Source organism: Dactylosporangium salmoneum, from assembly GCF_039532525.1.
Taxonomy (GTDB): Bacteria; Actinomycetota; Actinomycetes; order Mycobacteriales; family Micromonosporaceae; genus Dactylosporangium; species Dactylosporangium salmoneum.
On the sequence record NZ_BAAARV010000078.1, the window covers coordinates 80,148 to 162,100 of the forward strand.

General features: G+C 70.6%; 72 protein-coding genes and 1 tRNA gene. 26 read left to right on the plus strand and 47 right to left on the minus strand.

The genetic code is table 11. From position 1 onward, the window contains the following. Both ABD352_RS39750 and ABD352_RS39755 read left to right on the plus strand, forming a co-directional pair. Nucleotides 1–632, plus strand: a 632-nt coding sequence (locus ABD352_RS39750; RefSeq protein ID WP_344617747.1) for a fibronectin type III domain-containing protein, incomplete at its 5' end; no start/stop codon positions are given. Between the two features lie 41 nt (nt 633–673). Beyond that, nucleotides 674–1,354 carry a DUF899 family protein gene (locus ABD352_RS39755; RefSeq protein WP_344617814.1) on the plus strand — a complete coding sequence of 227 codons (681 nt, stop codon included), beginning with the start codon at nt 674–676 and terminating at the stop codon, nt 1,352–1,354. Here ABD352_RS39755 and ABD352_RS39760 read toward each other — a convergent pair. Both ABD352_RS39760 and ABD352_RS39765 read right to left on the minus strand, forming a co-directional pair. After that, entirely contained in the window at nt 1,342–1,809 is a 468-nt protein-coding gene (locus ABD352_RS39760; protein WP_344617748.1) for a tetratricopeptide repeat protein, read from the minus strand. The genes ABD352_RS39755 and ABD352_RS39760 overlap by 13 nt on opposite strands. 13 nt (nt 1,810–1,822) lie before the next feature. Next, nucleotides 1,823–4,918 (minus strand): DUF3427 domain-containing protein, encoded by a 3,096-nt coding sequence (locus tag ABD352_RS39765; protein WP_344617749.1) that lies wholly within the window; start codon nt 4,916–4,918, stop codon nt 1,823–1,825. Between the two features lie 312 nt (nt 4,919–5,230). Between ABD352_RS39765 and ABD352_RS39770 the strand changes: the two genes are divergently transcribed. Next, nucleotides 5,231–5,755 (plus strand): DUF6221 family protein, encoded by a 525-nt coding sequence (locus tag ABD352_RS39770; RefSeq protein WP_344617750.1) that lies wholly within the window; start codon nt 5,231–5,233, stop codon nt 5,753–5,755. Nucleotides 5,756–5,802: 47 nt separating this feature from the next. Here ABD352_RS39770 and ABD352_RS39775 read toward each other — a convergent pair whose 3' ends face one another. The 3 genes from ABD352_RS39775 to ABD352_RS39785 form a co-directional block, all read right to left on the minus strand. Continuing rightward, nucleotides 5,803–8,727 carry a S8 family serine peptidase gene (locus ABD352_RS39775; RefSeq protein ID WP_344617751.1) on the minus strand — a complete coding sequence of 975 codons (2,925 nt, stop codon included), beginning with the start codon at nt 8,725–8,727 and terminating at the stop codon, nt 5,803–5,805. A 149-nt stretch (nt 8,728–8,876) separates the two neighbouring features. Continuing rightward, nucleotides 8,877–12,047: a PQQ-dependent sugar dehydrogenase gene (locus ABD352_RS39780; protein ID WP_344617752.1), complete on the minus strand. Its 3,171-nt coding sequence runs from the start codon at nt 12,045–12,047 to the stop codon at nt 8,877–8,879. A 109-nt stretch (nt 12,048–12,156) separates the two neighbouring features. Further along, nucleotides 12,157–13,047, minus strand: a complete 891-nt coding sequence (locus ABD352_RS39785) for an NmrA family NAD(P)-binding protein (RefSeq protein ID WP_344617753.1) — start codon at nt 13,045–13,047, stop codon at nt 12,157–12,159. Nucleotides 13,048–13,097: 50 nt separating this feature from the next. Between ABD352_RS39785 and ABD352_RS39790 the strand changes: the two genes are divergently transcribed. Beyond that, on the plus strand, nt 13,098–13,808 hold the full coding sequence (locus ABD352_RS39790) for a TetR/AcrR family transcriptional regulator (RefSeq protein WP_344617754.1): 711 nt from the start codon (nt 13,098–13,100) through the stop codon (nt 13,806–13,808). Nucleotides 13,809–13,879: 71 nt separating this feature from the next. Here the strand turns inward: ABD352_RS39790 and ABD352_RS39795 are convergent, their stop codons facing one another. The 5 genes from ABD352_RS39795 to ABD352_RS39810 all read right to left on the minus strand — a co-directional run bounded on the left by ABD352_RS39795 (nt 13,880) and on the right by ABD352_RS39810 (nt 23,810). After that, nucleotides 13,880–18,823: a DNA repair ATPase gene (locus ABD352_RS39795; protein WP_344617755.1), complete on the minus strand. Its 4,944-nt coding sequence runs from the start codon at nt 18,821–18,823 to the stop codon at nt 13,880–13,882. Beyond that, nucleotides 18,820–20,895 (minus strand): SPFH domain-containing protein, encoded by a 2,076-nt coding sequence (locus ABD352_RS39800; protein ID WP_344617756.1) that lies wholly within the window; start codon nt 20,893–20,895, stop codon nt 18,820–18,822. Before ABD352_RS39800 ends, ABD352_RS39795 begins: the two co-directional genes overlap by 4 nt. Then, a complete protein-coding gene (locus ABD352_RS39805) occupies nt 20,892–21,518 on the minus strand; it encodes a hypothetical protein (protein WP_344617757.1) in 627 nt (208 codons plus the stop codon). Before ABD352_RS39805 ends, ABD352_RS39800 begins: the two co-directional genes overlap by 4 nt. 162 nt (nt 21,519–21,680) lie before the next feature. After that, the gene (locus tag ABD352_RS58030; RefSeq protein ID WP_486303854.1) at nt 21,681–21,836 is read right to left on the minus strand and encodes a DUF8108 domain-containing protein; all 156 of its coding nucleotides are present in this window, start codon (nt 21,834–21,836) and stop codon (nt 21,681–21,683) included. 336 nt (nt 21,837–22,172) lie between these two features. Next, the gene (locus tag ABD352_RS39810; RefSeq protein WP_344617758.1) at nt 22,173–23,810 is read right to left on the minus strand and encodes a zinc-ribbon domain-containing protein; all 1,638 of its coding nucleotides are present in this window, start codon (nt 23,808–23,810) and stop codon (nt 22,173–22,175) included. A gap of 232 nt (nt 23,811–24,042) precedes the next feature. On the opposite strand from ABD352_RS39810, the gene ABD352_RS39815 reads away from it, so the two are divergent. The 3 genes from ABD352_RS39815 to ABD352_RS39825 all read left to right on the plus strand — a co-directional run bounded on the left by ABD352_RS39815 (nt 24,043) and on the right by ABD352_RS39825 (nt 25,502). Then, complete coding sequence (locus tag ABD352_RS39815) at nt 24,043–24,438, plus strand: type II toxin-antitoxin system RelE/ParE family toxin (RefSeq protein ID WP_344617759.1); 396 nt, start codon at nt 24,043–24,045, stop codon at nt 24,436–24,438. After that, nucleotides 24,435–24,749: a helix-turn-helix domain-containing protein gene (locus ABD352_RS39820; RefSeq protein ID WP_344617760.1), complete on the plus strand. Its 315-nt coding sequence runs from the start codon at nt 24,435–24,437 to the stop codon at nt 24,747–24,749. Before ABD352_RS39815 ends, ABD352_RS39820 begins: the two co-directional genes overlap by 4 nt. 498 nt (nt 24,750–25,247) lie before the next feature. Further along, nucleotides 25,248–25,502, plus strand: a complete 255-nt coding sequence (locus ABD352_RS39825) for a hypothetical protein (RefSeq protein ID WP_344617761.1) — start codon at nt 25,248–25,250, stop codon at nt 25,500–25,502. 93 nt (nt 25,503–25,595) lie between these two features. On the opposite strand, the gene ABD352_RS39830 is transcribed toward ABD352_RS39825, so the two are convergent. After that, nucleotides 25,596–27,410: a glycoside hydrolase family 15 protein gene (locus ABD352_RS39830; protein ID WP_344617762.1), complete on the minus strand. Its 1,815-nt coding sequence runs from the start codon at nt 27,408–27,410 to the stop codon at nt 25,596–25,598. Nucleotides 27,411–27,607: 197 nt separating this feature from the next. Between ABD352_RS39830 and ABD352_RS39835 the strand changes: the two genes are divergently transcribed. Both ABD352_RS39835 and ABD352_RS39840 read left to right on the plus strand, forming a co-directional pair. Beyond that, nucleotides 27,608–29,125, plus strand: a complete 1,518-nt coding sequence (locus ABD352_RS39835; protein ID WP_344617763.1) for a DUF1593 domain-containing protein — start codon at nt 27,608–27,610, stop codon at nt 29,123–29,125. Nucleotides 29,126–29,247: 122 nt separating this feature from the next. Beyond that, on the plus strand, nt 29,248–29,637 hold the full coding sequence (locus tag ABD352_RS39840) for a VOC family protein (protein WP_344617764.1): 390 nt from the start codon (nt 29,248–29,250) through the stop codon (nt 29,635–29,637). Between the two features lie 75 nt (nt 29,638–29,712). Here the strand turns inward: ABD352_RS39840 and ABD352_RS39845 are convergent, their stop codons facing one another. From ABD352_RS39845 to ABD352_RS39880, 8 genes are all read right to left on the minus strand, one after another. Continuing rightward, complete coding sequence (locus ABD352_RS39845) at nt 29,713–30,696, minus strand: sugar phosphate isomerase/epimerase family protein (protein ID WP_344617765.1); 984 nt, start codon at nt 30,694–30,696, stop codon at nt 29,713–29,715. A gap of 5 nt (nt 30,697–30,701) precedes the next feature. Next, nucleotides 30,702–32,138, minus strand: coding sequence for an FGGY family carbohydrate kinase (locus tag ABD352_RS39850; protein ID WP_344617766.1), 1,437 nt, complete (start codon nt 32,136–32,138; stop codon nt 30,702–30,704). Further along, the gene (locus ABD352_RS39855) at nt 32,131–33,093 is read right to left on the minus strand and encodes a transketolase family protein (protein WP_344617767.1); all 963 of its coding nucleotides are present in this window, start codon (nt 33,091–33,093) and stop codon (nt 32,131–32,133) included. Before ABD352_RS39855 ends, ABD352_RS39850 begins: the two co-directional genes overlap by 8 nt. Next, nucleotides 33,090–33,971 carry a transketolase gene (locus ABD352_RS39860; protein WP_344617768.1) on the minus strand — a complete coding sequence of 294 codons (882 nt, stop codon included), beginning with the start codon at nt 33,969–33,971 and terminating at the stop codon, nt 33,090–33,092. The genes ABD352_RS39855 and ABD352_RS39860 overlap by 4 nt, the downstream gene beginning before the upstream one ends. 77 nt (nt 33,972–34,048) lie before the next feature. Further along, entirely contained in the window at nt 34,049–35,047 is a 999-nt protein-coding gene (locus ABD352_RS39865; protein ID WP_344617769.1) for a D-ribose ABC transporter substrate-binding protein, read from the minus strand. A 44-nt stretch (nt 35,048–35,091) separates the two neighbouring features. Next, the gene (locus ABD352_RS39870) at nt 35,092–36,171 is read right to left on the minus strand and encodes an ABC transporter permease (RefSeq protein WP_344617770.1); all 1,080 of its coding nucleotides are present in this window, start codon (nt 36,169–36,171) and stop codon (nt 35,092–35,094) included. Then, on the minus strand, nt 36,168–37,694 hold the full coding sequence (locus ABD352_RS39875; protein WP_344617771.1) for a sugar ABC transporter ATP-binding protein: 1,527 nt from the start codon (nt 37,692–37,694) through the stop codon (nt 36,168–36,170). The genes ABD352_RS39870 and ABD352_RS39875 overlap by 4 nt, the downstream gene beginning before the upstream one ends. Continuing rightward, nucleotides 37,691–38,356, minus strand: coding sequence for a DUF2291 family protein (locus ABD352_RS39880; protein WP_344617772.1), 666 nt, complete (start codon nt 38,354–38,356; stop codon nt 37,691–37,693). The genes ABD352_RS39875 and ABD352_RS39880 overlap by 4 nt, the downstream gene beginning before the upstream one ends. Before the next feature lie 165 nt (nt 38,357–38,521). Between ABD352_RS39880 and ABD352_RS39885 the strand changes: the two genes are divergently transcribed. Further along, a complete protein-coding gene (locus ABD352_RS39885) occupies nt 38,522–39,520 on the plus strand; it encodes a sugar-binding transcriptional regulator (RefSeq protein WP_344617773.1) in 999 nt (332 codons plus the stop codon). Between the two features lie 126 nt (nt 39,521–39,646). Here ABD352_RS39885 and ABD352_RS39890 read toward each other — a convergent pair whose 3' ends face one another. The 3 genes from ABD352_RS39890 to ABD352_RS39900 all read right to left on the minus strand — a co-directional run bounded on the left by ABD352_RS39890 (nt 39,647) and on the right by ABD352_RS39900 (nt 42,335). Further along, nucleotides 39,647–41,236: a DUF1593 domain-containing protein gene (locus tag ABD352_RS39890; protein WP_344617774.1), complete on the minus strand. Its 1,590-nt coding sequence runs from the start codon at nt 41,234–41,236 to the stop codon at nt 39,647–39,649. A gap of 208 nt (nt 41,237–41,444) precedes the next feature. Continuing rightward, a complete protein-coding gene (locus tag ABD352_RS39895) occupies nt 41,445–41,885 on the minus strand; it encodes a hypothetical protein (protein ID WP_344617775.1) in 441 nt (146 codons plus the stop codon). 33 nt (nt 41,886–41,918) lie between these two features. Further along, nucleotides 41,919–42,335, minus strand: a complete 417-nt coding sequence (locus ABD352_RS39900) for a GntR family transcriptional regulator (RefSeq protein WP_344617776.1) — start codon at nt 42,333–42,335, stop codon at nt 41,919–41,921. A 96-nt stretch (nt 42,336–42,431) separates the two neighbouring features. On the opposite strand from ABD352_RS39900, the gene ABD352_RS39905 reads away from it, so the two are divergent. Beyond that, a tRNA-Arg gene (locus tag ABD352_RS39905) sits at nt 42,432–42,504 on the plus strand. A gap of 56 nt (nt 42,505–42,560) precedes the next feature. On the opposite strand, the gene ABD352_RS39910 is transcribed toward ABD352_RS39905, so the two are convergent. From ABD352_RS39910 to ABD352_RS39945, 8 genes are all read right to left on the minus strand, one after another. After that, a complete protein-coding gene (locus ABD352_RS39910; protein WP_344617777.1) occupies nt 42,561–42,884 on the minus strand; it encodes a DUF3467 domain-containing protein in 324 nt (107 codons plus the stop codon). Between the two features lie 75 nt (nt 42,885–42,959). Beyond that, nucleotides 42,960–43,328 carry a hypothetical protein gene (locus ABD352_RS39915; RefSeq protein WP_344617778.1) on the minus strand — a complete coding sequence of 123 codons (369 nt, stop codon included), beginning with the start codon at nt 43,326–43,328 and terminating at the stop codon, nt 42,960–42,962. Nucleotides 43,329–43,389: 61 nt separating this feature from the next. After that, on the minus strand, nt 43,390–44,790 hold the full coding sequence (locus tag ABD352_RS39920) for a class II fumarate hydratase (protein WP_344617779.1): 1,401 nt from the start codon (nt 44,788–44,790) through the stop codon (nt 43,390–43,392). Between the two features lie 21 nt (nt 44,791–44,811). Beyond that, nucleotides 44,812–47,706, minus strand: coding sequence for an AfsR/SARP family transcriptional regulator (locus tag ABD352_RS39925; protein ID WP_344617780.1), 2,895 nt, complete (start codon nt 47,704–47,706; stop codon nt 44,812–44,814). 441 nt (nt 47,707–48,147) lie between these two features. After that, nucleotides 48,148–48,357, minus strand: coding sequence for a hypothetical protein (locus ABD352_RS39930; protein ID WP_344617781.1), 210 nt, complete (start codon nt 48,355–48,357; stop codon nt 48,148–48,150). Between the two features lie 512 nt (nt 48,358–48,869). Beyond that, on the minus strand, nt 48,870–50,498 hold the full coding sequence (locus ABD352_RS39935) for a fumarate hydratase (protein WP_344617782.1): 1,629 nt from the start codon (nt 50,496–50,498) through the stop codon (nt 48,870–48,872). Between the two features lie 13 nt (nt 50,499–50,511). Then, nucleotides 50,512–50,820 (minus strand): AzlD domain-containing protein, encoded by a 309-nt coding sequence (locus ABD352_RS39940; RefSeq protein WP_344617783.1) that lies wholly within the window; start codon nt 50,818–50,820, stop codon nt 50,512–50,514. Next, the gene (locus ABD352_RS39945; protein WP_344617784.1) at nt 50,817–51,506 is read right to left on the minus strand and encodes an AzlC family ABC transporter permease; all 690 of its coding nucleotides are present in this window, start codon (nt 51,504–51,506) and stop codon (nt 50,817–50,819) included. The genes ABD352_RS39940 and ABD352_RS39945 overlap by 4 nt, the downstream gene beginning before the upstream one ends. 75 nt (nt 51,507–51,581) lie before the next feature. Here ABD352_RS39945 and ABD352_RS39950 point away from each other — a divergent pair, with 75 nt between their 5' ends. After that, nucleotides 51,582–52,139: a helix-turn-helix domain-containing protein gene (locus ABD352_RS39950; RefSeq protein WP_344617785.1), complete on the plus strand. Its 558-nt coding sequence runs from the start codon at nt 51,582–51,584 to the stop codon at nt 52,137–52,139. Nucleotides 52,140–52,188: 49 nt separating this feature from the next. After that, nucleotides 52,189–52,899, plus strand: coding sequence for a metallophosphoesterase (locus ABD352_RS39955; protein ID WP_344617786.1), 711 nt, complete (start codon nt 52,189–52,191; stop codon nt 52,897–52,899). Here the strand turns inward: ABD352_RS39955 and ABD352_RS39960 are convergent. Both ABD352_RS39960 and ABD352_RS39965 read right to left on the minus strand, forming a co-directional pair. Continuing rightward, nucleotides 52,896–54,215: an outer membrane protein assembly factor BamB family protein gene (locus ABD352_RS39960; RefSeq protein WP_344617787.1), complete on the minus strand. Its 1,320-nt coding sequence runs from the start codon at nt 54,213–54,215 to the stop codon at nt 52,896–52,898. The genes ABD352_RS39955 and ABD352_RS39960 overlap by 4 nt on opposite strands. 109 nt (nt 54,216–54,324) lie before the next feature. Further along, nucleotides 54,325–54,810, minus strand: a complete 486-nt coding sequence (locus ABD352_RS39965) for an Lrp/AsnC family transcriptional regulator (protein ID WP_344617788.1) — start codon at nt 54,808–54,810, stop codon at nt 54,325–54,327. 93 nt (nt 54,811–54,903) lie between these two features. Between ABD352_RS39965 and hppD the strand changes: the two genes are divergently transcribed. From hppD to hisC, 4 genes are all read left to right on the plus strand, one after another. Further along, nucleotides 54,904–56,061 (plus strand): 4-hydroxyphenylpyruvate dioxygenase, encoded by a 1,158-nt coding sequence (gene hppD / locus ABD352_RS39970; protein WP_344617789.1) that lies wholly within the window; start codon nt 54,904–54,906, stop codon nt 56,059–56,061. A gap of 169 nt (nt 56,062–56,230) precedes the next feature. Then, nucleotides 56,231–56,737: an RDD family protein gene (locus ABD352_RS39975; RefSeq protein ID WP_344617790.1), complete on the plus strand. Its 507-nt coding sequence runs from the start codon at nt 56,231–56,233 to the stop codon at nt 56,735–56,737. Between the two features lie 22 nt (nt 56,738–56,759). Continuing rightward, nucleotides 56,760–57,731 (plus strand): RDD family protein, encoded by a 972-nt coding sequence (locus ABD352_RS39980; protein WP_344617791.1) that lies wholly within the window; start codon nt 56,760–56,762, stop codon nt 57,729–57,731. Next, nucleotides 57,728–58,765: a histidinol-phosphate transaminase gene (hisC, locus tag ABD352_RS39985; RefSeq protein WP_344617792.1), complete on the plus strand. Its 1,038-nt coding sequence runs from the start codon at nt 57,728–57,730 to the stop codon at nt 58,763–58,765. The genes ABD352_RS39980 and hisC overlap by 4 nt, the downstream gene beginning before the upstream one ends. An 18-nt stretch (nt 58,766–58,783) precedes the next feature. Here hisC and ABD352_RS39990 read toward each other — a convergent pair whose 3' ends face one another. From ABD352_RS39990 to ABD352_RS40000, 3 genes are all read right to left on the minus strand, one after another. Next, nucleotides 58,784–60,166 (minus strand): outer membrane protein assembly factor BamB family protein, encoded by a 1,383-nt coding sequence (locus tag ABD352_RS39990; RefSeq protein WP_344617793.1) that lies wholly within the window; start codon nt 60,164–60,166, stop codon nt 58,784–58,786. 571 nt (nt 60,167–60,737) lie between these two features. Further along, on the minus strand, nt 60,738–61,946 hold the full coding sequence (fahA, locus tag ABD352_RS39995; RefSeq protein WP_344617794.1) for a fumarylacetoacetase: 1,209 nt from the start codon (nt 61,944–61,946) through the stop codon (nt 60,738–60,740). Beyond that, nucleotides 61,943–62,830 (minus strand): hypothetical protein, encoded by an 888-nt coding sequence (locus ABD352_RS40000; protein ID WP_344617795.1) that lies wholly within the window; start codon nt 62,828–62,830, stop codon nt 61,943–61,945. The genes fahA and ABD352_RS40000 overlap by 4 nt, the downstream gene beginning before the upstream one ends. 78 nt (nt 62,831–62,908) lie before the next feature. On the opposite strand from ABD352_RS40000, the gene ABD352_RS40005 reads away from it, so the two are divergent. After that, a complete protein-coding gene (locus ABD352_RS40005) occupies nt 62,909–64,072 on the plus strand; it encodes a homogentisate 1,2-dioxygenase (RefSeq protein ID WP_344617796.1) in 1,164 nt (387 codons plus the stop codon). Here the strand turns inward: ABD352_RS40005 and ABD352_RS40010 are convergent. Both ABD352_RS40010 and ispF read right to left on the minus strand, forming a co-directional pair. Next, nucleotides 64,069–64,446 carry a PPOX class F420-dependent oxidoreductase gene (locus ABD352_RS40010; protein ID WP_344617797.1) on the minus strand — a complete coding sequence of 126 codons (378 nt, stop codon included), beginning with the start codon at nt 64,444–64,446 and terminating at the stop codon, nt 64,069–64,071. The genes ABD352_RS40005 and ABD352_RS40010 overlap by 4 nt on opposite strands. After that, complete coding sequence (gene ispF, locus ABD352_RS40015) at nt 64,447–64,923, minus strand: 2-C-methyl-D-erythritol 2,4-cyclodiphosphate synthase (RefSeq protein WP_344617815.1); 477 nt, start codon at nt 64,921–64,923, stop codon at nt 64,447–64,449. A 102-nt stretch (nt 64,924–65,025) separates the two neighbouring features. Here ispF and ABD352_RS40020 point away from each other — a divergent pair, with 102 nt between their 5' ends. Next, nucleotides 65,026–65,733 carry a TVP38/TMEM64 family protein gene (locus ABD352_RS40020; protein WP_344617798.1) on the plus strand — a complete coding sequence of 236 codons (708 nt, stop codon included), beginning with the start codon at nt 65,026–65,028 and terminating at the stop codon, nt 65,731–65,733. A 345-nt stretch (nt 65,734–66,078) separates the two neighbouring features. Here ABD352_RS40020 and ispD read toward each other — a convergent pair whose 3' ends face one another. Beyond that, nucleotides 66,079–66,762 carry a 2-C-methyl-D-erythritol 4-phosphate cytidylyltransferase gene (gene ispD / locus ABD352_RS40030; RefSeq protein ID WP_344617799.1) on the minus strand — a complete coding sequence of 228 codons (684 nt, stop codon included), beginning with the start codon at nt 66,760–66,762 and terminating at the stop codon, nt 66,079–66,081. 39 nt (nt 66,763–66,801) lie between these two features. Then, nucleotides 66,802–67,287, minus strand: a complete 486-nt coding sequence (locus ABD352_RS40035) for a CarD family transcriptional regulator (protein ID WP_344617800.1) — start codon at nt 67,285–67,287, stop codon at nt 66,802–66,804. Between the two features lie 365 nt (nt 67,288–67,652). On the opposite strand from ABD352_RS40035, the gene ABD352_RS40040 reads away from it, so the two are divergent. After that, entirely contained in the window at nt 67,653–68,408 is a 756-nt protein-coding gene (locus ABD352_RS40040; RefSeq protein ID WP_344617801.1) for a hypothetical protein, read from the plus strand. Here the strand turns inward: ABD352_RS40040 and ABD352_RS40045 are convergent. After that, nucleotides 68,394–69,434, minus strand: a complete 1,041-nt coding sequence (locus tag ABD352_RS40045; protein WP_425553848.1) for a type III polyketide synthase — start codon at nt 69,432–69,434, stop codon at nt 68,394–68,396. The two genes, ABD352_RS40040 and ABD352_RS40045, sit on opposite strands and share 15 nt — an antisense overlap. Then, a complete protein-coding gene (locus tag ABD352_RS40050) occupies nt 69,434–70,141 on the minus strand; it encodes a methyltransferase domain-containing protein (protein ID WP_344617802.1) in 708 nt (235 codons plus the stop codon). Before ABD352_RS40050 ends, ABD352_RS40045 begins: the two co-directional genes overlap by 1 nt. Nucleotides 70,142–70,186: 45 nt before the next feature. Between ABD352_RS40050 and ABD352_RS40055 the strand changes: the two genes are divergently transcribed. The 3 genes from ABD352_RS40055 (at nt 70,187) to radA (ending at nt 73,294) form a co-directional block, all read left to right on the plus strand. Further along, nucleotides 70,187–71,008: a UbiA family prenyltransferase gene (locus ABD352_RS40055; RefSeq protein WP_344617803.1), complete on the plus strand. Its 822-nt coding sequence runs from the start codon at nt 70,187–70,189 to the stop codon at nt 71,006–71,008. Between the two features lie 85 nt (nt 71,009–71,093). Then, nucleotides 71,094–71,852, plus strand: a complete 759-nt coding sequence (locus ABD352_RS40060; protein ID WP_344617804.1) for a hypothetical protein — start codon at nt 71,094–71,096, stop codon at nt 71,850–71,852. Nucleotides 71,853–71,890: 38 nt separating this feature from the next. Continuing rightward, the gene (radA, locus tag ABD352_RS40065) at nt 71,891–73,294 is read left to right on the plus strand and encodes a DNA repair protein RadA (RefSeq protein ID WP_344617805.1); all 1,404 of its coding nucleotides are present in this window, start codon (nt 71,891–71,893) and stop codon (nt 73,292–73,294) included. A gap of 6 nt (nt 73,295–73,300) precedes the next feature. On the opposite strand, the gene disA is transcribed toward radA, so the two are convergent. Beyond that, on the minus strand, nt 73,301–74,440 hold the full coding sequence (disA, locus tag ABD352_RS40070; protein ID WP_425553849.1) for a DNA integrity scanning diadenylate cyclase DisA: 1,140 nt from the start codon (nt 74,438–74,440) through the stop codon (nt 73,301–73,303). Between the two features lie 118 nt (nt 74,441–74,558). On the opposite strand from disA, the gene ABD352_RS40075 reads away from it, so the two are divergent. Next, nucleotides 74,559–75,143 (plus strand): hypothetical protein, encoded by a 585-nt coding sequence (locus ABD352_RS40075; RefSeq protein WP_344617806.1) that lies wholly within the window; start codon nt 74,559–74,561, stop codon nt 75,141–75,143. On the opposite strand, the gene ABD352_RS40080 is transcribed toward ABD352_RS40075, so the two are convergent. Genes ABD352_RS40080 through ABD352_RS40090 form a run of 3 tightly spaced genes read right to left on the minus strand, consistent with a single transcriptional unit; the run spans nt 75,140 to nt 76,881 of the window. Continuing rightward, on the minus strand, nt 75,140–75,805 hold the full coding sequence (locus ABD352_RS40080; protein WP_344617807.1) for a hypothetical protein: 666 nt from the start codon (nt 75,803–75,805) through the stop codon (nt 75,140–75,142). The two genes, ABD352_RS40075 and ABD352_RS40080, sit on opposite strands and share 4 nt — an antisense overlap. Before the next feature lie 60 nt (nt 75,806–75,865). Continuing rightward, nucleotides 75,866–76,375 (minus strand): peptide deformylase, encoded by a 510-nt coding sequence (locus ABD352_RS40085; RefSeq protein ID WP_344617808.1) that lies wholly within the window; start codon nt 76,373–76,375, stop codon nt 75,866–75,868. Then, nucleotides 76,372–76,881 (minus strand): glycine cleavage system transcriptional repressor, encoded by a 510-nt coding sequence (locus ABD352_RS40090; protein WP_344617809.1) that lies wholly within the window; start codon nt 76,879–76,881, stop codon nt 76,372–76,374. The genes ABD352_RS40085 and ABD352_RS40090 overlap by 4 nt, the downstream gene beginning before the upstream one ends. Nucleotides 76,882–76,897: 16 nt before the next feature. Here ABD352_RS40090 and ABD352_RS40095 point away from each other — a divergent pair, with 16 nt between their 5' ends. After that, a complete protein-coding gene (locus tag ABD352_RS40095; RefSeq protein ID WP_344617818.1) occupies nt 76,898–77,785 on the plus strand; it encodes an HhH-GPD family protein in 888 nt (295 codons plus the stop codon). 90 nt (nt 77,786–77,875) lie between these two features. Then, nucleotides 77,876–78,808, plus strand: a complete 933-nt coding sequence (locus tag ABD352_RS40100; protein ID WP_344617810.1) for a polysaccharide deacetylase family protein — start codon at nt 77,876–77,878, stop codon at nt 78,806–78,808. A gap of 175 nt (nt 78,809–78,983) precedes the next feature. Here ABD352_RS40100 and ABD352_RS40105 read toward each other — a convergent pair whose 3' ends face one another. Both ABD352_RS40105 and ABD352_RS40110 read right to left on the minus strand, forming a co-directional pair. After that, entirely contained in the window at nt 78,984–79,862 is an 879-nt protein-coding gene (locus ABD352_RS40105; RefSeq protein ID WP_344617811.1) for a MalT transcriptional regulator family protein, read from the minus strand. Between the two features lie 453 nt (nt 79,863–80,315). Continuing rightward, nucleotides 80,316–81,953 (minus strand): ATP-dependent Clp protease ATP-binding subunit (locus tag ABD352_RS40110; protein WP_344617812.1); only part of this gene is annotated, 1,638 nt, incomplete at its 5' end.

Sequence of the window (81,953 nt, forward strand, 5' to 3'; positions counted from 1 at the left end):
ACATGTACGGCATGTTCAACACCGCGGCGAAGGTCAACAGCTATCTGACCTCATTCACCAAGCGCCACCTGCCGATTCTCATCGGCGAGTTCTCCAGCCAGCACCAGTGGGGCAAGCCGGACGAGGACGCCATCATGGCCGACGCGCAGGCACAGCACCTCGGCTACCTCGGCTGGTCCTGGAGCGGCAACGACAAGCAGTTCAGCTACCTGGACCTGGTGAACAACTTCGACGGCAACAGCCGCACGGCCTGGGGACGGCGGTTCATCGACGGCCCCAACGGTCTCGACACGGACACGCGAGAGGCGACGGTGTTCCGCAACAGCATGGCCGGTGCCGTCGACCCCAAGAGCCACGCCCCGCAGGGGCTGACCGTCACGGCCGTGACCTCGAACAGCGTCCGACTTGCCTGGCAGCGCCGTCCGGACCGGATCGGCGGCACGACGTACCAGGTGATGGCCGTCAACGGCGCGGCCGAGACACCGGTCACGACGACCACCCGCCCCGACGTGATCCTCAAAGGCCTGAAGGGCTCGACGGAGTACACCTATGCCGTGTATGCCCAGAACCTGCTCGGCAAGCGCTCACCGCGCTCGGCCATGGTCGCCGCGGTCACGCCCCCGGCGCGCTAGCGCCCGTCCTGACATCGTGGAGGTGGAGTGTGACTGTGAAGATGACCCGGTTGGCGAACGAGTCGACGGAGTACCGCGCCGCTCGTGAGGAGCTGCGGCTGGCCGAGATCGACCTGATGCGCCAGCGCGAGCGAGTGGCCGAGTTGCGCCGCGGGCTGCCGCAAGGAACAGTGATCGACGACTATGTCTTCGAGGAAGGCCCGGCCGATCTGGCAGCCGGCGATGAGCCGGTCCGCCAGGTCAGGCTGAGCGAGCTGTTCAGCGGGACCGATCGGCCTTTGATCGTCTATCACTTCATGTACGGCAAGGCCCAGCACTCGCCCTGCCCGATGTGCACGATGTGGATCGACGGGTTCAACTCCGTGGTCGACCATGTGTCCCAGAACGCCGACTTCGTAGTCGTGGCCGCGGCCGACGTACCGACATTGCGGTCCCACGCCAGGGCTCGAGGGTGGAATCGGCTCCGGCTGCTCAGCGCGGGCGGCGGCACGTTCAAGTACGACCTGGCCAGCGAGGACGAAGCGGGAGCCCAGGACTCGACCATCTCGGTCTTCACGCAGGACGCCGACGGGACAATACGGCATTTCTACACGGGCCATCCGTGGATGTCGGCCGACATTCGCGAGCGCGGCGTGGACCTGCAAAGCCCGGTATGGCACCTGCTCGACCTGACGCCGGCGGGGCGGGGCGAGTGGTACCCCGAGCTGCGCTACGAGCCCTGAGGCGCGTTCAGCCGGTCGGCCAAACGATCAAGCCCGCCCCTGATCATGCTTCCGTACCCGTCGTCGGCGAGGAAGCCCGCCGCGGCTCGTCCCTGCTCCAAGTGTTCGCGCGCACGGTCGAGGTCTCCGAGCTTCCGGTAGACCTCACCGAGGTTCAGGTGCAGCGACGGATAGAAGCCACGTACTGAGCCGACAACCCCTGCCTCCTGCGCCCGCTCCTCCGTCACGGAGTTCGCGGCCTCGAGGGCGCGCAGGTCCCACACCAACTCCTCGTGGACGTCGTCTTGAAGGTCGGCCAGATGGTGCGCCAACGCGCAAAGGTGCAACGGGTCCCCATCAGGGCCAATCTCATCCCACAGCGCCGTGAGCAGCTTGCGCGCAGCGTCGCGCTCACCGCGCTGACTCAGGGCGATGCCTTCGCCGATCCGAACCATGATCGCGTCTGGCTGCGACACAGGAACCTCCAAACTATGCAACAGCAGCGGCGAATGCGGCGAACAGGTCTCCTGACAGCGGCGTCGTGAGCTTCCACGTCACGGCCATCGGTCGATCACCCTCGTGCTGCACGTAGGTGGCTGGGCCAAGGAACCAGAATGCCCGGTCGTCCGCTCGGGTCCGGGCGAACAACAGGATCGAGCGTCCCATCGCCACATGATTGCGGTACCGCTGGCCGGTCGGGCTGTCGGCGGATGTGGTGGACTGGCTCTCCCAATGGATGAGGTCGCGGCTGATCGCATAGTCGCGGTAGCGGGTGGTCGGCGAGAAGTCGCCGCTCGTCTTGTCGAGGGTGAAGACGAATACGTCGGCACCGGCTGCCTTCGCGTCGTACACGCCCTCGCGCCATTGGGGCGTCTTGGTTCCGTTGCCCTCGCCTACCGCTGCAAGGATTTCGATGCGGGTGTACTGACTGTGGACTTGCAGCGGAATGTCGGGCAGTGCCTGATGCTGGAGATGACGTGGGGCCTCGCCAAGGACGTCGAGCAAGTCGCGCAGTTCGACGATCATCTGCGGATGTGACCAGAGAAGGTCGACCGCGGACTGGAGCGGGGTTTCTCTCGTGACCACCTGATCGGCAATGTTGGCGACGAGCATTCGCGCCAAGCGCTGTTCGACGTCGCTCATGGCGCCGACCCGGGGCGGGTTTGGGTGTTGCAGCAGCGAGCGGTACCCGTCGACGCGCTGGCGGTCATCGACGTGCAGCATGCGGCCGATCCCGCGACGGAGGGCTTGCTCATGCGGCCCGGTGGACGCCACGGGCAGGCCAGCGGCCTCCCGCAACGCTGACCAGCCTCGGTTGCCGGCGTAGATATCGGCAACCTCGAGGCCCGTTTCGGCGAGGTACTTCGCCATGGTTACCTCAGGCTGGTGTTGCGCCAGCGCTCGGAGCTCGGCCACTTTCGTCGGCCAGCGTGACGGAATGGCCTCGCGGATGCTGCGCAACACGACCTCGCGCGCCACCCGGTCGAGCTCCATATGGCAACCGGCCGGCAGGAATGGAAAGCCCTCATCGACGGCTCGTTCGAGGTCACTGCGGGTTCCGCCGAGCAACGCGCGGTACCGCAGATCGAAGCGAAATTCCCGACGGTGGGTACCAACAAAGTCCAGGACCGTGCAGACGCTCTTGCCCTTCGCGATCCGTAGGCCCCGACCCAGTTGTTGGAGAAACAGCGTGGCGCTCTCGGTCGGTCGCAGCATGAGCAGGGTATCGACGCTCGGCACGTCCACGCCCTCGTTGAACAGCTCGACGGAAAAGATGACCTGAACCCTGCCGTCGGCCAGGTCGCGGATCGCGGCGGTGCGCTCCGAGTCCGGCGTCTCGCCCCAGACCGCTACCGCGGCCACGCCGAGCCTCTGGAACTGTTCAGCCATGAAGCGGGCGTGGGCGACGCTCACGCAGAATCCCAGGCATCGGATCGTCGAGAGATCCGTGACGTGCTGTTCGAGTTGCTGGTAAACGAAGCGGACCCAGGCCATATCGCTGGTGTAGACATTGGTCAGCGCGGCCTCGTCGTAGCCGCGTCCGCGACGCCACGGGACCTCGCTCAGGTCGACGCCGTCGTGGATACCGTAGTAGGCGAACGGCGCCAGACGATGCTGTTCGATGGCATCCCAGAGGCGTAGCTCCGCAGCAATGCGCTCGTCGAACCAGTGCAGGATTGGCAGGCCGTCGGCGCGCTCCGGTGTCGCGGTCAGGCCGAGCAGTTCACGCGGCGTCAGCTCTTCCATGATGGCGCGGTACGACGGCGCGGCGGCGTGGTGGAACTCGTCGATGACGATGACGTCGAAGTGGTCCGCGGCGAGGTATTGCCGGTTGGCGGCCGTCAGCGTCTGGATAGAGGCAAAGACGTGCTCGAACGCGGTCGGGCGCACGCCTCCGACCCACTTCTCGCCGAAGGTGTAGTCGCGCATCACATGGCGGAACATCGCCAGGCTCTGGTCCAGGATCTGTTCGCGATGCGCGACGAACAACAGCCGCGCCCGAGACAACGTCCGGCGCAGAAGCGCGTAGTCGACCGCGGCCATCACGGTCTTACCGGTACCGGTCGCCGACACGAGCAGATTGCGGTGGTGGCCCCTCGCCCGGGAGAGCTCGATCAGCTCAAGCATCCGTTCCTGGAACGGCTCGAGGCGGACCTCAAGCGGACTCAGAACGGAAACGGTTCGTCCATCGGATCGGCGTGACCGATCGAGCGCCTGCTCGAAGTCCGCCTTGACGTACGGGACGAAGTCGCCGCTTTGCCAGTAGCTCTCGAAGACCGCCTCGATCTTCTTGACCACGTCAGGGTTGCGGGCGGCCGAGACTCTGACGTTCCACTCCAGGCCGTCCACCTGGGCGGAGTGTGTGAGGTTGGATGATCCGACGTAGGCCGTATTGAACGCCGTACGCCGATGAAACAGCCAGGCCTTGGCGTGGAGGCGGGTGGTAGTTAAGTCGTAGGAGATCCGAACGTCGGCGCCGAGATCCGCCAGCAGGTCAAGCGCCTTGCCTTCGGTCGAGCCGGTGTACGTGGTCGTCAGTACGCGCAGCCGTCTTCCCCGTGCGCAGTGCTCCCGAAGCGCACCGATGATCGGTCGGAGACCGCTCGTGCGGATGAACGCCATGACCAGGTCGATGGCGTCGGCCGACTCGATCTCGGTAAGTACCTGGCTTCCGACCCTGGGTTCGCCGGGCGCGTTCGTCAGCAGCGTCGTATCCAGCAGCGGAATGAGCGGCCGCCCCGCGTGGCGAACGGTGCCGTCGGGCCGCCGGTCGCCGACGGCGCTCAATACCTCGCCCGGCGCGAGCGGCGATTCGAGCGCCGGCTTCGTCTTCGGCAGCTCCGTGCCGAGCGTTTCGAGCAGACGCTGCGCCACTTCGACGCCGATCGCAACGCGGTCGGCTTCAGGCACGGCGTCGAGCGCTTGCTCGACCTGCCGAGCGAGCAGCAGCGCAATCCGATCAGCGGCGTCGGCTGACCGCAGGGCCTGTCGTTTGATGAGCCCCTGGTCGACGCTTGCGAGCCGGTCTTCGAGAGCCTTCGTTACGACAATCTCGTAGAGCCCTGCCGGCAACTCGTCAGACATCGCGTCAGTTTGCCTCATGATCCGCCGCTGCTACTGCGCGACATCACGAGTACAGAATGGGCGCCGAACTTTTTCTGCGCCGCGTTGGGCCTACTGTGCACTGCGGCCCAGCTGCCGCTGCTGCTCCTCGACGATTTTCCGGGCCTGGGCGATCAGCTAAACGCAATGCTCCAAACGGACACACGCCACACCAAGATGCAATCCTGACAGCCGCAATGCGCCGCGACGCGGGGGCCACCTGGGTGAGCGCGCCGGGTGGGACCGATTCCGGTCGACCATCGCGGGCGGCGCTGTCTGAGCAGAATCGAAGGTATGACCCAGGACCTGGTGGCGTTCATCGAGGCGCGGCTTGCCGAGGACGAGTCGCTCGCCAGCATCATCTCGGCGGGCGCCTACGAGCCGCAGGTGTGGCGCGTCAAACCGGACCAGCCCGGCGGCTGGCGGGAGATCCAAGCGTTCGACGGCGCCGGCATCGTCGGCCCGTCGCAGACGCACGACGGGGGCGGTGAGCTGGTCGCGGTCGTCCCTGGCACTCGCGACCAGCACATCCACATCACCCGTCACGATCCCGCGAGGGTGGTTCGCGAGGTGGCGGCCAAGCGCCGGCGGCTCGAGCGGCACAAGCCGGACTATGCCAGCGGTCATGTCGAGTACGGCCAGCACCACGAGGTGTACCGGCGCGAGGACGGCAAGACGATAGAGGTACTGGTGCAGGACGACGAGCCGCGCCAGCCGAACTGGTGCCGGACCTGTGCCGAGCCCGCTCCATGCCGGGAGCTTCGCAACGACGCATCGGTTTGGTCGGACCATCCCGACTATCCCGAGTGGGCGATATGAAAGGGCCCGGCAGCCGAAGCTGCCGGGCCCCCCTGTGCCTACCGAGGTCAGCCCACGGCGATGTAGGTGACGTTGGAGGCGCCGGCGTAAGAGATCGCGCCGAAGTACCGCTTGGCCGGGTCGAGGCCCGCCCAGGTCGCGGTCAGGGTCACCGGGGTGCCGGCGGTGACGGGGCCGTCGCTGACGCTCAGGTTGCCCGCGTTGGTGTTCGGCACCACCCAGTTGCTGATGCCGAACGAGGTTGAGCCACCCGGGGTCGCGAAGCCGTTGATGTAGATGTCGTACGTGCCCGGGATCGGGGCGTTCATCGTGACCCGCTCGTCGGCGGAGCCGGAGGCCGAAAGGGCCACCAGCGTGCCGGAGCGGTAGACGAACATGTCCAGGTCGGCCGTCTTGTCATTCGAGACGAGGTCGAACCGGGCCGCCTTCGTGCCGCTCGGGACCGTCACGTGGTACACCTTCGTGGCGGTGCCGGCGACGGGGTTGGCGGTGTCGAACGGGCCGGCCGCGACGCTGTCGGCGACCGGCGTTACGCCGACCATCCCGGCGACGGACGTGCCCAGCGTCGGCGCCGTGGAGCCCGGCGTGACGGAGAAGGTCTTGGACCCGGCCGCCGAGGCCGCCGCGGCCACGTCGCTCGGGGCCTTCACCGCTACCGGACGGAGCGCGATGGGGCTCCGCACGCTGTGGGTCGCGTCCGACCACGTCAGGCTGCCGGTCGCGTACGCGCCCAGCGGGGCCGTGGTGCGGGCGAACGTGACGGTGAAGGTCTGCGTCGCGTTCGGGGCCAGCGTGAAGCTGGACGGCGACACCGTGGTGGTGAAGCCGGGGACGTTCGCCGTGGCGGTGTAGGTGGTCGTGGTCGAGCCGACGTTGCGCACCGTGCGCTTCACCGACTGGACGCCGGCCAGGCCGCCGACCGCGATCGAGGCCTGGTTCAGGTCGGTGCCGGAGACCGGCGGCAGGGTGTCGAACGGCGGCGCGAACTGTACGCCGAGGCTGACCATGTAGCTGCGGTAGTCGTTCGCGGTCGCCGGGTACACCAGGCCGGGGTCGGCCGCGCCGTTCGGGTTCACGAAGCCGGCGCCCTGGGCGAACGGGCTCTTCGTGGTCTTGGTGTCGACCGCCGACGTCATCATCGCGGACTTGATCTCGGACGGCAGCCAGTCCGGGTGCAGCTGCTTCATGAGCGCGCCGATGCCCGCGATGTGCGGCGAGGACATCGAGGTGCCCGAGTAGAAGTCCCAGTTGCGGCCGTGGTTGCTCGGCGGCGCCACCGCGGCGACGACGTCGTTGCCGGGGGCGGCGATGTCGGGCTTGAGGATGTCGCCACCCGTGGTCGTCGACGGTCCCCGCGAGGAGAAGTCGGTGATCTCGGGGACGTCCGGGGCCGAGGCGAGCTCCGCCGGGGTCAGGTCCACGATGCTCGCGGTCGCGCCCGCCGTGTCCGCGTACGCCTTGACGGCGGCGCCGTCGACGTTGTTCAGGTGGACCGAGGGGATCGGGTGGTAGTCGCCGTTGAGCGAGTTCGGGCTGGTGTTGACCAGTACCATGCCGACGCCGCCGGCCCACTTGACCTCGAAGCTCTTGGCGATGCGGTCGTTGACGCCCCGGTCACAGATCACGATCTTGCCGGCCACCTTGGCCGGGTCGAGCGTGCCGTCGAAGCAGAGCTTGGCCTCGTTGTCGGCCGCGGCGGCCAGCTTCGCGCTCAACGAGCTGATCAGCGGCGCGGGCGTGGTCAGCGCCGGGGTGGTCGAGGCGCCCACGTACCGCGCCCCGTTGCCGAGCTGGACCGTCCGGTACGCCTTGCGGAAGGTGGCGGCGGCGACCGTGGTGACCCACGGCGCGGGGTGGTCCAGGGTGCTCACCCCAGGGCCGTTGTTGCCGGCCGAGTTGGCCACGAAGACGCCGGCGTTGGACGCCGCCCGGAAGGCCTGCGCCACCGAGTCGAGCACCGACGACTCGGACGTGCCGCCGATGGAGTAGTTGAGCACGTCGACACCGTCGATGACGGCGTCGTTGATCGCGGCGACGCTGTCGGAGTTGTAGCAGCCGGTCGCAACGCCCGGCTTGCCCTCCCAGCACACCTTGTACATCGAGATGGAGGCCGCCGGGGCCATGCCCGACGCGGTGCCGATCTGCTTACCGTCGATGGTCACCGTGACCCCGGCGTTGCCGGCGGCCGTCGAGGACGTGTGCGAACCGTGGCCGGAGCCGTCGCGCGGCGACAGGTAGTCCTCTTTGGCGACGTTCTGCTTGCCGAAGCCCTGGACGTAGTACCGCGCCCCGACCAGCTTGTTCCCGCACAGCGACACCGGGAAGTTCTCGCCGGCGACGCACGCGCCGTGCCAGTTCTTCGGCCGCGGGTTGATCTTCTGGTTGGCGAACGAGGGGTTCTCGGGCCAGATGCCGCTGTCGATGACGCCCACGACGATGCCGGCGCCGGCGTTGGCCTGACCGCCCGCCTGGGACCACACGCCTCCGGCGGCGTTGAGGCCGAGGAACTCCGGAGAGGCCGTGGTGTCGAGCTGCGACACCTGGTCGCGCTCGAGCCCGATGACCCCGGGGGTCTTCGCGAGCGCGGCCGCCTGCGCCTTGGTGAGATCGGCGGCGACGCCGTTGTTCGTGATCGTGTAGTCGTAGATCTTGGCAGCGCCGGCCTTGGTCAGCGCGGCGTCGTGCTTGGCCGTCAGATGCCCGCGCCAGGCCTTGACCTCCGCGGCGTCGGGATCGAGTTTGTTGCCCGCCTTCGGCTTGGTGGCCTTGAATCCGGGGTCATAGCCGTCGTACGTCCCGACGGGATCATCGGCGAATGTGACAATGTAGCGGCCGTCCGTGTAGCCGTTTGCATTGTTTGGCGCTGATGCCGCTTCGGATGTGGTCGTGACGGCGATACTGCCGGCAATGACGACGATCGGTATCGCGGCGAAACGCGCTCGCCGCCATCCTTTGCGCGAACTGAAGGACATGTGGCTCTCCTCAGCGGGCGATGCCCAGGTCGGGGTACGTCGGCATCATCGCCAAGGAGACCATTGCTGTCCATAGACCCACCCTCGCCAAAACCCTAGGACTGCAGGCTCGGCAATTCGAGTAACGCTCGACGGGGGCGATCCGCTTCTTACACAACGTCAAATTCCTCCCAGGAGCCAATGGTCGGGCGACTGGCGATCAGCGGTGCCGTTCCGACGTTCGCGGCGGTGACGTACAGACCATTGGCATTGGCTTTGAAAGAAACGCTGCCGTCGGCGTTTCGGACGACCTGGAACCTCTCCCACGGCCCGACCGCGGAACGGTTCGCGATCAGCGGGCTGTCGCCGCCGTTCTCCGCGGTCACGTACTGGTTGTTGGCATGGGCGCGCAGCGCCACGTAGCCGTCGCCCAGGTCGACGACGTCGAACTGCTCCCACGACCCGACCGCGGAACGGTTCGCGATCAGCGGGCTGCCGCCGCCGTCCTCCGCGGTCACGTACCGGTTGTTCACGTGGGCGCGCAGGCTGACCACCTGGGTGTTCAGGTCGAACTCCTCCCAGGAGCCGATGGTCGGGCGGTTGGCGATCAGCGGTGCCGTTCCGACGTTGGCGGCGGTGACGTACTGACCATTGGCATTGGCCTTGAGCGAGACGCTGCCGTCGGCGTTGTGGACGATCTGGAACTTCTCCCACGGTCCGACCGCGGAACGGTTGGCGATGAGCGGGCTGTCGCCGCCGTTCTCGGCGGTCACGTACTGGTTGTTGGCGTGCGCACGCAGGGCCACGTAGCCGTCACCCTGGTCGACGACGTCGAACTGCTCCCACGACCCGACCGCGGAACGGTTCGCGATGAGCGGGCTGCCGCCGCCGTCCTCCGCGGTCACGTACCGGTTGTTCACGTGGGCCCGCAGGCTGACCACCCGGTCGGCCGGGCCGGCGAAGTCCATCCAGTTGACGTTGAACAGGGGTCCGGCCGTGCCCGCCGGGTTGCGGGCGACGAAGTACAGCTTGCCGCTGCCCGCCGGAGGGTTGGACAGGTTGACGGTGACGTCGGTGTAGGTCTGCCAGCCGCCCGTACCGGGGATGGTGGCCGAGCCGAGCAGCGTGCCCGTCGGGGAGTTCCAGCGGACCTCCGCGACGCCGCCGGCGGACGCCGAGGACGCGCGCAGCCGGATCTGGTTGATGTTCGCCAGCGACGCGGGCGCGATGCTCCACCAGTCGCCGTCCTGGATGTACCCGATGTCGGCGCCGCCGCCCTCGCTGTCCGAGCCGGGTTCGACGGTGACGCCGGGGCTGTCGTTGCCCTTGCCGGTCGCGGTACGGCCGGTGCTGGAGAAGAACTCGGCGTTCTTGTGCTTCGGCTGCAGGATCACCTGGCTGCGCGTCGTGAGCGGGGCCGCGCCGCCGGGGCCGCCCTTGTCGGTGTACGAGGCCTCGAGCACGTAGAAGGTGTTGTCGTCCTCCGAGTGTCCGTTCGACAGGGTCGTGGTCACCGTGCCGGTGCAGCCCGTGTAGGTGTCGAGGGGGTGACCGTGCGTGTCGTGGCCGAGGATCGCCTGCACCTTGACGTCGGCGCAGTTGATGCTCCCGTCTTCCGGGTCGGTCACCGTCACGGAGAAGTTGACCCGGTCGCCCCATTGGAAGAACCCGCCGTCGGGCGGCGCGGTCAGGGTGACCGTCGGCGCGGTGTTACCGACCGTGATCGCGACGCTGGAGGAACTGGTTCTATTACCGGAATTGCGGACCGTGAGCACCGCCGTGTAGTTGCCGTTGGTGGTGTACGTGTGACTGGGGTTCGGCGCGGTCGAGGTACCGCCGTCGCCGAACGTCCACTGGTAGGTGAGCCCGCCGGCCGGCGTGGACGAGCCGGCGCTGGAGAAGTTGACGGTCAGCGGCGCGTGGCCGTTGGTCCGGTCCGCGGAGGCGTGCGCGACGGGCGATGCGCCGCCGTTGAGGTAGTCGATGCGGTAGATGCCGGAGTCGGTGTTGTCGCCGCCGTAGCCGGAGCCCCATTCGATGAGGTACAGCGCGCCGTCCGGGCCGAACTTGAAGTCCATCGGCTTGAGGAAGCTCAGCGAGCTCAGCAGCGGGTCGATCGACGCGACGCCCTTGCCGTCGGCGGTGAGCTGGAACGTGTACATCTGGCCCGTGCCCCAGTCGGCGAACAGCGCGCGGCCGTCGAAGTACTGCGGCCACTTGCGGTCCGAGTTGAGGTTCGGGTCGTAGCGGTACACCGGGCCGGCCATCGGCGCGCCGCCGGACAGCTGCGGAAAGTGCGCCGGGTCGGCCGCGTAGTGGTAGTAGACGGTCGCCGGGATCGCCGGCGGGAGCTTCGTCAGGCCGGTGTTGTTGGGCGAGGAGTTCGTCGGGCCGCCGGCGCAGTCGAACGGGGCACCCGACGTACCGTCGGCGAAGTTGTAAGCGACATAGGGCTGGTTGGCGCCGATGCAGAACGGCCAGCCCCCATTCCTCGGTGTGCTCAGAATGTCCCACTCGACGGTGTTCTCGGGACCTCGCGCCGGGTTGGCGGTGTCGGCGTCGGGCCCGTAGTTGGCGACCATCGCGTAGCCGGTCTTCGGGTCGAGGCCCAGCCGGAACGGATTGCGCTCACCCATCATGTAGATCTCGGGGCGGGTCTTCGCAGTGCCGGGCGGGAAGAGGTTGCCGGCCGGGATCGTGTAGGTGCCGTCGGCCTCCGGGTGGATGCGCAACACCTTGCCCGACAGGCTGTTCGTGTTGCCGGCCGAGCGCTCCGCGTCGAAGTTCGCTCGGCCGGGCCGCTGGTCGATCGGCGCGTATCCGTCGGAGTCGAACGGATTCGTGTTGTCCCCTGTGGACAGCCAGAGGTTGCCGCTGGTCTTGTCGATGGCCAGGCCCGCGCCGTGGTGGCAGCACTCGGCGCGCTGGACGGGCACGTCGAGGACGACCTTCTCGCTGCCCAGGTCGACGCTGTCGCCGTTGACCGTGAACCGGCTCAGCCGGTCGACGCTCGCGGCGTTGGGCGAGTAGTAGAGGTACACCCAATGGTTCTCGGCGAAGCCAGGGTCGAGCGCGATGCTCAGCAGGCCGCTCTCGTTCGCGGTGAACACGTCGAGGTGCGCCGAGAGCACGGTGCCGCCGCCGGGGCGGATGACCCGGACGTCACCGAGACGGTCCACATAGAACACCCGGCCGTCCGGGGCGATGTCGAGCATCATCGGATTGGAGGTGCTGGTGTCGATCGGCACCTTCTGGAACGCGCTGTCCGGCGGCGGAGTCTCCGCGGCAACCGGCTTGGCACCGACAATCATCGACAGAAGGACCGCGCTGAGCGCGATCATCGCAGCACGACGCAACAAGAGATTCTCCCGAAAGCCCCCGAAATCGAGTCCACGATGGTCGGTCGCGATTACTGCCGCATGTGCAACCGTCGACTTCTCACCCAGGGATTCACACAGGTGAGGTGGATGTGAGGCGGGCGCGGATGGCGGCGCCGCCCGATTCGGCCAGCCAGTCGGCGAACGTTCGAAGCCCCGGATGGATGACGCGCAGCGCCTCGATGTCGGCGTGCCAGCTGCCGCCGGTCCGCCATCGTTGCAGGGTTTCGGTGAACATCGGGCCGAGCGCGGCCGCCTCGTCGTCGGTCAGCTGTTCGTAGCGGACGAGTACGCCCGTGGCCTCGCTGATGGCGGCGGCGGCCTCCGTCGGAGTCGGCTCGTCGCCGGCCAGTTCCAGGGTCCGCCCGGCGAAACGGGCCGGATCCCCGAAGGCGAGGGCCGCGAAGTCGGCGACGTCCTCCAGCGCGATGACCTGCATCGGCTCGTGCGGCGCGAACAGGTGCCGGTGCACACCCTGCGAGATCCCGTCGACGCCGTGCGCCCCGGTGCCGATGTAGTTGGTCATGAACCGCACCGGGCGCAGCACGGTGGCGAACTCGATCCGGTCGTGCAGGTACCGCTCGATCAGCGCCTTCCCCTCGGCGGACTGTCTCCGCGTCGAGGACGACGCGACGGTACTGAACACCACCTGCTCGACCCCGGCCGCGGCAGCCGCATCGATCAGTGCCCGGCCGCGGGCCACCTCCAGGTCGCGCTCGAACGTGGTGGGCGGGATGGCGAACACCGCGGCGGCGCCGTCGAGCGCGGTTGCCAGGCTCGCCGGGTCGTCGAAGTCACCCCGGACGATTTGCGCGCCGGCGGCGGCCAGCGCGGCGGCGGCCGGGGCGGTTTCCTCCCGGACCAGGGCCCTGACCGGCCAGCCCAGGTTCAGCAGCCGTCGGGCGGTGACGCCGCCCTGCTTGCCCGTGGCTCCGGTGACGAGGATCGTGCGTGATACTGACATGAACCGGAACGATCCACCCGGTTCCGCCTCGTCGACAAGGATTTCGTGACATGACCGCGGTCCGCACGGATGCCCTTCGCAACCGGCAGGTGGTGCTGCGCACGGCGATGCGCATCTTCGCGGAAGAGGGGCTCGAGGTACCGCTGACCCGGATCGCGCAACGGGCCGGGGTCGGCGCAGGCACCGTCTACCGGCACTTCCCCAGCAAGGAGATCCTCGTCGAGGCGGTGCTCGCCGAGCACATCCTCGGCCTGGCGCGCGCCGCGGACCGCTGGGCCGCCCGCGCCGCGCCCGGTGATGCCCTGCTCGGCTTTCTGGTCGAGGCGATCGACCTGTCGGCCGGGCGTGTGCGGGTCTGCGACGGGATCACCGCCGACAAGAGCTGGCCACGCGCCACGATCACCGCCGCCGCGCAGCAGTTCGGCCAGGCCCTGGACCGTCTGCTGCTGGCCGCGAAGCGCAGCGGTGCGGTACGGGCCGACGTGCAGGCCGACGATCTGAACGCCCTCATCGCCGGCGGGGCGGCCATGCGCGCGGCCCACCGCAGCCGCGCCCGCGGCTTGCGCCTGGTGCGGCTGCTGCTGGAGGGCCTGCTCACGAAAGAGGCCGAGTTTCGTGACAAGCCCTCGGGCCGGCGTCACGAAACGGCGCACTGCCTCGAATGCGGGGCGCGGATGCGCGTCAACGCCACCGGCCGGCCGCCCAGCTACTGCGGACCGGCCTGCCGCCAACGCGCCCGCCGCCGTCGCCTCTCGGCATAGCCCCGCGACGGCACGGCCGCCCGGTGCGGGGCGTCACGGTGCGGTAGCCCGTGACGATGGCGCCACGTGAGTCACGTGCTTGCGGCGCGGTTGATCGCCGCCTCTACCGCGCCCACCCGGTCCGCGAGCAGGCCGACCGCGCCGACCGCTCGGCTCATCGGGTCGTCCTCGGCGCCGCCGAGCGCCCGCGCCCGCAGATACGCGGCCTTGACCTCGGCCCATCGCTCGGCCTGCGCGGGCGTCAGCCGGCCGCGGAGCTCGGCCAGCTTGAGCAGGTTCGCCTCGGCGCCCGCGGTGAGCGTCTGCGCCTCGCCGACGTAGTGGTCGTCGATGACGGCCTCCAGCTCGGCGTCGTTCATGACCGGCACGACCCGCCCGGCGAGCTTGTTCATGTTGCGGTATGAGCCCTGCAGCAGGAACGGCGGCTCGGTGCGGGACGCGTCGGCCTGCGCCGCGGAGGCGATGTATGCGCGGTTGTTCGCCAGCACGACCTCCTGCACCCGCAGCAGCTTGCGGAGCACGGACAGCATCTGGTCCACCTCGACCGCCGAGTACGGATAGGCGAGCTGGTCCGGTCGCACGGAGTCGTCGCCGCGGGCCAGCCGGACCAGCAGCTCGACGTCGCCGCGGTCGCGGGTGGACAGCGGGGCGAGCACGGCGTTGGAGGTCAGCGCGTTCTCGATGTAGCTGAGCGCGAACAGCTCGTCCTTGCCGGTCAGCACGTCGCCGAGGTTCCACACGTCGGCGCGGTTCGCCAGCATGTCCGGGATGCGGAAGCGCTGCCCCGACTCGGTGTACGGGTTGCCGGCCATGCACACGGCGAACCGCTTGCCGCGCAGGTCGTACGTGCGGGTCCGGCCGTTCCAGACGCCCTCCATGCGGCGCTGGGCGTCGCACAGGGAGATGAACTTCTGCAGCAGCTCCGGCGAGGTGTGCTGGATGTCGTCGAGGTACAGCAGGACGTTGTTGCCCATCTCGAGCGCAAAGTTGATCTTTTCGACCTCCTGGCGGGCAGTCAGGTTCGGCGCCTCCGCCGGGTCGACCGACGTGACCAGGTGCCCGAGCGACGGGCCGTTCACCTTGACGAACACCAGGCCCAGGCGGTTGGCGACATACTCCATGAGCGTCGTCTTGCCGTAGCCGGGCGGCGAGATGAGCAGGAGCAGACCCGCGCCCTCCAGCTGGCGGGCCAGGTTGTCGCCGATGAGGGGCAGGTACACCTCGTCGAGCAGCCGGTTGCGCACGAACGCGCTCATCACCTTCGGCTTGTACTCGTCGAGCCGCAGCCGGTCCCGCTCGCGGGCGGCCAGCTCGTTGCGGTGCCGCTGGTACTCGCGGAAGGCCGGCACCCGCTCGAGACGGAACCGGCGGGTGCGGGCGAGCATCTCGTCGAGGCGCACCTCCATCCGGCGGCCGACGATCCGCGGATGGGTGCCGAGCAGGCCCTCGACGGTCGCGGTGAGCGGGGCGGACGACTCGTAGCGGGGCAGGCCGGCCCCGCAGAGCACGATGGCCACCGCCTCGTCAAGATCGGCAGTGTTCGCGACGAAGTCCAGAGCGGCAGTGTTCGCGACGAAGTCCAGAGCGGCAGTGTTCGCGGCGAAGTCCAGAGCGGCAGTGCTCGCGGCGAAGCCGGCGTTCCCGGCGAAGGACGACAGCCACGCGTGGACGAGCTGACGCCGGGCGTCGAGATCGCCGTCGAGCGCGCGCAGGTCCTCCTCGACCTCCCGGGCGGCGGGAGCGCCGAGGGTGCGCCAGAACCGGTCGAGCAACGTCCGCGCCCCGGCGCTGGTGACGAACCCGGCCGGCGCGCTGCTCAGCTCCTCGAACAGGTACTCCCCGGCGAGCCCGGGTGCACCGACCGCCGCCTGCAGTTCGGCGCACAGCTGCGTCACCGCGTCGGACGGGCCGAACGCGGCCCGGGCCCGAGCCAGCGACTGTGCCCGCCGGGTCCAGGCCACCTTGGCCTCGTCGTCGGCGCCGAACGTCCAGAACAGTTGCGCCGCCGCCCGGTCCGCCGCCTGGTAGCGCAGCAGTCCGGCGTCGGCGCGCAGCCGCAGCAGCGCGTCGAGGATCAGGGTCGCGTCGTGGTCGTGCACGCCGCGCTCGTACCCCTCGGCGTAACGGCTCTCGGCGACGCGCCGTACGAGGTCGCGGAGGCCACCGTCGGTGGCGGCGGCCTTGTGGAGGTCGTCCACACCGGCCCCGGCGTCGTCAAGCATCAGGCAGGCGAGGTGCTCGGCGCGGTACACATCAGGCGCCTCGGACACGAGCAGCTGTCCCCAGAAGGGACGGGCGGCGGTGATCACCGGGTCGTCGACCGGCGCGCGGTAGTCGGTCGCGGTCACGGTGAACGCCAGCTCATCGCCGTGCGGGACGAGCGTGAGGTCGATCGCCTGGGTGTTGACGGCGAACTGGTGCCGGCCGAGGCGGATGACGTCGGCCGAACCGCCGAACAGGTCGAGCCGGTCGCGCAGCATCCGGCCGGCCTCGAGCCGGGCCGTCTTGACCCGGCCCTCCAGCTCCTCGGCGCGGACCTGGTCGCCCAGCTCGCGCAGCTCGCCCGCGACGCCGCGCAGCTTCGCGACCATCGGGTCGGCCGCGAAGTACGTGTTGACGTCGTCGGGCGAGGTCATCGTGGCGACCCGGCGCTCGATGCTGCCGAGGATCCGCGCCGCGGACTCGACCAGCCGGTCGGCGCGGCGGGAGCGCTCGTCGAGCAGCGCCTGCTTGCGGGAGGAGAACGCCTCGTAGACGTCGGTGCGCTTGTCGCCGAGCTGGGCGAGGAAGTCGTCGAACTCGCCGAACCGGGACTCGAGGTTCTCCAGCTGGAGCATCAGCCGTCCCAGCTGCTCGTCGCAGCGCGCGGGTGTGTCGGCGACCGCGAGCGCACCGACGACCGCCTGGCCCAGCAGGGCGAACTCGGCGGCGAACTCGGCCCGGCCTTCGACGGCGAGCAGCTCGCGGCGGCGGGCGTCGAGGACTGCCCGGGCGCGGTTGACGCCGCCGAGGACCTCGCTGATCCGGTCCAGGATGCCGACGCGGACGGTCGCGTCGGTGATCTCGAGCGAGCCGACCACCTCCGTGACGATCTGCAGCTCGTCGGCCTGCGCGGCCAGCCGCTCGCCGACCGGCGCGGCCTCGGCCACGGTACGGACGGCCTCGGCGTCGGCGACCAGGCGCTCCACGCCGGCGTGGTAGCCGGCGAAGGCGTCGTCGCGTTGGAGGAACGTCACCGCCCGCTTGGCGGCCGAGACGAGCTCCTCGTCGAGCCGGGTCTGCAGGGCAGCGATCCGGTCGGTGTCGACGTAGCGCAGCTCGCGCAGCGGGGCCAGGGAGCCCTGCGCGCGGCGGAGGTCGGCGAGGCGGCGCACCCAGGCGTCGGTGTCCACCGGCGCCTCGCCCTGGGAGCGGCGGACGAGCGACTCGATCCCCGCGGCGGCCTCGCCGAGGGCGGTGGCCGCCTGCTCGGTGAGCGCCTGCACCCTCTCGAACTCGGCCAGGACCTGCTCGGCGGTGTTGCGCAGCTCGGCGAGCGGACCGCCCAGGTCGCCCAGCTCCGGCTCGCCGAGCCAGTGGTAGTGGTCGAACGTGCGGACGCACGCGGCGATGATCGCCTCGAAGACCGTCGCGGACGGGCTCATCTCGGCGACCATGCGGGCCACCGACAGGGAGTCGGAGATGCCGCGGACCAGATCGGCGTTGCCCACCCGGTCCAGCGGCCCGGTCCCGGCGGGCTGTGCCGCGGCGTAGGTGTCGGACAGGTACGGCGTCTGCCACACCTGCATGGTGTGGACCCGGGTCGGCTCCTCGGACATGGCCCGGAAGACGACCAGCGTCCCGTCGTCGAACAAGGAGTACCCGTGGCAGACGAGTGGGTTCTCGACCGCCTTGCGGATGACGTTGTAGGGCAGCAGCAGCGACCGCCCCTCGGCGCGGGCGTGGAAGACGTAGAGCACGTCCTCGCCGTTGGTCGACCGGATGACGCGCTCGTACTCGAGCTCGGCCACGTCGGTATCGAACGTCCGCGCGACGCCGGTGGCCAGGTAGTAGCCGCCCGGGAAGATCAGGCCCTGGTCCTCCGGCAGGCGCTGGCAGCCCTGGCCGATCCCGTCGAGCCGGACGACCCCCCGGGTGCGGGTGTTGAAGACCAAAAACCTGAAGGCCGTTTCCTTGTACGGCCGGATGCGCAACAGCACGAGCGGACCGATGCGGGCGTAGCTGACATCGGCGTCGGCGAGACTCTGCAGCGGCTCGTCGACCGGCTCGCGGTAGATGCCCTCGCCCGTCTCGGTGTTGTTCTCGACCTTGACGGTGAGGTCACCGCCGACGGTCTCGACGAACACCACGTCCTCGATGGAGATGTGCGGGTGCCGGCCGAGGACGTGGTGCTCCCGGCCGACCGGGATCCACTCGAAGTCGTGCGACGGCGGGAACACGTGGTCGCGTTCGCCACGGTTGTCCACATAGGACACCGCACCGTCCGTGTCCACGGCCCAGCGCAGCACCTTGATGTCGTCGGTACGGGGACCGGTCTGGAAGACGGCGAGGAGCTTCCCGTCGAGCCGGCGCAGCTGCAGCAGCCGGGTGTCGCGATAGTACTTGTACACCTCGCCGAAGTCGCGCCGCAGCTGCGGATCGCGCAGCAGGCCGGGCAGGTCGTCCGAGGACGGCTTGTCGAACCGGAACGCGTCGCCGTCGCGGCTGAACCGGTGCAGCGAGAACACGTCGTCGACGGTCGTCTCCGGCTTGAGGCCGAGGAACACGTTGTACCCGAACAGCATCAGCCCGCCGACGGACACGATGTCGCGCGGGACGCAGTTGTGCTCGGTACGGATGCGCTCGGTGCCGAGCAGGCGCAGCTCGGTGCCGCCGAACACCTCGGTCCGCCGCGTGTTGAGGGCCTCGGCCCGGCGGGTCAGCTCGGCCGCCTGCGCGGCGAGCCGGTCGCGCAGCACCTCGTAGGTGCCGGCGTCCAGGCTCGCCGCGGCGGGCGCCGCCGTCTCGACGGTCACCGGTTGGCCGCCGCCAGCGCCGCGACCGGCCTCTCGGCGATGCCGAGCTCGCGGGCCGCGTCGAGCAGCTCGCGCAGCTTGTCCCGGTCGGGGCCGCCCCGCTGGATCTGCTGGACCAGGAAGGCGGACAGCGTCAGGTTGGAGACGTCGGCGGTGCTCATCGAGCCGAGCAGCCGCCCGAGGTCGCCGGCCAGGTCGCCGTGGCCGTTGAGGTAGGAGGCGCCGACGGCCTGCACGACGTCGGAGTGCTGGACGAAGCCGTCGATGCTCTTGCCCAGGCTGATCGAGCCGAGCAGCTTGTCGAAGAAGACGCTGTCGCCACCGACGATGTCGATGTTCGCCTTCTCCAGGCCGGCGGCCAGGACGACCGCCTGCTGTTCGGCGACCTGCCGGTGCACGTCGATGCCGGCGAGGCGGACCTCCTTCTCCATCTCCAGGCGCAGGCGGTACTCCTCGTGCCCGCGGGTCGCCTCGTCCATCGCGGCGAGCGCGGCGGCCTTCTCCTTGAGGCCCTCGGCCTCGCCCTTGAGCTTGTCGCGCAGCGCGTCGGCGTGGGCGACGCCCTTCTCCCGCTCGACGGCGGCCTCGGCGAGGCCCGCCTTCTCGATCGTCTCCGCGTTCGCGACCGCCTTCTCGCGCTCGACGGCCGCCTCGGCCCGGCCGACCTTCTCGATCGCCTCGGCGTTGCGCTCGCGGACCTGCACGTCGGCGAGGCCGGCCGCGGCCGCCTCGGCCTGCACGCCCTCGGCCAGGCGGATCTTGGCGCGGGCCTCCAGCTCGGCGGTCTGCTGCCGGGCCTCGGCGAGCACCAGCTCCTCGCGGGCCTTGAACTTGGCGGCCGCCTCCGCCGCCTCGGCCGCCTTGATGTCCTTGACCAAGTTCTCCTGCGCCTCGGCCTCGGCCTGGATGACGACGGCCTGGCGGGTGCGCTCGGCCTCCTCGACGACGCGGAGCCGCTTGATCTGCTCCTCCTGCTCGGCGACGGTGCGCTCGACCGCGATCCGCTCCCGGACCACCTCCGCGATGGCCCGCTTCTCCCCCTCGACCTCTTTGTCCTTGGCGATCGTGCTCAGCTCGGTCTCCCGCTGGCGGGAGATGACCTCGAGCATGCGGTCCTTCTCGATGCGCTCCGACTCGATCGCGATGACCCGCTCGCGGTTCTTCTCGGCGACGGCGATCTCCCGCCGCTTGTTCTCGTGCTGGACGCCGACCTGCTCGTCGGTGCGGATCTCGGCGGTCGACGACTTGAGCCGCTCCTCGGCGCGGACCCGGGCGGTCTCCGCCTCCTCGCGCGCCCGCATGGTGGCGACCTCCCGCTCCTGCTTGATCTCCGCCTCGGCCTGACGCCGCTCCAGCTCCAGGACCGCCTCGCGGGCGTCGACGTCCTGGCGCTTGATCTCCTTCTCCTCGTTGCGCCGGAACTCGTTGGTCCGCACGTGCTCGATCGCGGTCAGCTCGGTGATCTTCCGGATGCCCTGCGCGTCGAGGATGTTGGCGCTGTCGAGGTGGCTCAGCGGCGTCTGCTCGAGGAAGTCGATCGCGGCGTCCTCCAGGCTGTAGCCGTTCAGGTCGGTGCCGATCACCCGGATGATCTGGTCGCGGAACTCGTCGCGCTTGGTGTACAGGTCGACGAAGTCCAGCTGCTTGCCCACGGTCTTGAGCGCCTCGGAGAACTTCGCGTTGAACAGCTCCTGCAGCGTGTCCTGGTCGCTGGCCCGGGCCGTGCCGATCGCCTGGGCGACCTTGATGACGTCCTCGGCGGTCTTGTTGACCCGCACGAAGAACGTGATCCGGATGTCGGCGCGAATGTTGTCGCGGCAGATCAGCCCTTCCCGGCTGGTCCGTGCGATCTCGATCGTCTTCACCGAGATGTCCATGACCTCGGCCTTGTGCAGGACGGGCAGGACGACGGCGCCGGTGAACGTGACGTCGACCGTGCGGACCTTGGAGATGATCAGCGCCTTGCCCTGCTCGATCTTGCGGAACAGCCGGGTGACGGCGAACAGCACACCCACGGCGATGAGCACGGCCACGCCGAGCACGACGAGGAAGCCTGTGGTGATGACGGTCATGAGAGCTCCCTCTGTCCGGGGGTGGGATCAGTAGGTGCGGGAACGACCCAGAAGAACTCGCCGTCCGGGTCGTATTCGTAGATCACCGCCGTGCTGCCTGCGGTGAAGGTGTCGGTGCCGGTCTGGCGAACCTGAACGATCGCGCTGGAGCCGTCGGCGGCGGTGACCTCGGCCTGGCCGAACGTCTCGGTGACGGTGCCGGTGCGGATCACGCACGTGCGCCCGACGAACGCGGTGCGGGAGTCGCCGCTCGTCGCCGGGAAGAGCCGCCGCAGCGGTACCACGAGCACCCGGGCCACCAGCCACGCGACGACGAGGGCGACCGCCAGCAGGACGACGCTCAGCAACGCGCCGTCGACGACGGTCGAGCCGGCCAGGCTGACGAACCAGGCGACCAGCACGAGCACGGACAGCCCTACCGTGGCCGGCACTCCGCCCAGGCCGACGCTGCCCAGGAAGCCGCCGAAGCCACCTGCCACGTCACCGTCGACGACGTCGGCATCGAGCGAGTCGGCGTCGGCGCCGCCGAAGAGGACGACCAGCCAGTACGCGATGACAACGACGAGCAGAGAGGTGAACAGGACGGTAGGGAACTCGAGAACCGCATTGAGAAATTCACCCATCGCCCCGCTTCATCCCCTCACTCGCTCAGTCAAGATAGTGACAGGTGTGGTCAAGACCCACTCGCCCGCGCCGCCCGGGACACGTTTTCGGGAGTACGAAAAGTCCGGGTTGCGCCGGCTGACGCGACCCGGACTTCCGCCGTCAGAACACGCTGCCGGCCGCTAGAAACCGTGCCGGCGATTCCACCGCGAGATGTACATGGCGTAGGCAATGTTGCCGAGACCGGCGGTACAGAAGAACAGCACCACGTGCACGGCCGCCGATTGGCGCCGGCGCCGGCCCGGTCCCCCGACCACCGCCGTGGCGGTGTTGTTCACGATGATCTGGGGCGGGAGCTGCTGCGCAGCGGCGCCGTACCAGCCCGCCGGCGGCCGCGAAGGGTGCGGCTGGGGCGCGTAGGCCTGCGGCGGGTACCCGGGCGGCGGGTAACCCTGGACGGGCGCGCCAGCCGGGTACTGATTCGGGTACTGACTCGGATATGCGGTCGCCGGCGGGGGGACGGGCTGCGCGTTTCTAACAATTTTGTGACTTCAGAACGGAACCGGTTGAGTGATTCCCGCACAGGGTTAGGCAGGGACGATAACTATGCCATCCGCGATCGACCGGACGGCATCATCCGGTCGGATAGCAATGACAAATGTGCCATATGGCCTTCAGCCCGATGTCGTCCCCTTCGAATTGGGGAGCCACCCGCGGATCGCCTCCATCGACTCTCGCGGCCGGGGCGCGGCCGAGTAGACGCGGAACTCGCGATAGCGGGGATGCGCGATCTCCAATGCCGGCAGATCGTCCTCCCGGAGGCGGACCACGCAGTAGCCGGCGGCGAGCAGGTCGCGGCTCTTGGAGATGTCCACGAGCACTTTCGCGGCCGGCCTGTGCCAGTAGGCACCGTCGTACTCGATGACGACGCGCTCCTCGGCAGTGTTCACCAGGACGTCGGCGGTCCATGCCTTGCGCGCGATGAAGGCGGGATCGCGCAACAACGCACCGGACTGGGCGGCTCCGAAGACCTCGAGGGCCGCGGCGTGGTGGTCGAGCTCGACGCGGGATTTGCCGGTGGGCCGGCACTCAGGACATTCCGCGCCGTTCGTCCGGGACGACAGCGGCATCTGCCAGACATGGCCGGAGTTGATGGAGCAGATCCACTCCGGCACGAACGGGGTGTTCCCATGTGGTCGCACATGCCACGGCGTAATCGGGTTGGCCGGGCTCCACTCCGCGGCGAGCCCCGGGTCGCACCAGGCCAGCGAGCCGAGAATGGTGCGGCACGCGGGGCACCGCAGCCGCTGGTACTTGTCCCGGTCGACCACCGCCTCCTGCCATTCGTGGCCGCAGCAGTCCGAGCGCCACCAGACGTTCCGCTTGGAATTCCAGACGACGTTGCCGGGCGCGTACTTGCCATTGCGGGCCGGATGCCATTGGGACGCGATCTCGGGAAGCACCTCGGCGAGCACCTGCGGCTCGGCCCGAGTCACCTTGGCCTTGCAGGACGGGCAGCCACGGGAGTGGTACGTGTGCGGATCGAGGCGGGGCCGGTGCCCGTTCGGGCAGCGGAACTTGTATGACCCGAACGATCCGGCGACCATCACCTGGTGCGGGTCGGCGTCGTCGGCCCACGCCGCGAGAAGGCCGGGAACGGCGGCGACCGGCGTGACCGAGAGCCGCTCGTACTCCGCCCGCCACGCCTCGCTCTCCCGTTGGGCGCACGCCGGGCAGACGGGCCGCTCGGCCATCTCGTAGACCTTCTTCGCGAAGCGCAGGCCGCAGGTTGGGCAGCGCCAGTGCGCGTCGCGCCGGGCGCCCACCGTGGCGGTCGCGAGGGAGCTCGGATCGTTGGCGTCGTGGTCCCACCAGGCCAGCGCCTCGGAGCCGGACGCGGCGAACGGCACCTTGCCCGTCGGCTTCTCGGTGGGGTACCTGGACCGCGTGTTGCGGGAGCAGCTGCAGGCGAAGTCGCCCACCTGCGCAGCCTGGATCCGCCCGCAGGAGCGGCACTTGCCCAGCACCGGCTCGTATTCGTCGGTGACCTCCACGAGGGTGCCCAGGAACTCCCAGCCGGCCGCATCCAGGCGCCGGACGATCTCCTCGGTGGCGTACCGTCGCCGCACCCCGAGCCCGTCACGAGCACGCGCCCGAACGGCCCACGATCTCCAGAAGCAGGCCCGGCAGGTCTTCTCGCCGACGCCGTTCTTCTCCACCGTGTACTTCAGCGTGTAGTGGGCCTGGACGCCGCACGTGAGACAGCGGCCGAGCCGGTGCGCATCTGGTCCCGAGAAGGGTTCGACGGCCACAAGCCCGCCGGCGCGCAGAACGTCGTCAATGCATTCCGTGCACCACGCTGGGTTCTTCCTGGTCGTGAACGCAGCCTGCCGCGTGCACCCGATCGTCGAACACTCCTGAACCTTCACGCCCGCACCTCCGCAGAGAGGGTAAGCACTCGGGCGAGTGACGAGATCAAGTGCGCCGCCCACGGTTCAGCGACAGAACGTCGACCGCCAGTTTAGCTCGAGCTATAGTTGTGGCGTGCCTCCGGATTCCGCGAGCCGATGGACGATCAAGACCACTGCCGACGTTCGGCAGTGGTTGCGCGCGTTGCGACAGACGGACCTGAACACCTATCGCTCCGTCAACGTGGCCCTCGATATGTTGGCCGAGCGCGGCCCAGGACTCGGGCGTCCGCTGGTCGATACCCTGCAAGGGTCGGCCATCGGCAACCTGAAGGAACTACGACCGAGGTCCGGGCGCGAAGTTGCGATCCGGATCCTCTTCGTCTTCGACCCGTGGTCGCAAGCGGTGCTGCTGGTCGCCGGCAACAAGGCCGGGGACTGGTCAGGGTGGTACAAGACGGCGATTCCAGTGGCGGAAGTCGCGTACGAAGCCTGGTTGGCATTCGAACGGAAGCGGAGGGAGGACTCATGACCGAGTTCCACGACTGGCAGGACATTCGCGCCGAGCTGGACGACGGCGACACCGACGCACTTGCCGAGGAACGCGCGCGCACCGAAGCGTGGGTCAGCGCCTTCCACCTCGCCGAGGAACGAAAGCGGCTGGGGCTGACGCAGCGCCAGGTTGCCGACCTCATGGGTGTGACGCCGGGCAGGGTGAGCCAGATCGAGAACGGCGACCTCGACGTCAACGAAGTTGCCACCTTGAGCCGTTATGCGCAGGCGCTCGGCGCGCGCATGCGGATCATCTTCGACTACGGCAACGACCTCCGCCAGATCGCCTGATCGTTGGACGAGGACGCCGACCAGAAAAACGAGGTCGCTCGTCGGGATATCGAACTCGAGCCACCGCGCGGCGCAGGCGCGGCACGGCCGCAACGCGGGACGGGTGGCCGCTGATCGGCGGGTTGACGTGCCGCGAAGAGGGCACAATAAAAGACCTACGAGGCGATTTCCGCTTCACCAGTGTTACCTGGATCAGTTAGTGGAATTGCCTTCCAGCCTCTCGGCCTTGGGCTTCCCCCACTCGTCTCGTAGGTCCACATCCGAAGTTACTCCCACTGGCGGGTGACCGGGGGTGAGTCGGCGGGTGATCGTGCGCTTTCCGGCGGGCAAACCAGAAAGGGTGAGGCGAGTTGAGGATGCCATGCCGGACAGCAGGTATCCGCTGGTGCTGAAACCAGCAGCCGGAGAGTGCCGCGGGCGGCAAGGCCGTCGCCCATCGGTACGAGGGAAGGTGGACTCAATCGCCCACGCACCCCCGTTGAACAGGTGATCACGATGATGACCACGACGACTTACCAGGTTGACCCGGTCCTGTGCATGGCGCTGTTCGTCTCCGATGTGTCCCAGTTCAGCAACCTGGACGACGCCGCGATCCGTGAGACGGTCCACCGCACGCTCGACCGCCTCGGGCCGGACGAGTGCTACGCCCGCGCCGCCGAGGTGTTCGGCGATCGGCCCGACGTTGCCATCGAGCGCATCCACTGGGCGCGCGAGATGTGCGCCCGCGCCATGGCGCCCGCGATGGCCGGCTGACGATCCGGTCCGGCCCGGCGGCCCTCATCGCGCCTGAAGTACCGAGAGGACGTTGCCGGCCGGGTCGGTGAACCGAACCCGGCGCGCCGACATTCAGCCGAGAGCACGGTCGAGGTTGAACGCGGCGCTGATCAGTGCGAAGTGCGTGAACGCCTGCGGGAAGTTGCCCTGCTGCTCGCCGGTGCGCGCGATCTGTTCGGCGTACAGCCCGAGATGGTTGGCGTAGGTGAGCATCTTCTCGAAGGCCAGCCGCGCCTCGTCGAGCCGGCCCGCGCGGGTGAGCGCCTCGACGTACCAGAACGAGCAGATGGAGAAGGTGCCCTCCTCCCCGTGGAGGCCGTCCTGGCCGCTCGTGGGGTCGTAGCGGTACACCAGGGAATCAGAAACCAGCTCCGCGCCGAGTGCGTCCAGAGTGGAGAGCCACTTCGGGTCGGTCGGGGCGATGAACTTGGTCAGGGGCATCATCAGCAGCGCGGCGTCGAGGACGTCGTTGTCCTCCTGCTGGACGAACGCCTGCCGCGCGGGAGACCAGCCGCGGCGCATGATGTGCCGGTAGATCTCGTCCCGGGACCGCCCCCAGTGCAGGAGGTTCGCGGGCAGGCCACGGCGGCTGGCCATCCGCATGGCGCGCTCGATCGCGACCCAGCACATCAGCCTCGAGTACAGGAAGTTCCGGCGTCCGCCGCGGGTCTCCCAGATGCCTTCGTCCGGCTGGTTCCAGTGGTCGCAGACCCAGTTGACGACGGCGCAGACCGCGTCCCACTGGTCGCTGGAGATCGGCCGTCCCCATTTGTCGTAGAGGTACACCGAGTCGATGAGCGCGCCGTAGATATCGAGCTGGAGCTGGTCGGCGGCGGCGTTGCCGATGCGCACCGGCGCGGAGCCGCGGTAGCCGTCCAGGTGCTCCAGCTCGAGCTCGGGCAGGTCGGTGCGTCCGTCGATGCCGTACATGATCTGCAGCGGCCCGGTTGAACTGCTGCCGCGCCGGGCGATGCGATCGGCCAGGAACGTCATGAAGGCCTCGGCCTCGCCGGTGAAGCCCAGCCGCAGCAACGCATAGGCGCAGAAGGCGGCGTCGCGGATCCACACGTACCGGTAGTCCCAGTTGCGCTCGCCGCCGATCCGCTCGGGCAGGCTGGTCGTCGGCGCGGCCACGATCGCGCCGGTCGGGGCGTAGGTGAGCAGCTTGAGGGTCAGCGCGGAGCGGTGGACGGTCTCGCGCCAGCGGCCGCGGTACCGCGAGGCGGACAGCCATCGCCGCCAGAACGCGACCGTGGCGTTGAACTCGCTCTCGGCCTCGGCGTGCGGGCACCCGCGCGGCATGATGTCGTCGCCGACCCGGTCGAGGGCGAAGACCGCGGACTCGCCCTCCAGGAGCTTGAACGTCGCCGTCGCGTCCAGGGCCTCGTGTTCCACCGGCACCGTGGCGGTCAGCGCCAGCGCGAGGCCGGCGGACTCGAAGCGCGTCTGGCCGGCGTGCCACCCCACGGTGTGCGGCTGCCTCGCGTAGTCGAACCGGGGAGCCACCCGCGCCCGGAACGGCATCGTGCCGCGCACGCACAGGACGCGCCGGATCAGCCGGTGGCGGCCGGCGTCGTAGGTGTCGCCGGTGATCGGCATGAAGTCCTGCACCTCGCCCACACCCTCTTCGGTGAAAAAGCGGGTGATCAGCACGTTGGTGTCGGGGAAGTAGAACTGCTTGGTCGTCGCCGGGGCGTCGGCGGCGAGCTCGAAGAACCCGCCCCGGTCGGCGTCGAGGATCGAGGCGAACACGCTCGGGGCGTCGAAGCGGGGACAGCAGTACCAGTCGATGGTGCCGTTGGTGCCCACCAGCGCCACCGTGCGCAGGTCGCCGATCAGGCCGTGCTCGGCGATCGGCAGGTAGCTCGGCTCATGCCCGCCGCTCATGACATGGCGCTTCCCCGTTCTGCCCCCGCGTAACAAGCGGGCACACGCTCTTGACTCCCAACTTACGACGCAGTTACGGTGCTGTTGCGATATTAATGCACGTGTGAATATCTATTCAACGCACATCGCTCCCCCTACCGGCAGCCCCCAGCGACACGGGGCCGATGGCGGCTGCCCAAATCCGGAAGGAAGTGCACATGCGAGCGCGATCGCTCCGACAGTGCCTGGTCGCCGCGGCCCTGGCAGTGACCCTGCCGCTCACGGCCGCAACCGCCGCCCAGGCCGCGAACGAGGACGGCAACTCCCAGGGGCAGAACGGCAACTCCCAGGGGCAGAACCAGGGCTCGTCGACCACCAAGCCGCGCATCATCGTCTCGCAGGACGGCGAGGTGGACGACATGGACTCGTTCATCCGCTTCCTGTACTACTCCAACGAGTTCGACATCCAGGGCATCGTCTACTCGAGCTCGCGGTACCACTACGCGGGCGACGGCGTGAACGTGCAGCCCTTCCGCTGGACCGGCACCGAGTGGCTCAACCACTACATCGACCTGTACGAGCAGATCTACCCGAACCTGCGCAAGCACGCGGACGGCTACCCGAGCCCCGAGAAGCTGCGCTCGCTGTACAAGATCGGCAACATCGACAACGTCAGCGAGATGGACAAGGTCACCGAGGGTTCCGAGTGGATCAAGAAGGTGGTCCTCGACAACCAGCCCGGCCCCCTGTACATCCAGTCGTGGGGCGGCCTGAACACCACGGCCCGGGCGCTGAAGTCCATCCAGGAGCAGTACCAGAACGACCCCAAGTGGCCGGACATCCAGCGCAAGATCAGCCAGAAGGTCGTCATCTACAACATCCTTGACCAGGACTCGACCCTCAACGGCTACATCAAGCCCAACTGGCCCGACCTGAAGATCGTCGACAACCAGAGCCAGTTCTGGAGCTTCGCCTACCTCTGGACGCGCCAGGTGCCGGCCGCCAACCAGTACGCGCTCAAGGCGCCGTACATGGAGCAGAACTTCCTGAACGGGCACGGCCCGCTGCTGGAGCAGTACCGCACCTACCGCGACGGCAAGCCGACCCCCGGCGATGACCAGAACAACCGGTGGCGCCCGGACCAGAACCTCACGTACGGCGTGCACGACTTCATCTCCGAGGGCGACTCGCCGTCCTTCATGTACCTGCTCGACTTCAACGGCCTGCGCTCGTCGGAGAACCCGACGTACGGCGGCTGGGGCGGCCGGTTCGCCACGAACGCCAGCGGCTGGATCGACACGACCGACGTCAACCCGACCACCGGCGCGAACGACCGGGCGTACCCGCAGACCCGCTGGGTCGCCGACCTGCAGAACGACTTCGCGGCGCGCGCCGACTGGGGCGTGAGCTCGAAGTACAGCGACGCCAACCACAACCCGACGGCCTCCGTCCGCGAAGGCCTGAACCTGCAGGCGAAGGTCGGCCAGACGCTGACCCTGCACGGCCGCGGCTCCGACCCGGACGGCAACAAGCTCACCTACCGCTGGTGGGAGTACACGGACGCGGACACCTACGCCGGCACGGTCGCGCTCTCGGGCGCGGACACGGCGACCACGTCGTTCACCGTCCCCGCCGACGCCAAGCCGGGCGACACCATCCACCTGATCCTCGAGGTCACCGACAACGGCATCCCCGCGCTCAAGCACTACCAGCGGGTCATCGTCACGGTGAAGTAAGCCGGGCGCTCGACCGGCTCGAAGGGCCGACCCACTCGTTGGGTCGGCCCTTCGGCTTTGTGGGGCCCGGGTGTACGGGGGTAGCAAGTAAAGAAACAGCGCACGAGTCGGGAGGCACTGCGATGTCCGTACAGCTCAATCACACGATTGTCGCGGCCCGCGACAAGGAGACATCAGCCAAGTTCCTGGCGGCGATATTGGACGTGCCGATGGGTGCTCGCTTCGGCCCGTTCGTCCCGGTCGAGGTGAGCAACGGCGTCACCTTGGACTTCGCCGATACCGGGGACCGGCCCATCACGTCCCAGCACTACGCGTTTCTGGTCTCGGAGAACGACTTCGACGCCATTTTCGGCCGGATCAAGCAGGCCGGGGTGACCTACTACGCCGATCCGCACCACGGCCAGCCGCAGGAGATCAACCACCGCGACGGCGGTCGTGGCGTGTACTTCGACGACCCGAACGGGCACAACCTGGAGATCCTCACGCGCCCGTACGGCAGCGGCACCGCGTGAGAGAAAACGAAGGTGCCGCTCCCCCGGCTCGCCGTGAGGCGGGCGGAGAAGCGGCACCGGCGCGAGGCGCGAGGTTCAGTCGACGGCGCCGAAGAGGGCGTCCTGGACGATGCGCTGGGCGGCCATGGCGTCCTGGCGCTCCTGGGCCTCGGCGAGCGCGTCGACGTCGAGCCGGTCGAGCGCCCGGTGGAGGCGCTTGAGCGTGTTGATGGCGGTCTTGGCCGCGTCCACGCTGTCCTCGCGGAAGGGGAACTGGTCGAGCTGCCAGACGCCGTCCCAGTTGTTCTTGCGCAGCGTGTGGAAGAACTCGAAGATCTCGGTGAGGTGGACCGTGCCGACCACCAGGTCGTCGTCCCAGCCGCGCAGGTTGTCGTTCACGTCCATGCCGAAGAGGCGGCCGTGGTCGATGATGAGCTGGGCGGCGTCGGCCGGCGACTCGCCGCCGTAGAGGCTGTGGCCGAAGTCCAGCAGGATGCCGACGTTGTCCAGGCCGATCTGCTCGATCCCGAGCAGGGTGCGCGCGGCGGAGTCCCAGGTCATCTTGACGCGCGGCTCACGCGGCTTGTACTCGATGGCGAACTTGAGGTCGGGGTGGGCGCCGGCCAGCTCGCGCATGCCGTCGACGGCGAGCTTCCACAGGGTGCGGTGGTCGACCTGGAACGGGTAGTCCCAGCCGTCCTGACCGGGCCAGATCTTGACGTAGTCGGCGCCGAGCTCGCGGACCACGCCGGCGGCCTCGTGCATGAGGTCGAGCGCCGCGGCGCGAACGGCCGGGTCGGGGTTGGTGAACGAGCCCCGGCAGAACTTGCGCAGGTAGATCTCCGGGGTGATCCCGATGGCGCCGAGGCCCTGGGCGGCGAGGGCGTCCTTCACCTCGCTGAGGCCGACACCCGGGGTGAACGGATAGTTGAGGTCGACGACGGACAGGTCGCCGACCTGCCCGGCCAGCTCGATGGCTTCCAGCGTGGTCCGGGCCGGGCCGTAGCCGTCGGTGGCGTACCGGTCGACGTAGGTGGCGAAGTGCCAGAGGCCGGCGCCGAAGCGCGGGTACTCGGTCATGCGGATCAGCTCCCGAGGTGGTTAGCGGACGGGGTGGATGCTCGCTCGACGGCTTGGCGCCATCCGGAGCGGAGGTCGGCGGCGGCGGTACCGGCGCTGGGAAGGAACTCGTCGTAGACGACGCCGGTCGACGGCCCGCCGACCGGCCAGAGCCCGGCGGCGCGGCCCGCGAGGTGGGCGGCGCCGAGGGCGGAGAGGTTCGCGGTCCGGGCCCTGCGCACCGGCACGCCGGTGAGGTCGGCCTGGATCTGCATGAGCTGGTCGTTGCCGCTGGCGCCGCCGTCGGCGAGCAGGCACCCGGCGCTGCCGATGGCCTCGACGACGTCGGTCACCTGGTGCGCGATCGACTCGATCGCGGCCCGGGCCAGCTGGGCCGCCCCGGCGCCGAGGGTGAGGCCGGTGATCGTGCCGGTGGCGGTGTCGTCCCACCACGGCGCGGCGAGGCCGCCGAACGCCGGCACCAGCTGGACGCCGTCGCTGGAGGCGGTCTCGGCGAGGCCGGCGATCCGCTCCGGGGTGGTGCCGAGCAGGTCGGCCAGCCACGTGATCGTCGCGCCGCTGGAGCGGATGTTGCCCTCGGCGGCGAGCCGGGGGGTCGGAACGCCCCAGGCGACGGTCACGCAGACGGCCTTGCCGGGCTCCGGTGCCGCGTCGGGCAGCAGCCGCATGACCGACGATCCGGTGCCGTAGGTGACCTTGACACCGTCGGACGCGCGGGTTCCGTGGGCGTAGAGGGCGGCGTGGGAGTCGCCGAGCACGGCGGTGATCGGCAGGCCGGCCAGGATCCCCCCGCGCTTGCCGATCGTGCCGAGGTCGCCGGCCGATGCCACGACGTCGGGCAGGGCGCTCGCGGGTATGCCGAACAGACCGAGGAGGTCGCCGCTCCACGCCCCCGAGTGCACGTCGAGCAGCTGCGTGCGCGACGCGTTGCCGACCTCGATGCGGTGCTCGCCGGTCAGGGCGTACAGCAGCCAGGCGTCGATCGTGCCGACGGCGGCGTCCGGCGCCCGGTCGAGCAGCCACCGCAGCTTGGCCGCGCTGAACATGGGGTCCAGCGGCAGGCCGCTGATCGCCCGGACCGGCTGGTCGTGCCCGCCGGCCCGCAGGTCGTCGCAGAACGCCTGGGCGCGCTGGTCCTGCCAGCCGAGGACCGGGCCGGCCGGCCGGCCGGTGCGCCGGTCCCAGACGACGGCCGACTCGCGCTGCGTGCTCAGCCCGACGGCGACGACCGTGCCGAGGTCGACGCCGTCCAGGCACTCGGCGGCGGCCCGCAGCACGCTGTCGAGGATGTCGTCGGCGTCCTGTTCCACCCAGCCGGGCCGGGGGTAGCGGATGCCGACCGGAGCGGAACCGGTGCGAACGACCGCCCCGCTCCGGTCGACCAGCAGGCACTTGGTCGAGCTGGTGCCCTGGTCGATCGCGAGGGTCAGTTCGTCAGGCATCGGAGCGGGCGAGGGTGACGGCGGCGGCCCGGATCTCCGCGGCGGTGAGGCCGAAGTGCTCGAGCAGCATGGCCGTGTCGCCGGTCGGCGCGAACTGACGGGGAACGCCGAGCATCCGCATCGGCACGGGCCGGCGGTCCGACACGACGATCGCGGCGACGGCCGCGCCGAGCCCGCCGGTGACGGTGGCTTCCTCGGCGGTCACGATCGCGCGCGTCTCGCGGGCCGCGCGGCGGATCGCCTCCTCGTCCAGCGGGGCGATGGTCGACATGTTGAGCACGCGCACGGAAACGCCTTCCGCCGCGGCCTCCTCCGCCGCCTGCAGCGCCCGGGAGACCATCGTGCCGGTCGCCACGACCGTGACGTCGTCGCCGTCGCGCAGGCAGCTCGACCGGCCGAAGGTGAACGGCCGGTCGCCGGTCACGGCGGGCACCTTGAACCGGCCGATGCGCAGGAAGACCGGGGTGCGGGCGCCGGCGGCCCACCGGACGGCCGCCCGGGTCTCGGCCGGGTCCGCGGGAACCACGATCCCCAGGCCGGCGATGGCCCGCAGCCACGCCAGGTCCTCGATCGAGTGGTGGGTGGGGCCGAGCTCGCCGTACGCCATGCCGGGGCTCATCCCGCACAGCACGACCGGCGACTCGCTGTACGCGACGTCGGCCTTGATCTGCTCCAGCGCCCGGCCGGTCAGGAACGGCGCGGCCGCGCACACGAACGGGATGTAGCCGCTCAGCGCGAGCCCGGCGCCGACGCCGACCATGTCCTGCTCGGCGATGCCGACGTTGATGAGCCGGTCCGGGAACTCCTTGGCGAAGCCGCCGAGGTTGCTGGACCCGACCGAGTCGTTGCAGACGGCCACGATGCGCTCGTCGGCGCGGGCCAGCTCGATCAGCTCCTCGGCGAAGGCGACGCGGCAGTCGTACGTCTGCGCGCCCGTCTCCACGACCGCGCTCATCGGGCCAGCTCCGCCGCGGCGGTGCTGATCTGCTCCGCCGTGGGCACCTTGTGGTGCCATTCGACGCGGTCTTCCATGAACGAGACGCCTCTTCCCTTGATCGTGTTGGCGATGACGCAGGTCGGCCGGTCACCGCGGGTGGCGGTGAACGCCTCCAGCAGCGCGAGGTGGTCGTGGCCGTCGACCGTCACGACGTCCCAGCCGAAGCTGCGCCACTTGTCGTCGAGCGGGTCGAGCGCGCTGGTGTCCTCGGTGCGTGCGCCCTGCTGCAGGCGGTTGCGGTCGATCACGGCGGTCAGGTTCGACAGCCGCCGGTGCCCGGCCGTCATCGCGGCCTCCCAGTTGCTGCCCTCCTGCAGCTCCCCGTCGCCGAGCACGACAAACACCTGCCGCGCCGAACCGGCGAGCCGGCCGGCCACCGCCATGCCGACCGCCACGGGCAGGCCGTGGCCGAGCGGGCCGGTGTTCGTCTCCACGCCCGGAACCTTCACCCGGTTCGGGTGACCGTTGAGCGCCGAGTACGGGGCGGCGAAGGTCTCGAGCTCCTCGGCCCCGAAGAACCCGGCCGCGGAGAGGGTGGCGTAGAGCGCACCCGCGGTGTGGCCCTTGCTGAGCACGAGCCGGTCGCGGTCGGCCCAGTCCGGTCGTTCCGGGTCGACGCGCAGTACAGCGAAAAACAGCGTGGTGAGGATGTCGAGGACGGACATGTCGCCGCCCACGTGGCCCAGCCCGGCCCGGCCGATCATCGCCAGGTCGGTGGTGCGGGACTGGTTGGCCCTTCGCCGCAGCATCTCACGGCGATGTTCGGGCTCGGCGTCGGCGAGTTCCTTACGGAACCGGCGCCAGTCGGCGGCGGCCGAAGAGTCGGCGACCAGCATGGGAGTCCTCTCGTTTCTGCTGTGGTGACCGGTCGAGCCGGGCGGGCCCGAGTGCCGGACCCGCCCGGTGCAGCACGTCAGGAACCTTCGACGGCGAAGGCGTTGACCTGCTTGGCGTTGTCGGCGTTGACCAGCACGCAGTCCACCGACTGCTTCTCGGGCTCGCTCGCCTTGCCGTTCTTGATGTAGGCGTCGGCCTGGTCAACGGCCATCTGGGAGATCTTGCTGGCCGGCTGGAGCACGGTGGCCTTGATGCCGTCCTTGAGGATCGAGGCGACGACGTCGGGGCTGCCGTCGAAGCCGACGACGACGATGTCCTTGCGGCCCGCGGCCTGAATGGCCGCGTACGCGCCGAGCGCCATGGTGTCGTTGCCGGCGATGATGCCCTTGATGTCCGGGTGGGCCTGCAGGATCGTCTGGGTCTTGCTCAGCGCCTCGGCCTGGTCCCAGTTCGCGCTCTGCTGCGCGACCATCTTCATGTCCGGGTACTGGTCCAGCACGCCGTGGAAGCCCTGGGAGCGCACGCCGGCGTTGGTGTCCGTGGCCTTGCCGGTCAGCTCCGCGTAGTTGCCCTTGTTGCCCATCACCTTGGCGAACTCCTGGCCGCCGAGCCCGGCGCCCTGGGCGTTGTTGGCCACGATCTGCGCGACCGCGACACCGGTCTTGTTGATCTCGCGGTCGATGAGGAAGGTCGGGATCTTCGCGTCCTTGGCCCGCTGGATGGCGGTCACCGAGGAGTCGGCACCGGCGTTGTCGAGGATGATCGCCGCCGCCTTGCGCGAGATCGCGGTGTCGATCTCCTGGCTCTGCTTGGTCGGGTCGTCGTCGTGGCTGAGCACGAGCGTCTCGTAGCCGAGCTTCTTCGCCTGCGCGGCCGCGGCGTCCTGCTCGGCCTTGAAGAAGACGTTGTCCGGCGAGGGGGTGATGATCACGATCAGCTTGCTACCGCCGCCGGCGCCGGTGGACGACGCGGAGGAGGGGCTGTCGGCCTTGTCGCTACCACAGGCGGAGAGGGCGAGCAGGGCGGCAGTGCCGACCGGCAGAACGAAGCGGCGCAGGACCGAGGGTGTCTTCATCGGGCGTACCTTTCGAACGGAGGCGGGTTGGGATGGTGGATGGATCAGGCGGCGCGTTTGGCGAGCCGGGTTTGCAGCCCTTGCTGCGCCTGCTCGGCGATGATCGCGAAGATGATCACGGCGCCCTTGACGACCGACTGCCAGAAGGTGGAGACGCCGACCAGGACCAGGCCGTCGCTGAGGAAGCCGATGACGAAGGCCCCCATGACGGTGCCGATGATCGTGCCGCGCCCGCCGCTGAGGGCGGTGCCGCCCAGGACGGCCGCGGCGATCGCGTTGAGCTCGTACGTGGTGGCGGTGTCGGGGTACGCGGCCCCGAGCTCGGACGTGAGCAGCAGTCCGGCGAGCGCGGCGCAGGCGCCGGAGATCACGTAAACGGCGATCTTGATGCGCTTGACCCGGATGCCGGACAGCACCGCGGCGCGTTCGTTGCCACCGACGGCGAAGACGCGCCGGCCGAACGGGGTGCGGGTGGTCACGATGATCGCCGCCACGGCGACGGCCACCATGATCCACACCGCGACCGGGATGCCGAGCAGCCGGTCCACGCCGATGACGTGGAAGCCCTCGTTGCCGCGACCGGGCGAGCCGGCCAGGTCCGGGTAGGTGCCGCCGTTGCTCAACAGCTGCGCGGCGCCCCGGGCGACGTAGAGCATGCCGAGCGTGGCAATGAACGGCGCCACCTTGAACCGGGTGACCAGCACCGCGTTGAGGGCGCCGACCAGCGCACCGACGGCGATGCCGATGACGATGACCACCGCGACGGAGAAGAACAGCGCGCCGCCTGGCACGTGCAGGCCCTTGAACAGCAGCCCGCCCGCGACCATGCTCGCGAGCCCGGCGATCGAGCCGACCGACAGGTCGATGCCGCCGGTCAGGATCACGAAGGTGACGCCGATGGCCAGGATGGCGTTGACCGCCACGTGCTTGGTCATCAGCAGCAGGTTGCTCTGGGTCAGGTACTCCGACGAGATGGCGCTGAACACGATCACCAGCGCCACCAGCACGATCAGCGTCCGCCCGCGCAGCAGGAGCAGCGCCGCCGAGGCGAACCGCGAGCTCGAGGTGGGTGCTCGCCTCCCCGGCGCGACGGGATCGGACTTGGCGACGTCGGCGTCGATCATGGTTGTACCTCCAGGACCCTGTCGGATGCGGAGGCGCCGACCAGGGCCTCCTCGGTGACGTTCGCGGCGGTGAACTCGGCCGTGATCCGGCCCCGGGCCATCACCAGCACCCGGTTCGCCATGGCGATCACCTCGGCGAGCTCCGAGGAGATGAACAGCACACCCAGGCCCTCGGCGGCCAACCGGGCCATCAGGGCGGCGATCTGCGCCTTGGCGCCCACGTCGATGCCCCGGGTCGGCTCGTCGAGCAGCAGTACGACCGGCTCGGTGAGCAGCGCCCGGGCGAGCACGACCTTCTGCTGGTTGCCACCGCTGAGCGCGGTGACCGCGGCGGCCAGCCCCGGGATCTTGATGCTCAACTCGCTGACCTGACCGGCCGCGATGCGCTGCTCGGCCGATGCGGGGAGCAGTCCGGCGCGGCTGACCCGGTCGATCGTGGCGAGCAGGATGTTGTCGCGCACGGACATGGTCTGCACCAGGCCGTCGCGCTGCCGGTCCTCCGGGACCAGGGCCAGCCCGGCGGCCAGGCGCGCCTGCACGGTGGCCTCGGACACGAGCTTCCCGCGCACGCGCACCTCGCCGCTGGTGGCGCGGCGCGCGCCCATCAGCGCCTCGACGAGCTCGGTGCGGCCGGCGCCCATCAGCCCGTAGATGCCGACGACCTCGCCGGCGCGGAGGGTGAACGACACGTCGTCGACCAGCGGGCGCACCGGCCCGGGCACGGTGAGATGGCGTACGTCCAGCAGCACGTCACCGACCGACGCTTCGCTGTGCTGGTAGAGCGAGTCGGGGTCGCGCCCGACCATCTGCCGCACGATCCACCCGGTGTCGGTGTTGCGCATGGACTCGTGTGCGACCAGGTTGCCGTCGCGCAGGACGGTCACCCAGTCGCCGATGCGGCGGAACTCGTCCAGCTTGTGCGAGATGTAGATGATCGTCACATCGCGCTTGCGCAGGTCCGCCATCACGTCGAACAGGACGTCGACCTCGTTGTTGGACAGGGCCGAGGTCGGCTCGTCCATGATCAGGACCCGGACGTCGGAGAGCAGGCAACGGCCGATCTCGATCAGCTGCTGCTGACCGATGGGCAGGTCACCGACGAGCGTGTCGGGATCCAGGTCCTGACCCAGGCGGCGCAGCACCTCCGCCGTCCGGCGCCGCTGCGCGCCGTCGTCGACGAAGCGGCCTCCCCGGCGCAGCTCGCGGCCGGCGAACATGTTCCGGGCGATGGACATGTTCGGGAAGAGGCTGAGCTCCTGGTGAATGATCTCGATGCCGCGCGCCATCGCCTCGCGCGGGCTGCTCAGCTGCACCGGCTCGCCGTCCAGCAGGATCTCGCCGCGCGTGGGCTGCTCCGTGCCGGACAGGATCTTCATCAGCGTCGACTTGCCGGCACCGTTCTCGCCGACCAGGACGTTGACCTTTCCGCGGTACGCCGTGAAGGTCACGTCCTTGAGCGCGCGCACGCCGCCGTATTCCTTGCCCACCCCGCGGGCGACGAGGACCTCGTCGGTAGGCGTCACGACGTGACCTGCAGCTCGGTCGGGACCACCATGATCTGGGTCGGGCTCAGGGCCGAGAACGCGCCGTAGAAGCTGATCGTCTTGTCGACGAGCCCGGCGCGATCGACCTGGGCCACCACGTCGGTCTTGACCCGGTTGTTGATCTGGTTGGCGACGTTGGCGTAGTCGATCTGGTTGGTGAAGTCGCCGAACGAGATGAAGCCGACACCGTCGCGGATCGCCGTGCCCGCGATGACGGGCCCGGTGGCCACGTACAGCGTGATCGGCTGACCGCCGTCCTGGGCGATCTCGACGGTCACCGGCCCGGTCGGCGCGGACGTGTCGACCTTGACCACCTTGCCGGTGCCCTTGACCAGGAAGGCGTACGGGCTGCCGGTGCCGGCCTGGTGACCGTACTGCTTGCCGGCGGCGTTGACGTCCTTGGCGACAGCCGGCGCGACGGTCGTGATGTCGACGGCGTGGTCGTGCACGGTCGGCACGATCTTCGACGTCCAGATGCCGTCGACGTAGGTCTTGGCATCGAACGCCGAGGCACCACCCGTCTGGCCGCCGGCTTGCTGAGCTTCGTAGACGTACACCCCTGGCACGCGGCTGCACGCCGAGAGCACCGGCAGGACAAGCAGGCCCGCGAGCGCGTACCGCAGCAGAAGAGTCACCCTCATGTGAATATCCATTCAGTTGTGATTGGACATGCATGTACTGTGAACTTCCTATGTCGGGTTTGTCAACGGGTTGATCTCGCCCGGGCGGGCGGCGGCATGGAACTCCCGCTACCCCGGCCCGGTCGGCCTGGTTACGCTCTCGCTGAAGACGTTGAGGAGGCACCAGTGAGCTCGAGGCTCGACGCGAACGACGGCGCGGAGCCCTACGCGGTCGCCGCCGAACACATCCGGCTGTTGACCAAGGTGGCCCGGATGTACCACGAGCGCGGCGTGCGGCAGCCGCAGATCGCGGAGCTCCTGCACATCTCCCAGCCTCGCGTGTCGCGGCTGCTCAAACAGGCTGTGGCCGCCGGCATCGTCCGCACCGTGGTCATCACTCCGCGCGGCGTGCACGCCGACCTGGAGGACGCCGTCGAGCAGCGGTACGGATTGAGCGAGGTCGTGGTCGCCGACAGCGCCGGGCAGACCGACGAGATCGCCGTGACCCGATCCATCGCCGCCGCGGCCGCCGTCTACCTGGAGACCACGCTCAGCCGCAGCGACCGGGTCGGGATCTCCTCCTGGAGCGCCACGCTGCTGGCCACCGTCGACGCCATGCACTCGGCGGCGGGCCTCGCGGCCGAGCGTGTGGTGCAGATCCTCGGCGGCGTGGGGATGAGCGCCGCACAGAGCCAGGCGACGCGGCTCACCGGCGGGCTCGCTCGCCACACCCGCGCCGAGGCGGTCTATCTGGTCGCTCCCGGTCTCGTGGCGACGTCCGAGATGCGCCAGGCGCTGGTGCGCGAGCCGAGCATCGCAGCCGTACTGGATGCATGGCAGGACCTGACCGTCGCGCTCGTCGGCGTGGGCAGCCTCGAGCCCTCCACCCTGCTGCGGCAGAGCGGCAACGCGATCGCGGGGCAGGAGGAGCAGCGGCTGCGCGAGCTCGGCGCGATCGGCGACGTGTGCATGCGGTTCTTCGACGAGCACGGCCAGCACATCGCCTCGGACCTTGACGATCGGGTGCTGGGCATCAGCGCCGAGACCCTCAAGAAGGTGCCCCGCCGCATCGGGGTGGCCGGCGGGGAACGCAAGTGGCGCGCCATCCGCGCGGCCCTGCGCGGCGGCTGGCTGAACGTGCTCATCACGGACCAGGCCACGGCCGCCGAGCTCCTGCGCGACTGAACCGTCTCCGGCACCGCGACTGTCCAATCTGGAACGTCGCCGGCGCGCACGCCGATGGCCGGGCCGGTGCGGACGTTGTGTGCGTCCGCACCGGCCCGGCCGTTTTCATCCGGGCGCTTGCGATGCTCAGATGACCTGGATGAGCACCCGGTCGTAGCGGGTCAGCGGGAACTGGCCGGAGTCGGTCCCCTGGAGGATGACGGAGATCGTCTGGCCTGGCACCGCGTCGGCCGGGATCGTGACCGTCACGTGGTCGTGGCCGCCACGGTCGGCGATCGCGACCTTGCCCGGGTAGGTGCCCTCCTCCTGGTACTGCCACCAGCTGGTCGCGACCTGGCCCCCGTCGGGGTCGTTGGCCACGCCGTTGAGGTTCACGACCGAGCCCGGCTTCGCCTTGACGGTGCCGTTGCCGGCGATCTTGACGTCAGGCGCGTGGTTCCCGTTGCGGTAGTTGCCGTCCAGGGACCACTGGACGCGGGCCGCGAAGTCGTTCTGCGCGGCACCGGCCCAGCGCAGCGTGGTGTAGGCCGAGACCGACGCGCCGGTCTCGTCCTTCTCGGTGGCGACCATGGTCCACAGGTTGGGCGAGGTGCTCGTCTGCACCGACCGGCCGCCCCAGCCACCCAGCGACGGGTTCGCCGGGTCCTGGATGCCGGTGTGGAACAGCGGGTTGAACGCGACGTTGTCTCCCTCGGAGAGGAAGTCGTACGGCGAGAGCGGCTTGCACCAGCCGGTGGGGGCGAGCTTCGGGTCGCCGAAGATGTCGAGCTGGTCGCCCGGCATCGACTGCCCGTCCAGCCAGGAGCGGTAGAGCGAGCCCAGCGGGCCGACCTGGATGTTCTGCTTGATCCAGGCGCCGCTGAAGTACACCCGGTCCTGCGGCAGCCCACGGGTGTTGCCCGTGCCGCGGCTGCAGTTGTAACCCCAGGTCGAGTAGCCGGCCTGGAGGTTCTCGACCCGGAGGCTCGGCCACACCGGCGCGATGTACTGCGCGTAGGTGTCGTCCTGGAAACCGCTGGCCAGGATCACCGCCTTCTTCGAGACGGCGTCCTTGATCTGGCTCCACTGCGCGGTGCCGGAGTACTGGTCCTCAATGGACTTGAGCGCCCGCGCGATCGTGCTCGTGCCGCCCCACGCCTGCAGGTACAGCGGCCGCGGGTCGTGGTCGAGCAGGAGGTCACGGATCAGGTTCGATCCGTCGGTGTCGTGGTCCATCTCGTTCTCAAAGTCGATGTTGCCGACCTTGACCTTCGACAGCAGCTCGCTCGGCTTGGGGTAGTTCGGGTCGTGCTTCTTCAGGTTGGGGTAGACCTGAGCGTATGCGGCCAGGACCTGGTCCTGGATGGTGTTGGTGCCGGTCCAGCGCCACGACGTCTGCGGGGTCTTGTACTCGCGGCCGGGCAGGAAGAACTCCGTGCCCTTCCCGTCGCCGGCCCAGTGGAACTTGCCGCTGGCGTAGACGATGCCCTGGGTGTCCACGTCGTTGGTGTAGAACATGTACCGGATCAGGGACGCGAGGTCGTCCTGCTCCATGTCGGTGGTGACGACCGTGCGTGGCTTCTGAGCCTGCTCCGGGCCCTGGCCGGCCGCGGCAACCGGCTGCGCGGTCACGGCCGCCGCGACCGCGCAACCAACGGTGGCCACCGCCGCCGCCAGCGCCCGGAAACGACGTCGGGAAACGGGAGCCGAGCCGTCCTGGGGTTCGGACGTCTGCATTGCAGCTCCTCTCTAGTGAATATCTATTCACTATCGAATGGAATATCACCCGCGAGCAGTATTAAGTTTCGGCACGATGTCGTCAAGATTTCGCGCTCATGATTGTTCGCGCCGATCACTGCCCGGCGGCACCACCGGACCAGGCCGTTGAGCAGCAACGATGCGAGGACCGCCCGGACCTGCCCAGCCGGCGGGGCGGGCTACTGAGTCATGCCCGATCGAGCAGGTGGTTGCTCGGTCCCCAATCGATCTTCCAGTCCTCGTAGACACCGAGCATGCCGCAGGCCAGGCAGCGGAGTCCCACAAAGACCCAGCGCACGTCGCCGTCGTCGCGCATCGAGTAGCCGACCGCCGCGGCGAAGTCTTCCTCGCCGCACGGGCAGGCGCAGCAGTACTCCGCGTCGGCGTCGTCGTCCCAGTACTCGTCGCTGTCGGCGATGAACTCGTGCTGCCGGCAATCCAGGCAGGTACGCCGGGCGGCGGACTCCTCGTCCATCACGAGCACTTCGAACCGCCGGCCGCCACACGCCCGGCAGACACACTCACGGACTTCGTCGACGGCATAGCCGCCGGGCTCGGGGCGCTTGAGGAAGGCGGCGAGGTCCTCGAAGGAGGAGCCGTAGACCGGCTCGGCAACGCTCTCGCTCATGTGGCACCCCCGATGGCGTCGGCACCACGGAGTCTAGCCAGCGGAGGCTTGCCGGGTGGTGAGGGCGAACAGGTCGCCGCGGTAGAGCTGGCACTCCAGCCCGACGCGGACCTCGAACATCGCGACGCCCTGGCCGCAGCGGTACGAGTCGGCCTCCGGCAAGGTCATGGGGCGCACCGTCACGGTGGCGTCCGGGGGCAACTCGATCAGGACCCGCTCCTGGGACGGCCGCACGATCGCCAGCCGCCCGCGCCGCCGCACCACCCAGCCCTCCACCGTCAGCACGTCCATCGCGTCCCGCACCGTGTCGCGGCTGCACCCGAAGGACCTGGCGATGCTCGCCTCGCTCGGCAGCTGAGCCCCGGGCGGATAGACCTTCGCGACGAGCTGCTCGCGCAGCGCACCAGCAACGTCGCGAAACCCAACCTGACCTGGAACCAGCTCATCCATGGCAGGAGAGTCTAGCCTTGTGGCCCTGTGGTGTGAAGCCCAGAAGTCTGCACGCTGACATAAGAGTGAGGGGCCGCCGGTAGGCTCCTCGTCGGCAGGGCCGTAGCGCAGAGGTCGTCGCGTCCGACTCCGGATCGGAAGGACGCCGGTTCGAATCCGGCCGGCGCTGCCCCCGAGAAGTCCGGCGCTGCCGCCGAGGAGCAGCGCCGCCCGAAAGGGCGATCGTCAGTGGGTGTCCGGGTCGGCGCGTTGCCGGCCCGTTTCGAGTTCCCAGGCGGACAGCTGCTCGCTCAGCGCCTTCATCAGTTCGAAAACCTGCTGCGGCGGGATTCGAACGCGCGAGACGACCCGTGCCGGAAGGTGCACGAACTGGTTTCCCGCGTCGTCCTCGCCCAGGCCCGGGGGTGCGGTGAACACCGAGAAGTCCAGGATGAAACCGTCCGGCTGGTGCCAGAGGTTGACGAAGTTCGCGTACACCCCGGCCTCGATCTCGGGCGGGATATTGAACGAGATGCGCGGTGGCGTTCCTTCGGGCAGCGGATGCGTCATGTGAACGCACAGTAGCCGGGACGGCGCGAAAAAACCGGCCGCCCCGAAATGGGACGGCCGGTCGCTGGAAAAGGGTCATGCGGTGGTGCTGAACGCGGTGCCGCGGGCGAAGGCGGCGTCCATGCGCTGCGACAGGGCGTCGAGCTCGGAGAACTGGGCCTGGTGGGCCGACTCGGAGCCCTCGGCGGCGAAGACGTGGTCGTCCTCGGACGCGTCGTGGCTGTAGTTCGTGTACTCGTCGGCCTCGTAGTGCACCGAGGGGCCCTGGTCGAACGCCACGTGCGTGCCGTGCTGGTAGGCGGTCGACTCGGCCGCCGAGTGGTCCTGCTCGTAGACGCCGAACTGGTTGTTGTAGTCGGCCTCCGAACCCTCGGCCTGGTGCAGCTGGTCGAGGCTCTGCGACTCCTGGCCGGCCTCGTACTGCCCGTAGTCCATGTCACTCATCTCTATGTCTCCCTTGAAAATGTTCGTGTTCCGTTGCCAGAAACATTAGGGAGACGGGGATCTACTGTGCTCCCGGAAACGTGCCACCCGCCATGCGCAGCAGATCGAGGGCCTCGTCCAGCTCCTGTTCGCTCAAGGTGCCGCGCTCGACGTGGCCGCGCTCGACGACGACCTCGCGGATCGTCTTGTTCTCGCGCAGGGCCTGCTTGGCGACGGCGGCGGCCTCCTCGTAGCCCAGGTGGCGGTTCAAGGGGGTGACGATCGAGGGGGAGCCGGCCGCGTACGCCGCCAGAATCTCCTCGTTGGCGGCCAGGCCGTCGATGCAGCGCCGGGCGAACAGGCGGGCCACGCTCGACAGCAGGGCGATGGACTCCAGCAGGTTGTCGGCGATCACCGGGAGCATCACGTTGAGCTCGAAGTCGCCCTGGGTGCCGGCGAAGGCGACCGCGGCGTCGTTGCCGATGACCTGCGCGACGACCTGGCGCACGGCCTCGGGGATGACCGGGTTGACCTTGCCGGGCATGATCGAGGAGCCGGGCTGGAGGTCGGGGATGGCCAGCTCGCGAAGGCCGGCGCGCGGACCCGAGCCCATCCAGCGGATGTCGTTGGCGATCTTGTACAGGCCGGCGGCGATGGTTCGCAGTACACCCGAGGCCTCGACCAATGCGTCGCGGGCGCCCTGTGCCTCGAAGTGGTTGCGGGCCTCGGTGAGCGGCAGGCCGGTCGCCTCGGCGAGGCGGGCCACGACCCGGGGCGCGAAGCCGGGCGGGGTGTTCAGGCCGGTGCCCACCGCGGTGCCGCCCAGGGGCAGCTCGGCCACCCGGGGCAGGACGGCGGCGATGCGGTCGGCGCCGTAGCGCACCTGGGCCGCGTAGCCGGAGAACTCCTGGCCGAGGGTGACCGGGGTGGCGTCCATGAGGTGAGTGCGGCCCGCCTTGACCACGCCGGCGAACTCCTCGGCCTTGCGCTGCAGCGCCTCCGCCAGGAACAGCAGCGCGGGGCTGAGCGAGGTCGCCAGCTCCGCGGCGGCGGCGACGTGGATGGCCGTCGGGAAGACGTCGTTGGACGACTGCGACGCGTTCACGTGGTCGTTCGGGTGCACCGGGCGGTCCAGCGCGCGGCTGGCCAGGGTGGCGACGACCTCGTTGACGTTCATGTTGGTCGAGGTGCCCGAGCCGGTCTGGAAGACGTCGATCGGGAACTGGTCGTCGGCCTCACCCGCGGCCACCCGGTCGGCGGCGGCGCCGATCGCGGCCGCGACGTCCGGCTCGACGACGCCCAGCTCGCCGTTGACCGCGGCGGCGGCCGCCTTGATCCGGGCCAGGGCGCGGATCAGGGCCGGGGGCAGTCGCCGGCCCGAGATCGGGAAGTTCTCCACCGCCCGTTGGGTCTGGGCCCGCCACAGGGCCTCGGCGGGGACGCGCACCTCGCCCATCGTGTCGTGCTCCACGCGGTACTCCATGAAGCAAATATGCCCCGAATGTCACCGTGTAAGGGCGGTGAGGTCCGTCGCTCCCATCGAGGTGAACAGCGCCACGGCCTCGTCCATCCGGCCCAGGCCGACCAGGGCGCGGGCCTTCTCGTAGAGGTCGCCGATGCGGGAGGACTTGGCGTAGGCCTCGCGGCTGAGCCGCAGGGCCTCGTCGGGGCGGCCGGCCGCGCGCAGCGTGAGGGCCAGGTCGTTGGCGGTCAGGCACTGGCCGGAGACGTCGGCGACGTGCTCCATCTGGTCGCGGGCCGCGCGCTGGCAGGCGATCGCGTCGGTCAGGCGGCCGCTCAGGCGGTAGGCGGTGCCGAGCTTGCTCAGCGTCTCGGCGGTGCCGTACTGGTTGACCGTGTCCCGCTTGAGCACGAGCGCGCGGCGCAGCAGGGCGGTCGCCGTGGTGAGGTGGCCCAGGTGCAGGTGCACCAGGCCGAGCTCGCCGATCATGATGGCCATGATCCGGAGGTCGTCGATGCGCCGGGCCACGGCCAGGCCGAGCCGGTTGGCGGCCAGCGCCTGCTGGTAGTTGCCGGCCTGGGTGTACACGATGGCCATCGTGCTGTGCAGCTTGAACTGCAGGATCGGGGGCACCTCGTCCAGGCGCAGCGCGGCGGCCGCCTCGGCCGAGGCCAGGGCCTCCGGGTACTGGCCCAGGCGGACGTGCAGCATGGCCAGGTTGGTCAGCGCGGTGCCGACCAGCCGCGGCATGTTCCCCCGCTCGGCGATGCGGATGACCGCGTGCAGCGTGGTGAGGGCGTCGGTGAGGCGGCCCATCCGGAAGTACACGGCGGCCAGGTAGTTGCGCGACTCCGCCTCCAGCTCGGCGTCGGCGAGGGCCATGGCCGCCGCGATCGCGCGCTCGTACAGGTCGAGCTGGTGCTCGCCGAAGCCGAAGCCGAACAGAAACGGCGACACCGCACGGGTGAGCAGGCAGGTGTGCCGGTGGCGGCTGGCGTCGGCGGCCAGGCGGGTGACGCCGAGGACGTTGGGCAGCTCCCGCTCCAGCCAGCGGCGGCCCTCCGGCGGGCTGGCGAAGACCGGCGCGGTCGGCGGCGGGGTCTCCAGGCGCAGCACCGAGCGGGCGTCGGAGAGCTCCATGAACCGGGTAGCGGAGATCACCGCGTACAGATAGTGGTCGAGCAGTCGCTCAACAGCGTCGGCGTCGGGTGGGGCGAGCCGGGCCGCGTAGTCTCGCAGGAGGTCGTGCAGCCGGTACCGCCCGGCCGCCGGCGACTCGACCAGGTGCACGTCGACGAGCTCCTCCAGCAGCTCCTCGGTCTCGTCGACGGCCATCCCGGCCAGCGCCGCGGCCGCCGCGGGCTCGAAGTCGCCCGGTGGGTGAAGACCCAGAACCGCGAAAAGCTTCTGCAGCGGTACGGCCAAATGCTGGAACGACAGCGTGAACGCGGCCGCCACCGTGCGCCCGTCGACGGCGAGCTCGCCCAGGCGCCGGTCGGCGATGCGCAGCCGCGCGGCCAGGTCCGCGACCGTCCAGGTCGGCCGGTGCTGCAGGCGGGCGCCGGCCAGCCGGACGGCCAGCGGGAGCCGCCCGCACAGCTCGGCCACCTCGATCGTGCAGCCCGGGTCCGCGTACGCGCGCTCCCCCACGGTCCGGCGCAGCAGCTCGACGGCGTCGTCCAGCGGGAGCACGTCGAGGGAGACCGTCTGCGCCCCGTCGAGGCCGCCGAGTCGCCGGCGGCTGGTGATGACCACGCCGGTGTGCGCGGTGCCGGGCAGCATCGGCAGCACCTGGGCGGTGTCGAGGGCGTTGTCCAGCAGCACCAGCACCTGCCGGTCGGCGAGCTCGGTGCGCCACAGCACGGCGCGGTCGTCGAGGCCGGGCGGCACCTGCTCGGCCGCCGCCCCGAGCTGGCGCAGCAGGGCGCCGAGGGCCTCACCCGGGTCGAGCGGTGAGCGGTCGCTGTGGCCGCGCAGGTCGAGGTACAGCTGGCCGTCGGGGTAGCGCTCGGCGGCGGCGTGCGCGACCCGCACGGCGAGCGTGGTCTTGCCGGTGCCGGCCATGCCGTCGATCGCGATGACCTCGCGCCGCTCGTCGCGCAGCTGCCCGACCAGCCGCCTGACCAGCTCGGCGCGGCCGGCGAAGTCGGCCACGTCGCGGGGCAGGCAGCGGGCGGCCCGCCGGCCCAGCGCCCGCGCCGGCTGGGGCAGCAGCAGCTCGGCGTCGCCGTTGAGGATGCGCCGGTGCAGCTCGACCAGCTCGGTCCCGGGCTCGATGCCGAGCTCCTCGGCCAGCAGCGCCCGGCCGCGGCGGAACACGGCCAGCGCGTCGGCCCGCCGGCCGGTGCGGGCCAGCGCGGTCATCAGGTGACCGCGGAACTGCTCGTGGTGCGGGTAGCGCTCGACCAGGTCGGCGACCTCGGCCAGGATCTCCTCGGCCAGGTCGAGCTGCAGCTCCAGGTCGAGGCAGAAGGCCATGGCGGCGGTCCACTGCTCCTCGAGGTGCGCGGCCGCGGCCCGGACCACGTCGGAGTCGACGTCGGTCAGCGGCCGGCCGCGCCACAGCGCCAGCGCGGCCCGCAGCTCGTCGCGCCCGCGGGGCAGGTCGCCGTCGGCCGAGGCGGCCCGCCCGCGCTCGACCCGGGCTGCGAACAGGGCGGCGTCGAGGTCGTCGGGGCCGACCTTGATGCGGTACCCGGCCGGCTCGGTGACCACCAGGTCCTCCGGCAGCCCGGCCTTGCGCAGCAGCTGGCGCAGCCGCGACACGCAGCTGTGCACCTGGGCCCGCGCGGTCGGCGGCGGGCTGGTGTCCCACAGGGCAGCGATGACCTGCTGCACGGGCACGAGCTGGCCCTCGCGCAGCAACAGCAGCGCGAGCAGAACCCGCTCACGCGGAGCCGCGACCGTGATCTCGGTAACCGGCGTCCGAATCTGCACCGGTCCCAAGATCGAAAATCGGGTCGAATCGCGCATACTCACCCTCTGTGCGGCCGCCGCCTCCCCTCGAAGCTGCACGCTCGAATACCCGATGGTAGTCAGATGAGAGCGTCGAAAGAGCATGGGCGGCGACCCTTTTTCAGCGGAGCGCATGCGCGTGCCGGAATGCGTCCAGAGTTTGCCGAGCTTTTGCTCAGGACCTGCGGTTGGTTCTACTCAATCGAAGGTCTCGCTTGCTCCGGACGAACGGGGATATTTCGGTCGCGCGGGCGAATCGTTCGGTGAGGGGCTGCACCCAATGACGTGTGCGGCCCCTGAAATATTTCGTTCCGTTGATATCGACTCACGGAACGTCACGGGGTTCGGCGGCGGTACAAATTCGCCGCCGACTTCTCCGTTATCACCGGTTTTCCGCGATTCATCCCGAACTGCCGGCCGTCGCTACCAGTGCCCGCGGAAGTACCGCCGCCAGCACAACGCGATGACGAGCACCGCGGCGACGTAGCCCAGCACCGCCGAGTGGAGCCTGACGGCACACACGGCGGCGACGAGGGCGGCAACCATGAACACCCACGAGACGAGCACGCCGCCCACCCCGTCGCGCCGCGCGGCATAGCGCTCCAGCCAGTCCCACGGCCCACGCCCGCCCACCCGACGAATGCTACCGGTGATCGAGGCGCATCGCTGCGTGACGATGGCGACTCGCGACCCGGACTTCGGCGCCGCACGGCCCACCCGCCGCGACCAGCCGGGCCGCACTGAGCGGACGGCCGATGCATTCCGCGTGCGCCACGGAGCAGCGTGGTCCCCAACCGGCTTCGATCGGGGGCGCCGCGTGAGCGAGGGACCGCCGGACCGCGAGTCGCGCGAATGCGACCGCTGCGGTGGCAGAGGCCGGCTCTTTCCCCACGACTTAGGCCCGCCCGGATGGGTCATTCCCGCCGACATATGCCCAGAGTGCGAGGGAAGCGGGTCGGGTGAGGATGCGGGCGTCGCATGCCTGATCTTGGTCATGCTCGCCGCCGGCGTGGTCGCCTGCCTCTGCTACTGGGGCGGCACGCTCCTGTCGAGGTGATCGGCTACCGGGCGCCGGCGTGGCGGCGCAGGTCCGCCGGCGGCATCGGGTGTGCGGAGTCCGCGCACCCGAATGCCGTGCGGTACGTCTAGCGGCGGCCGACGGTCAGGACCGGCTTGGTGACCTCGGCGAAGAAGTCGTTGCCCTTGTCGTCGACGACGATGAAGGCCGGGAAGTCGACCACGTCGATCTTCCAGACGGCCTCCATGCCCAGCTCCGGGTACTCGATGACCTCGACGTGCTTGATGCAGTCCTGGGCCAGGCGGGCCGCCGGGCCGCCGATCGAGCCGAGGTAGAAGCCGCCGTGGCTGCGGCAGGCGTCGGTCACCTGCTTGGATCGGTTGCCCTTGGCCAGCATGACCAGGGAGCCGCCGGCGGCCTGGAACTTCTCGACGTAGGCGTCCATGCGGCCGGCCGTGGTCGGGCCGAAGGAGCCCGACGCGTAGCCCTCCGGGGTCTTGGCCGGGCCGGCGTAGTAGACGGCGTGGTCGCGCAGGTAGGCGGGCATCGGCTCGCCCGCGTCCAGGCGCTCGGCGATCTTGGCGTGGGCGATGTCGCGGGCGACGACCAGGGGGCCGGTCAGGGAGAGGCGGGTCTTGACCGGCAGGGCGGAGAGCTGGGCGCGGATCTCGGACATCGGGCGGTTCAGGTCGACGGTGACCACGTTGTCGTCGAGGTGCTCGTCGGTGACGTCGGGCAGGAAGCGGGCCGGGTCGCGCTCCAGCTGCTCCAGCCAGATGCCGCTCTCGTTGATCTTGCCGACGGCCTGGCGGTCGGCGGAGCAGGACACGGCGATGGCGACGGGGCAGGAGGCGCCGTGGCGCGGGAGGCGCACGACGCGCACGTCGTGGCAGAAGTAGCGGCCGCCGAACTGGGCGCCGATGCCGAACTCGCGGGTCAGCTGGAGCACCTGGGCCTCCAGCTCGAGGTCGCGGAAGCCGTGGCCGACCGGGGAGCCCTCGGTGGGGAGGGTGTCCAGGTACTTGGCCGAGGCCAGCTTGGCCGTCTTCAGCGCGTGCTCGGCCGAGGTGCCGCCGATGACGACGGCCAGGTGGTACGGCGGGCAGGCCGCGGTACCGATGAGGCGCAGCTTCTCCTCCAGGAACTGCATCATCCTCGTCGGGTTGAGCAGGGCCTTCGTCTCCTGGTACAGGTAGCTCTTGTTGGCCGAGCCGCCGCCCTTGGCCATGAAGAGGAACTTGTAGGCGTCGTCGCCCTCGGCGTACAGCTCGACCTGCGCCGGCAGGTTGGAGCCCGTGTTCTTCTCGTCCCACATGGTCAGCGGGGCCAGCTGCGAGTACCGCAGGTTCAGCCGCGTGTAGGCGTCGAACACGCCCCGCGCGATGGCCTCCTCGTCGCGGCCGTCGGTGAGCACGAAGCGGCCGCGCTTGCCCATGACGATCGCGGTGCCGGTGTCCTGGCACATCGGCAGCACGCCGCCCGCGGCGATGTTGGCGTTGCGCAGCAGGTCGAGGGCGACGAAGCGGTCGTTCGGCGAGGCCTGCGGGTCGTCGATGATCGAGCGCAGCTGGGTGAGGTGTGCGGGGCGCAGGAAGTGCGCGATGTCGTGCATGGCCTCGTCGGTCAGGCGGGTGAGCGCCTCCGGCTCGACCGTCAGGAACCGCCCGTCGCGGCCGACCCCGTCGCTGGTGACCAAGCGGTATTCGGTGTTGTCGGGTCCGAGTGGCAGCAGCGGGGAGAACGCGAATTCGGGCATGACCCCGACTGTATTACTCGACGCCCGCCACCCTGAGCAGGGCCGCCGTCAGTGCCGCGGCCACCACAACGACGACGAACGGGGCCTTGCGCCAGGCCAGCACGGCACCGACCAGCACGCCCGCGGGCCGCGCGAGGCCCACGAAGTGCGTGCCGTCCAGCAGGGCGGCGGTGCCGATGAGGGCGGCCAGCAGGGCGACGGCGGCGAGCGTGAGGTACCGCCGGACCCCCTCCGACACCGAGATCCGGTCGCGCAGGACGGGCCCCGCGAAACGGAAGGCGTAGGTGCCGAGGGCCAGCGCGATGATCGCGATCCAGCTCATGACGAGCGCCTCCCGGGGACGAGTTTCGAGGACCTTCCGAGGACGAGCGCGAGCAGGGCCACGAGCACGGGCAGGCCCGCGGGCAGGAACGGGGTGCTGAGCAGCGCGAGCGCCGCGCCGCCGAGGGCGACCAGGGTCGACGCGCGGTCCTTGAGCGAGGGCAGCGTCAGGGCCAGCAGCGCGGCCGGGAACGCGGCGTCGATGCCGAACGTGTCCGGGTCGCCCAGCGCGGAGCCGACGACCGCGCCGACGAAGGCCGCGACGTTCCAGGTCAGAAACAGCGCGATGCCGGTCATCCAGTACGCCCGGCGCCGGCGCAGCGGATCCTCCTGGGCCAGGGCGAAGGCGACCGACTCGTCGGTCATCACGTGGCTGCCGAACAGCCGGGACCAGCGGGAGGCGCCGAGCACCTCGTTGCCGATCGCCAGGCCGAACGGCAGGTGCCGCGCGTTGAGCAGCAGGCCGGCCGCGATGATCGCGACCGCGGTGGCCCCCGCGCCGGCCAGGCCGACCGCGAGGAACTGGGCGCCCCCGGCGTAGACGAACGCGTTCATGACCATGATCTGGGCCAGCGGCACGCCCGCGGCGGAGGCGATCGCGCCGAACGACAGCCCGACGACCACGGCGGCCGCGCACAACGCCATCACGTCGCGGGCGATCGGATCTGTTCGGAGAATCGAACGCATAGTTCGGTATGCTGGACCCAGGCCGGAGCGTTCGTCAAGCCGAATACATCGTTCGACGCACCGAACAGGACGAGGATGCATCCCAACAAGCCCCCGATCGACCTCATCGCCGCCGCCCTCCGCCGGGAGCGGGAGCGCGAGAAGCTGTCGCTGAGCGAGGTGGCCAAGCGCGCCGGGATCGCCAAGTCCACGCTCAGCCAGCTCGAGTCGGGGGCCGGCAACCCGAACATCGAGACCCTGTGGGCCCTCGCCGTCGCGCTCAACGTGCCGTTCAGCCGGCTGGTCGAGCCGCCGCCGACCGCGCCGCGGGTGATCCGGGCCGGCGAGGGACCGACGGTCAGGTCCGAGCAGGCCGACTTCGTGGGCACGCTGCTGGCCACCTGCCCGCCGGGGGTGCGCCGCGACATCTACCTCATGCGCGTGGAGCCGGTCGGCGCCCGCAAGGCCGACGCCCATCTGGCCGGCACGATCGAGCACGTGGTCATGGTCAGCGGCCGCCTCCGGGTCGGCCCCGAGGACTCCCCGGTCGACCTCGACGTGCACGACTACGCGTCCTTCGCCGGCGATGTCGCGCACGGCTACGAGGCCCTCGCGCCCCACACCTCCTTCGCGCTGATCATGGAACACCGCTGATATCTGATTGGCCGTTGTACCGCTTGACGCCCCCCAATAGCGTCGGTCCATGACGCTCATCGCGCACGTCAGCGACACCCACCTCGACGGCACGCCCCGCAGCGCCGAGCGGGTCGACCGGGTCGTCGAGCACCTCGCCGGACTGCACCGGCCGGTGGACGCCGTGCTGCTCACGGGGGACCTGGCCGACCACGGCGAGCCCGACGAGTACGCCGGCCTGAAGGTCTTCGAGCGGCTCGGCGTACCGCTGCTGCACCTTCCGGGAAATCACGACAAGCGGGAGCCCTTCGTGGCGGCCGGCCTGGGGCCGCTGAACCGCACCGAGCGGGTCGGGGACCTGCTGCTGGCGCTCGTCGACTCGACCATCCCGGGCCGGGGCGACGGGCTCGTGGAGGACGCGACGCTGGAGTGGCTCGACGGCGCGCTGGCCGGCACCGACCCGGCGCTCGTGTGCTTCCACCACCCGCCGGTCGGGGTCGGCCACCCGTACGCCGACAAGGCCCGCCAGTTCGGCGAGGAGCGTCTCGCCGAGGTCATCGCCCGGCACCCGAACGTCCTGGCCATCCTGTGCGGCCATTTCCACACGGCCACGGTCACCACGTTCGCGGGCGTGCCGGTGTTCATCGCCCCGGCCGTGGCCTCGACGCTGATCATGCCGTGGGAGGTCGACGGCGGCGACCTGGACCGCGACGGCCCGGTGGCGATCGCCTACCACCTCTTCGCCGAAGGGCGGCTCACCACCACCTATCGGTTCATTTAGGTGTACCGCAGATAGCCGATCGTCCGGCCCCGGCCGATCATCAGCCCGTGCTCGCCGACCCCGATGACGTCGGCGGTGGTCTTCGCGTCGAGCAGCTTGGTGCCGCCGCTGGGGCTGTAGGCGATCAGCCGGCCCTCGCGGGAGTCGCGCACGAGCACCGCGTACCGCGAGAGGGCCACGTCGGCCTTGTCGGGGATCGTCTGCTGCCACAGGCGGCCGCCCTTGTCGAAGCCGACGACCGCCAGGGTCTTGCCGCCGTCGGTGCGCACGAGGCCGTACTGGCCGTCGGCCGCCACGATCTCGTCGCCGTCGGCGCCGGCCCACATCTCGCGCCCGTCGCGCGGGGAGAGGAACACCTCGCGGTTGTCGCCGCGGGTCGCCACCAGCACGGTGTCGGCGCCGGCCGGGTCGCGGCGCTGCTCGCAGCCCGCCCCGGACGCGGTGCGAAGGTCGTAGCCGTCCTTCTTCCACAGCGTCTTGCCGGTGCCCGGGTCGCGGGCCTCGAGGCTGTACCGGCAGTGGCCGTCCTTCGGCACGGCGCTGGAGACCAGCACCCGCCCGCCGGCCACCACCACGCGGCTGGTGTTCGTCGGCTCCTCCTCGCGCAGCAGCTTGCCGCGCAGAGTGTCGACGACCTTGACCTTCTGCTCGACCGGGAAGCCCAGCATCGCCGGGATGGCCCCGGGCATGGCGCCGATCGCGTCCCGGTAGGCCTCGGCCCTCACGTCGGTGCCGAGCAGGTCGCTGTTGATGCCGTTGAGCACCCGCCCGATGCCCGGCAGCGTGAGCTTCCAGGACTGCGCGCCGTCGCGCGGCGCCCGGGCGCTCAGGGTGCAGTCCGTCAGGCCACCGCAGGCGATGGTGAGGACGTTCTCGCGGAAGGTCCACGCCCCGACGGCGTCCTTGTCCTTCCAGCGCTCGGCGCCGCTGCTGGGGTCGAGCGCCACGAGCCCGGCGCCGCGCCGCCCGACGATCGCCACCGCCGCGCCCCCGTCGCCGGCCACCCCGGCCCAGTCGGCCTCGCGCTGCCAGAGCATGGTCCCGGCGCTGAGGGACCGGGCCTCGACCGTGCCGCGCATGTTGACCAGGACGGTGTCGCCGGCGATGACGGCGGAGAGGGGCTGGCCGCCGACCCGCTCGGTCCAGGCGGTCTCGGGGGTCGAGAGCTGGCCCGCGCTGGAGGCGACCTTCTCCCACCAGTCGGTGACCTTGGGAATCGGGTTCCAGCCGGTGACCAGGATGCCCGTGATGATCAGCGCCAGCACGCCGATCGCGCCGAGCGCCGTCTCGAAGTTGCGGACCGCTCCCCTAGCCACGACCGGCAGCGTAGCGCCGCGGCAGGATACGTCGATGGATGGCCGCTTTTGCCCGTGTCGACCGGATTCACCCTTACGTGGGCGTGCGACATATCCGAACGCTCGCCGCTTATTGCGTGGCCGCCGCTTCGACCAGCGGCAGGACTCGATAGGAGATCTGCTCGGCCAGGGCGATGATCGTCGAGGAGCGCACGATGCTCTCGTGGCTCATCACCCGGTCGATGACCCGCTGCAGGTCGGCGTTGGAGCGCGCCACCATCCGGCAGAGCAGGTCGCCGGAGCCGGTGATCGTGTGCACCTCCAGCACCTCCGGGATCTCCGCGAGATGCGCCGCCACCGGGTCGTGCCCGAACCGCTGCCGGATCTCGAGGGTCACGAACGCGGTCACCCCGTAGCCCAGCGCCGCCGGGTCGATGTCCGGCCCGTGTCCGCGGATCACCCCCCGGTCCGCGAGCCGGTCGAGCCGGGCCTGCACGGTGCCCCGGGCCACCCGCAGGCGCCGGGAGCACTCCAGCACGCCGATGCGCGGCTCGGCCGCCAGCAGCGCGATCAGCCGTGCATCGAGAGAGTCGATTGCACTGGTCACCTTGCTCACCAGTACACCCTAATCGGGGCACGAAATGTGCAACTTGACCATGCGAAACAGCGTTCCTTGCCCAACCTCGGAACCGGCGGCCAGGCTGGTCGTATGACCCGCGCTATCGAAGACCTCAGCGAGCTCATCGGGGCCGTCGAGCACGACGCGTCCCACGACCCGTTCCCGCTCACCGGGCTCGATCACGTCCGGTTCTACGTCGGCAACGCGAAGCAGGCCGCGCACTACTACTCGACCGCCTTCGGCATGTCGCTGATCGCCTATCGCGGGCCGGAGCAGGGCTACCGCGACCACGCGGAGTACGTCCTCAAGGCCGGCTCGGCCGTCTTCGTGCTCGTCGGCGGCGTGCACCGGCAGGCCCCGGCGACCCAGCACTACGAGCGGCACGGCGACGGCATCGCCGACATCGCGCTCGAGTGCCCCGACGTCGACACCGCCTACGCCTACGCGATCCGCCAGGGTGCCATCGGCCTGGAGGAGCCCCACGACGTCGAGGACGAGCACGGCGTCGTGCGCCAGGCCGCCGTGGCGACCTACGGCGAGACCCGTCACACCCTCGTCGACCGGTCCCGGTACACCGGGCCGTTCCTGCCCGGCTTCGTCGCCCGCGGCCCGATCGTGGCGCCGCCGGCCCGCCGCTACTTCCAGGCCGTCGACCACGTCGTGGGCAACGTGGAACTGGGCCACATGGACGAGTGGGTCGAGTTCTACCGCCGGGTCATGGGCTTCAGCAACATGGCCGAGTTCGTCGGCGACGACATCGCCACCGAGTACTCGGCCCTCATGAGCAAGGTCGTGGCCAACGGCACCCGCAAGGTCAAGTTCCCGCTCAACGAGCCGGCCGTCTCGCGCAAGAAGTCGCAGATCGACGAGTACCTGGAGTTCTACGGCGGCCCGGGCGCCCAGCACATCGCGCTGGCCACCAACGACATCCTGCGCACGGTCGACGAGATGACCGCGGCCGGCGTCGAGTTCCTGGTCACGCCGGACTCCTACTACGACGACCCCGAGCTGCGCGCTCGCATCGGGCAGGTGCGCGCGCCGATCGAGGAGCTCAAGTCACGCGGCATCCTGGTCGACCGCGACGAGGACGGCTACCTGCTGCAGATCTTCACCAAGCCGGTCCAGGACCGCCCGACGGTGTTCTTCGAGCTGATCGAGCGGCACGGCTCGCTCGGCTTCGGCAAGGGCAACTTCAAGGCACTCTTCGAGGCGATCGAGCGCGAGCAGGAACTTCGCGGGAACCTGTAACACTGTTCGGGTGACGTATCCGGGTCAGCCGCAGCCGGGTGGTGTCCCGAATTACGGGCCGCCACCCGCCCCACAGGGTTATCAACAGGGTTATCCACAGAATCCACAGCTCCCGCCCGGTTATCCACCGGGTTATCCACAGGGCCAGTACTCCGTGCCGCCACCCGGCATGTTCGTGCCGCGGGCGCCCAACGGCATGCCGCTGGCGAACTTCGGCGACCGGTTCGTGGCGTACCTGATCGACGCCGCGGTGCTCTTCGCCGTCAACCTCGTGCTGGCCATCCCGGTGTTCATCGGCATCATCGCGGTGATCGCCAGCGCGGCCTCCAACAACTCCACAAACGCGAGTGTCTTCATCGGCGTGCCGCTGCTGATCGAGCTGGGCTACATCCTGGCCATCGTCGCCGTGGTGTACGTGTACCACGTGGAGATGTTCGGCCGGACCGGCATCACGTGGGGCAAGCGGGCGATGAAGCTGCAGATCATCCGCACCGACAACCCAGCCCTTCCCGTCGACCGCGGGGTGCTGCTCAAGCGCTGGGCGGTGCAGTTCGCGGTCGGCATCGTCGTGCCGTTCTTCTCCTGGGTCGACAACCTGTGGCTGCTGTGGGACAAGCCCTACCAGCAGTGCCTGCACGACAAGGCAGCGGGCACCATAGTGGTGAAGGCCGGATGAGCATGACGAAGGCGGAGGCGGCGTGACAGCGCCCGGGTGGTACAAGGACCCTGCGGATCCCGACGTCCAGCGGTACTGGGACGGCGAGGGCTGGATCGGCGAGCCGGTCCCGGCGTCCGAGCCGGCCCCGGCGGAGCCGCCGGCCGCCCCTGCGCCCGCGCCGCCCGTCGCGCCCGCGCCGGCCGCCGGACCGGGCCCGGTCGTCACCACGCCCGGTGCCCCCCTGCCACAGGGCGCGGTGGTGCTGCCGCCGGGCACGCCGATCCCGCCGGGCGGCTTCCCGCCCGGACAGCTGCCGCCGGGCGCGATCGTCCTGCCGCCGGGCACGCCGCTGCCACCCGGGCTGCTGCCCCAGGGCAACCTGCCGGCGGGCGCGGTGCAGGTGCTCCTGCCGCCGCAGGCCGCGCAGCCGGTGGCGCGCCCGCACGGGCACGCCGTCGCGTCGCTGGGCGCCCGGCTACTCGCCCGGCTCATCGACATCGTCGCGGTCGCGGTCCTCAACCTGGTGATCACCGGCTGGTTCATCTACCAGTACGTCAAGGACGTCGGCCCGGTCATGGCCGAGATCTGGCGCCGGTCGATGGCCAACGAGCCGATGGGCGACCTGGCCACCTCCGAGCGGGGCAGTTCCCTGCTCGTGGTGATCCTGGTCCTCATCGCCGCGGTGTGGTTCGCCTACGAGGTGCCGGCCACCGCCAACAGCGGCCAGACGCTCGGCAAGTGGCTGCTCAAGATCAAGGTCGTCGGCCTGGAAAGCGAGCAGCCGATCGGCTTCGGCCGGGCGATCCGGCGCTGGAACCCGCTGGGCCTGTCCGTGCTGCTGTGGACCTGTGGCGTCGGCTTCCTGCTGCAGTTCGTCGACAGCCTCTCGCCCGTGATCGACTGGCCGCTGCGCCGGGCCTTCCACGACCGCTCGGCCGGCACCGTCGTGGTCGCCGCCGACGGCACCGCGCCTTCCACCACAGAGTCCACCAACGCCGGAGAACAGCCATGAGCCTCACCCGCCCCGACCTCGACGCCCTTCCCCCCTACGTCCCCGGCCGCTCGGTGCCGGGCGCGATCAAGCTGGCCAGCAACGAGGTGCCCTACGGTCCGTTGCCCGGCGTCGTGGAGGCGGTGACCGCGGCCGTCGCGGGCGCGCACCGGTACCCCGACATGGGCGTCACCGAGCTGCGCGGGCGGCTGGCCGAGCGCCTCGGCGTCGACCCGGAGCGGGTCGCCACCGGCTGCGGCTCGGTCGCGCTCTTCGAGCACCTGTTCCGCGTGACCTGCCTGCCCGGCGACGAGGCGGTATACGCGTGGCGTTCCTTCGAGGCGTACCCCATCATCGGCGCCACCACCGCGGCGACCAGCGTCCGGGTGCCGAACACCGTGACGCACGGCCACGACCTGGACGCGATGGCGGTCGCGATCACGGATCGCACCCGGCTGGTCATCGTGTGCAACCCGAACAACCCGACCGGCACGGCGGTGCGCAAGGCCGAGCTCGACGCGTTCCTCGACAAGGTGCCGGGCAACGTGCTGGTGGCGTTGGACGAGGCGTACCGCGAGTTCGTCACCGACCCCGCCGTGCCCGACGGGCTGGTGGAGTACGGCGACCGCCCCAACGTCGTCGTCCTGCGCACCCTGTCGAAGGCGTGGGGGCTGGCCGGCCTGCGCGTCGGGTACCTGATCGGCGCGCCCGAGGTGGCCGCGGCCGTGCGCAAGGTCATCACGCCGTTCTCCACCTCGCTGGCCGGTCAGGCCGCCGCGCTCGCCGCGCTCGAGGCGGAGCCCGAGATGCGCCGGCGGGTCGACCTGGTCGTCGCCGAGCGGACCCGGGTGGTCGACGCGGTCCGGAAGGTGTACCCCGACGTGCCGGAGACCCAGGCGAACTTCTTCTGGCTGCCGCTGGGCGACCGCTCCGCCGAGTTCGCCGCCGCCTGCGAGCAGGCGGGCGTGATCGTGCGCGCCTTCCAGGGCGACGGCGTGCGGGTCACGATCGGCACGCCGGAGGAGAACGACGCCTTCCTGAGCGTGATCCTGTAGGGCTGAGCCGATCCGGGCTTACCCGATGCCCACGAGCACGACGGTGTCCTGGCTGAAGTAGTACCGGTCGTCGATCTCCGACTCCTTGGTGCTCTGCAGCCGCTCGATCACCAGGTACCCCGCGTGCAGGTAGTACAGGTTGAAGACGAACCGGTCCGCGGGCCGGATGCGCAGCTCGGTGCTCGACGTGACCGCCCCGGTCTCCAGGTTGAGCACCAGCAGCTGGTACTCCCTGTTGATCACGTAGACGTTGCGCTGGTCGGCGCCGATGAGCTTCCCGGCGACCTCCGACATCCACATCCGCTTGCCGGTCGCGCGGGAGAAGGCCCAGATGTACCCCCCGGTCATCTCCTGCGCGATCACGTCCCCGACCACCACCACGGTGTCCTTGTCCGCGATCGGCTCCGGCTTGACCACGTGGTCGGCCCCGAACGACCAGTACGCCGGCGTGATGTTCCCCACGCCGGAGGCCGCGTCGGTGTACGTCACGACGTCCCCGGTCGGCGCGGCCTTGAACAGCGCGCAGCCGGACCGCCCGAGCTGGCAGGACGTGGGCTCGACGAACCAGTTGCTGACGCTGTCGCTGCCGAGCGAGGCGCCGGGCGGCCGCCAGGTGGTGAGCGGGGCCCCGCTGGCCGCGTCGTAGATCTCCAGCGTGGCCGGCTTCGCGCAGGTGTTCTTGGCGAAGTACGCGTCCCCGCTCGTCCAGTCGTTGGTCCGGCACCCGGGCTCGGCCGCGAACGACCGCGACCACCGGACGTCCCCGTTGACCGGGTCGATCCCCTCCACCACGTCCTTGCCGGTCGCGATCACGACCGGCTGCTTGTCCACCGCCGACGCCGACACGAACAGGTCCTCGGGCGCCCACACGGCCTTCGCCCCGGTACGCCGCCCCTTGAACGACTCCCCGTCGGCCGGCTCGATCTTCGTCTGCCAGACGATGTCGCCCTTCTCGGCGTCCAGCGCGACGATCTCCCCGTCCGACCACTTGGTGATGACGACCGACATCCCGACCCCGCTGGCCGGCTTCTCGACCTCGACCATCGACACGACCTCGGCCGGCCACCGCCGGTACGACCAGTGCGGCGTGTTGATCCGCTGCGCCGTCACCGGTGTGTCCGCGAACACCCGCCACTGCTCGGCGTAGACCCGCAGCCGCCCTTCGACGATCAGCGGCGCCGACGCCAGCTCCGAGTACTGGATGGCCTTGATCGGCTCCGGCGACGGCACCGGCTTGTCGGCCCGGCTGACCGTCTCGGCCGGCTTCAACGTCCGGTACGCCGTGATCCCCATCGCCGCCGTCACCACGAGGACGAGCAGCCCCGTGAGCACGAAGCGCACCGGCCGCGACCAGCTACGCGGCGACACCAGCCGGCGCAGCCCCGCCCGAGCCGTCCCCATAACCACCTCCGCGGGGCACCATACCCGGCGCATGTCGCGATTCCCTCACGGCGACCGTCGATCCGCAGAAGACTCACACCCGTCTCCCACCGCTCCGTGACCATCCCGCCCGCACGTTCCGCTCAGCGCCGCCCGCCGGATTCGCGCCGCCTCGCCCATCGAACCGTGGGCAACGCCACGCAAACATCACCCCCACGTGTCATCGCGAGGCGTGTCATGCGAGCGCTCGCCCCGGCGGGTAGGGGACGACTCCCCGGGCGCGGCGCTCAGAGGCCTCCGGGCTACCCCGCGGGGCATTCCCCCGCGGCTCGAACTCGAACTCGAACAGGCTCGGGCTCGGGGGCTCGGGCTCGGGCTCGGGTTCAGGCTCGGGCTCGGGCTTCGCGGAACGGGCTCGGGCTCGGCCTCGGGGCTCGGGGCTCGGGGTCCCCGGAACGGGCTCGGGCTCGGGGTCCCCGGAACGGGCTCGGGCTCGCTCCGCCAAACGGGCTCGGGCTCCGGCGAACGGGCTCGGACTCGGGCTCGGACTCGGGCTCCGCGGAACGGGCTCGGCGACGGGGCGCGGGCCCGGTTACTCGGGCTTGGTGATCGTGCCGGTCACCTCCCCGAAGCCGACGCGCACGCCGTCCGGGCCCGGGGCGGTGCCGGTGATGGTCACCGTGTCGCCGTCGAGCAGGAACGCGCGGGTGGTGCCGTCGTCGAGCCGGACCGGCCGCGCGCCGTTCCAGGTGCGCTCGATGAAGGAGCCGGTCTGGTCGGGGTCCGGGCCGGAGACGGTGCCGGAGGCGTACAGGTCGCCGGTGCGCGCCCAGGCGCCGTTCACCGTCATGTGGGCCAACTGCTGGGCGGGGGTCCAGTACAGGCCGGCGAACGGCGGGCGCGACACCACGGTGCCGTTCCACCGGACCTCGAGGTCGATGTCGTACCCGTGGTGCTCCGCCGCCCGCAGGTAGGGCAGCACCTCCGGCTCCTGCGCCGGCCCCGCCGCCCGGGCCGCGTCGAGCGCGTCGAGCGGCACCACCCAGGGCGAGATCGACGTGCGGAAGGACTTGCCCAGGAACGGGCCCAGCGGCTGGTACTCCCACGCCTGCAGGTCCCGCGCCGACCAGTCGTTGACGAGCACCGCGCCGAACACGTGGGCCCGGAAGTCGTCGACGGCGACCGGCCCGTCGGACGGCGCGCCGACCACGAACCCGACCTCCGCCTCGATGTCCAGCCGCTGCGAGGGCCCGAACGTCGGCGCGGCCTCGTCGGGCGCCTTGCGCTGGCCGTGTGGCCGGGGGATGTAGGTGCCGGAGACGACGACCGTGCCGGCCCGCCCGTGGTACCCGACCGGCAGGTGCTTCCAGTTCGGCAGCAGCGGCTCCCCGCCGGGGCGGAACAGGCGGCCGAGGTTGGTCGCATGCTCCTGCGAGGAGTAGAAGTCGACGTAGTCGGCCACCTCGAACGGCAGCCCCAGGCGCACCTGCGCGATCGGCAGCAGCAGCGGCTCGACCGCGTCCCGGTGCCGCCCGGCGCTCAGCAGCTCGGTCAGCCGCTCCCGGACCCGGGCCCAGGCCGGCCGGCCGGCGCTCATGAACCGGTTGAGCGTGCCCTGCCCGAGGAACGCGCCGCCCGCGTCGACCAGCCCCCGCTCCTCGGCCGCGGCCAGGTTGAGGATGCGGTCCCCGATCCGCACCCCGGTCCCCCGGAGCCGCTCCTGCCCGAACGCGCAGTACGGCAGGTTGTGCACCCCGAACGGATCGTCGTGCGCCAGCTCCAGCCAGCCCGCCGCGCTCATGCGACACCGTCCGATGCGGAACCCGCCGCGGTCGACAGGCCCGGGGTCCGGCGGGGTCGCTCCAGCAGGCCCAGGGCGACGAGGTCGGCCACCGGGTCCTGGACGCTGCAGCTGCCGAACGCCACCCACAGGGGCCGCTCGCGGTCCAGGGCCGGGCGGACGCGCTCGGCCAGCGGATAGGGCTCGGTGACGGACAGCACGCCGGCCAGGTCGGCGGGCTCGGCGCCGTCGGCGGCGGCGAGCACCGCGGCCAGGATGTTGAGGAAGCCGTGGTGGACCAGGCCGGTCTCGGCGTCGGTGTGGCGCACCGCGTGGTGCAGGCCGGCGGTGAGCTTGAACGGCAGGTCGCGGTCGCGGCAGGCGCAGATGACGGCCGCGAGCTCCACCGGCGTCGGGAAGAGCTCCGCGGCGAGGCCGCCGGTGCGGAACTTGGCGGCGATGGGCAGGCCCTCGGCGCGCAGCGCCGCGACGAGGTCGAGCGCGGACATCAGGCCCCAGGCGAGCGGCACCTCGAGGTACCACTGCCAAGGCTCCTCGCTCTTCCTCATGAGCGCGGCGAGCCGCTCGATGCCGGGGCGCGGTTCCTCGCCCCGCTTGGCCACCGGGCTCTCGATCTGGCAGGTGCCGTCGGGGAGGTCTCCCAGGGCGGCCTCGACCGCGCCGGGCTCCCCGACCAGCCCGACGGCGGTCCCCGGCGGGGCGATGGCGCGGAAGGCGTCGCGCTCGGCCACTGGGATCAGCAGCGGGCCGATGAGCGGCGCATACCAGGCCGCGCGGTGGTTCGCGTGCGCCGGCACGGCGTCGGTGAGGGCCGCGCTCCCGGGCGGGAACACGGCGGCGTCGTCGACCAGGGCGGTCAGCAGGGGTGGCACTGCGTTTGACACGGCTTCCGAATCTAGTGGACGCTTTACGGGGCGGACAACTTCGTCCGTTATCCGGACACTCCGCTTGGGAGGGCCGTGATGCCGTATTACCGCCGCGTCGGCGAGGTTCCGCCGAAGCGCCACACCCAGTTTCGCCAGCCGGACGGCTCGCTGTTCGCCGAAGAGCTGATGGGACAGGAGGGTTTTTCGAGCGACTCGTCGCTGCTCTACCACCGTCATCGACCGACGGCGATCGTCTCGGCGGTCCCCTTCGACCCGCCGGCCTGGTCGCGGGTGCCGAACCGGCCGCTCAAGCCGCGTCACCTGCAGACCGGCAAGATCGCCGGCGACAAGACCGACGCGGTGCTCGGGCGGCAGCACCTGCTGGCCAACGACGACGTGCGGATCTCCTACGTGGAGGCCACGGAGCCGTCGCCGCTCTACCGCAACGCGGTCGGCGACGAGTGCCTCTACGTCTCGGCCGGGGCGGTCACCCTGGAATCCACCTTCGGCGTGCTCGAACTGACCGAGGGCGACTACGCGATCATCCCGACGTCGGTCATCCATCGGCTGGTGCCCAAGGACGGGCCGGTGAAGCTGCTGGCAATCGAGGCGACTGGACACATCGGACCCCCGCGGCGCTATCTCTCCGTGCGTGGACAGTTCCTGGAGCACGCCCCCTACTGCGAACGGGATTTGCGTGGCCCCTCGGCGCCCATCCTCGCGGAGGGGTACGACATTTCCGTGCTGGTGCAGCACCGGCGGGGCTGGACCGAGCACATTTACGCAAATCACCCGTTCGACGTGGTCGGGTGGGACGGGTGCCTGTACCCGTGGGCGTTCTCGATCCACGACTTCGAGCCGATCACCGGGCGCGTGCACCAGCCCCCGCCGGTGCACCAGACGTTCGAGGGCCCGAACTTCGTGATCTGCTCGTTCGTGCCGCGCAAGGTGGACTACCACCCGCTTGCGATCCCCGTGCCGTACAACCACCACAACGTCGACTCGGACGAGGTGCTGTTCTACACGGGCGGCAACTACGAGGCCCGGCGCGGATCGGGCATCGAGCAGGGCTCCATCTCGCTGCACCCGAGCGGCTTCACGCACGGGCCGCAGCCGGGAGCGGTCGAGCGCGCGATCGGCGTCGAGGCGTTCGACGAGCTGGCGGTCATGGTCGACACCTTCCGGCCGCTCGACCTGTGCGAGCCGGCGCTCGCAATCGAGGACACCGGCTACGCATGGACCTGGTCGCGGAAGGGTTAGTGCTCGGCGTACTGCGTGGCGCTCACCCGGCAGACCACCCGCACGTTGTCGGGGTTGGGCTCCTCCCAGGGCTTGCCGGTGTACGCCTGGCTGAGCTCGTCGATCAACGCCGGCCCGCCCTCTTCCGTGAGGGTGACCGTGCCGCGGACCTCGACGTAGCGGTACGGGTTCGCCGGGTCGTAGACGCAGATCGACACCCGCGGGTCGCGCTCCATGTTCCGGGTCTTGCGCCGCCCGCGGATCGTCGAGAAGACGACGTCGCCGCCGTCGTGCTTGCCCCAGATCACGCTGCTCTGCGGGGCGCCGTCCGGGTTGACCGTGCTCAGCACCAGGAACGCCCGGCGGTCGAGCAACTCTTTCAGGGTGTCGTTCATCTACCCCTCCTTCACGATCGGATAGATCAACGCTACGGCGGAGGCGGCCAGCCCCTCACCCCGGCCGGTGAATCCCAGGCCGTCGGTGGTGGTGCCGGACAGCCGTACGATGGCCCCGATCGCGTCGTGGAGGGTCTTCTCGGCCTCGGCGCGGCGGGTGCCGACCTTCGGCTTCACCCCGATCACCTGCACGGAGACGTTGCCGATCTCGTAGCCGGCGGCGCGGACCCTGCGGGCCGTCTCACGCAGCAGGGTGACCCCGGAGGCGCCGGCCCACTCCGGCCGCCCGGTGCCGAAGTTCGCGCCCAGATCGCCCAGCCCGGCCGCGGACAGCAGCGCGTCGCAGATCGCGTGGGCGGCGACGTCGCCGTCGGAGTGCCCGGCGAGCCCGTCGACGCCGTCCCACCTGAGGCCGGCGACCCAGCACTCCCGGCCGGATTCGAAGGCATGGACATCGGTGCCGTTGCCGATCAACATCACGTCGGCAGGGTACGACGTTCGGTGCGAGGCCGTGAACTTCCGGTTGCCGAGGGCTCTCAGGGGTCGGCACGGTGGCGTATCCGGCCTAGGCTGGGACGGGTGCGCAGCGACCTGATGACCCCGACGAGCCACAAGCCGTGGTGGCGCACCGGAGCCGCGCTTCGCTTCGGTCTGCTGGCCCTCCTCGTGGTGACCCTGTCCGTGGTGATCATCATCGTTCACCCCAACAAGGCGTCTCTCATCCACGCCATCGGCCCGAACCACCCGATGGCCCCGATCATCGCGGTCGCGGGCTCGGCAGTGCTGACAACGGCACTGGCCCCCCGGACGCTGCTGGCCGGTGTGGGCGGCGTCATCTTCGGCTTCGCGGGCGGCGCCTTCTACATCATGCTGGGCGTGACGCTGGGCGCGCTGATCGCGCACACGGTTGGCCGCATGCTGGGCCGCGACTTCATGGCCCGCCACCTCAGCGGCCGCCTCCTGGCCATGGAGCAGGCCGTCGCCGAGCGCGGGGTGCTGGCGATCGTGATCTCGCGGATGATCCCGCTGGTGCCCTTCGGCATCGCGAACTACATCTTCGGCACGACGAGCGTGCGCATGCGCCCGTTCCTCACCGGCACCATCGTCGGCGCCCTGCCCGCCACCCTGGCCTACTCCGCCCTGGGCGCCGCGACGGCCCGCGGCGACGCGATGGGCATGTCCATCGCCGGCGTGATGATCGCCACCCTGGGCATCGGCGGGTCGATCGGCAGCTTCCTGCTGTGGCGCCGCCGCCCGCGCAAGCCCTGCGTCCCGGCCACCGCGTAGTGCCCGGCGTACAGGCGTTCCAGGGCCCGCTCGACCTGCCCCATCCGGTTGCGGATGGAAACGGCCAGCGCGAACTCCTGCTCCCGGTTGAAGGCCTTGGTGCCGAGGTCGGCCACGTCGTCCCCGGAGTCGACGCGACGAGGCTGGCGGAGAACACAGCAACCTGCGCCCCCGCCACCGCTTAGTTCCCCCGACGACGAGGCCGGCGGAGAACATAGCAAAAGGCGCATATCGATAAGTCGGGCGCTCCGCGCCGCGACTTATCGGATTTGTAACCTGCCAGGGCATAAGTCCGAAATGTCGTGGCGCGGAGCGCCCGACATTTCGCACAAAGATCTCAGCGAATCAGAGCAGCAGCTCCGCCACGGCCAGGTCGAAGGGCCGGGTGATCTTCAGGGCCGCCTCGGCGCCCGGGACCGTGTGCACCGGGATGCCGATCCGCTCCGCCATCCCCGCGTCGTCCGTGTGCTCGTCCACGGCCGCCTCGTGCGCCTTGACCAGCACGTCGCGCCGGAAGCCCTGGGGCGTCTGCACGGCCCGCAGCACGGACCGATCCACGGTCTCCACCACGGAACCCGAATCGGAGACCCGCTTGATGGTGTCGACCACCGGTAGAACGGGTATGACCGCGCCGTGCCCCCCACGTACCGCCGCCGCAACGGACTCCACCAGCTCCGGTGGGGTCAGTGCCCGCGCGGCGTCATGGACCAGCACGATCTCGAAGTCTGCCGGCACGGCGGCCAGCGCCGCGGCCACGGAGGCCTGCCGGGTGGCCCCACCGGCGACGACCGTCACCGGTGCGACCGACGCCAGGAGCGCGACGACGTCGGCGACCGCGTCGGCCGGCGCTGCGACCACGATGCAGCCGACGCTCGGCGCGAGCGCCAGCCGGCGCACGGCGTGCACGAGCAGTGGCTCGCCGCCCAGGAGGCGAAGTGCCTTGGGGCCGCCGGGTCCGAGTCGGACCCCCATGCCTGCCGCAGGCACGAGGACCGCGACGTCACCACGCACAGTAGCGTGCGCCGTCACGTCGCGGTCCTCGATCGAAGGGATAGCCGGGCTGGAATGTCAGGCCTCGGTCAGCACCTTGTCGAGCAGCGTCTCCGCCTCGTCCTTCGTGCTCTTCTCGGCGAGCGCCACCTCGCCGACAAGGATGTCCCGAGCCTTGGCGAGCATGCGCTTCTCGCCGGCCGACAGACCGCGCTCACGATCGCGACGCCACAGGTCGCGCACGACCTCAGCGACCTTGAGCGGATTGCCGGAGGCCAGCTTCTCCAGATTCGCCTTGTACCGCCGCGACCAGTTGGTCGGCTCCTCGGTGTGCGGAGCGCGGAGGACGTCGAAGACCTTCGTCAGGCCTTCCTCGCCAACCACCTCGCGCACGCCGACGATCTCGGCGTTTTCGGCGGGCACCCGCACCGTCAGGTCACCCTGAGCGACCCTGAGGACGAGGTACTGCTTCTCCTCGCCCCTGATGACGCGAGTCTCGATTGCCTCGATGAGTGCGGCCCCGTGGTGGGGGTAGACAACGGTCTCGCCGACACTGAAAACCATAGGTTCGAAACCCCTTTCGCTGTGTCTAGGGTAACACGGTCACGCGCCGTCGTCCCACCCCAGAGAGCAGCATTCGCGCAGGTCAGAACACATGTGAGTCCCCTTTCTCCCGCTTGACAGGAATCGCGGAACCTGCTCGGTAGCGGATCAACAACCCACCGCACGCACAAATGACCTGCCAGTCGGACATATCCGATTGATTACGGCAAGTGTCCCGCCGAGTGCGCGGGGCGTCCAGTACGAACACTCTCCGTGATCTGACCAGCGGCGGAGCGTAGATGATACGCATAGTTCTCGATGGAGTCACCCTCTGGCGCGGAGCCGTCGCGTGAGGGAAAGTTGAGGCAGGTGCGAGGAGAACAGCGATGGGCACGCTGCGCGGTGACAACGGCGGTGGTGAGCGACCACAAGAGGGCGGTGGCCTGCCCGACCTGCCGCCTGAGTGGGGAACGATCATCATTCCCGACGATGCCGGCGAACTCGATCACGAAGGCGCTTCGATCCGCAGGCAATTCCGCCGGGCCGCAATCCGCCGTCGCTGGCGCCGCCGGCTGCATCTGAGGCCCGAGCCCACCCGCCGGACCACGGACGACTCGCCGGGCCTCGCCGTGCCGCTGCTGATCATGTCGATCGCCGTCATCGCGACGCTGGTGAGCCTGTTCGCGGTGGCGTGGCCCGGGCGGGCACCGAAGACCACCCCGCACGTCGGCCCGCCGACGACCGCGCCGGTCAGCGTCTCGCTGGCCGAGGTCAGCCTGCAGGAGCCGGACGGCGCGCCGGTGTCGCTCAAGGGGCTCACCCCGGCGGTCATCCTGCTCGTGGATGGCTGCAGCTGCGAGAAGCTGATCCGCAGTACCACCGAGGCAGCCGCTGCGGCGGGCACGGTCAACGTGCTCGTGGTGGCCACCCGGGCGCCCACCCTGCCGGAGGACCTCGGCTCGAAGCCGACGGTCCGCGCCCTGGCCGACCCCAACAACTCGGTGCGGGCCACGGTGCCGGCCCTGACCAACGACCGCACCAGCTCCGCCGTGCTGGTCAACGGGGACGGCTATACCGTCAAGGTGATCAAGGCCGTGACGACGCCGGACGACTTCAAGGCCGAGCTGTCACAGCTGAAGTAGCGCGCCGTAGAGGGTGAGGCCGGGGCCGAAGGCCAGGGCCACCGTCGTGCGCGGCGGGCCGCCCGCGCGGCGGCGCAGGGCGTCGAGGATCAGCAGTACCGTCGGCGAGGAACAGTTGCCGTGCACGGCAAGCGTGCCGCGGGACTCGGCCAGCGCCGACTCCGGCAGGGCGAGCCGGTCCCGCACGACGTCGAGGATGCGCGGGCCGCCGGGGTGCACGGCCCAGCCGTCGACGTCCGCCGGGCTGAGCCCCACCGGCTCGAGCAGCCGCCCGACCAGGTCCGCCACGTAGATCGACAGCACGTCGGGCACCTTCGGCGACAGGCCCATGCGGAACCCGAGATCGGTGACGTCCCAGGTCATGTGGTCGGCGGTCGCGGTGTCGGTGACCGCGGCGATGTCGGCGACGCCGGCGCCGTCCGGGCCCGGCACCAGGACAACGGCCGCCGCGGCGTCGGAGAACAGGGCGTGGGCCACGATCTGCTGCGGGTCGTCGCTCGGCGGCTGCACGTGCAGGCTGGTCAGCTCCAGGCAGAGCAGCACGGCGGGCCGGCCCCGCGACACGACGTAGTCCGACGCGGCGCCGAGCCCGGGCAGCGCGGCGTAGCAGCCCATGTGCCCGATGAACAGCCGCTGCGTGTCGGCCGCCATGCCCAGGTCGCGGGCCAGCAGGATGTCGACGCCGGGCGTGGCGTAGCCGGTGCAGGAGCACACGACGAACAGCCCGATCTCGTCCGGGCGCAGGCCCGCGGCGTCCAGCGCGCCGGCGACGGCGTCCTTGCCCAGCGGGAGGGCCTCGGTGAGGTACCGCTCCATGCGCCTCGCCGTCGACCACGACGACGCGTCCTCGACCAGCGGGTTCACCGCCCCGTGCCGGCTGACGACGCCGGAGTTGGCGAAGATCCGCTTCGCCAGCCCGCGCCGGGGGCCGTCGTAGTGCCGCTGGAAGTACCCGTCCCACACCTCGTCCTGGCGCATCGTCCCAGGGAAGGTCACGTGCATCCCCGCGATGGCGGCACCCGTCACTAGGTCCCCTTCCTGCCGCGACCCTGGTAGAGAATCGCGGTCGAGAACGTCGGCACGATCGGCACGGGGTTGCGGCGGGACACCAGCCAGCGGGCGAGCGAGGGCAGGGCCGGGCGGACGCCACGCACGTCGAGCGCCACGCCGTGGCGGGCGCACTCGCGGCGCAGCCGCCGCGGGTCGACGAACAGGGCCGGGTCGTGGATGCCCCGCACGGCGGGCATCAGCGCCTCGGCCAGCCGCACCGCGATCAGGCGGGACAGCGCCGTGTCGGCCAGGGTGTCGAGCACCAGCCAGCCGCCCGGGCGCAGGATCCGGCAGGCCTCGGCGACCACGGCCGGCAGGTCGGGGACGTGCTCCAGCAGTTCGCCGGCGCTCACCACGTCGGCGCAGCCGTCCGCCAGCGGCAGGCGCCGCACGTCGGCCCGCACCGGCACGACGTCGTGCGCGGCGGCCTGCTCGAGGCCGGAGGCGATCAGGTCGACGCCGACGTGGACGTACCCCTTGCCGGCGATATGCGGGGCGAGCAGTCCGCCGCCGCAGCCCAGGTCGACCAGCACGGCGCCGGGGCGCTGCGCGGGTGGTATCAGCCGCGCGCGGGCCCGGGCCAGCCAATACAGCATCGACAGCGGGCTGCCCGGGCGCCACCACTCGCCGGCCAGCTCGTCGTACTGACCGGGGTCATTGCGAGCCCGCCGCGCCGAGCGCATGAGATGAGCCTGACATGTAACCCGTTTGACGGCCACACTTGCCGAATGTCGGTTGCGATCTCGCTACTACGGGCGAGCCATCCGGAGCCCGCGGCCGGCGTCACCGCGGTGGCCGCCCTGCTGTCCATCGGCCTCGACCGATCGGCGCCCGGGGTCGTCGCGGCGGCCGCGGCGGTACTGGCGAGCCAGCTCTCCATCGGGTGGGTCAACGACGCCCTCGACGCGCCCCGCGACGCCGCCGCCGGGCGCACGGACAAGCCGGTCGCGGCCGGGAAGGTCTCCCGCCGCCTGGTGCTCGCCCTCGGCGTGCTGGCCGCGGCCGCGTGCGTGCCGCTGGGCTTCCTCTCGGGCCACCGGGCGGGGCTCGTCGGCGCGCTGGCGCTGGCCTCGGCTCTGCTCTACGACTGGCCGCTGAAGTCGACGCCGGTGTCGGTGCTGCCGTACGCGGTGTCGTTCACCTGCCTGCCGGCGTTCGTGGTGCTCGGCGCGGGGAAGTCGCCGCCGCTGTGGCTGCTGGCCGCCGGCGGCCTGCTCGGCGCGGGCGCGCACTTCGTCAACACGCTGCCCGACCTCGACGACGACGCGCGGACGGGGGTGCGCGGCCTGCCGCACCTGCTCGGACGGCGGGGCTCGCTGGCGGCCGCCGCCGGGCTGCTGCTCGCGGCGACCGCGGCGCTCGCGTTCGGGCCGCCGGGCCCGCCGCCGGTGGCGTTCTGGCCGGCCCTCGCGGCCGCGCTCATCGCCCTTTCCTGGGGCTGGTACCGCATGAGCCGCGACCCCGCTTCGAGGGCCCCGTTCCTGTCGGTCATCGCGGTGGCGTTGATCGATGTGGTATTTCTCCTGATCAGCGGCCTGAATTTGGATTGAGCTCCCATTGCCAGGGTGGGCGTAATCGGCCGATCAACGGCATCTAGGCTGTAGTGCGGCCACCCCTTGATTTGGAGGACCCAAGGTGACGCGTTCGACTCCGGCCTCGCCGTTGACTGGCCGCCGCACGGTGCTGCGCGCCGCGCTCCTGGCATCGGCCGCACTCGGCGTCGGCCTGCTCTCCGCCTGCGGGTCCGGGCAGATCACCCAGACCGACGAACAGGTCGCCGCCGTCCCCGGGGTCAGCGCGAACAGCACCGACGGCATGATCGCGCTGCGCGACGGGGTCGTGGCCTACGCCGACCAGTACAAGCCGGGCTCGACCGTCCCGATCAACGTGCGGCTGTTCAACAACAGCACCCAGGCCGTCAAGCTCACCGGCGCGACCAGCGACAACGGCACGTTCGTGCTGGTCGGTGGCACGAAGGCCGCGGCCGCCGCCGCGTCGCCGAGCCCGTCCTCGACGCCGAGCGCGACCCCGACCGGTTCGAAGAAGCCCTCCCCCGGCGCGTCGGGCTCGGCTTCAGCCTCGGCGGCGGACGAGTCCGAGGCGCCGAGCGCGGCGCCGGCGCCCACCTCGGCCGGCTCCACGGAGATCTCCGTCCCGATCCCGGTCGCCGGCATCGTCGTGCTGAGCCACGACAGCGGCACCTACCTGGCCGTGGACAAGCTCACCGGCGCCCCGCTGCTGGCCGGCGGCTCGCTGAAGAACGTGAAGTTCACCTTCACCTACGCCGACGGCAAGACGACCACCATCGTGCTGCCGAACCTGCCGATGACCCCGCCGCTCACCCCGCTGCCGAAGCCCAGCCCGGTCGTGAAGAACGAGAACGGCGGCGAGTGACCGAAGTTTTTGTCATACCCCTCCGCTAGCTTCAGGGTGTGACGAAGACCAGGTCGGCAACCTTCGAGTGCGACGTCTGCGGGCATCGGCCTCCCAAGTGGATGGGCCGGTGCCCGGAGTGCGGTGAGTGGGGAGCCATCCTCGAGCTCACCACGGGCGCCGCGGCCGGCCCGGTCGCCCTGCGGGCCGTGCCCTCCCGGGCCCCGCTCGAGCCGGCCCGCCCGATCGCCGAGATCAGTGCCGCCCCGGCCAAGGCCCGCCCGACCGGCGTCGGCGAGTTCGACCGGGTCCTCGGCGGCGGCATCGTCCCCGGCGGCGTGGTCCTCCTGGCCGGCGAGCCCGGCGTCGGCAAGTCCACGCTCCTGCTCGACGTGGCCCAGCAGTGGGCCGTGCAGGGCGAAAGCCCCTCGCTCGTGGTCAGCGGCGAGGAGTCGACCAGTCAGGTCCGGCTGCGGGCCGAGCGCATCGGCGCCCTCCACGAGCGGCTCTACCTGGCCTCCGAGACCGACCTGTCCGCGGTGCTGGGCCACCTCGACGCGGTCAAGCCCGGCCTGCTCATCCTCGACTCGGTGCAGACCGTCTCCGCCCCCGGCGTCGACGGCGTGGCCGGCGGCGTCACCCAGGTCCGCGCGGTCACCGCGGCCCTGGTCGCCGTGGCCAAGGAGCGGGGCCTCGCGACCGTGCTGGTGGGGCACGTCACCAAGGACGGCAACGTCGCCGGCCCCCGCGTCCTGGAGCACCTCGTCGACGTGGTCCTCAACTTCGAGGGCGACAAGCACTCCTCGCTGCGGATGGTCCGCGGCCTGAAGAACCGCTTCGGGGCCGCCGACGAGGTCGGCTGCTTCGAGATGCACGAGGGCGGGATCACCAGCCTCCCCGACCCGAGCGGCCTGTTCCTGACCCGCTACGCCGACGCCGTCTCCGGCACCTGCGTCTGCGTCGCCATGGAGGGCCGCCGGGCCCTCGTCACCGAGGTGCAGACCCTGATCGGGGCCCAGATGCCGGGGTCGCCGCGGCGCACGGTGAGCGGCCTCGACTCGGCCCGGCTGGCCATGGTGCTGGCGGTGCTGCAGCGGCGGGCGGGCATCCAGCTGCACGACCGGGAGGTGTATGCGGCGACCGTCGGCGGCCTGCGGGTCACCGAGCCCGCCGCGGACATGGCCCTGGCCCTTGCGGCGGCATCCGCGGCCCACGAGCTGCCCATGCCGCCCGACCTCGTGGCGATCGGCGAGGTCGGGCTCACGGGTGAGGTTCGCCGCGTGGGCGCGGTTCCGCGGCGGCTGGCGGAGGCGGCGCGCCTGGGCTTCCGCTTCGCGCTGGTGCCGCCCGGCTGCGGCCCGGCCGCGACCGGGGTCACGCCGCCGGGGATGCGCGTGCTGGAGGTCAACGACGTCCGGACGGCGCTGCACTACGCGGTGAAGGCAACGGCCGAGGACGTCTAGACGGGTCTAGACGTAGCGCTCCAGGATCGAGGCCTCGGCCAGGCGGGAGAGGCCCTCGCGGATGCCCCTCGCCCTCGCGTCGCCCACGCCCTCGACGGCCTGGAGGTCCTCCACCGTGGCGCCCAGCAGGCGCTGCAGGCTGCCGAAGTGCTCCACCAGGCGGTCCACCACCAGGGACGGCAGCCGCGGGACCTTGGCCAGCAGGCGGAAGCCGCGCGGGGAGACGGCGGCGTCCAGCGCGTCGCTGGCGCCCGGGTAGCCCAGGGACTTGGCCACGGCCACCAGGTCGATGAGCTCCGTGGCCGAGAGGGCGTCCAGTTCCTCGGTGGCGTCGTCCGAGGAGCGGGCACGGCGGCCCGCCGGGACGTAGTCGCGGATGACCAGGGTGCGGTCGGCCTCGACCCCGGCCATCAGCTCCTCCAGCTGGAGGGCCAGGAGGCGGCCGTCGGTGCCCAGCTCGACCACGTAGCCGGCGATCTCGTCGGCGATGCGGCGCACCATCTCCAGGCGCTGGACGACGGCGACGGCGTCGCGAACCGTCACCAGGTCCTCGATCTCCAGCGCGGAGAGGGTGCCGCTCACCTCGTCCAGGCGGAGCTTGTACCGCTCCAGCGTGGCCAGGGCCTGGTTGGCCTTCGAGAGGATGGCGGCGGAGTCGTCGAGGACGTGGCGCTGGCCGTTGACGTACAGCCCGATGATGCGCATCGACTGGCTCACCGAGATGACGGGATACCCGGTCTGCTTGGCTACGCGCTCGGCGGTGCGGTGGCGGGTGCCGGACTCCTCGGACGGAATCGTCGGGTCGGGCATGAGGTGCACGGCCGCGCGGACGATTCTGGTGCCGTCACTCGACAGGACTACGGCGCCGTCCATTTTGCACAGCTCGCGAAGGCGGGTGGCGGAGAACTCCACGTCGAGGGGGAAGCCGCCGGTGCAGAGGTGCTCGACGACGCGATCGTGGCCGAGCACGATGAGGGCACCCGTGCGGCCGCGCAGGATGCGCTCCAGGCCGTCGCGCAGGGCGGTGCCCGGGGCCATGAGGGCCAGCGTGGCGCGCATTGGGTCGGCGCCGGGCAGGGCGGCGGCCCAGCCCCCGATGAGGCCGGTGTTGGCGCCGCCCCTGCCGGGCTCGCGGTCAATCGGCACCTGCACAGTCTACGGATGACGGACATCCGGTGCTGGTGCGGTATCGACCCGGCCCGTAAAGTGGGCGGATACCGTCCGCTGATGGATGGTGATTGATTTCTGAGGGGTTCGGAGCCTGGTGGCCGGTCCGGAGCGGATCGAGTGGCGACGCAGCTTTCCGTCACGCACCCTGGGCACCCTGACCTGGTACGTCGTGTCGGCCGTCCTGGCCGTGTTGCTGGTCCGTGCGCTGTTCGGGGACGAACCCGAGACCCTCGGCTCGGGCGCGGACAACCCGCTGGCCGACCTTCCGATGTGGACGGCCTGGCTGGCGGTGGCCGGCGCGGTGCCGATCGCGCTTTCCCTGGCACGGCGGCCGCGGGTCGGGGCGAACCACTTCGCGCTGACCGTGCGGCCCGGCTGGGTGCGCACGCTGGTGCTGCCCTGGTCGCGGGTGGGCGAGGTGGCGGCGATCGAGGTCGGCGGCGAGCGTTTCCTGGCCATCCGCCTGCACCGGGGCCTCGACCGCACGGGGACCGACCCCGCGTGGGTGGATCAGACGGTACTGCGGGAAATGGCGAAACTCAGCGAGCACGGCACGCACAAGGTGAGCCTGGCCGTGCGCCTGCGCGACTTCAGCGGCAGCCCCGAGGGGCAGCTGGCCTCGCTCGCCGCCTTCGCGCCCGACCAGGTGCTGATAGCGAACAACCTCGGCAAGGGCTAGGTCAGCTGGATCTGCACCGGCGCGCTGATCTTGGTGTCGAGGCGGCCGACGAGTTCGTACTTGCCGGCCGGCGGGGTGGCCCTGTTGGCGCAGCCGGCGTTGGTCGCCTTGCCGTTCCAGACGTTGGTGAACGACACCTCGATCGAGGGCTTCAGCACCGCCATCTGGTTGCCCTTCGGCGCGTCGCAGTCGTCCGAGGACCACATCTTGACGGCGCCGACGGTGAGGTACAACTCCTGGGAATCGGCGCCGATGTCCCGCACGCAGTCGTGGGTCGTGACGTTCTTGATCTTCAGCGTGAACTTCAGGTAGGCGCCGCGGAACTGCACCGCCTGCTCCGGCGTGGCCACGACCGACAGGTCGGCGTCGGCGCACGGGGGCACGGTCGCGGAGGCGGGCGCGGCGGGCGACGTGGTGGCGGGCGCGGACGTCGCCCCGGCGCCCGGGTCGCCGGTCGTCGGGACCTGGATCGTCACGGACGGTTCCGCCGCGGCGGACGTGGGAGCACCGCCGGACGCCGCCGACGAGGTCTTCTTGTCATTCGGGTCGCTGCCGCCGCACGAGGTCCAGAGCAGCACCGCGACGACCAGGATCACCCCGCCGACGATCGCTCGGCGCCGCCAGTAGACGCCGGCGGGCAGCGGTCCAACCGTCATCTTCATGATGCACTCACCGTATCGGGGGAACGGCGAGTGACCGGGGCGGCGCGCCGAGTAGACGGCTCAGAGATAGACCTTGCGGGCATACACGGCATGCGCGCCCGCGACCCGGTCGAGAAAGAGCAGCCCGGCGCAGTGGTCGATCTCGTGCTGCAGCGCACGGGCCTCGAAGGCGTCGGTGACGATCTCCATCTCCTCGGTACCGCCCGGAGCGAAGCCGGCCACGACCAGCCGGTTGGCCCGCTTGACGTCGCCGGTGAGGTCGGGCACGGACATGCAGCCCTCGCGCCCCTTCTGCCACTGCGACGCCTCTACGACCCGCGCATTGCACAGCACGAACGCGCCGTGCGTCGTGCGGGCCTTCGGGTGGCCGGTGACGTCCACGGCGAAGACCTGGGCGCTCACCCCCAGCTGCGGCGCGGCCAGCCCGACGCAGCCCGGCGACACCCGCATGGTCGCCAGGAGATCCTCGGCGAGCTGCAGGATCTTCGGGTCGGTCGGGTCGACCGGCTCGCCCGCGGTGCCCAGCACCGTGTCGGGCGCGCGGACGACCGGTCGAACGGCGCCGGTCACAGCACGTCCGCGTCGGCCGGGCGCAGGGTCACGTCGACGCCGAGGCGCTGCGCGGCCGCGCGGACGGCGACGTCGAGGGCCGCCGGGTCGGCGACGTCGAGCTCGGCGACCACGACGTACAGGCTCCCGGACAGCCGCGTCGTGAGGTCCGTGATGTTGCCGCCAGACTCGGCCACGGCCCGGGCGACCGTGGCCACGATGCCGAGGCGGTCGGCGCCGTGCAGCGTGAGCACGTGGTGGCTGCCGGCCGGCTCGTGGGCCGGCTCCTCGACGACCCCGCGGACGCTCACCAGCAGCGTCCGGTCGGTGGTCAGCGGCTCGAGCGCCGCCTCGATGTCCCCGGCGGTGGGCGGGCCTGCGCAGACCAGCGTCATCGCGAAGTGCCCGCGCAGCCGGGTCATCGTCGAGTCGGTGAGGTTGAGGCCCAGCCGGGCCAGGATCTCGGCGACGTCGGCGATGATGCCGGGCCGGTCGTGGCCGATGACCGTGACGGCGAACTCGTTCACCGCCTTATCCTTGCGTATCGCCACCGAACCGAACACACAGACCACCGTCGCGTCGATCCTCACGCGATGGTATGAGGCCAACGCCCGCGACCTCGCCTGGCGCCGGCCGGGCGCCTCGCCGTGGGGCGTGCTGGTGTCCGAGGTGATGCTGCAGCAGACCCAGGTGTCCCGGGTGGAGCCGGCCTGGCAGCGGTGGATGGAGCGCTGGCCGACGCCCGCGCACCTGGCCGCCGACCCGCCCGGCGAGGCGATCCGGGCCTGGGACCGGCTCGGCTACCCGCGCCGCGCACTGCGCCTGCACGCCTGCGCCGCGGCGATCGTGGAGCGGCACGACGGCGAGGTCCCCGACGACGTCGAGGCGCTGCTCGCGCTGCCCGGCATCGGCACGTACACGGCCCGCGCGGTGGCCGCGTTCGCCTTCCGCCAGCGCCACCCGGTGGTCGACACGAACGTGCGCCGGGTCGTGGCCCGCGCGGTGGCCGGCGAGGCCGACGGCGGCGCCAACACCACCCCGGCCGACCTGCGGGCCGTCGAGGCGCTGCTGCCCGGCGACGAGGAGGCCGCGGCCCGCGCCTCCATCGCCTTCATGGAGCTCGGCGCGGTCGTCTGCACGGCCCGCGCCCCGCGCTGCGAGGAGTGCCCGCTCATCGGCGACTGCGCGTGGCGGCTGGCCGGATCGCCGCCGTCGGAGGGGCCGTCGAGACGTTCGCAGCGGTACCACGGGACGGATCGATACGTGCGAGGGCTGCTCATGGCCGTGCTGCGGGCCAGCGACGACCCGGTGCCGGCGGAGCGCCTCGACGCCGTCTGGCCGGACGCCGACCAACGCCGCCGGGCCCTCGACGGGCTGCTCACGGACGGTCTCGTGCGACAGCGGGATAAGACGTTCACGCTGCCGGGCTAGGTTGCGCCCCATCCGGGTGGGCTTGTTCACCGACATGGATACCCCGAACGGGTACTCCGGACCGCGTTTTGTCTCGATAGGCTCAGTTCCGTGCTCTCCACCGCCCGGCCCCGCCGCGTCGCCGCACTCATCGGCGCCTGCCTCGCGCTGGCCGTCGCGCTCACCGCCTGCGACGACAAGAACCCGGGCCATTCCCAGGCGAACGGCGCCGGCACCGCGGCCACGTCCGCCGCCCCGTCCGCCGGCCCGTCCGACGACGACGCCGCGGACCCCGACGACTCCCCCACCGCGTCGCAGTCCACCAGCGGCCAGTCGTCCCCGAAGCCCTCGGCGTCGAAGAGCACGGCCGCCGCCCCGCCGGGCAGCGCCTACGCCGACCGCCTCCCGAAGTTCGGCCCGCCCCCGGCCCCGCACCGGATCAACTTCCCGGAGGGCGCCGGCGTCCCGTACTACGCGCGCATCCCCACCGACCAGCCGGTGGCCTTCCTGACCATCGACGACGGCTGGGTGAAGCGCCCGGAGGCCCTCGAACTGCTGCGCGAGTCCGGCGTGAAGGTCACGCTCTTCCTGACCATCAATGCGATCAAGGACAATCCGGCGTACTTCAAGCAGCTGCGCGACGCCGGCGCCGACATCGAGGCGCACACCCTGACCCACCCGGAGCTCAAGGGCAAGTCCTACGACTTCCAGCGCCGCGAGATCTGCGGCTCGGCCGACCAGCTGGGCCAGCTCTACGGCCAGCGCCCCACCCTCTTCCGCCCGCCCTTCGGCGACAAGGACGCCACCACGCTGAAGGTCGCCCGCGACTGCGGCCTGCAGGCCGGCTTCTTCTGGAAGGAGACGGTCGACAAGGGCATCGTGCGCTACCAGGAGGGCAACACGGTCAAGCAGGGCGACATCATCCTGATGCACTTCCGGGACCGCTTCGTCGACGACTTCATCGCGGCCCTGCAGGCCATCTCGGCCGCCGGCCTGACCCCGGCCCTGCTGGCCGACTACATGCCGCCCCCGGCCCACGGCTGACCCACCCTCCGGCCCAGCGTCCGGTTCCGGCGGCTCGGCGCTACGCCTCTGCCGCGTACGTGGCGCGCAGGGCCGCCGCCACGCCTCCTGCCGCGTACGTGGCGCGCAGGGCAGCCGCGGCCTGGCGCTACGCCTCCGCCGCGTACGTGGCGCGCAGGGCAGCCGCGGCCTGGCGCTACGCCTCCGCCGCGTACGTGGCGCGCAGGGCCGCCGCCTCGGCCTCCGGCATCGGCAGCGCGCGCACGACGGCGGGACGCCAGGAGTCGGCCACGGCGAACCAGCCGGGGCGGCAGGAAAGACCGTGCAGGAAGGGCGGCACCGCGGCGAGGTCCTCGGTGATGTCGAGCCGATCGGCGAGGCGGGCGTCGACCGCGGGCACCCTGGCCAGCCGGCGCAGCATCTCCCGGTCGCCGTCGCCGAGACCGTCGAGCACGGCGCCGAGGAGGTACTCCTCCAGCCGCTCCTCCACCCGCGCCAGGCTCCGCAACCGCTGACGGCGTTCGCCGGATGGGTGCTGCGCCAGCCACACCCCCGCGAGCGCCACGAGCGCCGGCCAGCCGTGCAGCAGCAGGTGCAGGTCGGGCGCCAGCTCGTCGGCCGCCTCGGCGTCGCCGAACGCGCCCGCCAGCACCTGGTACGTCTCGTCCTCCGCGAACGCCAACTCCCACGCCGAGATCCGCAGGGCCTCCTCGACCCCGGGGTCCTCGTCGGCGGCCACCACCACGCCGTCCCGCCGGGCCAGTCGGCGAAGCAGCGCCCCATCGGCGGCGGTGACCCCGTCGACGGCCAGCGGCCCCCGGACCGCTGTCCCGTCGGCCGTCACCACCGCGCCGTCGGCCGAGACCTGAAGCCCGGCCGCGTCGACCATGACCCCGTTGCGGGCGGCCACCCAGGCGTCGAGCAGCGTGCTCTTTCCCGCCCCGGCCCCTCCGACGAGCACGACCATCCGGCCCGCGCCGTCGAGCAGGCGTAGCAGGCCCGGCCGCGGAATGGGACGGATCGCACCCTGGCGTCCAAATCGTCCGGACCCGAACGACTGCCGCCCCTTACTCACGACGGGCAACATACCCGCCGGGCGCGGGGCTGACGCACCCCGCAACCCCCTCATCGAGTCCCTTCCATGGCTGGCCACAACGCCACAGCCACAAGGCTAGGCCGAGAAAGCTGTGATTCCCGGCATCCCGGACGTTTCGCCCGGCGCCGTATAAATCCGATAAGTCGTGGCGCGGAGCGCCCGACTTATCGGAAAAGCAAGCATTCGAGGACTCCGGCCCGACCAGCGAGGCTCCGCCGTGCACAAGACGGCCGCGGCCAGGGCGGGGATACGGCCGGGCCGGGCCAGGCCGCGGGCTGCGCCGTTGAAGACCAGCTTGGCCTTCGCAATAGCGTTGACAGCGAGGAAGCCGGCGGCCTGGTGCAGGAGGCGGCTGCGACGCGGAGAGGCCCCCGCCCCACAGGGGGGCGAGGGCCTCTTCGGGCTTGCTCCGGCGCGAAGGCCGGGTCGGGGTCAGGCCGCGGGCTCGTCCGCGCCGCCGCCGGCCAGCTCGGCCGGCACCGCGTCCGGGACGGCGCCCGGGCGGTCGGCGCCGTCGAAGACCAGCTTGGCCTTCTCGAACTGGGCCGGGTCGCCCTCGCAGTCGATGACGACGATCTGACCCGGGCGCAGCTCGTTGAACAGGATGCGCTCGGACAGGGCGTCCTCGATCTCGCGCTGGATCGTGCGGCGCAGCGGCCGCGCGCCCAGCACCGGGTCGTAGCCCTTGTTGGCCAGGAACTTCTTGGCGTTGTCCGTCAGCTCCAGGCCCATGTCCTTGTTGCGCAGCTGGGTCTCGATCCGGGCGATCATCAGGTCGACGATGCCGAGGATCTGGTCCTGCATGAGCTGGTGGAAGACGATCGTGTCGTCGATGCGGTTGAGGAACTCCGGGCGGAAGTGCTGCTTCAGCTCGTCGTTGACCTTCTGCTTCATCCGCTCGTAGTTCGACTCGTTGTCCTCCGACGCCTGGAAGCCCAGGGACACGGCCTTGGCCACGTCGCGGGTGCCCAGGTTGGTGGTCAGGATGATCACCGTGTTCTTGAAGTCCACGATGCGGCCCTGACCGTCGGTGAGCCGACCGTCCTCCAGGATCTGCAGGAGGGTGTTGAAGACGTCCGGGTGGGCCTTCTCGATCTCGTCGAAGAGGACCACCGAGAACGGCCGCCGGCGGACCTTCTCGGTCAGCTGGCCACCCTCGTCGTAGCCCACGTACCCGGGAGGCGCGCCGACGAGGCGGGACACCGTGTACCGGTCGTGGAACTCCGACATGTCGAGCTGGATGAGCGCGTCCTCGGAGCCGAAGAGGAACTCGGCGAGCGCCTTGGACAGCTCGGTCTTACCGACGCCGGACGGGCCGGCGAAGATGAACGAGCCGGACGGGCGCTTCGGGTCCTTCAGGCCGGCCCGCGTGCGGCGGATGGCCTTCGAGACCGCCCTGACGGCGTCTTCTTGGCCGACGAGGCGCTTGTGCAGCTCGTCCTCCATGCGCAGGAGCCGGGCCGTCTCCTCCTCGGTCAGCTTGTACACCGGGATGCCGGTCCAGTTCGCCAGCACCTCGGCGATCTGCTCGTCGTCGACCTCGGACACGACGTCGAGGTCGCCGGCCTTCCACTCCTTCTCCCGCTGCGCCTTCTGGCCGAGGAGCTGCTTCTCCTTGTCGCGCAGCTGCGCGGCCCGCTCGAAGTCCTGCGCATCGATCGCGGACTCCTTGTCCCGGCGCACCTGAGCGATCCGCTCGTCGAAGTCGCGCAGGTCTGGCGGCGCGGTCATACGGCGGATCCGCATCCGCGCGCCGGCCTCATCGATCAGGTCGATCGCCTTGTCCGGCAGGTAGCGGTCGGAGATGTAGCGGTCGGCGAGCGTCGCCGCCGCGACCAGGGCCGCGTCGGTGATCGTGACCCGGTGGTGCGCCTCGTAGCGGTCCCGCAGGCCCTTGAGGATCTCGATGGTGTGGGCCAGGGACGGCTCGCCCACCTGGATCGGCTGGAAGCGCCGCTCGAGGGCGGCGTCCTTCTCGAGGTGCTTGCGGTACTCGTCCAGCGTGGTCGCGCCGATGGTCTGCAGCTCACCACGGGCCAGCATCGGCTTGAGGATGCTCGCCGCGTCGAT

Excerpts from the sequence above, each read along its gene's own strand:
- ABD352_RS39900 (WP_344617776.1), bottom strand. The coding sequence starts at position 42,335 with ATGGATGAGCTGGTTCCAGGTCAGGTTGGGTTTCGCGACGTTGCTGGT.
- ABD352_RS39880 (WP_344617772.1), bottom strand. The coding sequence starts at position 38,356 with ATGAGGGTGACTCTTCTGCTGCGGTACGCGCTCGCGGGCCTGCTTGTC.
- hisC (WP_344617792.1), top strand. The coding sequence starts at position 57,728 with ATGAGCCTCACCCGCCCCGACCTCGACGCCCTTCCCCCCTACGTCCCC.
- ABD352_RS39870 (WP_344617770.1), bottom strand. The coding sequence starts at position 36,171 with ATGATCGACGCCGACGTCGCCAAGTCCGATCCCGTCGCGCCGGGGAGG.
- ABD352_RS40080 (WP_344617807.1), bottom strand. The coding sequence starts at position 75,805 with ATGAAGATGACGGTTGGACCGCTGCCCGCCGGCGTCTACTGGCGGCGC.
- ABD352_RS39895 (WP_344617775.1), bottom strand. The coding sequence starts at position 41,885 with ATGAGCGAGAGCGTTGCCGAGCCGGTCTACGGCTCCTCCTTCGAGGAC.
- ABD352_RS39990 (WP_344617793.1), bottom strand. The coding sequence starts at position 60,166 with ATGGGGACGGCTCGGGCGGGGCTGCGCCGGCTGGTGTCGCCGCGTAGC.
- ABD352_RS40035 (WP_344617800.1), bottom strand. The coding sequence starts at position 67,287 with ATGGTTTTCAGTGTCGGCGAGACCGTTGTCTACCCCCACCACGGGGCC.
- ABD352_RS40010 (WP_344617797.1), bottom strand. The coding sequence starts at position 64,446 with ATGAACGACACCCTGAAAGAGTTGCTCGACCGCCGGGCGTTCCTGGTG.
- ABD352_RS39840 (WP_344617764.1), top strand. The coding sequence starts at position 29,248 with ATGTCCGTACAGCTCAATCACACGATTGTCGCGGCCCGCGACAAGGAG.
- ABD352_RS39770 (WP_344617750.1), top strand. The coding sequence starts at position 5,231 with ATGACCCAGGACCTGGTGGCGTTCATCGAGGCGCGGCTTGCCGAGGAC.
- ABD352_RS39755 (WP_344617814.1), top strand. The coding sequence starts at position 674 with ATGACCCGGTTGGCGAACGAGTCGACGGAGTACCGCGCCGCTCGTGAG.
- ABD352_RS39780 (WP_344617752.1), bottom strand. The coding sequence starts at position 12,047 with ATGATCGCGCTCAGCGCGGTCCTTCTGTCGATGATTGTCGGTGCCAAG.
- ABD352_RS39860 (WP_344617768.1), bottom strand. The coding sequence starts at position 33,971 with ATGCTGGTCGCCGACTCTTCGGCCGCCGCCGACTGGCGCCGGTTCCGT.
- ABD352_RS39805 (WP_344617757.1), bottom strand. The coding sequence starts at position 21,518 with ATGGGTGAATTTCTCAATGCGGTTCTCGAGTTCCCTACCGTCCTGTTC.
- ABD352_RS39975 (WP_344617790.1), top strand. The coding sequence starts at position 56,231 with ATGTTCGTGCCGCGGGCGCCCAACGGCATGCCGCTGGCGAACTTCGGC.
- ABD352_RS39775 (WP_344617751.1), bottom strand. The coding sequence starts at position 8,727 with ATGTCCTTCAGTTCGCGCAAAGGATGGCGGCGAGCGCGTTTCGCCGCG.
- ABD352_RS39825 (WP_344617761.1), top strand. The coding sequence starts at position 25,248 with ATGACCACGACGACTTACCAGGTTGACCCGGTCCTGTGCATGGCGCTG.
- ABD352_RS39865 (WP_344617769.1), bottom strand. The coding sequence starts at position 35,047 with ATGAAGACACCCTCGGTCCTGCGCCGCTTCGTTCTGCCGGTCGGCACT.
- ABD352_RS39920 (WP_344617779.1), bottom strand. The coding sequence starts at position 44,790 with ATGGAGTACCGCGTGGAGCACGACACGATGGGCGAGGTGCGCGTCCCC.
- ABD352_RS39845 (WP_344617765.1), bottom strand. The coding sequence starts at position 30,696 with ATGACCGAGTACCCGCGCTTCGGCGCCGGCCTCTGGCACTTCGCCACC.
- ABD352_RS39765 (WP_344617749.1), bottom strand. The coding sequence starts at position 4,918 with ATGTCTGACGAGTTGCCGGCAGGGCTCTACGAGATTGTCGTAACGAAG.
- ABD352_RS40050 (WP_344617802.1), bottom strand. The coding sequence starts at position 70,141 with ATGCGCTCGGCGCGGCGGGCTCGCAATGACCCCGGTCAGTACGACGAG.
- ABD352_RS40055 (WP_344617803.1), top strand. The coding sequence starts at position 70,187 with ATGTCGGTTGCGATCTCGCTACTACGGGCGAGCCATCCGGAGCCCGCG.
- ABD352_RS39830 (WP_344617762.1), bottom strand. The coding sequence starts at position 27,410 with ATGAGCGGCGGGCATGAGCCGAGCTACCTGCCGATCGCCGAGCACGGC.
- fahA (WP_344617794.1), bottom strand. The coding sequence starts at position 61,946 with ATGAGCGCGGCGGGCTGGCTGGAGCTGGCGCACGACGATCCGTTCGGG.
- ABD352_RS39850 (WP_344617766.1), bottom strand. The coding sequence starts at position 32,138 with ATGCCTGACGAACTGACCCTCGCGATCGACCAGGGCACCAGCTCGACC.
- ABD352_RS39785 (WP_344617753.1), bottom strand. The coding sequence starts at position 13,047 with ATGTCAGTATCACGCACGATCCTCGTCACCGGAGCCACGGGCAAGCAG.
- ABD352_RS39955 (WP_344617786.1), top strand. The coding sequence starts at position 52,189 with ATGACGCTCATCGCGCACGTCAGCGACACCCACCTCGACGGCACGCCC.
- ABD352_RS39935 (WP_344617782.1), bottom strand. The coding sequence starts at position 50,498 with ATGCCCGAATTCGCGTTCTCCCCGCTGCTGCCACTCGGACCCGACAAC.
- ABD352_RS39820 (WP_344617760.1), top strand. The coding sequence starts at position 24,435 with ATGACCGAGTTCCACGACTGGCAGGACATTCGCGCCGAGCTGGACGAC.
- ABD352_RS39800 (WP_344617756.1), bottom strand. The coding sequence starts at position 20,895 with ATGACCGTCATCACCACAGGCTTCCTCGTCGTGCTCGGCGTGGCCGTG.
- ABD352_RS39945 (WP_344617784.1), bottom strand. The coding sequence starts at position 51,506 with ATGCGTTCGATTCTCCGAACAGATCCGATCGCCCGCGACGTGATGGCG.
- ABD352_RS39855 (WP_344617767.1), bottom strand. The coding sequence starts at position 33,093 with ATGAGCGCGGTCGTGGAGACGGGCGCGCAGACGTACGACTGCCGCGTC.
- ABD352_RS39940 (WP_344617783.1), bottom strand. The coding sequence starts at position 50,820 with ATGAGCTGGATCGCGATCATCGCGCTGGCCCTCGGCACCTACGCCTTC.
- ABD352_RS39790 (WP_344617754.1), top strand. The coding sequence starts at position 13,098 with ATGACCGCGGTCCGCACGGATGCCCTTCGCAACCGGCAGGTGGTGCTG.
- ABD352_RS39915 (WP_344617778.1), bottom strand. The coding sequence starts at position 43,328 with ATGAGTGACATGGACTACGGGCAGTACGAGGCCGGCCAGGAGTCGCAG.
- ABD352_RS39890 (WP_344617774.1), bottom strand. The coding sequence starts at position 41,236 with ATGCAGACGTCCGAACCCCAGGACGGCTCGGCTCCCGTTTCCCGACGT.
- hppD (WP_344617789.1), top strand. The coding sequence starts at position 54,904 with ATGACCCGCGCTATCGAAGACCTCAGCGAGCTCATCGGGGCCGTCGAG.
- ABD352_RS39950 (WP_344617785.1), top strand. The coding sequence starts at position 51,582 with ATGCATCCCAACAAGCCCCCGATCGACCTCATCGCCGCCGCCCTCCGC.
- ispF (WP_344617815.1), bottom strand. The coding sequence starts at position 64,923 with ATGTTGATCGGCAACGGCACCGATGTCCATGCCTTCGAATCCGGCCGG.
- ABD352_RS39835 (WP_344617763.1), top strand. The coding sequence starts at position 27,608 with ATGCGAGCGCGATCGCTCCGACAGTGCCTGGTCGCCGCGGCCCTGGCA.
- ABD352_RS40040 (WP_344617801.1), top strand. The coding sequence starts at position 67,653 with ATGGGCACGCTGCGCGGTGACAACGGCGGTGGTGAGCGACCACAAGAG.
- ABD352_RS39910 (WP_344617777.1), bottom strand. The coding sequence starts at position 42,884 with ATGACGCATCCGCTGCCCGAAGGAACGCCACCGCGCATCTCGTTCAAT.
- ABD352_RS40005 (WP_344617796.1), top strand. The coding sequence starts at position 62,909 with ATGCCGTATTACCGCCGCGTCGGCGAGGTTCCGCCGAAGCGCCACACC.